The organism is Streptosporangium sp. NPDC002544 (genome assembly GCF_040295965.1).
Classification (GTDB): Bacteria; Actinomycetota; Actinomycetes; order Streptosporangiales; family Streptosporangiaceae; genus Streptosporangium.
This window is the reverse complement of the sequence record NZ_JBEOWJ010000028.1, coordinates 1-115,343: the sequence shown is the minus strand read 5'-3', so window position 1 is coordinate 115,343 and position 115,343 is coordinate 1. Positions and strand designations below refer to the sequence as shown.

At 70.2% G+C, this 115,343-nt stretch carries 92 protein-coding genes and 1 tRNA gene (1 of these 93 running past the window's edge); 57 read left to right on the top strand and 36 right to left on the bottom strand.

Translation table 11 applies throughout. From position 1 onward, the window contains the following. Positions 1 to 48, top strand: the 3' portion of a protein-coding gene (locus ABT061_RS34360) for an alpha/beta fold hydrolase (protein WP_350925891.1). The gene continues 801 nt to the left of window position 1, outside the view; the window shows 48 of its 849 coding nt (coding positions 802-849); the start codon falls outside the window, past its left edge; the stop codon is at positions 46 to 48. Positions 49 to 157: 109 nt separating this feature from the next. Next, the gene (locus ABT061_RS34355) at positions 158 to 1,333 is read left to right on the top strand and encodes a cytochrome P450 (RefSeq protein WP_350925966.1); all 1,176 of its coding nucleotides are present in this window, start codon (positions 158 to 160) and stop codon (positions 1,331 to 1,333) included. Positions 1,334 to 1,457: 124 nt separating this feature from the next. Here ABT061_RS34355 and ABT061_RS34350 read toward each other — a convergent pair whose 3' ends face one another. Beyond that, entirely contained in the window at positions 1,458 to 3,722 is a 2,265-nt protein-coding gene (locus ABT061_RS34350) for a hypothetical protein (protein ID WP_350925889.1), read from the bottom strand. Between the two features lie 555 nt (positions 3,723 to 4,277). Here ABT061_RS34350 and leuS point away from each other — a divergent pair. Next, complete coding sequence (leuS, locus tag ABT061_RS34345) at positions 4,278 to 6,749, top strand: leucine--tRNA ligase (protein WP_350925964.1); 2,472 nt, start codon at positions 4,278 to 4,280, stop codon at positions 6,747 to 6,749. Positions 6,750 to 6,959: 210 nt separating this feature from the next. Here leuS and lexA read toward each other — a convergent pair whose 3' ends face one another. Next, on the bottom strand, positions 6,960 to 7,670 hold the full coding sequence (gene lexA, locus ABT061_RS34340) for a transcriptional repressor LexA (protein WP_343972512.1): 711 nt from the start codon (positions 7,668 to 7,670) through the stop codon (positions 6,960 to 6,962). Between the two features lie 643 nt (positions 7,671 to 8,313). Between lexA and ABT061_RS34335 the strand changes: the two genes are divergently transcribed. The 19 genes from ABT061_RS34335 (at position 8,314) to ABT061_RS34245 (ending at position 30,077) form a co-directional block, all read left to right on the top strand. Beyond that, positions 8,314 to 8,580, top strand: coding sequence for a LysM peptidoglycan-binding domain-containing protein (locus ABT061_RS34335; protein WP_350925887.1), 267 nt, complete (start codon positions 8,314 to 8,316; stop codon positions 8,578 to 8,580). Between the two features lie 403 nt (positions 8,581 to 8,983). Next, the gene (nrdR, locus tag ABT061_RS34330) at positions 8,984 to 9,445 is read left to right on the top strand and encodes a transcriptional regulator NrdR (protein WP_350925962.1); all 462 of its coding nucleotides are present in this window, start codon (positions 8,984 to 8,986) and stop codon (positions 9,443 to 9,445) included. Between the two features lie 82 nt (positions 9,446 to 9,527). Next, positions 9,528 to 12,350 carry a vitamin B12-dependent ribonucleotide reductase gene (locus tag ABT061_RS34325; protein ID WP_350925885.1) on the top strand — a complete coding sequence of 941 codons (2,823 nt, stop codon included), beginning with the start codon at positions 9,528 to 9,530 and terminating at the stop codon, positions 12,348 to 12,350. 487 nt (positions 12,351 to 12,837) lie between these two features. Next, the gene (locus tag ABT061_RS34320) at positions 12,838 to 13,806 is read left to right on the top strand and encodes a hypothetical protein (RefSeq protein WP_350925883.1); all 969 of its coding nucleotides are present in this window, start codon (positions 12,838 to 12,840) and stop codon (positions 13,804 to 13,806) included. Between the two features lie 347 nt (positions 13,807 to 14,153). Next, positions 14,154 to 14,843: a hypothetical protein gene (locus tag ABT061_RS34315; RefSeq protein WP_350925881.1), complete on the top strand. Its 690-nt coding sequence runs from the start codon at positions 14,154 to 14,156 to the stop codon at positions 14,841 to 14,843. 355 nt (positions 14,844 to 15,198) lie between these two features. Then, the gene (locus ABT061_RS34310; protein ID WP_350925879.1) at positions 15,199 to 15,762 is read left to right on the top strand and encodes an outer membrane protein assembly factor BamB family protein; all 564 of its coding nucleotides are present in this window, start codon (positions 15,199 to 15,201) and stop codon (positions 15,760 to 15,762) included. A gap of 46 nt (positions 15,763 to 15,808) precedes the next feature. After that, entirely contained in the window at positions 15,809 to 16,192 is a 384-nt protein-coding gene (locus ABT061_RS34305; RefSeq protein WP_502991544.1) for a hypothetical protein, read from the top strand. Between the two features lie 234 nt (positions 16,193 to 16,426). Beyond that, positions 16,427 to 16,585: a hypothetical protein gene (locus ABT061_RS34300; protein WP_350925875.1), complete on the top strand. Its 159-nt coding sequence runs from the start codon at positions 16,427 to 16,429 to the stop codon at positions 16,583 to 16,585. An 84-nt stretch (positions 16,586 to 16,669) separates the two neighbouring features. Further along, complete coding sequence (locus ABT061_RS34295; protein ID WP_502991543.1) at positions 16,670 to 16,807, top strand: hypothetical protein; 138 nt, start codon at positions 16,670 to 16,672, stop codon at positions 16,805 to 16,807. 204 nt (positions 16,808 to 17,011) lie between these two features. Then, entirely contained in the window at positions 17,012 to 18,187 is a 1,176-nt protein-coding gene (locus ABT061_RS34290) for a DUF3103 family protein (protein WP_350925873.1), read from the top strand. 286 nt (positions 18,188 to 18,473) lie between these two features. Then, on the top strand, positions 18,474 to 18,959 hold the full coding sequence (locus tag ABT061_RS34285; protein ID WP_350925871.1) for an SDR family oxidoreductase: 486 nt from the start codon (positions 18,474 to 18,476) through the stop codon (positions 18,957 to 18,959). 4 nt (positions 18,960 to 18,963) lie between these two features. After that, a complete protein-coding gene (locus tag ABT061_RS34280) occupies positions 18,964 to 19,827 on the top strand; it encodes an RNA polymerase sigma-70 factor (RefSeq protein WP_350925869.1) in 864 nt (287 codons plus the stop codon). A 4-nt stretch (positions 19,828 to 19,831) separates the two neighbouring features. After that, the gene (locus tag ABT061_RS34275; protein ID WP_350925867.1) at positions 19,832 to 20,605 is read left to right on the top strand and encodes an SDR family oxidoreductase; all 774 of its coding nucleotides are present in this window, start codon (positions 19,832 to 19,834) and stop codon (positions 20,603 to 20,605) included. Beyond that, positions 20,602 to 21,054 (top strand): hypothetical protein, encoded by a 453-nt coding sequence (locus ABT061_RS34270; protein WP_350925865.1) that lies wholly within the window; start codon positions 20,602 to 20,604, stop codon positions 21,052 to 21,054. The genes ABT061_RS34275 and ABT061_RS34270 overlap by 4 nt, the downstream gene beginning before the upstream one ends. Positions 21,055 to 22,093: 1,039 nt before the next feature. Next, entirely contained in the window at positions 22,094 to 25,633 is a 3,540-nt protein-coding gene (locus ABT061_RS34265) for a protein kinase domain-containing protein (RefSeq protein ID WP_350925863.1), read from the top strand. 37 nt (positions 25,634 to 25,670) lie between these two features. Next, positions 25,671 to 26,945: a serine/threonine-protein kinase gene (locus tag ABT061_RS34260; protein WP_350925861.1), complete on the top strand. Its 1,275-nt coding sequence runs from the start codon at positions 25,671 to 25,673 to the stop codon at positions 26,943 to 26,945. 55 nt (positions 26,946 to 27,000) lie between these two features. Beyond that, entirely contained in the window at positions 27,001 to 27,246 is a 246-nt protein-coding gene (locus ABT061_RS34255; protein ID WP_350925859.1) for a metallothionein, read from the top strand. A 308-nt stretch (positions 27,247 to 27,554) separates the two neighbouring features. Continuing rightward, the gene (gene sthA, locus ABT061_RS34250) at positions 27,555 to 28,958 is read left to right on the top strand and encodes a Si-specific NAD(P)(+) transhydrogenase (protein WP_350925857.1); all 1,404 of its coding nucleotides are present in this window, start codon (positions 27,555 to 27,557) and stop codon (positions 28,956 to 28,958) included. A 408-nt stretch (positions 28,959 to 29,366) separates the two neighbouring features. After that, the gene (locus ABT061_RS34245; protein ID WP_350925855.1) at positions 29,367 to 30,077 is read left to right on the top strand and encodes a 4a-hydroxytetrahydrobiopterin dehydratase family protein; all 711 of its coding nucleotides are present in this window, start codon (positions 29,367 to 29,369) and stop codon (positions 30,075 to 30,077) included. Positions 30,078 to 30,190: 113 nt separating this feature from the next. On the opposite strand, the gene ABT061_RS34240 is transcribed toward ABT061_RS34245, so the two are convergent. Both ABT061_RS34240 and ABT061_RS34235 read right to left on the bottom strand, forming a co-directional pair. Next, a complete protein-coding gene (locus tag ABT061_RS34240; protein WP_350925853.1) occupies positions 30,191 to 30,913 on the bottom strand; it encodes a DoxX family protein in 723 nt (240 codons plus the stop codon). A gap of 79 nt (positions 30,914 to 30,992) precedes the next feature. Then, positions 30,993 to 32,549 carry an MFS transporter gene (locus tag ABT061_RS34235; protein ID WP_350925851.1) on the bottom strand — a complete coding sequence of 519 codons (1,557 nt, stop codon included), beginning with the start codon at positions 32,547 to 32,549 and terminating at the stop codon, positions 30,993 to 30,995. A gap of 262 nt (positions 32,550 to 32,811) precedes the next feature. Between ABT061_RS34235 and ABT061_RS34230 the strand changes: the two genes are divergently transcribed. From ABT061_RS34230 to ABT061_RS34200, 7 genes are all read left to right on the top strand, one after another. Further along, positions 32,812 to 34,677: a tetratricopeptide repeat protein gene (locus ABT061_RS34230; RefSeq protein ID WP_350925849.1), complete on the top strand. Its 1,866-nt coding sequence runs from the start codon at positions 32,812 to 32,814 to the stop codon at positions 34,675 to 34,677. Between the two features lie 332 nt (positions 34,678 to 35,009). Then, positions 35,010 to 37,373, top strand: coding sequence for an AAA family ATPase (locus tag ABT061_RS34225; RefSeq protein ID WP_350925847.1), 2,364 nt, complete (start codon positions 35,010 to 35,012; stop codon positions 37,371 to 37,373). 123 nt (positions 37,374 to 37,496) lie between these two features. Beyond that, positions 37,497 to 38,480, top strand: a complete 984-nt coding sequence (locus tag ABT061_RS34220) for an ABC transporter permease (protein WP_350925845.1) — start codon at positions 37,497 to 37,499, stop codon at positions 38,478 to 38,480. Between the two features lie 7 nt (positions 38,481 to 38,487). Beyond that, a complete protein-coding gene (locus ABT061_RS34215; RefSeq protein ID WP_350925843.1) occupies positions 38,488 to 39,396 on the top strand; it encodes an ABC transporter permease in 909 nt (302 codons plus the stop codon). A 4-nt stretch (positions 39,397 to 39,400) separates the two neighbouring features. Beyond that, the gene (locus ABT061_RS34210) at positions 39,401 to 41,623 is read left to right on the top strand and encodes a dipeptide ABC transporter ATP-binding protein (protein WP_350925841.1); all 2,223 of its coding nucleotides are present in this window, start codon (positions 39,401 to 39,403) and stop codon (positions 41,621 to 41,623) included. A 52-nt stretch (positions 41,624 to 41,675) separates the two neighbouring features. Beyond that, complete coding sequence (locus tag ABT061_RS34205; RefSeq protein WP_350925839.1) at positions 41,676 to 43,382, top strand: ABC transporter family substrate-binding protein; 1,707 nt, start codon at positions 41,676 to 41,678, stop codon at positions 43,380 to 43,382. Between the two features lie 134 nt (positions 43,383 to 43,516). Continuing rightward, positions 43,517 to 44,605 (top strand): winged helix DNA-binding domain-containing protein, encoded by a 1,089-nt coding sequence (locus ABT061_RS34200; RefSeq protein ID WP_350925837.1) that lies wholly within the window; start codon positions 43,517 to 43,519, stop codon positions 44,603 to 44,605. 79 nt (positions 44,606 to 44,684) lie between these two features. Here the strand turns inward: ABT061_RS34200 and ABT061_RS34195 are convergent, their stop codons facing one another. The 5 genes from ABT061_RS34195 to ABT061_RS34175 all read right to left on the bottom strand — a co-directional run bounded on the left by ABT061_RS34195 (position 44,685) and on the right by ABT061_RS34175 (position 48,873). After that, the gene (locus ABT061_RS34195) at positions 44,685 to 45,572 is read right to left on the bottom strand and encodes a 5-oxoprolinase subunit C family protein (protein WP_350925835.1); all 888 of its coding nucleotides are present in this window, start codon (positions 45,570 to 45,572) and stop codon (positions 44,685 to 44,687) included. Beyond that, positions 45,569 to 46,192: a 5-oxoprolinase subunit B family protein gene (locus tag ABT061_RS34190; protein ID WP_350925833.1), complete on the bottom strand. Its 624-nt coding sequence runs from the start codon at positions 46,190 to 46,192 to the stop codon at positions 45,569 to 45,571. The genes ABT061_RS34195 and ABT061_RS34190 overlap by 4 nt, the downstream gene beginning before the upstream one ends. Before the next feature lie 10 nt (positions 46,193 to 46,202). Then, the gene (locus ABT061_RS34185) at positions 46,203 to 46,958 is read right to left on the bottom strand and encodes a LamB/YcsF family protein (RefSeq protein WP_350925831.1); all 756 of its coding nucleotides are present in this window, start codon (positions 46,956 to 46,958) and stop codon (positions 46,203 to 46,205) included. Positions 46,959 to 46,965: 7 nt separating this feature from the next. Beyond that, a complete protein-coding gene (locus ABT061_RS34180) occupies positions 46,966 to 48,477 on the bottom strand; it encodes a hypothetical protein (RefSeq protein WP_350925829.1) in 1,512 nt (503 codons plus the stop codon). Between the two features lie 207 nt (positions 48,478 to 48,684). Continuing rightward, positions 48,685 to 48,873, bottom strand: a complete 189-nt coding sequence (locus tag ABT061_RS34175; protein WP_502991538.1) for a hypothetical protein — start codon at positions 48,871 to 48,873, stop codon at positions 48,685 to 48,687. 599 nt (positions 48,874 to 49,472) lie between these two features. On the opposite strand from ABT061_RS34175, the gene ABT061_RS34170 reads away from it, so the two are divergent. The 3 genes from ABT061_RS34170 to ABT061_RS34160 all read left to right on the top strand — a co-directional run bounded on the left by ABT061_RS34170 (position 49,473) and on the right by ABT061_RS34160 (position 54,529). Then, the gene (locus ABT061_RS34170) at positions 49,473 to 51,566 is read left to right on the top strand and encodes a SpoIIE family protein phosphatase (protein ID WP_350925825.1); all 2,094 of its coding nucleotides are present in this window, start codon (positions 49,473 to 49,475) and stop codon (positions 51,564 to 51,566) included. 244 nt (positions 51,567 to 51,810) lie between these two features. Next, positions 51,811 to 53,454, top strand: a complete 1,644-nt coding sequence (locus ABT061_RS34165; protein WP_350925823.1) for an RNA polymerase sigma factor — start codon at positions 51,811 to 51,813, stop codon at positions 53,452 to 53,454. Between the two features lie 154 nt (positions 53,455 to 53,608). Continuing rightward, positions 53,609 to 54,529 (top strand): hypothetical protein, encoded by a 921-nt coding sequence (locus ABT061_RS34160; protein ID WP_350925821.1) that lies wholly within the window; start codon positions 53,609 to 53,611, stop codon positions 54,527 to 54,529. Between the two features lie 78 nt (positions 54,530 to 54,607). On the opposite strand, the gene ABT061_RS34155 is transcribed toward ABT061_RS34160, so the two are convergent. Further along, complete coding sequence (locus tag ABT061_RS34155) at positions 54,608 to 55,348, bottom strand: YaaA family protein (RefSeq protein WP_350925959.1); 741 nt, start codon at positions 55,346 to 55,348, stop codon at positions 54,608 to 54,610. A gap of 46 nt (positions 55,349 to 55,394) precedes the next feature. Between ABT061_RS34155 and ABT061_RS34150 the strand changes: the two genes are divergently transcribed. Further along, the gene (locus ABT061_RS34150; RefSeq protein WP_350925819.1) at positions 55,395 to 56,123 is read left to right on the top strand and encodes a GNAT family N-acetyltransferase; all 729 of its coding nucleotides are present in this window, start codon (positions 55,395 to 55,397) and stop codon (positions 56,121 to 56,123) included. 17 nt (positions 56,124 to 56,140) lie between these two features. Here ABT061_RS34150 and ABT061_RS34145 read toward each other — a convergent pair whose 3' ends face one another. Further along, positions 56,141 to 56,371 carry a DUF7455 domain-containing protein gene (locus tag ABT061_RS34145; protein ID WP_030920243.1) on the bottom strand — a complete coding sequence of 77 codons (231 nt, stop codon included), beginning with the start codon at positions 56,369 to 56,371 and terminating at the stop codon, positions 56,141 to 56,143. A 241-nt stretch (positions 56,372 to 56,612) separates the two neighbouring features. On the opposite strand from ABT061_RS34145, the gene ABT061_RS34140 reads away from it, so the two are divergent. Next, positions 56,613 to 58,682: a DNA gyrase/topoisomerase IV subunit B gene (locus ABT061_RS34140; protein ID WP_350925816.1), complete on the top strand. Its 2,070-nt coding sequence runs from the start codon at positions 56,613 to 56,615 to the stop codon at positions 58,680 to 58,682. Positions 58,683 to 58,701: 19 nt separating this feature from the next. On the opposite strand, the gene ABT061_RS34135 is transcribed toward ABT061_RS34140, so the two are convergent. Continuing rightward, a complete protein-coding gene (locus ABT061_RS34135; RefSeq protein WP_350925814.1) occupies positions 58,702 to 59,196 on the bottom strand; it encodes a beta-class carbonic anhydrase in 495 nt (164 codons plus the stop codon). A gap of 165 nt (positions 59,197 to 59,361) precedes the next feature. On the opposite strand from ABT061_RS34135, the gene ABT061_RS34130 reads away from it, so the two are divergent. After that, positions 59,362 to 59,679, top strand: a complete 318-nt coding sequence (locus tag ABT061_RS34130) for a hypothetical protein (protein ID WP_343979150.1) — start codon at positions 59,362 to 59,364, stop codon at positions 59,677 to 59,679. 189 nt (positions 59,680 to 59,868) lie between these two features. Here ABT061_RS34130 and ABT061_RS34125 read toward each other — a convergent pair whose 3' ends face one another. Both ABT061_RS34125 and ABT061_RS34120 read right to left on the bottom strand, forming a co-directional pair. Beyond that, complete coding sequence (locus ABT061_RS34125) at positions 59,869 to 62,361, bottom strand: DNA gyrase/topoisomerase IV subunit A (protein ID WP_350925812.1); 2,493 nt, start codon at positions 62,359 to 62,361, stop codon at positions 59,869 to 59,871. A 206-nt stretch (positions 62,362 to 62,567) separates the two neighbouring features. Continuing rightward, positions 62,568 to 63,152, bottom strand: a complete 585-nt coding sequence (locus ABT061_RS34120) for a GNAT family N-acetyltransferase (RefSeq protein ID WP_350925810.1) — start codon at positions 63,150 to 63,152, stop codon at positions 62,568 to 62,570. 246 nt (positions 63,153 to 63,398) lie between these two features. Between ABT061_RS34120 and ABT061_RS34115 the strand changes: the two genes are divergently transcribed. Further along, positions 63,399 to 64,220: a TauD/TfdA dioxygenase family protein gene (locus ABT061_RS34115; protein WP_350925808.1), complete on the top strand. Its 822-nt coding sequence runs from the start codon at positions 63,399 to 63,401 to the stop codon at positions 64,218 to 64,220. Here the strand turns inward: ABT061_RS34115 and ABT061_RS34110 are convergent. Next, positions 64,189 to 64,704, bottom strand: a complete 516-nt coding sequence (locus ABT061_RS34110) for a SulP family inorganic anion transporter (RefSeq protein WP_350925806.1) — start codon at positions 64,702 to 64,704, stop codon at positions 64,189 to 64,191. The two genes, ABT061_RS34115 and ABT061_RS34110, sit on opposite strands and share 32 nt — an antisense overlap. Before the next feature lie 206 nt (positions 64,705 to 64,910). Between ABT061_RS34110 and ABT061_RS34105 the strand changes: the two genes are divergently transcribed. Next, positions 64,911 to 66,980 (top strand): RecQ family ATP-dependent DNA helicase, encoded by a 2,070-nt coding sequence (locus tag ABT061_RS34105; RefSeq protein WP_350925957.1) that lies wholly within the window; start codon positions 64,911 to 64,913, stop codon positions 66,978 to 66,980. Between the two features lie 323 nt (positions 66,981 to 67,303). Here ABT061_RS34105 and ABT061_RS34100 read toward each other — a convergent pair whose 3' ends face one another. From ABT061_RS34100 to ABT061_RS34085, 4 genes are all read right to left on the bottom strand, one after another. Beyond that, positions 67,304 to 67,435 carry an ALQxL family class IV lanthipeptide gene (locus ABT061_RS34100; RefSeq protein WP_350925804.1) on the bottom strand — a complete coding sequence of 44 codons (132 nt, stop codon included), beginning with the start codon at positions 67,433 to 67,435 and terminating at the stop codon, positions 67,304 to 67,306. Positions 67,436 to 67,786: 351 nt separating this feature from the next. After that, positions 67,787 to 68,002: a hypothetical protein gene (locus ABT061_RS34095; protein ID WP_350925802.1), complete on the bottom strand. Its 216-nt coding sequence runs from the start codon at positions 68,000 to 68,002 to the stop codon at positions 67,787 to 67,789. 707 nt (positions 68,003 to 68,709) lie between these two features. Then, complete coding sequence (locus ABT061_RS34090; RefSeq protein WP_350925800.1) at positions 68,710 to 72,075, bottom strand: ATP-binding protein; 3,366 nt, start codon at positions 72,073 to 72,075, stop codon at positions 68,710 to 68,712. 448 nt (positions 72,076 to 72,523) lie between these two features. Then, a complete protein-coding gene (locus ABT061_RS34085; protein ID WP_350925798.1) occupies positions 72,524 to 73,417 on the bottom strand; it encodes a carbohydrate kinase family protein in 894 nt (297 codons plus the stop codon). Positions 73,418 to 73,616: 199 nt separating this feature from the next. Here ABT061_RS34085 and ABT061_RS34080 point away from each other — a divergent pair, with 199 nt between their 5' ends. Then, positions 73,617 to 76,235: a bifunctional acetate--CoA ligase family protein/GNAT family N-acetyltransferase gene (locus ABT061_RS34080; protein ID WP_350925796.1), complete on the top strand. Its 2,619-nt coding sequence runs from the start codon at positions 73,617 to 73,619 to the stop codon at positions 76,233 to 76,235. Between the two features lie 53 nt (positions 76,236 to 76,288). Here the strand turns inward: ABT061_RS34080 and ABT061_RS34075 are convergent, their stop codons facing one another. Next, on the bottom strand, positions 76,289 to 76,771 hold the full coding sequence (locus ABT061_RS34075) for a hypothetical protein (RefSeq protein ID WP_350925794.1): 483 nt from the start codon (positions 76,769 to 76,771) through the stop codon (positions 76,289 to 76,291). Positions 76,772 to 77,142: 371 nt separating this feature from the next. Between ABT061_RS34075 and ABT061_RS34070 the strand changes: the two genes are divergently transcribed. Together ABT061_RS34070 and ABT061_RS34065 are read left to right on the top strand one after the other, a co-directional pair. Then, positions 77,143 to 77,733, top strand: coding sequence for a DUF5998 family protein (locus ABT061_RS34070; protein WP_350925792.1), 591 nt, complete (start codon positions 77,143 to 77,145; stop codon positions 77,731 to 77,733). Next, positions 77,730 to 78,845 (top strand): alkaline phosphatase family protein, encoded by a 1,116-nt coding sequence (locus tag ABT061_RS34065; protein ID WP_350925789.1) that lies wholly within the window; start codon positions 77,730 to 77,732, stop codon positions 78,843 to 78,845. The genes ABT061_RS34070 and ABT061_RS34065 overlap by 4 nt, the downstream gene beginning before the upstream one ends. 7 nt (positions 78,846 to 78,852) lie before the next feature. Here the strand turns inward: ABT061_RS34065 and ABT061_RS34060 are convergent, their stop codons facing one another. The 4 genes from ABT061_RS34060 to ABT061_RS34045 are packed head-to-tail and all read right to left on the bottom strand — an operon-like array spanning position 78,853 to position 83,534. Further along, positions 78,853 to 81,366: a CHAT domain-containing protein gene (locus ABT061_RS34060; protein WP_350925787.1), complete on the bottom strand. Its 2,514-nt coding sequence runs from the start codon at positions 81,364 to 81,366 to the stop codon at positions 78,853 to 78,855. Next, positions 81,367 to 81,831, bottom strand: a complete 465-nt coding sequence (locus tag ABT061_RS34055) for a hypothetical protein (protein ID WP_350925785.1) — start codon at positions 81,829 to 81,831, stop codon at positions 81,367 to 81,369. Then, positions 81,828 to 82,406, bottom strand: coding sequence for an RNA polymerase sigma factor (locus tag ABT061_RS34050; RefSeq protein ID WP_350925783.1), 579 nt, complete (start codon positions 82,404 to 82,406; stop codon positions 81,828 to 81,830). The genes ABT061_RS34055 and ABT061_RS34050 overlap by 4 nt, the downstream gene beginning before the upstream one ends. Positions 82,407 to 82,466: 60 nt before the next feature. Further along, positions 82,467 to 83,534, bottom strand: a complete 1,068-nt coding sequence (locus ABT061_RS34045; protein ID WP_350925781.1) for a S8 family peptidase — start codon at positions 83,532 to 83,534, stop codon at positions 82,467 to 82,469. A 207-nt stretch (positions 83,535 to 83,741) separates the two neighbouring features. Here ABT061_RS34045 and ABT061_RS34040 point away from each other — a divergent pair, with 207 nt between their 5' ends. The 7 genes from ABT061_RS34040 to ABT061_RS34010 all read left to right on the top strand — a co-directional run bounded on the left by ABT061_RS34040 (position 83,742) and on the right by ABT061_RS34010 (position 93,022). Beyond that, the gene (locus ABT061_RS34040) at positions 83,742 to 84,236 is read left to right on the top strand and encodes a DUF3145 domain-containing protein (protein WP_350925779.1); all 495 of its coding nucleotides are present in this window, start codon (positions 83,742 to 83,744) and stop codon (positions 84,234 to 84,236) included. A gap of 205 nt (positions 84,237 to 84,441) precedes the next feature. Further along, on the top strand, positions 84,442 to 88,113 hold the full coding sequence (locus ABT061_RS34035) for a protein kinase domain-containing protein (protein WP_350925777.1): 3,672 nt from the start codon (positions 84,442 to 84,444) through the stop codon (positions 88,111 to 88,113). Between the two features lie 344 nt (positions 88,114 to 88,457). Next, positions 88,458 to 88,832 carry a hypothetical protein gene (locus ABT061_RS34030; RefSeq protein ID WP_350925775.1) on the top strand — a complete coding sequence of 125 codons (375 nt, stop codon included), beginning with the start codon at positions 88,458 to 88,460 and terminating at the stop codon, positions 88,830 to 88,832. Between the two features lie 184 nt (positions 88,833 to 89,016). Beyond that, a complete protein-coding gene (locus tag ABT061_RS34025; protein WP_350925773.1) occupies positions 89,017 to 89,619 on the top strand; it encodes a cadmium resistance transporter in 603 nt (200 codons plus the stop codon). A gap of 219 nt (positions 89,620 to 89,838) precedes the next feature. Continuing rightward, on the top strand, positions 89,839 to 91,407 hold the full coding sequence (locus ABT061_RS34020) for a pectate lyase family protein (RefSeq protein WP_502991535.1): 1,569 nt from the start codon (positions 89,839 to 89,841) through the stop codon (positions 91,405 to 91,407). Positions 91,408 to 91,766: 359 nt separating this feature from the next. Next, positions 91,767 to 92,450: a phosphatase PAP2 family protein gene (locus tag ABT061_RS34015; RefSeq protein ID WP_350925771.1), complete on the top strand. Its 684-nt coding sequence runs from the start codon at positions 91,767 to 91,769 to the stop codon at positions 92,448 to 92,450. Positions 92,451 to 92,509: 59 nt separating this feature from the next. Next, the gene (locus ABT061_RS34010) at positions 92,510 to 93,022 is read left to right on the top strand and encodes a VOC family protein (protein WP_350925769.1); all 513 of its coding nucleotides are present in this window, start codon (positions 92,510 to 92,512) and stop codon (positions 93,020 to 93,022) included. A gap of 140 nt (positions 93,023 to 93,162) precedes the next feature. Here the strand turns inward: ABT061_RS34010 and ABT061_RS34005 are convergent, their stop codons facing one another. From ABT061_RS34005 to ABT061_RS33965, 9 genes are all read right to left on the bottom strand, one after another. Further along, complete coding sequence (locus ABT061_RS34005) at positions 93,163 to 94,584, bottom strand: acyl-CoA carboxylase subunit beta (protein WP_350925767.1); 1,422 nt, start codon at positions 94,582 to 94,584, stop codon at positions 93,163 to 93,165. A gap of 13 nt (positions 94,585 to 94,597) precedes the next feature. After that, positions 94,598 to 95,830 (bottom strand): beta-ketoacyl-ACP synthase II, encoded by a 1,233-nt coding sequence (gene fabF / locus ABT061_RS34000; protein WP_350925765.1) that lies wholly within the window; start codon positions 95,828 to 95,830, stop codon positions 94,598 to 94,600. Between the two features lie 51 nt (positions 95,831 to 95,881). Further along, positions 95,882 to 96,121, bottom strand: a complete 240-nt coding sequence (locus ABT061_RS33995; protein ID WP_030920149.1) for an acyl carrier protein — start codon at positions 96,119 to 96,121, stop codon at positions 95,882 to 95,884. A gap of 65 nt (positions 96,122 to 96,186) precedes the next feature. After that, positions 96,187 to 97,143 (bottom strand): beta-ketoacyl-ACP synthase III, encoded by a 957-nt coding sequence (locus ABT061_RS33990; protein ID WP_350925763.1) that lies wholly within the window; start codon positions 97,141 to 97,143, stop codon positions 96,187 to 96,189. Positions 97,144 to 97,150: 7 nt separating this feature from the next. Continuing rightward, entirely contained in the window at positions 97,151 to 98,062 is a 912-nt protein-coding gene (locus tag ABT061_RS33985; protein ID WP_350925761.1) for an ACP S-malonyltransferase, read from the bottom strand. A 117-nt stretch (positions 98,063 to 98,179) separates the two neighbouring features. Further along, on the bottom strand, positions 98,180 to 99,289 hold the full coding sequence (locus ABT061_RS33980) for a PucR family transcriptional regulator (RefSeq protein ID WP_051753216.1): 1,110 nt from the start codon (positions 99,287 to 99,289) through the stop codon (positions 98,180 to 98,182). A 234-nt stretch (positions 99,290 to 99,523) separates the two neighbouring features. Continuing rightward, a complete protein-coding gene (locus tag ABT061_RS33975; protein ID WP_350925759.1) occupies positions 99,524 to 100,015 on the bottom strand; it encodes a DUF350 domain-containing protein in 492 nt (163 codons plus the stop codon). Positions 100,016 to 100,037: 22 nt separating this feature from the next. Next, the gene (locus ABT061_RS33970; RefSeq protein ID WP_350925757.1) at positions 100,038 to 101,198 is read right to left on the bottom strand and encodes a glutathionylspermidine synthase family protein; all 1,161 of its coding nucleotides are present in this window, start codon (positions 101,196 to 101,198) and stop codon (positions 100,038 to 100,040) included. Between the two features lie 10 nt (positions 101,199 to 101,208). Continuing rightward, on the bottom strand, positions 101,209 to 101,514 hold the full coding sequence (locus ABT061_RS33965; protein WP_350925755.1) for a hypothetical protein: 306 nt from the start codon (positions 101,512 to 101,514) through the stop codon (positions 101,209 to 101,211). Between the two features lie 316 nt (positions 101,515 to 101,830). Here ABT061_RS33965 and ABT061_RS33960 point away from each other — a divergent pair, with 316 nt between their 5' ends. Next, complete coding sequence (locus ABT061_RS33960; RefSeq protein WP_350925753.1) at positions 101,831 to 103,636, top strand: serine/threonine-protein kinase; 1,806 nt, start codon at positions 101,831 to 101,833, stop codon at positions 103,634 to 103,636. A gap of 94 nt (positions 103,637 to 103,730) precedes the next feature. Here ABT061_RS33960 and ABT061_RS33955 read toward each other — a convergent pair whose 3' ends face one another. After that, positions 103,731 to 105,281, bottom strand: coding sequence for an alpha/beta hydrolase (locus ABT061_RS33955; protein ID WP_350925751.1), 1,551 nt, complete (start codon positions 105,279 to 105,281; stop codon positions 103,731 to 103,733). 93 nt (positions 105,282 to 105,374) lie between these two features. Beyond that, on the bottom strand, positions 105,375 to 108,122 hold the full coding sequence (gene aceE / locus ABT061_RS33950; RefSeq protein WP_350925749.1) for a pyruvate dehydrogenase (acetyl-transferring), homodimeric type: 2,748 nt from the start codon (positions 108,120 to 108,122) through the stop codon (positions 105,375 to 105,377). 479 nt (positions 108,123 to 108,601) lie between these two features. On the opposite strand from aceE, the gene ABT061_RS33945 reads away from it, so the two are divergent. The 9 genes from ABT061_RS33945 (at position 108,602) to ABT061_RS33905 (ending at position 113,452) form a co-directional block, all read left to right on the top strand. Next, positions 108,602 to 109,009, top strand: coding sequence for a secondary thiamine-phosphate synthase enzyme YjbQ (locus ABT061_RS33945; protein WP_350925747.1), 408 nt, complete (start codon positions 108,602 to 108,604; stop codon positions 109,007 to 109,009). A 123-nt stretch (positions 109,010 to 109,132) separates the two neighbouring features. Further along, the gene (locus ABT061_RS33940; RefSeq protein WP_030920118.1) at positions 109,133 to 109,561 is read left to right on the top strand and encodes a DUF3052 domain-containing protein; all 429 of its coding nucleotides are present in this window, start codon (positions 109,133 to 109,135) and stop codon (positions 109,559 to 109,561) included. A gap of 82 nt (positions 109,562 to 109,643) precedes the next feature. Beyond that, positions 109,644 to 110,102 carry a peroxiredoxin gene (locus ABT061_RS33935; protein ID WP_350925745.1) on the top strand — a complete coding sequence of 153 codons (459 nt, stop codon included), beginning with the start codon at positions 109,644 to 109,646 and terminating at the stop codon, positions 110,100 to 110,102. A 62-nt stretch (positions 110,103 to 110,164) separates the two neighbouring features. Then, positions 110,165 to 110,476 (top strand): hypothetical protein, encoded by a 312-nt coding sequence (locus tag ABT061_RS33930; protein ID WP_030920115.1) that lies wholly within the window; start codon positions 110,165 to 110,167, stop codon positions 110,474 to 110,476. 373 nt (positions 110,477 to 110,849) lie between these two features. Then, on the top strand, positions 110,850 to 111,845 hold the full coding sequence (locus ABT061_RS33925; protein WP_350925742.1) for an ROK family protein: 996 nt from the start codon (positions 110,850 to 110,852) through the stop codon (positions 111,843 to 111,845). Positions 111,846 to 111,878: 33 nt separating this feature from the next. Continuing rightward, a tRNA-Val gene (locus ABT061_RS33920) sits at positions 111,879 to 111,953 on the top strand. Positions 111,954 to 112,323: 370 nt separating this feature from the next. After that, the gene (locus ABT061_RS33915; RefSeq protein WP_350925740.1) at positions 112,324 to 112,686 is read left to right on the top strand and encodes a type II toxin-antitoxin system RelE/ParE family toxin; all 363 of its coding nucleotides are present in this window, start codon (positions 112,324 to 112,326) and stop codon (positions 112,684 to 112,686) included. After that, positions 112,683 to 113,021, top strand: coding sequence for a transcriptional regulator (locus ABT061_RS33910; RefSeq protein ID WP_350925738.1), 339 nt, complete (start codon positions 112,683 to 112,685; stop codon positions 113,019 to 113,021). The genes ABT061_RS33915 and ABT061_RS33910 overlap by 4 nt, the downstream gene beginning before the upstream one ends. Positions 113,022 to 113,206: 185 nt before the next feature. After that, positions 113,207 to 113,452, top strand: a complete 246-nt coding sequence (locus ABT061_RS33905; protein ID WP_350923360.1) for a helix-turn-helix domain-containing protein — start codon at positions 113,207 to 113,209, stop codon at positions 113,450 to 113,452. 180 nt (positions 113,453 to 113,632) lie between these two features. Here ABT061_RS33905 and ABT061_RS33900 read toward each other — a convergent pair. Then, positions 113,633 to 114,786, bottom strand: a protein-coding gene (locus tag ABT061_RS33900; RefSeq protein ID WP_350925953.1) for an IS3 family transposase whose coding sequence is annotated in 2 segments (ribosomal slippage) — positions 113,633 to 114,573 and positions 114,573 to 114,786 — 1,155 coding nt in all. Because the reading frame shifts where the segments join, the coding sequence is not laid out codon by codon here. Positions 114,787 to 115,343 lie beyond the last annotated feature (557 nt).

The window sequence follows — 115,343 nt, the reverse complement described above, 5'->3', positions numbered from 1 at the left end:
GAACGGCCCAGGGAAGTCAACGACATCGTTCTCGACTGGTTGCGCTGAGGATCCTGTGGCAGGATCGGTAAAACCGAATAGGATTCTAGTGGAGGCTGGTGTGACGGTTTCACTCGCGGACATCGACCTGTCGGACATCGCTTTCTGGGAGCGTCCGATGGCCGAGCGGGAGGCCGCCTTCGCGGTGCTCCGCGCGCAGCCGGGCCCGATCCTGTTCGCCGAGCCGGTGATCTCTTTCATGCCTCCCGGCCCCGGTTACTACGCCCTGGTCCGGCACGCGGACATCACCGAGGCCAGCCGCCACCCCGAGATCTTCTCCTCGGGCCGGGGGGCGACGTCCATCCAGGACCTCGGCCCCGACTTCAGCGAGTACTTCGGCTCGATGATCAGCATGGACGATCCCCGGCACGCGAGGCTCCGCCGGATCGTCTCCCGGGCGTTCACCCCGAAGATGGTCAAGCAGTTCGAGGCCGACGTCGAGGCGACCGCCGTGCGGATCGTGGACGAGCTGATCGCCCGGGGGCCCGGCTGTGACTTCGTGACCGAGGTGGCCGCCAAGCTGCCCCTGAAGATCATCTGCGACATGATGGGTATCGGCCCCGAGCACTACCAGACGGTCTTCGACGCCACGAGCATCATCCTGTCGGGCGGCGACCCCGAGTTCATCGCCGACATCAGCCTCGCGGCCGAGTCGCTCCTCGGTGCGGGGCAGCGGCTCCAGGACCTCGTCGTCTCCCTGGCCGCCGAGGGCGGAGAGAACCTCACCACCTCTCTGACCAGTGCCAACATCGACGGCGAGAAGCTGACGATGCAGGAGCTCGGTTCCTTCTTCATCCTGCTGGTGGTGGCGGGCAACGAGACCACCCGCAACGCCATCTCGCACGGCCTGCACCTGTTCACCGAGAACCCCGACCAGCGGGCCCTGCTGCTCGAGGACCTCGACGGGCGCCTGCCCGGCGCCGTCGAGGAGATCGTCCGCCTCGCCTCGCCCGTCGCCTGGATGCGCCGCAGCCTCACCCGCGACCACGAGATGAACGGTCACCTCTACCGCGAGGGCGAGAAGGTCCTGCTCTACTACTGGGCGGCCAACCGCGACGAGAGCGTCTTCACCGACCCGCACCGCTTCGACATCCTGCGCACCGAGGGCCCGCACGTCGGTTTCGGCGGACCGGGGCCGCACTTCTGCCTCGGTGCCCACCTGGCCCGCCGCGAGATCACCGTGATGTTCCGCGAGCTGTTCACCCGCCTGCCCGAGATCCGCTCGGTCGGTGAGCCCGACCGCCTGCGATCCAGCTTCATCAACGGAATCAAGCACCTCGACTGCGACTTCTGAGGTCCTGCCGCATCCCGCCGATGGTGACGGGCGAAACGAGACCGCCGGCGGGACGGCGGGCCCGGGCGACTCCAGCCCGGTCAGAACATGGAGTGCGCCCGCTGCGCCGTTCGAACCGGCGAGGTCACCGCCCCGGCACGCGGATCGACTTGAAGACCGTGTTGATGTCGGGGAGCAGTTCCTTCCTGCTGTCCGGCACCGACATGTAGACGATCGCCGGCAGGTCGGCGCCGGTGCTCACGGCCGCCACGACCATGGTCGTCTTCGAACCGCCAGAGGTGATCTCGTACGCGGCGAGCTGGCCGGGCAGGCCGTTCACGGACAGGGCCTGCTGGGCGGTCTTGCGGGCGGTGTTGTCCTCGGGGAAGAACCGCTTACGACCGGTGGAGGCCACCGCGTTGATCACCGGGGCGAGGTTCTCCGGCGAGGTGTACTTGCTCTTCAAACGAGGCGAGAGCGGGCCCGACATCAGCTGCGCGTACTGGGTTTTGCCCGTGGAGTCCGTACCGGCGGGGAGGTACTGGCGGGTTGTGAAGCCGTAGGTGGTGGGCACGCTGGGGCGCTGGTCCTGCCGCCACGGGGCACCGAGCTGGGCCAGGGTGATCCCCGCCGGTTGGTCGGTGAGCGTACCGGCCACCGGCGAGGGGTCGCCGGTGAATCGGGGCAGGCGACCGATGGCGGCGGGCTTGGTGGTCTTCTGGGGAGCCGCCGAGGGCTTGGGTTCGGCGATCTCCTCCTCGGCGGAGGCCAGCGGCCCGGCCAGGAACGCCCAGAGCACCGCGCCGACCAGCGCGATGATCACAGATCCGGCCAGCGCGAAGATCCAGACGGGCCGCCCCCGATCCTCAAGCTCGTCCTCGTCCTCGATGGCCTGGTAGTTGTCGCCGAAGACCGTGTTCCACAGCTCCTGCTGGCGCTCGGGCGGAGGGGTCTTCGGACCGCTGATCTGGCCGGCGGTGACGAACGGCTTGTTCGGGTCGGAGGGGTCGCGGCTCAGGTGATGGCCGGGCTGCCCAGGATGCGCCGGCTGTCCCGGCTGGGGCTGTGGCGGCTGGGGGCCGGCTCCGGGGTGAACGGGAGTTCCCTGGGGCGAGGGGGCCTGGGAGGCCGCCGCCGCGTTCGCCGCGGCCATGGCCCACATGGCGGGGTTGTCCGGCACGCCGTAGCTGCGCCGCGCGTTTCCGGCGCCGTTTCCACCGACCCCGTCAGGGGGGACGGTGCCCGCGGAGGCGTCGCCGAAGTGAGCGGCGGGGCCCTCGGCGGGAGGACCGGCCCAGGAGGAGGGGAACGTCGAGGTCTGTGCCTCGGCGAAACCCTGGTTGCCCATGGGGGGAGCGGGCGGCCAGGTGGCGCCGGACGCCGGAGGGGCGGGCGGCCAGCCGGCGTTCTCCGCCGGCGGAGTGGGCGGCCACACGCTGTTCTCCACCGGCTGAGCCGGAGGGCGGCCGGAGGCGTCGCGCGGCGGTGCGGCCTGCCACGCCTCACTCCCGCCGGGAGCCTGCTGCCCGCGCGCGTCCCCCTGCATGCCTGACGGGTGTGTCCGGCCGTCGTTCTGCGGGGTGGACGCCTGCGCCCAGCCGTCGTGCGAGGGTGCGGTGGCCTGCGCCCAGCCGCTGCCGCCCGGGGAGGCCTGGCCTCGAGGGTCCGACTGGGGAGTGGGGATGGACTGTGGCCACCCGTTGCCGGGAGAGGACGGATCGTGGTCGCCGGCGCCGCCCTGTGGGCCGGACGTCTGTGACCAGCCGCCGCCCTGTGACGAGGTGGGCTGCGGCCACCCGTTGCCGGGGGAGGTCTGGTGCGGGTCACCGCCGCCCTGCGGGCCGGACGCCTGTGCCCAGTTGTCGTTCCGCGGGCTGAAAGCCTGCCCCCAGCTGTCGTTCTGCGGGCTCGAGGCCTGTGCCCAGCCATCGCCGGGGGAGGTCTGCGCCCAGCTGTCGTTCTGCGGGGTCGACGCCTGTGCCCAGCCGTTGTTCTGCGGGTCGGAGGTCTGTGCCCAGCTGTCGTTCTGCGGAGCCAATGCCTGTGCCCAACCATCGTTCTGCGGGGCCGGCGCCTGCGCCCAGCCGTCGTTCTGGGGAGCCACGGCCTGTGCCCAGCCGTCGTTCTGCGGGGTCGACGCCTGTGCCCAGCCGTTGTTCTGCGGGTCGGAGGTCTGTGCCCAGCCGCCGCCCGGGGAGGTCTGGCCGGGCGAACCGGCCTGCGGGTCGGAGACGCGCTGCCCCCCGCCGGGCGAGGTCTGCCAGGAGCCGTTGCCGCTCTGCGGCTCCTCCTGCGGGCGGGGGAGCCGGGGGCCGGTGCCAAGAGGGTCGTTCGTCCACGAGGGTGACGGTTCGGCAGCCTCCGGCCATGCCGGAGGCAGGTGGGACTGGCTGGACTGCTCCGAGGCCATGCTTTCCTTACCTCCCGCGTGGGTGCCCGAATTAGGCGTATTGGGCATGATCTCACGTGAGACGGGGGGGCTCGCAGGGAAACTGGAGAACGCCCCTCTGAACTGGAGTCCGGTTGGGTCGGTCGGTGGGTCCTGCATGGGCAGGCCGACCTCCAACGGATCCGGGCCCCGCCCCGGCTCTACTGAATGTGCCACGGTGAAAAGAGTAAACGCGAAGGACGTACGAGGTCACAACAGGTGCATAGCCATCGGGTCTCGTTCGCTCCGGAGAGTGCGGAGATCCTCATTCTGCCGACCCGCTCGGACGGCTGTCTCCTGTTCGCCGTGATCGGGCCTGTTTCCCCAGGCCACGAATATGCCTTGCGGGCTGCGATAGTCTTGCTCTATGCGTGCCGCGAGCCTGCTTACCGGGCCGCATCGGCCTCTCCGCCCCTGAGCGCCCTGCCGATGCGGCCGCCCTCCGCGTGAGCGGGGGGTTTTTGCATTGGGCCAGGCGGGTCAGACCATCCACGCAGACATACCCGAGGGAAAATCGACGTGAGCGAGCGAGCCGACATGCAGAGCGACGAGCAGCACTATGACCCGCAGGCCCTGCAGGTCAAGTGGCAGCGCCGGTGGGAGGAACTGGACCCCTTCCGGGCCTCCGACGACCCCGCCGACCCGCGTGAGCGGCGCTACATGCTCGACATGTTCCCCTACCCCTCGGGCGACCTGCACATGGGACACGCAGAGGTTTTCGCCATCGGTGACGTCGTATCCCGCTACTGGGTGCAGCGCGGCTACAACGTGTTGCACCCCATCGGCTGGGACTCCTTCGGCCTGCCCGCGGAGAACGCCGCGATCAAGCGCGATGCCCACCCCGCCGAGTGGACCTACGCCAACATCGAGACCCAGGCCAACTCCTTCAAGCGCTACGCGATCTCCTTCGACTGGTCCAGCCGCCTGCACACCAGCGACGCCGAGTACTACAAATGGACCCAGTGGCTGTTCATCCGCTTCTTCGAGCGCGGCCTGGCCTACCGTAAGGGCGGCCTGGTCAACTGGTGCCCCAACGACCAGACCGTGCTGGCCAACGAGCAGGTCAAGGACGGCAGGTGTGAGCGCTGCGGTGCCGAGGTCGTCCGTCGTGAGTTGACCCAGTGGTACTTCAAGATCACTGACTACGCGGACCGGCTGCTGGACGACATGGCCCAACTGGAGGGGGGCTGGCCCGAGCGCGTGCTGACCATGCAGCGCAACTGGATCGGCCGATCCGAGGGCGCCGACGTCAACTTCGTGATCGAGGGCCGTGACGAGCCGGTCACCGTCTACACCACCCGTCCCGACACCCTGTACGGCGCCACCTTCTTCGTGGTCGCCCCGGACGCGCCGCTGGCCGAGGAGATCGTCGCCGATGACCGGCGCGAGGCGTTCGAGGCCTACCGGGCCGATGTGTCCAAGCTATCCGACATCGACCGGCTGTCCACCGAGAAGGAGAAGACCGGCGTCTTCCTGGGCCGGTACGCGATCAACCCGGTCAACGGGGAGCGCATGCCGATCTGGGCGGCCGACTACGTGCTGTCCGACTACGGTCATGGCGCGATCATGGCCGTGCCCGCACACGACCAGCGCGACCTGGACTTCGCCCGCGCCTTCGACCTGCCGGTACGGGTCGTCGTACACACCGGCCTGGCCGACCCCGGTGAGACCGGCATCGCCACCGCCGGTGACGGTGCGATGGTCAACTCCGGCCCGCTGGACGGCCTGACCAAGGCCGACGCGATCCGGAAGATCATCGAGGTGCTGAGCGAGCGGGGCACCGGCCGCTTCACGGTCAACTTCCGGCTGCGCGACTGGCTGCTGTCCCGCCAGCGCTTCTGGGGTTGCCCGATCCCGATCATCCACTGCGCCGACTGTGGCGAGGTCCCCGTCCCCGATGACCAGTTGCCCGTCACCCTGCCCGACCTGCGAGGTGAGGCCCTGGCACCCAAGGGGGTCTCCCCGCTGGCCTCGGCCGAAGACTGGGTCAACGTCTCCTGTCCCAAGTGCGGCGGCCCGGCCAGGCGCGACACCGACACGATGGACACCTTCGTCGACTCCTCGTGGTACTTCCTGCGCTATGTCAACCCCTCCTACGAGGACGGCCCGTTCGACGTCGAGGGCGTCCGCAGGTGGGGCCCGATCGACCAGTACGTCGGGGGTGTCGAGCACGCCGTGCTGCACCTGCTGTACGCCAGGTTCTTCACCAAGGTCCTGCACGACATGGGAATGGTCGACTTCGTCGAGCCCTTCACCCGCCTGCTGAATCAGGGGCAGGTCATCAACCAGGGCAAGGCGATGTCCAAGTCGCTGGGCAACGGCGTCGACCTGGGTGAGCAGATCGACGCCTACGGTGTCGACGCGGTCAGGCTGACCGTCGTCTTCGCCGGCCCGCCCGAGGACGACATCGACTGGGCCGACGTCTCGCCGGCCGCGTCCCAGAAGTTCCTGGCCCGGGCGTTCCGCGTGATGGCCGAGGCGGGGGCGGCCTCCGCTCCCGGCGTCGACTTCGCAGGTGGGGACCTGAACCTGCGCAAGGTCGTGCACCACACGATCGACGAGGTCACCAGGCTGGTCGACTCCCACCGCTTCAACGTCGCGGTGGCCCGGATGATGGAGCTGACGAGCGCGGCCCGCAAGGCCATCGACTCCGGGCCCGGTGCCGCCGACCCCGCGGTCAGGGAGGCCGCGGAGACGCTGGCGGTCATGCTCTCCCTGGTCGCGCCGTACGCGGCCGAGGAGGGCTGGGAGCGGCTGGGACACAGCGGCTCGGTCGCGGTCGCGGGCTGGCCGGCGGTGGACCCGGCGCTGCTCGTCCAGGACTCCGTCACCTGCGTCGTCCAGGTCGCGGGCAAGGTGCGCGACCGGCTGGAGGTCTCTCCGGAGATCTCCGAGGCGGACCTGAAGGCGCTGGCGCTGGCGTCGGAGAAGGTCCAGGCGTTCCTGCCCGGTGGTGCGCCGCGTAAGGTCATCGTGCGCGCGCCCAAGCTGGTCAACATCGTCCCGTAGACGTTCGAGAGGGGCGCGCGTCCAGCGTGCGCCCCCGAACGTTCATGGGCCGGCCGACGTTCGGCTCATCCGGCTCCGGCACTGCCCGCCGCTCGTCGTACCGTCATCCGAAAACACGCAGGGCGACCGGCACCCCGACGTCGGGGTGCCGGTCGCCCTGCGTGGCGTGCGTTCTTGGGCGTGTGGCCCGGAGGGTTGAAGGCGCGTGCCTCAGAGCTTGCGGAGGACCGCCACGACCTTGCCGAGCACGGTGGCCTCGTCACCCGGGATCGGGTCGTAGTTGGGGTTGTGCGGGACCAGCCAGACGTGGCCGTCCCTGCGCTTGAAGGTCTTGACCGTGGCCTCGCCGTCGATCATCGCCGCGACCACGTCACCGTTGTCGGCCACCGGCTGCTGGCGTACGACCACCCAGTCGCCGTTGGCGATGGCGGCCTCGATCATCGAGTCTCCGGTCACCTGGAGGAGGAAGAGCGTGCCCTCGCCGACGAGTTGCTTGGGCAGGGCGAAGACATCCTCGATGCTCTCCTCGGCGAGGATCGGGCCACCGGCGGCGATCCGGCCGACGAGTGGCACATAGGCGGCGGTCGGGCGGCTGACCGGGGTCTCGTCCTCGCCGGAGTCGGGATCCACCCACAGCACGGGCTCGCCGGGAAGGCGCACCTCCAGAGCACGGGGGCGGTGCGGGTCACGCCGCAGGTAGCCCTTGCGCTGCAAAGCCGTCAACTGGTGCGACACGCTGGAGGTGCTGGTGAGCTGCACCGCCTCACCGATCTCCCGCATGGACGGCGGGTAACCGCGCTGCTGCACGGAGTCGCGGATCACTTCAAGGATCTTCCGCTGCCTGGGGGTGAGGCCAAGGGAGTCACGCCTTCGCACCGCCAGATCGCTGGCGGCCGAACCGTTCTCGTTGTGCTGGCTCATACGAACTCCTCGCCTCCCGGCCTGTATCTGATATGTCGCACACAGCGACCATACAACGGCCGAAGATCATATTCAAACAATTGTTCGAATGTCCTCGATATCGGCGGCGCCGTGGTGTACAACATCGTACGGGAGTTCGATCGACATCGTGTTCGATTCACCGATCTTTCTTCGACATGTGTTCGGCCAGGTCGAGGGGATGGGGGCCACCGTGAAACCGACCGCGACGACACCACGATCCATGGCCGTGCCGAGATCCCGGACCGTGCGGCGATCGCCGGGGGCACCGCTGCTGCGCCTGGTGCCGCCACCGAGATCGGAGCCCGCTCCCGCGCCGGAATCGGGCAGGGGGGCCGGGGCGGGGCGGAGCCCGGAAGGCGGAAGGGTGCCGGGGCGGCCCGGGCGCGAGCGGGCGGCCGGGCGGCCTCGGGAGCCGGAGGCCGGGTGTGAGCCGAGGCCGAGACTCGGGCGTGGCGCGAGGCGTGGGCATGGGCCGGAGCCTCGGCGGGGGCTTGGACATGGGGTGCCGGGACGGGTGCCCGGGGCGGGAGCGGTTCGTGCCGGCGTCCGCCGCCCGGGTGCCGCCCGGCCCCGGACCGCCGGGCGGCCGCTCCGGCTCACCCGGCGTGGGAGGATCGTGGTGGTGACGGTGCTCGTACTGTTCACCCTGGGGATGCTCTGGGTCGGCGGGCGCATCGACACGGCCCTGGCGGGCGAGCGGACGGGTCACGGGGGGCTGCCCCGGATCACGGTGCACGTGGGTGACACGCTGTGGGAGATCGCGGACGCGTTGACGCAGGAGGGCGACGCCGGTCGGGCGGTCCATCGCATCATGGACCTCAACGGGCTGGCCGACTCCGAGGTCCGGCCCGGAACCCGGCTCTATCTCCCCGAGGACCTCATCCGCTGAGAAGAGGCGCATTCCGTGGGGTGCGTGGGATTTGGCCGGTGGGGTTCGAGGAAGGTGTGGGCGAGCCGCGCGGGAGGGTCCGATGAGGGTCCTGCCTGACATATCGTCTGGGACGCATGTGAGGGAAGGGGTGCGGAGTGCGTCGCCCGAGGGGCGACACGCCGAGGCGTGACGGCTGATCAGCGACTTCGTGTGGCGAGGGCCTTTCAACTTGCGTTCATGGTCGCGCACTTCTACCGTTAGACCACAACATCTAGTGGCTGCACCGCAACACTTCACCACAGATTGTGTTTCCATTACCGCATCTCGACTATTCGAGGGGCGTGCGCGAGCGTCTCGACATGCGCGCCATGGGGCAGGTGAGGTGGGTGAGCCGCTCTCGCAGCTCAAGGAGGCGACGCGCGTGCACTGTCCGTTCTGTCGTCATCCGGACACGCGAGTCATCGACAGCAGGGCCACCGAGGACGGCGGTGCCATCCGCCGCAGGCGCACGTGCCCGGAGTGCGGGCGCAGGTTCACCACACAGGAGACGGTCCTGCTCATGGTGAGCAAGCGCAGTGGCGTGACGGAGCCGTTCTTCAGGGACAAGGTGATCGCCGGGGTCCGGCGGGCCTGCCAGGGGCGGCCCGTCGGCGAGGACTCCCTGGCGCAGCTGGGCCAGCGGGTCGAGGAGAGCATCCGGGCCACCGGATGCGCCGAGATCGCGGCCCACGAGGTCGGGCTGGCGATCCTGGGGCCGCTCCGCGAACTGGACGAGGTGGCGTACCTGCGGTTCGCCTCCGTCTACCGGGGGTTCGAGACCCTGGCCGACTTCGAGGCGGAGATCGAGCAGCTCCGGGCGGGGCGCTCCAGCGGGCAAGACTGAGAAAGACCCTGGGCGCCGGGGGTGAGCGGCGTGTTGGTGTGGTCCGATATGAGGGCTCGCGGAGCCCCAGGAGGGGGAAGTCATGACGGAGACCGCCGGCGCGGTGGCACGTGGGAGCAAGCGGCCGCGCAAGGGCCTGAGGATGAAGCGCATCTTCACCACCCCAGGTGTGCACCCCTATGACGAGCTGTCCTGGGAGCGCCGTGACGTCGTCATGACCAACTGGCGCGACGGCTCGGTCAACTTCGAGCAGCGCGACGTCGAGTTCCCCCAGTCGTGGTCGGTCAACGCCGCCAACATCGTGACCACCAAGTACTTCCGCGGCGCGGTCGGCACCCCGCAGCGGGAGTGGAGCCTCAAGCAGCTGATCGACCGCGTGGTGGGCGTCTACACCCGTACGGCGGTCGAGCACGGCTACTTCGCCGGCGAGGAGGACGTGGAGATCTTCGACCACGAGCTCAAGCACGCTCTGGTCAACCAGGTCTTCAGCTTCAACTCCCCCGTCTGGTTCAACGTCGGCACGGCGTCGCCGCAGCAGGTCAGCGCCTGCTTCATCCTGGCCGTCGACGACCAGATGGAGTCGATCCTCGACTGGTACAAGGAAGAGGGTGTGATCTTCAAGGGCGGTTCCGGTTCCGGCGTCAACCTCTCCAGGATCCGCTCCTCCAAGGAGCTTCTCTCCAGCGGCGGCACCGCCAGCGGCCCGGTCTCCTTCATGCGCGGAGCGGACGCCTCCGCGGGCACCATCAAGTCCGGCGGCGCCACCCGCCGCGCCGCCAAGATGGTGGTCCTCGACGTCGACCACCCCGACATCGAGGAGTTCGTCGAGACCAAGGCGCGCGAGGAGGACAAGATCCGCGCCCTCCGTGACGCCGGGTTCGACATGGACCTGGGCGGCAAGGACATCGTCTCGGTCCAGTACCAGAACGCCAACAACTCCGTGCGCGTCTCCGACGAGTTCATGCGCGCGGTGGAGCAGGGCGAGGAGTTCGGCCTGCGTGCCCGGCTCACCGGCGAGGTCATCGAGAAGGTCGACGCCAGGAGCCTGTTCCGCAAGATGGGCAAGGCCGCGTGGGAGTGCGCCGACCCCGGCGTCCAGTACGACGACACGATCAACGACTGGCACACCAGCCCCGAGACGGGCCGCATCACCGCCAGCAACCCCTGCTCGGAGTACCTGCACCTGGACAACTCCTCGTGCAACCTGGCGAGCATCAACCTGCTGAAGTTCCTGAGAGACGACGACACCTTCGACATCGCGAACTTCGTGAAGATCACTGAGCTGATCATCACCGCGATGGACGTCTCCATCACCTTCGCCGACTTCCCGACCGAGAAGATCGGCGAGACCACTCGTGCCTACCGCCAGCTCGGCATCGGCTACGCCAACCTCGGCGCGCTGCTCATGGCCACCGGCCACGCCTACGACTCCGAGGGCGGCCGCGCCCTGGCCGGAGCCATCACCTCGCTGATGACCGGCGCCTCCTACCGCCGCAGCGCGGAACTGGCCGCGGTCGTGGGCCCGTACGACGGCTACGCCCGCAACGCCGACGCGCACAAGCGGGTCATGCGCAAGCACAACGACGCCAACGAGGCTCTGCGCACGTTCGAGAAGATGGACGGCGACATCCACCACGAGGCCTCCAAGCAGTGGGCCGAGTGCCTCAGGCTCGGTGAGAGGAACGGCTACCGCAACGCCCAGGCCTCGCTGCTCGCGCCCACCGGGACCATCGGCCTGATGATGGACTGCGACACCACCGGCATCGAGCCCGACCTCGCCCTGGTCAAGTTCAAGAAGCTCGTCGGCGGCGGTTCCATGCAGATCGTCAACCAGACGATCCCGCGCGCGCTCCGGCAGCTGGGTTACCAGGAGGAGCAGATCGAGGCGATCGTCGAGTTCATCGCCGAGCACGGCCACGTCGTCGACGCCCCCGGCCTGCGCCACGAGCACTACGAGGTGTTCGACTGCGCCATGGGCGAGCGCGCGATCGCCCCCATGGGGCACGTCCGGATGATGGCCGCGGCCCAGCCGTTCCTGTCCGGCGCCATCTCCAAGACCGTCAACCTCCCCGAGTCCGCCACCATCGAGGACATCGAGCAGGTCTACATGGAGGGCTGGAAGCTTGGCCTGAAGGCCCTCGCGGTCTATCGCGACAACTGCAAGGTCGGCCAGCCCCTCTCGGCCGCCGGCAGGAAGACCGAGGCGAAGGAGGCTGTCGCCGAGCCGGAGATCCAGGTCGTGGAGATCAGCCGCCCGACCCGTCGCCGGATGCCGAACCAGCGTCCCAGCACCACCACCCGCTTCACCGTGGGCGGCGCCAAGGGCTACATGACCGCCTCCTCCTACCCCGACGACGGCCTCGGCGAGGTCTTCCTGAAGATGTCCAAGCAGGGCTCGACCCTCGCGGGCGTCATGGACGCGTTCTCGGTGGCCATCTCCATCGGCCTGCAGTACGGGGTGCCGCTGGAGACCTACGTCGGCAAGTTCGTCAACATGCGCTTCGACCCGGCCGGCATGACCGACGACCCGGACATCCGGATAGCGGCCTCGGTGATGGACTACATCTTCCGCCGCCTGGCCCTGGACCACCTGCCCTACGACGACCGTGCCGCCCTCGGTATCTTCTCCGCCTCCGAGCGCGCCGCCCAGCAGCGCGGTGAGGACCCGGCCCCGATCCACGCCGACGAGGTCATCGCCGAGCTCGCCACCTCGGCCCCCATCGAGGAGCCCCAGACCCGAGCCGAAGCGGTGCCGGTGGAAACCCCGCGGCGGGCCGGCTCCCTGGAGTCCCACCAGGGCCGCACCGCCGACGCGCCGCTCTGCATGACCTGCGGCACCAAGATGCGCCCCGCGGGCAGCTGCTACGTCTGCGAGGGCTGCGGCTCCACCAGCGGCTGCAGCTGATTCCGGGCAGAAAAGCAGCATTGGATACAGAGGTCGAATCTGCATAGTCCCTGGTGATGAAGGGGGTCGGAATCACGTCCGGCTCCCTTGCGGTGTTTTCGTGGCAGTGAACTGTTCGCTGACCTGGAGAAGCCGGAGTTCTTCCGTCACGGCTCGACAGGCTTTTCCGCTACCCACGATGAGGTGCGCCTTGCTTGGGCGAGCCATGCAGGCCCGAGGTTCGATTGAGGTCAGGGAGCTATGGCCGACACGTTCAATTCGCTTTTCGATGGGGTTGTCAACTTCCGGCGAGCAGGCTGACTCGTCGATGTATCGCTAAAAGCGGGATCCCTGCCCACGATGTGGTGGGCGGGCCCATTGCGCTCTGGCGGCCCATCTCGTCGGGTTGGCGGACTGCCAGGCATGGTCGATACTTCCGATCATGAGCGAATCATCGGGTCGGGCCTCTCTGGCCAGGAGCGCTCTGGTAGGGCTCGTCGTCGGTGTGGTGGTCGCCGTCATCTGGACCGACGACGTAATGGGCCGCAGAGGGCTGGGCCGCTTCGTTGTCAGTGCCGTCTGGCCTAACAAGTCGGCACCCTCCGAAGGACTGGGCGGCGTCATCAACGGTATCGCGATCATCGTGGTCCCGATCCTGCTCAGCGGGATCTTGGCGCGGTCGGCCAAGATCTCCCGGTGGTGGCCGGTGGCACTCGCCGGATCCGCGGCCTTCGGGGCGCTGGCCTCGGGGCTGTTCGCGCTTGTCCCTTTCCACAGGGCGGCCTATGGCCTGCCCGAACCGCTCTTCGGGATCATCTTTCTCGTGGCCGGTGTCGCGGGGTACGCCGCGGCTGCCTGGATGGTCATGCCGCGTACCGCCCTGCCGCGGATCCTCCTCGCGGGAGTGATGATCGCCTTTCCGGTCGGTGCCGCCCAGGTCTCGGATCGCGTACAGCACTGGCACCGGGTCTGGGACCTGGGCACGATGGGAGTGTCGCTGGTCTCCCTGGATATCCCCGGCCGTCGGTACGTGGCGGGTTTATGGCGGCTCGGTCCAGAGGGTGGAGGCCCGGCAGTCGAGCTCTCCTATCGCCTGGACACCCCCCGCACTATCATCCATCGCTTCTACAAACCCAGCTTCAATCTGCGGGAGGAGTGGGAGATGCAGGTGTTCATCCGTGCCACGGCGGCTACCCCCGGCCAAGCGTGCGCCGCACGGTATCTGAAAGCCACGCGGCATCTGAAACCCGCCTGGGCTGTTCACGTCAGCGCCAGCGACACCTGCCGACCGCTGTCCGATGGTCGCGTCCTGTGGATCATTGATGACAGGCCCGTGGCCCTGTTCGCCAGACACGGCGATGTGCTGCTTCAGATCAGCAGTCTCGTCGTGACCGAGGCGGAACTACTCGCCACCACCGACCATGTCCGGCCAACGACCGCCCGCGAGTTGCTTGGCCGAACCGGAGGGCGTCGCTAGATCTCGCCCTTTCGTTGTACTTTGCCGAGGCTTCGGAATCTCCACACGACCACCCGTTCGGCGCCGCTTCGGACATCACGCTTGAAGGGGGCATGGCTGAGGCATACTTTCCCGCGGACGCGCCCATCGCCCTCGCACTGCTCGCACTGTGGGGCGGTACCCGGCCGGTGGCGCCGAATACCGCACCCTCCGAATAAGTACGCTGCCCCAGTATTCTGGGCAGAAAAGCAGCGTTGGATACGGAAGCCAAACCTGCATAATGCTCCCTAGGAAGGGGGGCCGGAGTTGAGTCCGGCCCCCCTTCTGGCGTTTTCAGCAGGTCGTAGCGGCGAAAGAAGAGGCAGTCGATGGCCGATGTGGACGGTCGGCGAGAAGCGCGGACGGTCGAGCAGGTGCGAGAGTACCTGTTCGCTCAGATCAATTCGGCTCTTCGTCGGCCAGGCATGTTCGGCGGAGAGATCGCGCTAAGAATTTACTTCGACGCGATGGCGTTCACGGACGATCGTGAACAAGCCTGGAGTGAGGAACAAGATTCCCTGCGTGCTCGGAGGGCTTTTCTCTCCACGGGAGTTCGGGGAGCCTTCGAGTCTCTCTGGGGTGCCGGAACCGATGACATGGCCGCGTCCGTCTATGCCGAGTTCGCCCATCGTCACGGATGGCTCCGGCTGGACCGTATCCTGTCGCGGGACGGGTACGACAAGCTGATCGGTGCCAACAAGGCTTGGTGTGAGCGCGATCGAACCCTCGGACAGACCCTCGCTATGTTCGGGCCGCCGTCTGTCTACTGCGGTGGCACGAACCCGTACTTTCCCAAGACCCTGGTATATGCGACGGGGCACCCTCAGGATTCTTTGCTCTGCTTCCATTTCTGGAACGAGTTCCTTCATTTGCGTACGGATCAGACCGCATTGTACGGCGAGCCCATGCTTCTGGCCGTCCGCGGCGAGGGTTCCGACTTCGCCGATAGCTTCACTTTCACGCCTGTCGGCACGAACCAGTGCCAGGGAGCCCGGAGGAGCGATCAGCTTTCCGAATAGGTGTCCTATGTTCCAAGCGGATAGGCGGTAGTCGTTGAGGAGGGCGATATGGCATGAGACGGCTATCCATGGCGAGTGTGGTCGAATGGCGACTCCTGGTGAACTACCAGGTCGATCCAGAAATCGCCGCACGCTTGCTGCCGATGCCAATGCGGGTTACGGCGCCGGACCGCAGGCACGCCGGAAACGCCGAACCTTCCGAATAAGCGCACTCCCTCAGTACCCTCGGCGCTGCCGAGGAATGAAATGCCTGGTCAAACGGGACCTGTTGAGTTCCACTCCTGGCTTCGGCCGATATGACCTCCCATTGTTAATGTGATTGATGCCGCTAGTGCTTGCCTGGTGAAATCGGCAGATGATCGGAAAGACGCTGTGGGAGCGGCAGCTTCATCAGAGGGGGTCCGCTTCGGCGTTGGCGGTGACGGAGGACCGCGTCGTCCTCCATGAGCGCCACACTCGGCTTGTCTGCCTGGACCGCCACGACTGCTCGGTCCGCTGGGACGTTCCGATAGGGACCTGGCCGCGTGCCGTCGTGGTCGCCAGTGATCGTTGCCTGGTTCTGCCGCAGGACACCGATCAACTGTTCTGTCTCGATCTCACTACGGGATCTGTGGCGCGCCGGGTTGCCGCAATACTCAGGGCATGTCGTAGCTATTGCGGAGACGGTCGTCGTCGGCGGCTGGCGTGGTTACACACCCATGTCCGCTTTCGACCTGAAGGACGGACGGTCTCTGTGGCGGACACGGCGGCGTATGGCTACGGTGCTTCCTCTGCCCTGGGATGGCGGCGTGCTGTTGGGAGACGGCTCAGAAGCGTGGCTGATCGATCCACGAGATGGCAGGGAACTGGGCCGCTGGCGGTTGCCGGAGCCATTGGTCGAAACCGACGATCGTCCGGCGTTCACCATGATCAGCCCTGACCGTTGCCTGGTGCCGTGCGGCCCGCGATCCGTTGCGAGCATTCGATTGTCATCGGGTCTCGTCGAGCGGTTCTTCCGTCACGATGCCGACCTCTCGTCCTCGGCCGCCCAGTTCACCGGCGGTGTGGTGTGGCTGCGAGAACGAGGGGCCGGTTATCTCGTCGTCGACCCCGAAGCCGGATCGGTGTTGTGGAACGTGGACGTCAGGCAGCCACTCGTCGGTGAGGTGGTCCGAGACAGCGAGGGGTTCGTAGTGGCCGGCGCGGGCGGCCTGCTCTTCCGCCTGCGGTCTGATGGGCACGTCCTGGAGCGGTCCTCATCGGTCACCAGGGTGGCCGCATTGCGAGACCTTGGAGCAGGGGAGATGCTCATGGTGACCAAGGGAACCTTGAGGATGATCGCCATCGACCCGTACCGGCGAGGTGAATGACGCAGGAATACCGCAGCCCACGAATAAGTGCTCTGCCCCAGTATTTTGGGCGCGCTTCGGATGTGAGGCACCCGGTCAGAGGCGGGGCGTCGGCGGAGGTCCGGTGCCCCGCCTCCGGCTGTCTGTGGGCTTTGCCGCCTCGGACCCGCACCGCTCGCGCCGCGACTTGGGTGTCCCGCAACCGGAGGAGCCGACCTCCCGTGCGGTGAGGGCTCTGCGGCTGATCGGACAGGTATGACGGACCCGGGCGTCGTCATCCCGGCGCCGAGGGGCGCGACGATCATTCCCGAGATGACGCGCGGGCCGGGTTCCTCGTCGAGCACCGTCGTTCCCGGCAGCAGGTATCCGACGACGGCGGCGCTGGTCGTGCCCTCGTCCGAGATGAGCCGGTAGTTGAGGTAGAAGGTGACCGACCTATGAGCCGGGCACACCGAGCGGCTGGCGATACGCTACTTCGCCACGGCGGGCGCCACTCTGATGGCGCCCGCGCTCGCCCGGCTTCGCCAGGAGCATCCGGGCGTGCGAGTCGGCCTCGGGATGACCGACCCCGAAGACCCGCTGGGGGAGGCGATGCGGGGCCGTGCCGACCTTGGCCATCGCGATCCGATCCCATAACCGGCTGCACGAGGGCGTCCACACATCCAAGTCCGAAAATGAACGTTAAACCCATTTTGGGATTGACCATAAGGATTCATAAGAAGACGTAATTATTTGATAAGGCGCGCCGGTCACTCTCTGCCTTATGCAACCGCTCGGTTCCCGCAAGGATCCGGCGGTAGTGCTCTATCGAGCTTCTTCTCGCATTGACCAGGAGGTTTTGTGAAGAAGGTAGTTGGGCTGGCGGCATTCGCCCTGGCCGCCACCCTGATGGGTGCTGTAGCGCCGGCGACGGCCGTGGCCGATCCGCTGCCCCCCGGCCAGTCGGCCAAGCTCAAGGCCGAAGAGTCGGCCGCCACCATGGACGGGCTCAAGCGGACGCTCGCCGAGCAGATCGCCCGCAGGCTCGACAACGGTGAGTTCAGGGCGGTGCTCAACCGCGAGCTGGCGGGTGACGGCCAGGCCGACCTGGCTGCGTTGTTCGCCTCCGTGCCAGGCGCGCAGGACCTGACCGACTACACCCGCCAGGCTGACAGCAAGATCCTGCAGTTGAAGGGTCTCCAGGCCGAAGGCGAGGGCGAGTCGCTGCTGGAGGTCTCGGCCGACCCCGCCACGGTCAAGCGGGTCGCCGCGGGCGAGAAGCCACTGGTCATGTTCACCCCGTCCAAGGACGAGAAGTTCGTCCGCACCGTCACCGCCTACGACTCGGCCGGTCGCACTTACGAGCTCGATGCCCGCCGGGCTCCCAGGCAGGCGGTGCTCGTCGTGGGCCTGAACGAGCGCAAGACCGCCGAGCTGGGCCAGAAGGTCATCCGCAAGGCTCTCACCGAGGCCGGCATCACCGGAGTCGACCGTAAGGCCGATGAGGCCCAGCAGCCTACGGCGCAGGCCGCGGGAACGCCCCGCTGGGCAGCCCAGATCCATCGCATCACCAACTACAACGACCACGAGCCCTGGTACAAGGGCGGACCGGAGATCTACGCCTGGACCATGGGCGCCGGGACCGACGGTAAGGCTCGGGTCGACACCATCGAGATGCCCTACATCACCGACGAGGGCACGACCTACAGCAACGTGAACCAGGTCCTGATCGAGTGGTCCAACTTCAGCTGGACCGCCGTCGACGTCGTCTTCATGGAGCGCGACGACAACGCCGACCTGTCCGGCCTGGCCAAGGCCATCGTCGAAGGTGTGCTCGTCGCCAGCGGAAACGGCCAGTACGTCGCGATCGCCGACAAGGTCATCGGCGCGCTGCCCAGTGACTGGGTCACCGACAGCGACGACTGGGTCGACTCCTGCTACAGCGTCCAGGCCGGCCGCGCCGGACAGATCAAGTCCATGCCCTGCGCCGCCCGCCCGGTCGGCATGGAGGTACGCCTGATCTCCAACTGGATCTGACGAGTTCGGCTTCGGCCCGACACGTTGACCGCCGCGGCCCCGGTGACACACCGGGGCCGCGGCCTGTGTTCCCGGCCATGCCGCGGAGGCTGTGCCAGGGTACGAAGATGATCATAGATCGGGGTGCCCGGCGGAGTCCGATGGATGTCCTCATCGGCCGGCCGTGCTCAGAGGCGTGGTCCCGTGCCCGCCTCCGGGACATCGGGTCACATCACCCAGCGGCTCTCGGCCTTCCTGCCCGCCCCGGTCACCACCGTGACACGCCCCGTCGGCGATCCAGGCGTGGATGTCGGCACTGCCTCCCGAAGGGAACCTGACAACCGGCGGCGTGGGACCGTCGGGACTGCCGTACACCATCCTGCGCACGACGCGGTTCCACAACCTGCTGGTACTCGTGCTGGGGCAGCCGGCGAGGTCCGGGATCCTGCTGGTCCCCGCGGGGACGGACTTCCAGCCGGTGGAGGTCGCCGAGGTCGCCGCACGGCTGGTGGAGCCGGCGCTGGGCGCGCCCGCCGGGTGGGTGCCCGACATGGGTGGTCCGGAGATCGTGAGCGCGGCCGAGCCGGCGCGGACCTATCCGCGGGTCACCGGCGGGCGCGGGCCCGTCGTACCGCTGCTCGTACCCGGCAGGATCGCCGCCGCCTTCCGGTGTGGCGTGCACCTCGCACCCGACCGCCCAGCCGGGTGCGGGACCTTCGCGGACTTCGTCTCCGTGGCCGCCGGCCCGAGCGGATACGAGGCGGCGGGGTCTCCGCTCCGTCTGGCACCCTGATCAGGTGATCGAGGAGTTCGAGGCGGAGCGGCCGAAGATGTTCGGCCTGGCCTATCGGATGCTCGGTTCGGCGGCTGAGGCCGAGGACGTCGTCCAGGACGCCTACCTGCGCTGGAGCGGTGCCGAGCGTGAGCACATCGGTTCCCCCGGAGCCTGGCTGGCCAAGGTGGTCACCAACCTCTGTCTCAACCGGCTGACCGCCGCCCGTGCCACCCGCGAGCGCTATGTCGGCTTCTGGCTCCCCGAGCCCGCGCCGACCGGCGCGCTCGGCCCGATGGAGACCGCCGAGCAGCGCGACGCGGTGTCCATGGCCTTCATGCTCCTGCTGGAGCGGCTCACCCCGGCCGAGCGGGCCGTCTTCGTGCTGCGGGAGGCGTTCTCCTACGGCTACCGCGAGATCGCCGACGTGCTTGATCTGTCCGAGGCCAACTGCCGCCAGTTGTACGGCAGGGCCCGGCGCAGGGTCGGTGAGCGTCCGAGGTTCGACGCCCCGGGCGAGCAGCGGCGAAGGATCGTGGAACGGTTCCTGGCGGCCGCCAGGAGTGGCGACCTGGCGGGGCTGGAGCGGCTGCTCGCCGACGACGTGATCGCCTGGGCCGACGGCGGTGGCAGGGTGCGCGCCGCGCTGCGGCCGATCACCGGCAGGGAGAAGGTCGTCCGCTACCTCACCGGGATCGCCGGAAGGTTCGGGCAGGCGGCGGAGTTCACCCATGCCGATGTCAACGGTCAGGACGCGGTCCTCGTCCGGCGCGGGGGAGAGGTCATCGCGATCTTCGTGATCGAGGTCTCCGCCGAGACCGTCGTCGGCCTGCGTGCCGTGTTCAATCCGGAAAAGCTGTCACATTTGCAGGGAGTCGCCGGTTCGTAGGGGTATGACAGAAAACATCCTGGTAACCGGTGGTACCGGGGTCCTCGGGCGCCATGTCGTGGACCGTTTCGCCAAGACCGGTCATCCCGTCCGAGTGCTGAGCCGCACCCGCGAGCCCTACATCGGAGACCTGAGGACGGGAGCGGGACTCGGCCCCGCTCTCGAAGGGGTCGATACGATCGTGCACCTCGCCAGTGATCCGCGCGACTCCTCGGCGGACGTCGAGGCAGCCCGGCGGCTGATCGCCGCGACGCCCCCCGAGACCCACCTGGTCTACGTCTCCATCGTCGGCGTCGACCGGCACCCGTACACGTATTACCGGCGCAAGCACGAGGTCGAGAGGTTGATCGAGAACTCGGGGCTGCCGTACAGCATCCTGCGCACGACGCAGTTCCACAACCTGGTGGTGCTGATGCTGGGGAAGCTGGCGAGGTCCAGGGTCCTGCCGGTCCCCGCGGGGACGAACTTCCAGCCGGTGGAGGTCACCGAGGTCGCCGAGCGGCTGGTGGAACTGGCGCTGGGCGCGCCCACCGGGCGGGTGCCCGACATGGGCGGCCCGGAGATCGTGAGCGCGGCCGAACTGGCGCGGACCTATCTGCGGGTCACCGGCGGGCGTGGGCTCGTCATGCCGCTGCCCGTACCCGGCAGGATCGCCGCCGCCTTCCGGCGCGGTGTGCACCTCGCGCCCGACCACCCCGAGGGGCGCGGGACCTTCGCGGACTTCGTCTCCGTGGCCGCCGGCCGGAGCGGGTACGAGGCGGGGACGGAGGGGCGATGAACGAGACGGTCTCCACCGCGCGCGTGCCGTTCCGGACCGCGACCTGGTCGCGCGTCCTGCTCGCCGTCCTGGCCGTGACCGAGGCGGTCGTCGGTGGCTGGGCGCTGCTCGTGCCGCGCGGGTTCTACGACGGCTTCCCGCTGCCGGGTCATCCCTGGGTGGCGCTGCTGCCGCCCTACAACGAGCACCTCCTGCGGGACTTCGGCGGGCTCAACCTGGGCTTCGGCCTGATGCTCGCGGTGGCGGCGGTGACGCTCGACCGCCTGCTGATCCGTACGGTGCTCGCCGGATACCTGCTCTACTCGGTGCCGCACCTGACCTTCCACCTCGGTCACCTGGGGCACTTCGACATGGTGGACGCGGTGGGGCAGGTCGTCGTGCTCGCCTTCTGCGTGCTGACCCCCGCGATCCTGCTGTTCCTCACGCGGAAGGCACCGGGCGGCGAGTAGGCCCGAGGTCGCCGATGGCCGGGCCGTGCACGTGCGGACGGTCGGTGCCCGGGCACGGGAAGGGGCCGGAAACGGAGAAAGACCCGCCCGGGCGGGTCTTTCGCGATGGAGGTCAGGCGGCGGAGGTAGGGCCGCTCGTCTGTGGAAAGCGCAGAACGTTGCGGCCCGTGTAGGCGCTGAGATCGACCACCTTGGCGTCGCCGGTCACTCCACGGCGTGTCGCGGAACGAATATCCCTGATCTTGAGCCGTGCGACATATGGTGGCACGACCACAAGTCTCTTCATTGAGCCCCCCGGCGTGATGGTTCCGTTATATGAAATATCTACAGATCGCCGCATAAGACTGCCGTAAAGACCAGGTCAATAGGGGAGTGGGCGACCCGAGGGAGACCTCAGATCCAGGCCGGAGATGCGGGCGGGGCGGCGTGCGCCCCGCTGCCGGATGATCCTGGCGCGTCGAATGATCTTCCTCCCTCCTCGGGCTCGCCGTGCTATGCGTCGCCTGACACCGGCGTGCCCGGGGCTGGTGGGCCCGGCACGCGCGAAAGTCCGTGCGAGCCAACCTAGCCCGCCCCCGCCCTCTGGATCAACCGGTTTGGCTACGGAGGGACTCCGAAGACATGCGTACGGTGACGGCGGCTCGGGACTGGGCGCTGATCGCCGGGATCGTCACGACCCGTGCCGCCGGCACCTCCGGCCGACCACGGCGGCTCACTCCCGGCCGCCACGGCACGACGTGTTTTTCGCGGCGTACGCGCGCCGAACGCGGCACGTCCGGTGCGGGCCCGGCTACTCTGACGACCAGTCGGCCCGTGGCGTCTCCGATCTCCGAACGGTCCTCCCCGACCGGCCGGAAGCAGGCATCCTGGTCGGTGTTCCCGGCCTCGTCGAGGCCGCCCAGTGGGCCACGGGCCATGCCGGCCGCGAGAGTTTCGTCACCGTTCACTCAAGGAGGGCGAGACGTGTTCGGAATGTTCGGCACTCCGCGAACTTCGTCGTCCTCGGGGGCGTCCAACCTGCCGTTGAACGGAGTGTGAGTTGAGCACGACACTTATCGACGGTGATCCGCAGCGGTTGGGCGGTTACTGGCTGGCCGGGCGGTTGGGTGCGGGTGGTCAGGGTGTGGTCTACGAGGCGTACGATGCCGCGGGTAGGCGTGTGGCGGTGAAGGTGTTGCACGGTGACGCCGGGAGTGATCCGGAGTTGCGTGAGCGGTTCGGTCGTGAGGCCGCCGCGGCTCGCCGGGTGGCCTCGTTCTGCACGGCGGGGGTGCTGGACGCCGATCTGGACGGGCCCAGGCCGTACATCGTCAGCGAGTACGTCGAGGGCCCCAGCCTGCGCAGGGCCGTCGCCGAGGGGCGCCGCTTCACCGGAGGCGACCTGCACCGTCTCGCGACGGCGATCGCCACCGCGCTGACCGCCGTGCACGAGGCCGGGGTCATCCACCGCGACCTCAAACCCGACAACGTGCTGCTGGGTCCTGACGGCCCCCGTGTGATCGACTTCGGCGTCGCCCGCACGGAGGACATGTCACTGACCGCGACCGGCATGGTGGCGGGCACCCCGACCTACATGGCCCCCGAGATCTTCATGGGCCAGCGCGCGAGCACCGCCGTCGACATCTTCGCCTGGGGCGGGATCATGGTCTTCGCCGCGACGGGTGCCGACCCGTTCCGGGCGGAGAGCCTGGGCGGGATCATGCACCGCGTGCTGTCGGTACAGCCCCAGCTGGACATGCTCCCCGAGCACCTGCGGCCGTTCGTCGCCGCCTCACTCGCCAAGGACCCCGCCGCGCGGCCCACCGCGAGGGACCTGCTGCTCGCCCTGGTCAGCGGGGACGGTGCCATCGACACCCCGAGACTGCTGGCGGCGGGCAGCGACGCCGGGGCCCAGATCCGCGCGGCCTCCGCCGACCCCGCGCTCGGCACCCTCGCCGAGGACGCCTACGTCGCGCTCGGCCCGGCCGAGCGCGAACTCGCCCCCGAGATCTTCCTGCGGCTGGTCACCGTGACCGACGACGACCAGCTGGTCGTACGGCAGGCGCGGTGGGCCGAGCTCCTCGACGGGCGCGAGGAGGGCGAGGCGACAGCGGTCCGGCGCCTGGTGGAGGTGTTCTCGTACCTGGTCGCCCACGACGAGGAGGAGGTCTGGCTGTCGCGGCCCGCGCTGCCGCAGGCCTGGCCGCGGCTGCGGATGTGGGTCCAGGCCAACCGGGACGGCCTGGCCGTGCACCGCGGCATCCTGACCGCGGCGCGGCGCTGGCAGGCCCAGGGGCACCGGGACGGCGACCTGTTCCAGGGCAGCAGCCTGGAGAACGCCATGCGCTGGGCGGCCACCGGGCGCCGCAACATCACGCTCAGCCCGGTCGAGCGGGACTTTCTGGAGGCGGGTGCCGCCCTCACCCGGCGCCGCGCCCGCCGGGGCCGGGTGCTGTCCGGCACGATGGCCGTGCTGCTGGTCGTCGCGCTGGTCGCCGGGGTGCTCGCCGTGCAGCAGAGCAGGGTGGCCGACGCGCGCAGCGCCGTCATCGCCTCCCAGCGCGACCAGGCGACGGCCGCCAGGCTCGCCGCGACGGCCGACGCGCTGCGGATCGCCGAGCCGGTCAGGGCCATGCTGCTCAGCGTGGCCGCCTGGCGGCTGGCGCCGGTGACCGAGGCCAGGGCGAGCCTGGCCGGTTCGCTGACCCAGCGGGAGACGGCCGCCTTCCACGACCCGGCCGCGGGAATTCAGACCCTCAGGGCGCTGAGCGCCGACGGGCGCACGCTCGTCAGTGCGAGCGACGGCGAGGCACGACTCTGGGACGTGCGGACCGGCCGGCGCATCGGTGGTCTCACCGGGATCGGCGACGACCTGCGCGTGATCGCGCTGAGCCCGAGCGGCAGGCTGCTCGCCGTGATCAGCGGTGTGAAGCTGAAGGTCTGGAATGTGGCGACCGGCAAGCCGACTGGCGCGGTCCTCACCGTCCAGGGGCGCAACGCGGGTGGCGACACCGGGGCGTTCTTCGGCCGGTCCGATGACTGGATCATGGTGACCCAGGGGGAGGGGCTCACGGTCTGGAACCATCTGGACGGCAGGAAGCTGTATCCGCCCGCCGCAGGTGTCGACTTCGACATCTCCGCTGACGGGAGCGGGATCGCCGTCGGCGGGCTGGACGGTGAGCTGGCGGCCTTCACCCTGGACGACCTGCGCAAGATACCGCTGGGCACCCGCTGCAACGGGTGCGGACTGCGGGTGGCCTACAGCCCGGACGGCAGGACCGTCGCGGTCTCCCGGGGCAGGAAGCTCGAACTGCGCGACGCGTCCACCGGGGCCGATCTCGACCGTTTCTTCGAGGGGAGCGTCAGCGGAGATCTGGTCTTCAGCCCCGACGGGCGCTTCCTGGCCGTGGTGACCGACACGGCCCTGCGGGTCTGGCGGGTGGGGGACGGCAGGCTCCTGCTCACCCAGAGGATCGACGGGTTCATGCCCACCGTGGCCTTCGATCCGGACGGACGGGCGCTGCGCTACCTCACCGAGGACTCGGTGACGACCCTCGACGTCGGCACGCTGACCAGGCCCGCCCCGCTGAAGGGCCCCGGGACCAACTGGGCCGCGCTCAGCCCCGACGGCCGGCTGCTCGCGTCCAGGGACGAGGGAGCGAGTGAGATCGTCATCCGTGACGTGCGCCGGCGCACCCGGACCGGCACGCTGAACGTCGGGCCCGACGGCGCCGACGGTGCCTTCGCGATGGGCTTCAGCGCGGACGGCGGACGACTGGTGGCCAACACCGGTGGTGACAGCTCCCGGCTGACCGTATGGGACGTCGCCGCCGCCAAGCGGATCGCCGCCGTCGAGACGGTCCGCGAGGGGCAGGTGTTCGCCCTGGCGATCAGCGCGGACGGCACCGCGGTGGCCTCCTACACCCTCTACTTCGAATCGGTGGGCGACTCGGACGGGGAGATCGCCGTGTGGGACGTGCCCAGCGGCAAACTCCGCTGGTCAAGGCCACAGCAGTCGGTCGAGGGGTTGGTCTTCACCCCCGATGGCAGGATGCTGGCGGTCGCGGGGGGAGAGCACCGGCTGCTGGACGCCTCGACGGGCGAGCCGCTCGGTGAGACGTACGGCGCGCCCACCCTCACCATCCCGACCACCGCGATGGCCTTCGACAGGAAGGGCACCCGTTTCGCCACCGCCGACCGGGTCGGACGGATCTCGGTGTTCGAGGCCGAAAGCAGGGACCGGGTGGGAAACCTGATCAGGAGCGAACCGGCGACGAAGGCGGCCCTGGCCTTCTCGCCTCGCGGAGACGTCGTCGCCGGCGCGGTGAACGACCGTTCGGTGGGGCTGTGGGACGTGGCGACCGGACGCCGTCTCGGCCCGCCGATCGCCGCGCAGAGCGGTGAGTTCCGGTCCCTGGCGTTCAGCCCGGACGGGGCCCGGCTGGTCGTCGTCGACTCGGCCGGCACCCTGGACGAGTATCCGGTCGAGCCGGAGGCGGTGGCGCGGGCGGTCTGCGAGCGCGCGGGCCGCACCCTCTCGCGCGAGGAGTGGCGCACCTACCTCGGTGGCCTGCCCTATCGCAACGTCTGCCCCGGTTAGCAGAAACTTTTTCTCCGGAGATCGCATCAAACACCCCATGAGAGTGGCGCGGGAACTGATCGTGGGTGATCCGCAGCGGTTGGGCGGTTACCGGCTGGCCGGGCGGTTGGGTGCGGGTGGTCAGGGTGTGGTCTACGAGGCGTACGATGCCGCGGGTAGGCGTGTGGCGGTGAAGGTGTTGCACGGTGACGCCGGGAGTGATCCGGAGTTGCGTGAGCGGTTCGGTCGCGAGGCCGCCGCGGCTCGCCGGGTGGCCTCGTTCTGCACGGCGGGGGTGCTGGACGCCGATCTGGACGGGCCCAGGCCGTACATCGTCAGCGAGTACGTCGAGGGCCCCAGCCTGCGCGGGGCCGGCCGGATCTTCGGCGGTGACGACCTGCACGCCCTCGCGACGGCGATCGCCGTCGCGCTGACCGCCCTCCACGACGTCGGGGTCGTCCACCGCGACCTCGCACCCGACAGGGTGTTCCTCGGCCGGAGCGGACCCAGGATCGTCGGATTCGGGGTGAGCCCCGGCCTGAGAACCGCGCTGACCGCCACCGGGCTCAGGCCACGCGCGCCGTCGTACACGGCGCCCGAGGTGTTCACCGGCGGTGAGGCGGGTCCCGCCGCCGACGTGTTCGCCTGGGGCGGGATCGTGCTGTACGCCGCGAGCGGCGAGGATCCGTTCGCGGCGGGCAGCCTGGGCGCGGTGATGCACCGGATCCTCTCGCTCGACCCCGACCTGAGCCCGCTGCCCCGCTCGCTGCGGCCCCTGGCCGCTGCCGCGCTCGCCAAGGAACCCCGGGCCAGACCCGCCGCCCGCGATCTGCTGATCGCCCTGATCGCCGCCGACCCGGCCGTTCCCCGGACGGATGCGCCGGAGTCCGAGACGGCCCCGCTGCTGCGGGCGGGTACCGAGGTCGCGGCCAGGGTCCGCACGGCCTGTGACGATCCGGGGCTGGGCGCGCTGGCCGAGTCGGCGTTCGCCGCGCTGGACCCGGCGGACCGGGAGCGCGTGCCGGAGGTGTTCCTGAGGCTCGTCGTCATCGACGCCGACGGGCAGGCGGTCGCCCGAGAGGCCAGGCCCCCCGCCGGGTCCGAGGGCGTCCTGCACGGCTTCGCGGGGCTGGTCGGGCACCGGGGAGACCGGGCGTGCCTGGTCCACCAGGCGCTGCCTTACGCCTGGCCCCGCCTGGGGGAGTGGATCGACGCCAACCGCGCCCGTCTCGTGGCACGCGAGAGATGCGCCCGGCTACTTCCCCCGCTGCTGGCCGCCTCGGCGGTGTTCGCGCTGGTCGCGGTGGTGATCGTGGTGGGAAGGATTGTCTGACTGGCGGCTACCTGGGTAGGACTTAACCGGAAATGCCGAGTTTTCGGGGGGAAACATGGCGACTTGTGAAACGTGCGGTAACGACTACGACATGAGCTTCGAGGTGCACACCCAGGCTGGGGTGCACGTCTTCGACAGCTTCGAGTGCGCGATCCAGCGGCTGGCACCGATCTGCGAGCACTGCGGGGTCCGCATCGTCGGGCACGGCGTCGAGGCCGGTCGGCGCTGGTTCTGCTGCGCCAACTGCGCACGCCAGGAGGGGGCGACCGCGATCGTGGACCATGTGGGGGCGATGGCGTAAGGCGGTAGCGACACGGCGTGGCGGCATGAGGCCGCCACGTGGGGAGACGCTCGCCCTGAGACGCGGTCACAGGGCGAGGTACCGGAGGAGACGGCGGCCGGCGGAGGTGTCGGCAGGGCCGCCACGGTCCGGACCGCTCATCATGTTCGGCGCCGGAGGAGGGTGAATCGCCTCCTTGCCGCGCTGCCGGTGTTCGAAACGGTCAGGGGTGCCTTTACCGGTCGGGGGAGGCGAGAAGCGGTTTCCCTCGGTGAGCGCGGGAGTCACAGGTCTGGTTGAGATCGTCCCGTGCCTTCACACTGAGCCCTATGTGGGATTTTGATGTCATCGTTCTTGGTTCCGGGCCGGGTGGGCAGAAGGCCGCGATCGCCGCCGCGAAACTCGAACGGCGCGTCGCGCTCGTCGAGCGGCGCAACATGCTCGGCGGAGTATGCATCAACACCGGCACCATCCCCTCCAAGACGCTGCGTGAGGCCGTCCTGCACTTGACCGGCCTCAACCAGCGCGGCATGTACGGCCAGAGCTACCGGGTGAAGGATGAGATCACCGCGGCCGATCTGGGCATCCGCACCCAGCACGTGATCGGCCGGGAGATCGACGTGATCCGCAGCCAGCTGTCGCGCAACCACGTGGCGATGCTCAGCGGGATGGGCCATTTCGTCGACCCGCACACGGTCGGAGTCGTCGACGAGCACGGCCACGAGACCAAGGCGACCGCCGACAAGATCATTATCGCCACGGGTACCCGGCCGGCCCGCCCCGACACCGTGGAGTTCGACGACCACGCCATCATCGACTCGGACGGCATCCTGAAGCTGCAGGACATCCCCGACTCCATGGTGGTCGTCGGGGCCGGGGTGATCGGCATCGAGTACGCCTCGATGTTCGCCGCGCTGGGCACCAAGGTGACGGTGGTGGAGCGCCGTGACCGGATGCTCGACTTCTGTGACCTGGAGATCGTCGAGGCGCTCAAGTACCACCTGCGCGACCTGGCGGTGACCTTCCGTTTCGGTGAGACCGTCGCCGCCGTGGAGCGCCGCTCCCGGGGGGCGCTGACCGTGCTGGAGAGCGGCAAGAGGATCCCCGCCGAGACGGTGATGTACTCGGCCGGCCGCCATGGCATGACCGACGAGCTCGCCCTGGAGAACGCGGAGCTGGCCGCCGACGCCCGAGGCCGCATCCAGGTCGACGAGCACTACCGCACCACCGTGCCGCACATCTACGCCGTCGGCGACGTCATCGGCTTCCCGTCCCTGGCCGCCACCTCCATGGAGCAGGGCCGCATCGCCGCCCACCACGCCTGCGGGGAGCCGCTGCGCGGTATCCACCACCTGCAGCCGATCGGCATCTACACCATCCCCGAGATCAGCTTCATCGGCCACACCGAGGACGAGCTGACCGCCTCCCACGTCCCCTTCGAGGTCGGCATCTCCCGCTACCGCGAGCTGGCCAGAGGCCAGATCATCGGTGACACCTACGGCATGCTCAAGCTCCTGGTCTCCCCGGAGACCCGCGCCCTGCTCGGCGTGCACGTCTTCGGCACCGGCGCCACCGAACTGCTCCACATCGGCCAGGCGGTCATGGGCTGCGGCGGCACCATCGACTACCTGGTCGACGCCGTCTTCAACTACCCCACCCTGGCCGAGTCCTACAAGGTCGCCGCCCTGGACGCCATGAACAAACTCCGCCGGGTGGCCCGCTTCGAGCTCTGAGTCCCCTTTCGAGGACCACCGGGCGAAAGTAGCAGCGGGTCAGGCGCGCACCGGTGGAGCGGCCCTGCGCGGTGGCTCACCCGGGCGCGGTCATCCGGCCGGTACGCGCGCGCCGCCATGATCTTCGGGGGGACGGCTCACCCGGGCGCGGTCATCCGGCCGTCGTGGGGCCGCCGAAGGCGTACTCCAGGGGTGGCGGTACCGCCTGGGCATCCGCGCCGCCGACCCAGAGGTCGATCACACGCGCATCCGTCCTCCTTGGCCCGACCGGTGCGGGACGAATCCGGCGAGCTCGTCAGGCACCGTTCGGTGCGTGACGCACCGAAGGCGGATCGCGGGGACCTCGACGGCACATCCGCGTCGCCGATGGGGTCCCGTGCGGGGGAGGGGCGCTGCGATCATGGCGGTATGACGCAGCAGGTTCCGGATGGTGACGAGAGGCTGAGCCGACGGGAGATCTCCGACGCCGTCGGCGATCTCGGGTGGCGCTATGTCCTGGACGTGGTGCGCACGTCGGTGACCGTGGCATCGCCCGCGCGGGCGGTCGAGGTCGTCGCGCGCGCGGTGGCCGTGGCCGGCGCGGACGGAGAGCGAAGCCTGGAGATGGACGTCCGCCCCGGCCGGGTGGTCCTGACCCTGCGCTCACCGGTCACCGGTGCGGTGACGCCGGTCGAGGTCGAGCTCGCCGGTCGGATCTCCGCGGTCGTGAGCGAGCTCGGGCTGAGCACCGGCCCCGACGTGGGCGGCCGGGAGGTGCGGTCGGTCCAGGTCCTCGAGATCGCGATCGACGCGATCGACATCGCCGCCGTCCGCCCGTTCTGGAAGGCGGTGATGGGTTATGACGACGAGCCCGGAGCGTCCGGCGGCGAGGGCGCGCTCGTGGATCCCGTCGGGCAGGGTCCGGCGATCTGGTTCCAGCGGATGATCGCGCCCCGGGCGCAGCGCAACCGGATCCATCTCGACGTCTCGGTCCCCCACGACGAGGCGTCCCACCGGGTCGAGGCCGCCCTCGCCTCGGGCGGGGTCCTGCTGTCCGACGCCTCGGCGCCCTCCTTCTGGGTGCTGGCGGACGTGGAGGGCAACGAGGCGTGCGTGACGACCTGGCAGGGAAGGGACTGACGGCCGACCGGTGTCAGGCCGTGATGGTGCCGAGGCACCATCCGCGCGACCGCGGTGAGTCGTGCGAGGGCCGGCAGTGGCCGAGCGGGACCGGGCGTCCGGGATTCGTCCGCTCAGGTTCCGGAAGGCTCGTCCTTCTTGCCCGCCACGAGGGTGTCGCCGGCCTTGCCGGGGGCGGGCGGCGCGGGGGGCGCGGCGGGTGCGGTACCGGAGGAGGGTTTGCGGGTACGCGTGCGCGGACGGGGGGCGGCGGGGAACTCCGCGGTGTCGGTGGTGCTCTCGGCGGTGGCCGGAGCGGGCTTGTCGGTGCCGGCGGGCTTCTTCCCGGCGGCGGGCAGGGCGGGCGCCGGAGGGGTCTCCGGCTCGCGCAGCGCGGCGATGACGTCGTCGGCCTCGGTCTCGGCGGCGAAGTCCTCGGCGGCCTCGGCCTCACGGCGCTTGATCACCACCATGTGGTCGACCGACAGGCGGCCCGCGCCGCCCACCGCCAGCAGGATGGAGGCGGCCCCGAGCGCCACGATCAGCTTGGCGTCGCCCCCGGTGAGCGGCAGGCCCGTCTCGCCACTGGCCAGTACGAACACGGCGAGGGCCTCGGCGAACAGCAGCAGCCCGCACGCGGATACGGCGAGCCCGGCCACCAGCAGCGCGCCGCCGATGAGCTCCGTCAGCATGGTGGTGGCGGCCCACACGCCTGGCGCGGGGGCACCCAGGGTGGTGAACTGCCCGGCGGTGGCGGTCAGGCCCGCTTCGAGCTTGTGCCAGCCGTTGGCGAAGAAGATCCCGCCCACCCCCAGCCTGGCGGCCAGGGAGGCAAGATCATGGAGGGTTCGTCGCACGGTTCCTCATTCTGGTTAGATTCACCGTTCCTGCCCAGACTTGACCGATAGATGACCGAGCGAGAGCCTGTCAAACCCCTCACGAGGAGTCACTCCCCTCTCTGTCTCCCTCGGGGCGGTGGGGCACCAGGAGCATCACGGCCAGTGCGGTGCAGCCGAGCAGCAGCACGCTCACCACGATCGTCGTGTGCAGGCCCGCGACGAACGCGACGCGGGCCGCGGAGAGCAGTGCGTCTCCCACGCCGCCGCCGATCTCCTGCGCCATGTGCGCGGCGGAGGCGAGCGACTGGCGGGCCTGGTGCATCGTCTCGGGAGCGACGCCGGGGACCGGGCCCAGTGAGGGGGCGTACACGACCGTGGTGATCGTGCCGAGCACCGCGACCCCGAGACCGGCACCCAGCTCGTAGGCGGTCTCCTCGATCGCGGCGGCGCCGCCCGCGCGCGACTCGGGCGCGGCCGACATGATCGTGTCGGAGGCGGCCAGCAGGGTGACCTGGATGCCGAAGCCGATGCCGACGAAGCAGAACGTCAGGGCCACCGGATGCCCCTCGGTGCCCCAGGCCAGGGTGGGGGCGAGGGACAGGGCGGTCAGCGCCAGCCCGCCGCTCATCGTGGCGCGCAGCCCGAACCACCGAAGCAGCCGAGCCCCGGCCAGGCCGCCCGCGATCGCGGCGATCATGAGCGGGAGCATCCGTACGGCCGCCCCGAGCGGGCTGTCGCCGAGGACCAGCTGGAGGTACTGGGCGAGCATGAGCTCCAGCCCGACCAGGGCGAAGACGGTCAGCAGCACGCCGCCCACCCCGGCGCAGAACGCCCGCCGCCGGAACAGCTCCAGGTCGAGCAGGGGGAAGGCCAGTCGCCGCTGCCTGCGGACGAACCAGGTCAGCAGCCAGACCCCGCACAGCAGGACCGCCACCCCGCCGAGATGCCCGGCGCCCGCCTCCTTCAGGCCGAAGGCCACACCGAGGATGCCCAATACCGACAGCAGCGCGCTGAGCGCGTCCCACGGCCGGTCGGAGCGCCTCGGGATCTCGGGAAGAAGCCTGACCGCGGCGGGCAGCAGGACCATCAGGATGGGGACGTTGATCAGGAAGACGGCGCCCCACCAGAACTTCTCGACGAGCAGCCCGCCGATGAGCGGGCCGACCGCGGCCCCGGCCGCCGCCACCGCGCTCCACACGCCCAGCGCGATCGCCCGCTCGTACCGGTCGGTGAAGACCTGCCGGATGATGGAGAGGGTGGCGGGCATGATCATGGCACCGCCGACGCCGAGCAGTGCCCGCGCCGAGATCAGCGCGAGCGGGGTCGGGGCGAACGCGGCCGCCGCCGAGGCGACGCCGAAGACCACGTATCCGGCCAGCACCAGCCGTTTACGCCCGTAGCGGTCACCGAGCGTGCCAAAGGTCAGCAGCAGCGGCGCGACCACCAGCGAGTAGACGTCGATGATCCACAGCAGTTCCACGGAGGTCGGCTCCAGAGCCGCCGTCAGCGTGGGCACCGCGATGTGCAGCACCGTGGCGTCCACCGCGATCAGCAGCAGGCTGAAGCAGAGCAGGGCGAGGATCGACCACCGGCTGGCTCCGGGTGCCGGTGAGCCGCCGTCCCCACCCCTGGCTTTGGCCATGATGGTGGTCATGGGCCGCTCAGGAGTTGTCAGCCTGGACGAACATACGTCGCAGCCTAGGCGAAGTGCGGCAGTGCGCGGGGTGGCATTCAATGATGGATTTACATGGATATGTGCACCTTGTGTCTCGCGGTCGATCGGCGATCCGTGTTTTCGGTGACACTGTGCGTGACCTCTCTAGAGAGATACAGGCATATACCGTTATCTAGGCAAATGGTGATCTCCCACGGAGCATGGCGATCGTGGGGAGTCAGTGTGAGGCCCGTGAGCCGCCGTGGTGAGCGGGTCCGGCGGGCACGACTCGGCCCCGGTGCCGCCGCCCCGAGATCCCGACGACCCCCGGCAGTGGTGTGCCGTGGCCGCCGCATTGCTGGGCCGTGACCATCCCGAGGCCGCGCTGGAGGCCGCCCGCAGGGCGCTGGACCTCGACCCCCGATCCGAGTCGGGAGCCGACTGGGGATACCGCCTCGCCAGCCTCGCGTTCGAGCGGCTCGGCCGCGACGCGGAGGCTGTGGCCGCCGCCGAGGAGGCGGTACGCCTCGCGCCGGGCTCCTGGGCCGCGCGGATGCGCCTGGGGGCGGCACTGCGCAGGGTGCCGGGCCGCTGGCGCGAGTCGCGGGCACAGGCGGCCAGGGCCGTCCGCTACGCGCCGGAGGAGCCGGACCCGCATGTCCTCACCGGTGACCTCGCGCTGCTGCGCGGTGAGTACCCCCGCGCGCGGGCCGCCTACCGCGACGCGCTGCGCCGCCTGCCCGACCATCCCGGCGCCAGGATCAACCTCGGCCTGACCTGGCTGCGCTGGGAGCGCCCACGCGCCCACCACGACCCCGCCTGGCCGGTCGACCCCCGTGAGACGGGCCGGGCCAGGCGCGCCCTGGAGACGTGGTCGCGGCAGATCCGCATCCTGCTGGCCGTCGCCCTCGTCGCGGTCTGCGCGGCGGAGTTCGGGTTCGGCCTGGCAGGCGTGGCGAGGATCGGTGGCGGGCTGGTGCCGCTCGCCGTCCTGGTGATCACCCTCAGGCAGGCGCACCGGGTCGGGCTCTGGTCGTACGTGCCCGGCATGCTCGCCCGCGACCTCTGGCTCGGCACGTCGATCCTGATCACCCTGGTCGTCGTGGCCGCGTACGTCGCGGTCGTCGCCACCCTCCCACCGGAGGTCCCACCGCTCCTGGCCGGACCGCCGCCGGACGCCACGGGGGTGCTCTGGGCGGGCCTCGCCGGGCTGGTGCTCCTCAACGGCGCCGTACTGCTCGTCCTGCGCGTGCTCGTCGATGCCTGGCGCGGGCGGCCGGTCAGGGCGCTGGCCGAGTTCGCCGCGGCCGGTGACGACCGTACGGCCAGGCGGGACGTCAACGTGACCCTCTGGCTGGTGGCGGGCCGGGTCTGGTCGGTGCCGGTGGCGGCCGTGCTGGCGGCGGCGGTCCTGGACGAACGGCGTTGGGCGCTCGCCGCGCTCGCCGTGCCGCTCGTGCTCGGCTGGGCGTACCGCGGGGCCGGTCCCGCCCTGGGCCTCGGCAGGGTGCTGGCAGCGGACCGCGGGCTGGCGGCGGCGCTGGCCCTGTCCGCCGCGGCGGCGCTCCTGCTCGGCATGGCGGCGGCGGTCACCACGTTCGGGCTCGCCCAGGCGGGCGAGTGGGCCTGGCGGGCCGGGACCGTGCTGCCGGCCGTCTCGTCGGCGGTGTTCGCCACGAGGTCGGTGCGGGCGTGGTGGCGGGGTGCGCCGGGTCCCTGGCGCGCCTCACTGGTCATGTGCGACGGCTGCGGCGGCCGCCTGCCCGGCGATGCCTCCCCGCCGGTGGGGCTCAGCGGGGAGGTGCGCGCGGCCTTCACCCACGCGCGGGGGGTGATGCTCGCCTACGCCGACCCCAGCGGCCCGCGCGCGCTGGCCGTCGGCGCGGTCGGTTCGGTCGGCCCGAGCGGCGAGTTACGCCTGATCGCCGCCTCCGACGCGTGGGAGGCCGCCGAGCGCGACCCCAGGGTGGCGGTCTTCGTCGCGGACCCGCAGGGCCGCAGCTTCTGGGCCGAGGTGCGCGGCATCGCGATCGGCGACACCGAGGCCGGCCTGCTGAGGATCACCCCCAAGCAGGTCGTGGTCGGCGAGTATCCCGGCCGGCACCAGGGCCGTGCCCGCCGAGGCTGAGCGGTCGTCGGGAGCGCGGACCGCCTTGCCCGGCGGTGACATTCCCATGCCCGTCACCTGGCCGGTTCCCGGGGAAGGACGGGCGCGGGGACCGGGTGCTCCCACCCGGCGGGAACACGGGCGCGAACCGCCGCGCGCGGGGCGCGGAGGCGGCACAGGGAAGGGTGTGGCCACCGGTGCGGCACCGGTCGCAGCTCGCTACCTCGAACGTGGATTTCATCCGTTCTCGTCCACATATCTGATCGTGCCCGCGCGGCGGCGTGGCGCGACGCCCAGGCACGCGCAAACGTCCCCCCGGTGCGGTATAACCGGGGGCGGACCGGGGAGGCGTGATGCGGGAATCCAGCAGGGCCCAGCCGGCGGGGCGCGCGGCCGCACGGGATCTGTTCGAGCGGGTGCGGCTGGGCTACTTCCGGCTCTCGCCGCCTCTGCGCAGGCTGATCTACGTCGCGGTGCTGGTCGGAGCGGTCGGGTTGGCGTTCGGCCTCGGCTGGCCGGTGCTCAACACATTCTTCGTCACGCTGACGCTGCTCGGCTTCGCGGCGCTGACCCTGAGCTTTCCCCGCGCCGCGGCCACCCTGCTCGTGGTGCTCGCCTGGCTGTCGGTGCTGATGATCTTCCAGGGCGCGTCCGGCTGGAACTCGCCGATCCCGACCGCGCTGATGATCCTCGCCGCCCTGGTGGCCGGCGCGGCCCACCTCATCCGCTGGGTCACCCCGTGGGTGAGCACGGCCATGGCACTGGTGCCCGCCGGACTGGTGGCCGTCCTGCTCGGCGCGGTCATCCCCGGGATCGCGCCGGTCACCGCCATCTGGGCCGCGTACGCGGTGGCGGCCGGGGTGCTCGTCCAGCGCTTCCTCCAGGCCCGCCGGGTGCGGGCGGCGTCGGCGGTGGGGGAGCGGAGCCAGGTGGGGCTCAGGGTCCGCGGGGGCGGTGCCCCCGCACCCGCCGCCGTGACCGGCGAGCGGGAGGCGCCGCCGCCCATCTCGGTGGAGGAGGCGCTCGGAGAGCTGGACGCCATGATCGGCCTGGCCCCGGTGAAGGAGCAGGTGCGCTCGATCGCCGCCTCGATCGAGGCGGCCAGGCTGCGCAGGGAGGCCGGATACTCCACCGAGCCACCGATGCGGCACTTCGTGTTCGTCGGCCCCCCGGGCACCGGCAAGACCAGCGTGGCCAGGACCGTCGCGAAGATCTTCTACGCCTTCGGCCTGCTGGAGACCCCCTACGTGGTCGAGGCCCAGCGGGCCGACCTGGTGGGGGAGTTTCTCGGCGCCACCGCGATCAAGACGAACGAGCTGGTCGACCGGGCGCTCGGCGGGGTGCTCTTCATCGACGAGGCGTACAGCCTGATCAACTCCGGTGACGGCCAGCCGGACAGGTTCGGCGCGGAGGCCGTGCAGACGCTGCTCAAGCGGGCCGAGGACGACCGCGACCGGCTGGTCGTCATCCTGGCCGGATACGAGAAGGAGATGGCCGCCTTCCTGTCGTCCAACCCCGGCCTGTCCAGCCGGTTCGCAAGCCGGGTCCGCTTCCCCAGCTACGCCCCCGATGAGCTGCTCCAGATCACCGAGTTGCTGCAGAGGCGCCGGGGAGACCGGATGTCACCGGAGGCCGCGCCCGCGCTGCTCGCCCGATTCGAGGACATCCACCGGCGCTCGATGGTCGACGACCTGGGCAACGCCCGGTTCGTCCGCAGCCTCGTGGAGGCCGCCGCGCAGGCCAGGGACGTGCGCGTGGTGGGGGCGGGCGGCGCGCCCACCACTGAGGACCTGGTCACCACGGCCCTGGAGGATGTCGTCAAGGCCTTCGACGAGCTCACCGCCCGCTACCGGGGCTACCAGGCCACGCCCTCCCTTGAGGAGGCGCTGGCCGACCTCGACCGCATGGCGGGTCTCGAACCGGTCAAACGGCAGGTGCACGCGATCGCCGCGCAGCTCAGAGTGGCCAAGATGCGTCAGGAGCGGGGGCTGCCGACCCCGTCGCAGATGCGGCACTTCGTCTTCGCCGGGCCGCCGGGCACCGGAAAGACCACGGTGGCCCGCATCCTGGGCCGTATCTTCGCCGCGCTCGGCCTGCTCGCCCAGCCCGACGTGGTGGAGGCCCAGCGGGCCGACCTGGTCGGCCAGCACCTCGGCGCCACCGCGATCAAGACGAACGAGCTGGTCGACCGGGCGCTCGGCGGGGTGCTCTTCGTCGACGAGGCCTACGGCCTGGTCAACTCCGGCTACAACGGGGGCGACGCCTTCGGCACCGAGGCCGTGCAGACGCTGCTCAAGCGGGCCGAGGACGACCGCGACCGGCTGGTGATCATCCTGGCCGGATACGAGCGGGAGATGAACACCTTCCTGTCGTCCAATCCCGGCCTGGGCAGCAGGTTCAGCCAGCGGGTGCGGTTTCCCTCGTACTCCGCCGAGGAGCTCACCGAGATCGCGGTGCTGCTCGCCGACTCCTCGGGTGACAGGTTCGACGACGCCGCCCGGCGTGACCTGGCCGAGGTCTTCGCCTGGGTCTGCGACGAGGGCCTGATCGACGGCCTGGGCAACGGCAGGTTCGCGCGCTCGCTCTTCGAGCGCGCGGCGATGCGCAGGGACGTCCGTCTGGCCGCCCTGGGCGGTGCCACCGCCACCGCCGCCGACCTGACCACCATCACCAGCGTTGACCTGCGCGCCGCCGTGGACGAACTCTCCGGAAAGTGATTCCGGGTCCGACCGGCGCCATCGTCCACTGAGATCCCTCCGATTCGGTACGCTATGCAGCCCATCGGTCGCTGAGTGTAGCAAGATGGTCACTGACAGCGGTGGGGCTCCGGAGGAGGAAAGATGGCGGGATTCCTTGCCCGCAGGCTGCTCAACTATCTGGTGCTGATCGTCGTGGCCACCAGCCTCGCCTACATGCTGGCCGCCTCCGCGCTCGACCCGCGATCCAACTACGAGGGCCGCAACCCGCCGATCCCCCCCGCGGTCGTCGACGCCCGCCTCACCGACCTCAACCTCAACGACCGCACCCCGCTCTTCGAGCGCTACCTGACCTGGGCGGGTGCCCTGGCGCGCGGCGACTTCGGCAGGACGGTGGCCGGCGGCTCGGTCGGCGACGACCTCGGGCGCCGGATCGGCGTCACCCTGCGCCTGATCACGGTCGGGCTGGTCGTCGGCAGTGTCACCGGCGTGCTCGTCGGCGCCTACGCCGCGGTCAAGCAGTACGGCGCCTTCGACCGGCTCTCGACAGGTCTCTCCTTCGTCGTCCTCGCGGTCCCCACGGTGGTGCTGGCCAACATCCTGATCATCGCCGCGGTCCGGTTCAACGAGGCCGTCGGCGCCCAGATCCTCCTCGTCAGCGGAGAGGCGACCCCCGGGCTCCAGGGCGGGTTCGTCGCCGCCGGGATCGACCGGATCCAGCATCTGCTGCTGCCCACGCTGTCGCTCTCGCTCGGCCTGGCCGCCGTCTACAGCCGCTACCAGCGCAACATGATGCTCGATGTGCTCGGCGCCGACTTCATCCGCACGGCCATGGCCAAGGGGCTGAGCCGCCGCGCCGCGCTGACCCGGCACGCGCTGCGTACCGCGCTGATCCCGGCGGTCACCTACTTCGCCTTCACCTTCGGGGCGCTGCTGGTCGGCACCACCTTCACCGAGAAGATCTTCGGCTGGCACGGCGTGGGAGAGCAGCTGGTCGACTCGATCTCCACCAACGACATCAACACCGTCGCCGCGATCAGCTGCTTCGCCGCGCTGGCGGTGCTGCTGGCCGCGTTGGCCTCCGACGTGCTCCACGCCCTCCTCGACCCGCGCGTCCGGGTGGGGTGAGCCGGAGATGACCATCGCCGAGGAGGAGCTCACCGAGCAGCGGGCGTCCGTGGACAGGATCAAGGCGCCCTCACGGCTGCGGGTGGTCATGGGCCGCCTCCTGCGCTCGGGCCGGGGCCGGACCGGCTCCGTGCTCCTCCTGCTGATCTTCCTGCTGGCCTTCGCCGGCCCCTACCTCACCCGCTGGACCTACACCGCCAAGGACTTCACCGCCTTTCTCGCGCCGCCGTCGACCGAGCACTGGTGGGGGACCCTGCAGACCGGCGCCGACGTGTACGCGGTCACGCTGCGCGGCATGCGCAGGTCCCTGGTCGTCGGCCTGCTCGCCGCGGTGGTCGGCACCGCGCTCGCGGCCGTGGTGGGTGCCTTCGCCGGATACTTCGGAAGCTGGACCGACCGTTCACTGACCTGGGTGACCGACCTGCTGCTCGTGCTTCCCGCCTTCCTGATCCTGGCGATCATGTCCCCGCTCTTCGCCGGGGGACAGTGGCCGATGTTCGTGCTGGTGCTGGCGCTCTTCCTCTGGATGGTGACCTCGAAGATCGTCCGGAGCATGACCATCTCGCTCAGGGAACGGGAGTTCATCCAGGCGGCCAGGTTCATGGGCGTGCCGCCGACAAGGATCATCTTCCGGCACATCATTCCCAACATGTCCTCGCTGCTGGTCGTCGACGCCACGCTGAACGTCAGCGCCGCGATCCTCACCGAGACGTCCCTCTCCTACTTCGGCTTCGGCATCCAGCCGCCGGACGTCTCGCTGGGCAGCCTCATCGCGGACGGCGCCCAGACGGCGCTCTACGCCCCCTGGACGTTCTGGTTCTGCGCGAGCCTGTTGATCGTCACCGTGCTCGCGGTGAACCTGGTCGGCGACTCCCTGCGCGACGCCTTCGACCCCACGGCCCGCAGAGGTGGGTGAGCGGATGACAGGCGAGCGAACCGCGGACGCGAGATCCCGGAGCGGCCGGACCGGCGGGCGCGGCGCCGGGGCCGGTCCCCTGCCGGTGAGGGCCGGAACCGACCTCGTGCCCGCCGACCCCGTGCTCGAGGTGCGCGACCTCGACGTCACCTTCGGCCTGGGCCCCGGCGCGGTCCGCGCGGTCAGGGGAATGGGTTACGCGGTCCGTCCGGGCGAGGTGCTCGGGATCGTCGGTGAGTCCGGCTCCGGCAAGTCGGTCACCTCGCTGGCCGTGATGGGCCTGCTCCCGCCACACGCCCACGTCACCGGGTCGGTGCGGCTGCACGGACAGGAGATCCTGGGCGCCCCGGAGAGGACACTCACCGCGTTCCGCGGCAAGACCATCTCGATGGTCTTCCAGGACCCGCTCTCCGCGCTCACCCCCGTCTACCGGGTCGGCGACCAGATCGCCGAGGCGGTCCGCGTCCACCGGCGGATCGGCGCCGCGCAGGCCGCCAGGCGCGCCGTCGAACTGCTCGACCTGGTCGGCATCCCCAACGCGGCGCAGCGCGCCAAGGCGTTCCCGCACGAGTTCTCCGGCGGCATGCGCCAGCGCGCGGTGATCGCGATGGCGATCGCCAACGACCCCGACGTGATCCTCTGCGACGAACCGACCACCGCGCTCGACGTGACCGTCCAGGCTCAGGTGCTGGAGGTGCTGAAGACGGCGCAGCGGGAGACGGGCGCGGCGATCGTCATCATCACCCATGATTTGGGGGTGGTGGCCGGGTTCGCCGACCGGGTTCTCGTCATGTACGCCGGGCGCCCCGTCGAGGTCGGCTCGGTGGACGAGGTCTACTACCGCACCCGCATGCCGTACACCATGGGCCTGCTCGGTTCGATCCCGCGCCTTGACCGCGGCCGGGAGCAGCCGCTGGTGCCCATCGAGGGCAGCCCGCCGTCACCGGCGGCGCTGCCGCCGGGCTGCCCGTTCGAGCCGCGCTGCCCGATCGCCGTCCCGGCGTGCGCCGAGTCCGAGCCCGAGCCGGTACGGGTGGGCTCGCCCGGCCACCTCGCGGCGTGCATACGCTCCGGTGAGATCGAGGCGGGGGGGTGGTCACCCGCCCAGATCTACGGTGTGCGCGCCATCGCGGGGGAGGCGACCGGCCCCGGTCCCGCCGTCGGTCCCGCCGTCGGTCCCGCTGCCGGTTCCGTCGCCGGGGAGCGGCCACGGCCGCGTGGCGGGCGTGAGGTGGTCCTGGCGGTCGAGGGCCTGGTCAAGCACTATCCCCTGGTGAAGGGGAGGCTCCTGCGGCGGCGGGTCGGCACGGTCCGCGCGGTGGACGGTGTCAGCTTCGACATCCGAGAGGGCGAGACGCTCGGCCTGGTCGGGGAGTCGGGCTGTGGCAAGACGACCACCCTGATGGAGATCCTCGAACTGACCGCACCGCAGAGCGGCGGGATCACGGTGCTGGGCCGCGACACCGCACAGATGAGCACCCGTGACCGGATGGCCGTCCGGCGCGACATGCAGGTCGTCTTTCAGGACCCGCTGGCCTCGCTCGACCCGAGGATGACCGTCTACGACATTCTCGCCGAGCCGCTGCGCACGCACGGCAGCCGCGAGGTGGGGCCGAGGGTCCGCGAGCTGCTCGGCATGGTCGGCCTGGAGGCCGGTCACGCCGCCCGCTATCCGCAGGACTTCTCCGGGGGGCAGCGTCAGCGTATCGGCATCGCCCGCGCTCTCGCCCTGGAACCCCGGCTGGTCGTGCTGGACGAGCCGGTCTCGGCACTCGACGTGTCCATCCAGGCCGGGGTGCTCAACCTGCTGGCGGAGCTGAGGACCCGCCTGGGCCTGTCGTACCTGCTCGTGGCGCACGACCTGGCCGTGATCCGGCACATCGCAGACCGGGTCGCGGTCATGTATCTCGGCAGGATCGCCGAGATCGGGCAGGCCGGCCGGGTGTACGACACTCCGATGCATCCCTACACGCGGGCACTGCTGTCGGCCGTCCCGCTGCCGGACCCGGTCATGGAACGCTCCAGAAGGCGGATCCTGCTGGAGGGAGACCTGCCCAGCCCGGCCGATCCTCCCTCCGGCTGCCGCTTCCGCACCCGCTGTCCCCTGTTCAGGTCCCTCGACGAGACCGTCAGAAGGCGTTGTGTGGAGGAGGAACCCCAGGTGCGCCGGCTCGGAGACGACCACGGAGTCTCGTGCCACTTCGCCGAGAGGTTCGGCGCCGGATGATCCAGCCGAGTGCCCTTCTGTTCGCCCAGTCGTATCCTCCGGGAGGAAAACAGTGACATCGATCCGGCGCGTGGGCGCGCTCGCCACCGCGCTGGCCGTGGTCCTGGCGGTCTCGCCGGTTCTGACCGGCTGCGGTGGCGGGGGCGGGACGGGGAGCGGGTCCATCTCGGCGATCAAGGCCTACGACGTCAACCCCGTCGCCCGCGACCGGGTCGTGGACGGAGGGGTGCTCCGCTGGGGGCTCAGCGAGTATCCGGCCAACTGGAACCTCAACCATGTCGACGGCAACCTGGCGACGGTCAAGAAGGTCATGGACGCCCTCATGCCCTCGCCGTTCCGCTCCGACGCCAAGGGGCAGATCTCCCCGAACACCGACTACCTGTCGGCGGGCAGGGTCACCTCGGACGGCCCCAGGCAGGTAGTCACCCTGACCCTCGACCCGCGTGCCAGGTGGTCCGACGGCACTCCGATCACCTGGGAGGACTATCAGGCCCAGTGGCAGGCGATGAACGGCCGCAACGGCGACTACCGGGTGGCGAGCACCACCGGCTACCAGGACATCGAGAAGGTGACCAGGGGCAAGGACGACCACCAGGTCGTGGTGACCTTCGCCAAACCCTTCGGCGACTGGCAGTCGCTGTTCGCGCCGCTGTACCCCCGAAGCACCAACGCCACCTCCGAGGCGTTCAACAACGCCTGGCTGAACCGCATCCCGGTGACCGCCGGCCCGTTCAGGTTCGTCTCGTTCGATCCGACCGCCAAGACCGTCACCATCGCCAGGGACGACCGCTGGTGGGGAGAACGGGCCAAGCTGGACCAGATCATCTACCGCTCCCTGGAGAGCGACGCACTGGTCGGGGCCTTCAGCAACGGTGAGCTCGACACCTTCGACATCGGTCCGTCCGCGCCCGACTACGCGCGTGTCAAGGCCACCCCGGGCGCGATCGTGCGACAGGCGGCCGGGCCCGACTTCCGGCACATCACGATGAACGGCGAGAGCGCCCTGCTGTCCGACCGGAGGGTACGCAGGGCCGTGGCGATGGGCATCAACCGCCAGGCCGTCGCCCAGTCCGACCTCCAGGGCCTCGACTGGCCGATCGTCCTGCTGAACAACCACTTCTTCATGAACACCCAGGAGGGCTACCAGGACAACGCCGGTGAGATAGGTATTTACAACCCCGTTCAAGCCGGGCGGGAGCTGGACGCCGCAGGCTGGAAGCTGGAGGGGCGGATCAGAAGGAAGGACGGCAGGGAGCTGAACCTGCGCTTCGTCCTGCCGTCCAGCCTGCAGCTCACCAAGTCCGAGGCCGAACTCGTCCAGGACATGCTCGCCCAGATCGGTGTCGGGGTCACTCTCCAGTCGGTACCCACCGATGACTACTTCACCAAATACATAATTCCCGGCAATTACGACATCACCGCCTTCGCATACATGGGCACGCCGTTTCCCGTCTCCAGCGCCTACGGTCAGTACGCCGACGCCACCAGGCGCCCGGACGACACCGGACAGTGGAACGCCAACCTCGGCCGCATCGGCTCCCCGCAGATCGACGCCGCCATGAACAAGGCGACCGCCGCCCTCGCCCCCGGCCGGGCCATCGCCGACACCAACGCCGCCGACAAGCTCATCTGGCAGGCGGTCAACGTGGTGACGCTCTACCAGCGACCGCAGAACGTCGCGGTCAAGAGCACGGTCGCCAACTTCGGCGCCCGCGGCTTCTACGACCTGAGGTACCAGGACATCGGTTTCACCCGATGACGCGGCCGTGCGGGTGGCCCGGTCGGGCGGGGCGTCTCGCGGTCCTCAGGCGGCCGAATACCCGAGGAGCCCGGGAGGCACCCGGCAGCGGGACGGGCGCGCTTTCTGTCGGGAGCGGAGTGTAGAAGTGGGCCATGGTTATCTCGGTTACCTGGCCCCAGGTGCTCGCGTGGCGGTTGAAGCGGCAGTTCGTGGACCCGGCAGACGGGCCGGACACGGTCTCCGTCGTGCGCAGGCTCACCGGGGTGCAGGCGCAGGTGGCCTCCTCCGCCGGCCTGGCGGTGGCCGTGCGGAGCGCGCGGCCGAGACCCGATGAGATCGACGATGCCCTGTGGCGAGACCGCAGCCTGGTCAAGACCTGGACGGCACGCGGCACCCTGCACCTCGTCCCCGCCGACGAGCTGGCCTCCTACGCCGCCGTCCTCGGCTCGTTCCGCAACTGGGACAAGGGCTCCTGGCAGCGGGGCCACGGGGTCACCGCCGCCGAGGTCGCCGCCATCCTCGACGCCGTGCCCAAGGCGCTCGCCGGCCGCGCCCTCACTCGCGAGGAACTGGTCGACGGGGTCATCGAGATCACCGGCGACGCCCACCTGAAGGAGGCGCTCACCTCCGGCTGGGGCGCCCTGTTCAAGCCGCTGAGCTTCCTCGGTGAGCTCTGCTACGGCCCGCCACGCGAGGGGAGGGTGACCTTCGTCAGCCCCCGCGACTGGGTGCCCGGCTGGCCGGCGGAGCTCCCCTCGGCCGCGGAGGGCGGCGTGCGCCTGCTCCGCTCCTTCCTCGGTGCCCACGGCCCGGGCACCCCCGAGACGTTCGACGGCTGGCTCTACCGCGGGGCGGCCCGCAAGGCGACGCTGCGCGGCTGGTTCCGGGACCTCACCCCCGAGCTGGCCGAGATCGAGGTCGGCGGCAGGCCGATGGTCATGCTCGCCGAGCACCTCGACGACCTGGCCGGCACCCGGCCCGCCACCGGGGTCCACCTCCTGCCAGGCTTCGACCAGTACATCCTCGCCGCCCCTCGTGACCTGGAGCCCCTCCTGCCCGCCGAGGCGAAGGCGAGGGTCAGCCGGGCCGCCGGCTGGATCTCCCCCGTCGTGATCCACGAGGGCCGGGTGGCCGGGATCTGGGAGGCCAAGGACAAGAAGATCGTCGTCGACCTCCTGGAGGAGGTGCCCGCCGCGGCCCTCGCAGCCGAGACCGAGCGGGTGTCCGAGCTGCTGCGCTGACGGCTCCGGCTTCGAAAGCCGTCACGACCGGGGCTCCCGTGCCCGAAGTGCCCTCCCGCCGGCTCCGCTGAGGAGCGGTTCAGCCGCGGCGGAAGCGTACCCGGTCGCCGGGGCGGAGCTGGGCGGCCCTGGCGAGGCTCGCCGAGGTCAGCACGGCGATGACCGGGTAGCCGCCGGTCGGCGGGTGGTCGGCGAGGAACACGATCGGCTGGCCGCCGGGCGGCACCTGGACGGCCCCGGCCACCATGCCCTCGCTGGGCAGCTCCTCGTCCCGGGCCCGTTCCAGGCGGGCGCCGCGCATTCGCACGCCCACCCGGTTGCTGTCCTGGCCGACCTCGTACGGCTCCGCGCACAGGGTGGCCAGGGCTCCGGGGACGAACCAGTCCTCCCGGGGACCCGGCAGGACAAGCAGGACGCCGGCTCCAAGCTCCGGCGAGGGCGCCGCGTCCACGGTGATCGGCGGCAGGCCGTCCGTCGGCCCCATGGGCAGGACCGTTCCGGCGCGGAGCGGGGCGGGGCCGAGCCCGGACAGCGAGTCGGCCGACCGGCTCCCCATCGTGACGGGCGTGTCGAGGCCACCACGGACGGCGATGTAGGTGCGCAGGCCGGTTTCCGGCGTCCCGGTGCGCAGCTCGCCGCCCGCGGGCACCCAGAAAGGCGCGCACATCCCCTGTAGGGCCGGCACGCCGGGAGCCGCGTCGTCGGCAGTCCCGCGCGCTCGCAGGAGCTCCAGCGGGCAGCCGGCCCCGGTGACGGCGACCCAGGTCCCGGTGGTGAAGCGCAGCCGGGCGCCGCCGAAGGTCAGCTCGATCCCCGCGGCGCCCTCCGGGTTGCCGACCAGGCGGTTGGCCAGCCGCAGGCTCGGCTCGTCCGCGGCACCCGAGCGGGGCACCCCGAGATGGGCGTACCCGGGCCGGCCAAGATCCTGCACCGTGGCGTACGGCCCCGGCGCGATCACCTCGATCATGGCCCGCCGACCGCCAGGAAACGCACCCGCGTCCCCGGCGTGAGCAGGGTGGGCGGGTCGGCGGTCACGTCCCAGACCGCCGTCGTGGAGCGGCCGAGCAGCCGCCACCCGCCGGGGGAGGCCGAGGGGTAGACCGCCGAGTAGGGGCCGGCGACCGCCACGGATCCGGCGGGCACCGAGGTTCGCGGGGTGTCCAGCCGTGGCACGCGCAGCGCGGGATCCAGCCCTGTGAGGTAGGCGAACCCGGGGGCGAAGCCCAGCCAGCCCACCACCAGCTCCCGCCCGGTGTGCCGCTCGACCACCTCCCCGGGGGAGAGGCCGCTCAGCGCGGCCACCTCGTCGAGGTCCGCGCCGTCGTACACGACCGGGATGGTCACGGCCGGCGCCGGCGAGGCGGTACCCACGCCGATCGTGGCCCCCGTCTCCAGCAGGTGAAGGAGCCGATCCCGCAGGCGCGTCAGGTCGGCCCCCGGCGCGCTGACGAGGACCGTGGTGGGGCCGGGCACGATCTCCACCACCCCGGCCGGCCGATCGGCCCGCAGCAGGGCGTCCAGCCGGTGGGAGATCTCCAGCGAGCCGGTCTCCACCAGTAGCGACCGCTCCCCGGCCCGCCGGATCACCACCGGCCCCTCAAGTGAAGGACCTCAGCGTCACCCCGGCGTCCACCAGGCCGTCGCGGACGGCTCGGGCCACCAGCACCGCACCGGGGGTGTCGCCGTGGACGCAGATCGAGCGCGCCTCGACGGGGACCAGCGAGCCGTCCACCGCCTCGACCACTCCCTCGGTCACCATCCGCACCATACGGGCGGCGACCGTACCGGGGTCGTGCAGCACGGCGCCGGGGGAGCGGCGGGAGAGCAGCGTTCCGGCACCGGTGTAGGCGCGGTCGGCGAAGGCCTCGACGACCGTGGTGACCCCCTCCCCGGCGGCGATCTCGTGGACGGCGGAGCCGGGCAGGGTCAACAGAGGCAGGTCCCGGTCGTAGTCGGCCACCGCCGCCACGACGGCCCCGGCCTGCTCGGGGTCGCGGCAGATCCGGTTGTACAGCGCGCCGTGCGGCTTGACGTAGGAGACCCGGCCGCCCATCGCCCTGGCGATGCCGTCCACCGCCCCCAGCTGGTAGAGCACCTCGGCGCAGAGCTCCTCCGGGTCGACGTCCATCTCACGGCGGCCGAACCCGGCCAGGTCCCGGTAGGACACCTGGGCGCCGATCGCGACCCCCCGGTCGATCGCCGCCGCGCACGTGCGGCGAATGGTCAGCGGATCGCCCGCGTGGAACCCGCAGGCGATGTTGGCGCTGGTCACCAGTTCGAGCAGGGCCGCGTCCTCGCCCAGCCGCCAGATCCCGAAGCCCTCGCCCAGATCGGCGTTGAGATCGATCATCATGACTCACCTACACCGGAGGCTCATCGGGAATGTCCGCGATGTCGTCGAGGGCGATGGCCAGCTCCTCGGGGTCGTCGCCGATGCGCTCGGCGATCTCGATCAGCACATGCAGCACGTCGTGCCGGTCGTGGCCCAGGTCCAGCAGCCGCTGCGCGGCCTCCCAGAGCTGTGGCGGATCGCCCTCCCACAGCCGGGCGGCGATCTCCTCGTGCCAGGCGAGATGCTCGTCGTGGTCGGGCCGGGTGAGCTCGCCCGCGTGGTCGATGCCCAGCAGGATCCGCCGGTCGGCGTCGTCCGCGGGGTTGAGCAGGCCGAGCTGGATCTCGCCGTGCGTGCCCTGCAGGAAAGGGAACGCGAACACCCGCCTGGCCAGTGCCGACAGGTCGCCGTCCGGCAGCAGCCGGTCGAGCAGGTCGCGGTCGAGCCCGAAGGTCGTCGGATCGCGGTAGGACTCGGCGAACTTGCCCGTCGCCTCCCAGACCGCGTCGAGCGTGGCTCGCAGCCCCTCGTCCGGCAGCCCGGTCCGGCCCGCGGCGAAACGCGCCCAGGCACCCAGCACGTGCGGCACCGCCTCCTGCTCGGCGGTGCTGAGCATCACCTTGCGCGGCAGCCAGTCGAGCAGGAAGGTCTCGCACTTGGTCGGGCTGACCCGGAGTGGACGGCCGAAATCCTGGTCGCAGCCGTAGTCGATGATGTGATCGGCGCATCGGGAGGCCGCGGAGGGGTCGGACAGGTGCTCGGCCGCGTCCGAGGAGAGGAACTCGGCGGCCAGCATCGCCCGGCGGTCGCGGCTGTAGGGGGCCTCGCTGTGCAGCGGGGCCGGCCGCTTCCGGCCGGGCGGCAGCGCCTTGATCCGGGACCTGGCGAAGGCGTGGTAGGCGCTGTAGCTGTCGCTGACCGGCGCGGCCGTCCTGCGGTGGCCGTACTCCGCGGTGGCCTTCATCGCCGATTCGAGCAGCGCCCTGGCCTGCTGCGGCTCGATCTGGCCGAACCTGAGCATCGGGTTGTCCTCGGCCTCGGCCCTGGCCTGTTCCAGCAGCTTGTCGACGTGCGATGAGACCCAGGCGTCACGGGCGATGCCGCGCATGTTGTAGTCGACGATCACGACCAGCGCGTGCCGGTCCTCGCCGCTGTCGGCGCCCCGGTAGCCGAAGGTGCACACCACCGTGTCCTGATCGCCGTAGGCGTCGCGGGAGACGAAGCAGCCGGTCGTCTTGACCGCACCCAGCCGGTCGGCCCAGCGGGGCCTGGCCACACCGCGCTCCATGAGCGCCAGCGCGGCGCCCTCCGCCTTGGCGGCCTGGCGGGCCGTGCCGAGGTAGGCCAGCGCGATCAGCAGGGTGAGCGCGGCGGGCGAGCCGGCCTTGGCCGCGTAGTCGACCAGGCCCTCGCCGAGGACCTGTTCGGCGTCCCCGCGTTTCAGCCGGCGCCCCCACCAGGCTCCGACCATGTCGGAGACCATGAGCTCGGCGTCCAGCGGGCTGCGTACGGCCAGCAGCTCGCGAGCGGCGAGCAACATCTCGGAGAAGACCGCCTCAGGGGACTGGCTCTCTCTGGGGTCTCGACGGTGTCGCCGGCTCAAGCAGTCTCAGCCTCCCCCGTCGGCCGCGTGAGCTCAGCGCGGCCGTCGCCGTGCGGATCGGCCCGCTCGCCTCGCTCGCTCACGTCCCAACCTTCTCGCATTCCCGGTCCAAACGGTGCGTAGAGACGGCCGGGTTCCCCGATGCTACCGGGGACCGCGGGGCGGCGGCGCGGAGTTGACAAGGGCGAGTAGATGCTCGCGGGCGACGCGCTCGACGACCTCGGGCGTCGCCTCGATGCCGAGGTGCTCCGCGCAGGCACAGACCTCTGTCACGCACCTGCCGACGGTCTCGACGGGAACGGTCAGGAACTCGGCGGCCAGGTGAGATGTCACCGGCTCGTGATAAGTCGTTGAAGGCCCGGTGGAGCGGGTGGCGAGAACGGGCATGGATGTCGCATTCCTCCGGAGTTTCCCGGGAGCATCCCCCGGATATGTCGGCGGGGACGTGCGTTCTCATTCCACAACTTATCTCGGGAGTGTCAACCCTTGGCGCCCTGATATGGGAAGCTGACCCCGTATCTTGACTGAATCCTGCAACAGCGGAGTAAGCGAGTGTTCCCGAAGAGGGAGCCGAATTGACGGCGAGTCAGTAGCCTGATCTCGCCTGCAAGCCCGACGGAGATGAGGTGGGCAGTTGCCGGGACGGTCCGGCGCGATCCTGCTAGGGTCCTGGCCGCAAACGTTCGAAGGCGCAACGCCGACTGGTCGCCGCCCGTACGGGAGCCCCGGCGTGTCGGCCCGGGGATCCCGGTCATCGGAGCGGTGGCGTTCCCGGGGTGTGCTGACCGCATCTTGGGCGGGGCTTCCGTCCGCGCCTGCCCATCGCCGATGATGTACTCCAGGATCCGGTCCCCCGGAGCCGCGCTACGCCAATTCGCAAGTTTGGAGATGTGCCTCGTGGGAGACCCTGGCACGCGACGGAGGTGCCGACCATGAGCGCCGAAACCTCCGTGCCCCGTCCCCGGGAGTCGGGTGTGGACATCTCAGACTCCGGCCTGCTGCAGGGCCTGCTGTCACAGTCGCCGTTCGCCTTCGCGTTCTTCGACCCCGGAGGTCGCTTCGAGCGTGTCGACGAGGTCTTCGCCAACGTGGTCGGCCTGCCCGCCGAGCGCCTGGTCGGCCGGGCCCCCGGTGAGTTGCTCTCCGCCGACCTGACCGCCCTGATCGAGGGCTCGGTGCGGAGCATGGTCGCGGGGGCCTCGGTCGACGGCGACCAGCGGATCCGGGTGCGCACCGCCGGTGGTGAGACCCACCACTGGTCGCTGACCTTCTCCCCGATCCACGACGACAAGGGCGCATTGCGCGCGATCTGCCTGGTCGGCGTCGACATCACCGACAGCAGGCAGGTCGAGGAGGATCTCAGGCGCAGCGAGGAGCGATACCGCTCGCTGGTCGAGGCCCAGTCCCAGCTGGTCTGGATCACCGCGCCCAACGGCGTCGTGGAGGAGGACGCGCCGCAGTGGCGGGCCATCACCGGCCAGGGGCTGGAGGAGTACCTGACCCACGGCTGGCTGGAGGCCGTCCACCCGGACGACCGCCCGCACACCGAGGAGGCCTGGCGTGAGGCGCTGCGCGGCCGGATCATGTTCGAGTGGAGCTACCGGGTCCGCACCCGGGCCAGCGGCTATCGGCACTTCGAGGTGCGCGCCGTCCCGATCATCCGGCACAACCGGGTCGTCGAATGGGTGGGGGCCAACACCGATGTCACCCCGCAGCGCGAGGCCGAGGAGATGCGGGGCCGCCTGACCGATCAGCTCGGCGCCGCGGCCCTGCGGACCGCGCGCCTGCAGGGCGCCACGGCGCTGCTCGCCGAGGCGCTCACCGTCGAGCAGGTGGTCCAGGTCATCATCGACGTGGGTCGTACTGCGCTGGCCGCCGACCGGTCGGCGGTGGCGCTGCTCGACGTCGACCGGGCCGCGCTGAAGCTGGTCAACAGCGGTGGTATCCCCGACGTTCCGGGCGCGCCCGGCGAGGAGATCCCGCTGTCGCACTCCAGCGTGATGACCATGGCGGTCAACAGCCGGCGCCCGGTCTTCGCCGAGTCGCCGGACAGCCTGCGGTCCCAACTGGTCGACGCGGGCGGCGACGACGACAGCATCACCGGTTTCATCGCCCACAGTGACGAGCGGGCCTGGGTGGGCCTGCCGCTGCTGGCCGCGGGTCGCGCGCTCGGGGCACTGAGATTCTCCTTCACCCGCCCGCAGAAGATCTCCCAGGAGGACGGGGTGTTCCTGGAGGCGCTCGCGGGTCAGTGCGCCCTCGCCGTGGAGCGGGCCACCCTGTTCGAGCGCGAGCACCGCACCGCCGAGACGCTCCAGCGCAGCCTGCTGCCCGATCGCCTGCCGGTGGTCAGGGGGCTGGTCCTGGCCCAGCGGTTCCGCTCGGGAAGCCGCCATGTGCAGGTCGGCGGTGACTGGTACGACGCGTTCGTGCTCCAGGACGGCCGGGTCGCGGCGGTGGTCGGCGACGTCATGGGCAAGGGCGTCAAGGCCGCGGCGGGGATGGGCCGCATCCGCAACGCCATGCGGGCCCTGGCGTTGACCAACCCGCCGCCCGCGGCGGTCCTCACCGGCCTCGACCGGGTCTTCGAGGCGACCGAGGAGGAGGAGCAGGTCACGACCCTCGCCTACATGGTCGTCGAGCCCGGGACCGGAGAGGGCACGCTGGCGCTGGCCGGTCACCCGCCGCCCCTGCTGGTCTCCCCTGAGGGCGTGCCGATACTGTGTGACGGCGAGCCGGGCACCCCGCTGGGCTGGCCCACGAGTCGCAGGCAGTTCAGGTTCTGTGTCCCGCCGGGCCACACCGCCGTCCTGTATTCGGATGGTCTGGTGGAGAACCGGAAGCGTGGTCTTGATGCCGGACTCGCTGATCTTTGCTCTGTTGTGACCGAAGCGCCGGCCGAAGTGGTCGGAAGCCCCCACATGTTGCTAGATTTCCTTGTCGACCGGATGTTGTCTGGGTATGAGCAGGATGACGACGTCACGGTGCTCGCGATTCACGTTCCCGCTGCCACGAAGAGTGACTGAATGAAACAGTCATAACGGTTGCTTTCGGGTATCGGTGCCTCGCTTCCGTACGCACTACTCTCTTGGTCGGCCTAGGGTGGAGGGCAACCGCCAGGAGGCGGCCGTATGGATCACGGTGTCATGCCACAATGCTGGACAGGTGCGTCGCGGTTCGCGCGGCCTCGCTAACCACAACTAGAGGTAGAAGTGCCCCTAGTTGGGCATCTGGGTCCATTCTCGTCTCGCTTTCCTTCGAGAGGTGTTCGTGTCGCCTGCAAGTTCGACTCGCTCGAAGCCATCCGAGCTGAACGAGCCCGTCATTCAGCAGCTGATGGAGCGGGGGCGCTCGCAGGGGTTCCTCGAGTCCGAGGATGTCCGCAAGGCCGTCGAGGAAGCGGACATTCCGATGGCGCAGGTCGCTGGAATCCTGCGAAGCCTCAGCAAAGAGGGCATTACCGTACGGCTGACTGCCGAGGACTCCGCGGCTCCCAAGAAGTCCCGGACTCCGGCCAAGCGCCGCACTGCCCCGGCCGCGCCCGCCGCCGTCAAGAAGACCAAGACCGCCGCAGCGGCCAAGGAGCAGCCGGAGACCGTCACCGCGGTCGTCGGCGGTTCTGAGCCCGCGGCAGCGGCCAAGAAGCCCGCTCCCGCGGCCAAGAGGCCCGCGGCGCCGGCCAAGAAGGTCGCCCCGGCTGCCAAGAAGCCGGTTCCGGCCCCGCCGAAGAAGGCCGGTCCCGAGGTAGCCGCTCCGGCTCCCGCGTCCGAGTCGAAGTCGCTCGCCGGCGATGACGACGAGGTCATCGAGCTCGAGGACGTCGAGCTCGAGGACTTCGACCTGGAGACCGTCGCCGAGGTCGAGGTCGAGGTCGAGGTGGAAGCCGAGGCCGAGGCCGAGGAGGAGCCCAAGGCCGAGGCCATCGAGGTCAACGAGGACGAGGTCCTCATCCTTTCCGACGACGACGATGACGCCCCGGTGCCGCAGGTCGCCGCCGCCGGCGCCACCGCCGACCCGGTCAAGGACTACCTCAAGCAGATCGGCAAGGTCCCCCTGCTCAACGCGGAGCAGGAGGTCGAGCTCGCCAAGCGGATCGAGGCCGGTCTGTTCGCCGAGGAGCAGCTGGGAACCGACGGCGAGAGGCTTCCGGTCGACGTCCGCGCCGAGCTGGAGTGGATCGCCGAGGACGGTCGCCGGGCCAAGAACCACCTGTTGGAGGCCAACCTCCGTCTCGTGGTCTCGCTGGCCAAGCGCTACACCGGCCGCGGCATGCTCTTCCTGGACCTGATCCAGGAGGGCAACCTGGGCCTGATCCGCGCGGTGGAGAAGTTCGACTACACCAAGGGCTACAAGTTCTCCACCTACGCCACGTGGTGGATCCGGCAGGCGATCACCCGAGCCATGGCCGACCAGGCGCGGACCATCCGCATTCCGGTCCACATGGTCGAAGTGATCAACAAGCTGGCCCGCGTCCAGCGGCAGATGCTTCAGGACCTGGGGCGTGAGCCCACTCCCGAGGAGTTGGCCCGCGAGCTCGACATGACCCCCGAGAAGGTCGTCGAGGTCCAGAAGTACGGTCGCGAGCCGATCTCCCTGCACACCCCGCTGGGTGAGGAGGGGGACAGCGAGTTCGGTGACCTCATCGAGGACTCCGAGGCCATCGTCCCTGCCGACGCGGTCAGCTTCACGCTCCTGCAGGAGCAGCTCCACTCCGTTCTGGACACGCTGTCCGAGCGCGAGGCGGGCGTGGTCTCGATGCGTTTCGGCCTGACCGACGGCCAGCCGAAGACGCTGGACGAGATCGGCAAGGTTTACGGAGTGACGCGCGAGCGTATCCGGCAGATCGAGTCCAAGACCATGTCCAAGCTCCGCCACCCGTCCCGGTCGCAGGTCCTGCGTGACTACCTTGACTGAGGCTTTCTGACAGAGGGCCCGCACTGTCCGGTGCGGGCCCCACGTCATTAACGCCGGTGTAATAGGCCGGTAGCACGGGGTGTGAAACGAACTTCTAGGCTCCCGCCTCATGGGTGTGGCCGAAGTTGACAGGATTCGCGCCCGGAGGCTGCGGGTGATCGTCGATCGTCCGTGGGCGGACGTGATGCTCGACGACGCGGTCGCCGCGGTGCGCCGGAGGGTGTTCGAGAGCGGTACGTTCACGCTCGGCGCGGCCCGTGGCGATCCGGAGAGACGCGCGCTCAGGGTCGAGGCGCTGGCCAGGGCGGCCGTCGGCCACAGTGGCGCCATTGAGACGCTGGCGCTCCATGACCGGGCCAACCCCGACCTGTGGCTCTGGCTCGGGCGTACCCGCATCGAGGAAGCCTGGACGATCAAGCCGGATGTCAAGGCCCGGGCCGTGCAGGCGCAGCGTCTGCAGGCGTTCCAGGCGGCGATGGAGAGAGCCAGGCAGCCGCTTTTCACCGCGGCGGCGCTCGTGCCGTCCGATCCGGTGCCCTGGGAGTCGATCATGTGGCTCTATCTCGGCCTCGACCGGCCGCGCCAGGAGAAGGACGCGGTCTGGTTCGAAACCGTTCGCCGTTATCCGACGCTGTTCCCGGCCAATGTGGCCAGGCTCATGACGCTGTCACCGGCCTGGGGCGGCAGTGCCCAGGAGATGCTGGAGTTCGCCAGGCAGGCCGTGTCGCGGGCGCCCGACGGGGACCCGATGGCGGCCCTGCTGCCGCTGGCGCACTTCGAACAGGTGGCCGCCGAGCGGTCCCCGATGTCGCGCGGAGGCTGGTTCTCGGACGGGGCGCTGCGCGAGATCGTCTCGCACGCGGGCCGCTGGCTGGGCGGCGACAGCCATCCACGGTCGATAGAGGCGCACAACCTGTTCGGGGCCGCCTTCTACCTGGCGGACCTGCGCAGGCCCGCGCGTGGGCACCTGACGCGTACCGGGGGCAGGGTCAGCCGGTTGCCGTGGTCCTATCTGGGTGATCCCGCTCAGCAGTTCGAGCGGGCCTGCGGGCGGCTCCGCCTTGTCCCGGCGTGAGCGGGGGCGAGACGTGCACGCCGGATCACGCGTGCCGCCCGATCTTGCCATGGGGCTATAAGGGAAATGTGGTGAATATCACACCGTTACGTTGAGTATCCATGACTGCCTCCCCCTGGGAGGTGGACAGAGAGTGACGGAGTGCCCAAGGTGGTCCAGGACCTTCGTGAGCTCCTCGGGGCTCTGTGGGTCGACGTCCCCCTCCAGCAGCGAGCGGGCTATGACGCCGCGAGTGGCCTTCGCCATGTGGCTGACGACCTTCCCCTCCTTGAGCACCCGCACCGCCACCGCCCTGCCGCCCGGCTGCCACGCCGTCGCGTAGGTGCCCGAGCGCAGGTCGACCACCAGACCGGGCTCGGCGTCGAGCAGCGGGGTGACCGATCGGCGCCAGAAGGCGCCAAGACCGCCGAGCGGCGGCAGCCGCACCCCCATCGACAGCCGGTACGGGGGTACGCGGTCGCCGATCCGCAGCAGACCCCAGAGGCCGGAGAAGATCAGCAGACTCTCCGAAGCCCGTGCCGCGGCCTCGGGGGAGAGCGAGGCCAGGTGAAGGTTGTCGTAGAGCACGCCGGTGTACAGGTCGGCCGCGGCCAGCGTGGGCGCGGTGCGCAGCAGCAGGTTCTTGCCGATCTCGCCTGCCTGTCCTGGCGACAGCCCGAGCACCTCCCGTGCGGCGGGACCCTCGCACAGGGCGACGAGCACGTCCAGGACGCGCTGCCTGGACGGGGTGAGGGCGGGGAAACTCAGCCGGGGCAGGTCGAGGGCGGGGCCGTCACCCAGCGCGGCCTTTCCCTCGGACGGAGGCAGCAGAATCAGCACATTCACCGAGCGTAGTGCGGCGACCGAGGGGTTAGGATCCTGCAGCATGATCGATGAGGTCTTCGACCGGCTGGTCGACCAGGCCTGGCCGGCGATTCACCGGGTGGACGCGGGTGGTTGGATCCTGCGCGCGGCGGACGGGGTGACCAAGCGGGCCAACTCCGTGCTGCCGCTGGGTGAGCGGGGGGATCTGGAAGCGGGCGTCGAGGCGGCGGAGAAGTTCTACGCCGACCGGGGCCTGCCCTGCGTCTTCTCGGTGGGAGGTGGCGCCACGCCCGGCCTGGACGCGTTACTGCACGCGCGTGGCTATCGGGTGGTCGATCCAACGCTGGTCATGACGGTGAGCCTGGTGCCCGAGGCGCCCTGGAACGGCGCCGGCGCGTCGCAGGAAGAGGTCGATCTCGCCGAAGCGCCCTCGAGGGCGTGGTTGGACGCCTGGTGGAGCGTGGACGGGAGGTCCGGCGGCGACGGTCTGGCGACGGCCGTGCGGATCCTCACCGGTGTGCCCGCCACATACGCCTCGCTCGGCGAGGAGGCCGTGGGGCGGGGTGTGGTTCAGGGGGAGTGGTTCGGGATCTACTCCATGGCAGTGGTGCCGCACGCGCGGCGCAAGGGCCACGGGCGGAAGGTGTTACGCGCCCTGCTCACACATGCGCGAGAGCAGGGCACGCAGCGGGCATATTTAGTAATGGTGGAGTCGAACACGGTGGCCAGGGCGCTCTACGAGCGCCACGGCTTCACAGTGGCGGGCCGATATCACTATCGGGTCCGCTGATGGCTCCATCCGTCTGGTTATCGTTCGTCGTTGCCTGCCGTTGCCGGAGCGTCACTGAGACGCGCAGACTCGTCCTGGATGTTGGCACCCTTGTCTCTCAGCACGGCTACGTGCTGACGCCCGTGGTGGGCGCAGAACAGCAGCTCCCCACCTACGGGCAGGGTCGCGCGGATGTAGGCCTGGGCGCCGCACCGGTCACAGCGGTCCGCAGCGGTCAGCTGCTTGGCGGGGGCGAGGGTTCCAGTCACGTATCGCCTTTCAGGTCATCCCCTGAGGTGGAGGATCTGGCGTCAGTCACTTGAGAGAACATCTAACCCGATACGAACGTTCCCAACCGACCCCCTGCTACGCCCAGAGCGGAAAGCGGCCGAAAGTAACGATGATCACGCTGGATGTAACGCCGTTGTCCGCCGGATGGCAAGCTTGTACGCGTCGTGGCGGGAAGAACGGTAAGCTGCGCACACGTGTTCGACAGAGCTGGGAGTGGGTGTGACCGCAGTTAGCGCGGAGACGGGTTATACGGCCCGCCACCTGTCGGTGCTGGAGGGGCTCGAAGCCGTCCGCAAACGCCCCGGTATGTACATCGGGTCAACCGACAGCCGCGGTCTCATGCACTGTCTGTGGGAGATCGTGGACAACGGGGTCGACGAGGCCCTGGCCGGCTACTGCACCCGCATCGAGGTCGAACTTTACGCCGACGGCTCCATCGAGGTCCGTGACGACGGCCGGGGCATCCCCGTCGACATCGAGCCCAAGAGCGGTCTGGCGGGCGTCGAGCTCGTCTACACCAAGCTGCACGCCGGCGGGAAGTTCGGCGGTGGTTCCTACGGCGCCTCCGGTGGCCTGCACGGCGTCGGCGCCTCCGTGGTCAACGCCCTCTCCTCGCGGCTGGACGTCGAGGTCGACCGTTACGGCCGGATCCACGAGATCAGCTTCCGTAGGGGCGTTCCCGGCGTCTTCGACGGCGACGGGCCCAAGGCCAAGTTCAAGAAGAAGTCGGGGCTGCGTGACGGCGGCGCCGCGAAGAAGGTCACCGGCACCCGTGTGCGCTTCTGGGTCGACCACCAGATCTTCCTCCCCGAGGCCGAGGTCTCCCTCGACGAGATCCATGTCCGCCTGCGCCAGACCGCGTTCCTGGTCCCCGGCCTGACCCTGGCCGTGCGTGACAATCGCGGCGAGGAGGCGGTCGAGGAGGAGTTCCGCTTCGACGGCGGCATCTCGGAGTTCACCGAGTTCCTCGCCCGGGACGAGGCGGTCTGCGAGGTGCTGCGCCTGCGGGGCGTGGGCCACTTCCACGAGACGGTCCCCGTCCTCGACGACCTGGGGCACATGACCCCGACCGAGGTCCAGCGCGAGCTCACCGTGGACGTGGCGGTGCGCTGGGGCAAGGGCTACGACAGCACGGTCAGGTCCTTCGTCAACGTGATCGCCACCCCCAAGGGCGGCACCCACGTCAACGGCTTCGAACGCGCCCTCGTCCGCACCCTGAACGAGCAGCTGCGCGAGACCCGCCTGCTCAAGAACGGCGACGCCCCGGTCACCCGCGAGGACATCATGGAGGGTCTCACCGCGGTGGTGACCGTCCGGGTGCCCGAGCCGCAGTTCGAGGGCCAGACCAAGGAGGTCCTGGGCACCTCGGCGGCCTCCCGGATCGTCGCCCACGTCGTCTCGCGTGAGCTCAAGGAACTGCTCGCCAACCCGTCGCGCACTGTGAAGCCACAGCTCCGCGCGGTCCTGGAGAAGATCGTCGCGGCGGCCAAGGCCCGTATCGCCGCCCGGGAGCACCGCGACAACCAGCGCCGCAAGACCGCCCTGGAGAATTCGGCGCTCCCCGCCAAGCTGGTCGACTGTCGCAGCGACGAGGTCGACCGCAGCGAGCTGTTCATCGTCGAGGGTGACTCGGCGCTGGGCACCGCCCGCGCGGCCCGCGACTCGGAGTTCCAGGCGCTGCTACCGATCCGGGGCAAGATCCTGAACGTGCAGAAGGCGTCCGTCGCGGACATGCTCAAGAACGCCGAGTGTGCCGCGATCATCCAGGTCATCGGGGCGGGTTCCGGCCGATCCTTCGACATCGAGGCGGCTCGCTACGGCAAGGTCATCCTGATGGCCGACGCCGATGTCGACGGGGCGCACATCCGCTGCCTCCTGCTGACCCTGTTCCACCGCTACATGAAGCCGATGGTCGAGGCCGGGCGTGTTTTCGCCGCCGTGCCGCCGCTGCATCGGATCGAGGTCATCAACCCCAGCCGCGGTCACGGCAAATACCTCTACTGCTACTCCGACGCCGAGCTGCACAAGGTGCTGCGTGATCTGGAGCGCAGGGGTAAGCGCTGGAAGGACCCGGTCCAGCGGTACAAGGGCCTGGGTGAGATGGACGCCGACCAGCTGGCCGAGACGACCATGGAGCCCCGCCACCGCACCCTGCGCAGGGTCCGCATCCAGGACATCGAGGAGGCCGAGCGTATCTTCGCCCTCCTGATGGGCAGCGACGTGGCCCCGCGCCGGGAGTTCATCGTGAGCAGCGCGGCCGAGATCGACCGCGATCACATCGACGCGTAGCGGGGCCGGATCCCGAGGCTCAGATCTCGACCGGCATCAGCCTGCCGGTGCGCACGTCGTAGATGGCGCCGCCCACCGGCATGCCCGCCGGAAGGAACGGGCTGGTCCTGATCCGGGTGAGGTCGTGGCGTAGCGCCGCGTCCTGGTCGGGGACGGTGTGGAAGTCCAGGCTCCGGGTGTCGACACCGCGGCGGGCGGCGATCGCATGCACCTCGTCGTCGGTGACCTTGGTCATGCCGCAGTCGGTGTGCGGCATGACCAGCACCCGCTCCACCGCCAGCAGGTTGACCGCCAGGACGAGCGTACGCAGCACGTCGTCGGTCACCCTGGCTCCGGCGTTGCGGAGGATCTTGGCGTCGCCCGGTTTCAGGCCGAAGAGACCCAGCGGATCGATCCGGGAGTCCATGCAGGTGACCACCGCAAGACCGCGGGCCGCCTTGCCGGTCAGTTCCGCGTCGGTGAACGTGGCGGAGAACTCCTCGTTGGCGGCCAGCAGGTCGTCAAAGGCACTCACGTACGCATCCCTCGGTCGATGGAGTTAACGGACTAATGATGCGTCATGCCCGTTTGGTGAGAGTTGTCGGGGGCGCCTCAGGTGACGACTTCACCAAGATCCCACCACCTGGACTCACATTGAGTGATGATGTCGTCACTCAAAGTCCGGGAGGTGGAGAGGGTAATGAGCAGGACGGAATCGCTGGCCGACTATCTCCGTGACCAGGGCAGGCGGAGGCTGGACCGGGTGGAGTCCAGGGACGGGGGGCGCAACGCGCGCTCGGCGCTGGCCCTGCTCGACGCGGCGGCCTACACCCGGTCCCTGAAGGAGGACGACCCGTTCGTGGCCGTCCTCGTGGAGGCGGGGTGTTTTGGGCCGTACGGGGCCGGTGGGTTCGATCCGCCGGATCGTGTCGCCCGGGTCATCCGCTTCTGGGAGTCGGGTGAGCCCTGGCAGTTGCTGATGGCCATCAGGTTCGCACTCCAGGGGGCGCTCACCTGAGATCCCGAGCGAATCCCGAGCGCCGCGGGAGGGGCACGCCCCGAAACCCGGGACCTGCCGGGTGGCGCCGCGGGGGCCGGAGGACGCGACGCCTGCGCCCGGTGCGCGGGACCCGTCATCCCCGCCGACCCCGAGGAGCCCCCGTCGTCCTGACGGGGGCTCCTCGGGGTCCTGCGCGGGGGATGAGGATCATTCCGGGGAGGTGGCCGCCCCCTGGTCCTGCCGGCCGTCCTCGGCGCACAGAGAGCCGCCCACGGCGGACACCGTGTGGGTGAGCCGGACCCCGGAGCCGTCGCGGCGGCCCAGTTCCTCGGGGAGCGGCACGGGCTTGCCGACGGCCGAGACCGCACGGGCCGGGCCGGGGCCCGCCCAGGCGAGCAGCAGGACATCCTCGCCCTTGAGGAACCGCTGGACGCGGACACCGCCGGTGCCGCGGCCCTTTGGCGGGTATTCGGCGAAGTCGGAGATCTTGGCGCCACCGATCTGGGTGCCCGGCAGTGCGGTCGAGGAGCCGGCGATCGTCACGACCTGCGACTCGCGGGAGGGGTCGACCGCGCCGAACCAGATCACCACGGCGTCTCCGTCCAGCCGTACGCCGGCCATGCCGCCCGCCGGGCGGCCCTGCGGGCGGACCGCGGAGGCGGGGTAGCGCAGCAGCTGGGCCTCAGAGGTGATGAAGACCAGGTCGTGATCTTCGCTCGTCAGCTCCACCGCGCCCACCACGGTGTCGCCGTCCTTGAGGCCGATGACCTCGAAGTCGTCGCGGTTGGCCGGGTAGTCGGGGACGACCCGTTTGACCACGCCCTGCGCGGTGCCCAGTGCCAGGCCGGGCCCGTCGGGGTCGAGCGAGCCGACGCCGACGACGGTCTCACCCGGGTTGAAGGTGACGTATTCGGTGACCGGATGGCCTCCGGACAGCGACGGCGGGTTGGCCGAGCGGGGCAGCGTGGGCAGGTCGACCACCTGGACCCGGATCATCCGCCCCTGGTTGGTGACCACGCCCACCTCGCCCCTGACCGTGCTCCGCACCGCGGAGACCAGCACGTCGTGGGCCGAGCGGTCACCGTCGCCGGCCAGTGGCGAGGCGTCGGCCGTGCGGGCCAGCAGTCCGGTGGACGAGAACAGCACCAGGCAGGGGTCGTCGGCGACCTCCAGGGGGACCGAGACGTTCCTCGCCACCCCCGAGGACTCCAGCAGCACCGTGCGGCGCGGGGTGCCGAAGGTCTTGGAGATCTGGGCGAGCTCGTCGGAGACGACCTTGCGGAGCCTGTCGTCGGAGGACAGGATCGCGGTCAGCTCGGCGATCTCGTCACGCAGCGTCTGGCTCTCGCGGTCGAGCTCCAGCTTGTCGTAGCGGGTCAGGCGGCGCAGCGGGGTGTCGAGGATGTAGTTGGCCTGGATCTCCGACAGCTGGAATGCCTGCGTCAGGCGCTCGCGGGCCTGGGCGGAGTCATCGGAGGAACGGATGACCCGGATCACCTCGTCGATGTTGAGCAGGGCGACGATGAGGCCCTCGACGAGGTGCAGCCGCTCCTCGCGCCTGCGCCTGCGGTACAGCGAACGGCGGCGGACCACGTCGATACGGTGGTCGACGTAGACCTGGAGCAGCTCGCGCAGGCCCAGCGTGCGCGGCTCGCCGTCGACCAGCGCGACGTTGTTGATGCCGAAGGTCTCCTCCATCGGGGTGAGCCGATAGAGCTCCTCCAGCACGGCCTCGGGGATGAAGCCGTTCTTGATCTCGATGACCAGGCGGAGGCCCTTGTGCCGGTCGCTGAGGTCCTTGAGGTCGGAGATGCCCTGGAGCTTCTTGGCGGTGACCAGCTCCCTGATCTTGGTGACCACGCGCTCGGGACCGACGTTGAAGGGCAGTTCGGTGACGACGATGCCCTTGCGGCGGGGGCTGACCTGCTCGATGGCGCACTTGGCGCGCATCCGGAAGGTGCCGCGGCCCTTGGCGTACGCGTCGCGGATGCCGTCGAGGCCGATGATGGTGCCGCCGGTGGGCAGGTCGGGGCCGGGGACGAACCGCATCAGGTCGTCGAGCGTCGCCTCCGGCTTCTTGATCAGGTGGCGGGCGGCGGCGACGACCTCGACGAGGTTGTGCGGCGCCATGTTGGTGGCCATCCCGACCGCGATGCCGGTGGCCCCGTTGACCAGCAGGTTGGGGAAGGCCGACGGCATGACCGTGGGCTCGGTCTCCTGGCCGTCGTAGTTGGGTTTGAAATCGACGGTGTCCTCGTCGATCGACTGGACCACGGCCATGGCCGCCGAGGCCAGCCGGGCCTCGGTGTAGCGCATCGCGGCGGGCATGTCGTCGGGGGAGCCGAAGTTGCCGTGCCCGTCGATGAGCGGCAGGCGCATCGAGAACGGCTGGGCCATCCGGACCAGCGCGTCGTAGATGGCGGTGTCGCCGTGCGGGTGGAGCTTGCCCATCACGTCGCCGACGACGCGCGAGGACTTGACGTGGCCCCGGTCGGGCCGGAGGCCCATCTCGCTCATCGAGTAGAGGATGCGGCGCTGGACCGGCTTGAGGCCGTCCCTGGCGTCCGGCAGCGCACGCTGATAGATGACCGAGTATGCGTATTCGAGGAAGCTGGTGCGCATCTCGGTGGAAACGTCGATGTCGACGATCCGCTCCTCGAAGCCCTCGTCGGTCGGGGGTGTGGTCGTCCGTCGAGCCATCTGATTTCCTGCGCGCGCGCCCCGGCCGTCAGGCCGGGGGGGAGGCGCATCCTCCTTCTGTCTTCGTGGTCGAACCGCCTGCACCGGCTCCTCTGGGAGCCTCGGGCCGGTATGGTACCGAGACTCGATACCATACCCAGCTCATCCGACACCTTCGGGCCTTCCCCGGCCTGCCGCCGAGGGCTACCGCCGTTCCGGGCGGGGTGTCAGGGAGTGTCGCGGGTCCTGGGGCCCGCCCCGGGCCAGGGGCCGGGGGTCTCCCCCTCGTACTCGTCGTCGGGCACGTTCAGTTTGGTGTCGTAGATCCTGAAGCCGCGGGCCTGATAGTTGGCGAGCGCCACCGGGCTGTCGAGGGAGCAGGTGTGCACCCACACCCGCCGGGTCGGCTCCCGGCCGGGCTGCCGGTCGGCCAGGTCCCAGGCCCTGGCGGTGCCGACCTCCAGCAAATGGCCGCCGACGCCTCTGCCGATCGCCCACGGCAGGAGGCCGAAGCAGGTGATCTCGACCGTGGCGTCGTCCTGGGGGGCGAGCTCGACGTAGCCCGCGGGGGTGCCGCGGTGGTAGGCCACCCACGTCTCCACGCCGCCCTCCAGCCAGTCGCTCCATTCAAGCCAGGTCCACGGCAGCCGGTTGGTCCAGTGCCATTCTCCGCCGACGGCCGTGCTGAGGAACCGGCTGAACTCGGGCGAGGGCACCTCGGCGTGTACGACGTCGACCTCGATCGACGGCGACTTGGCGGGCAGCAGGTCCGAGCGTGAGGTCTGTTCGAGATACCAGGTGGTGACGTCCATAGTGGATGCATCAAACCATGGCGCGGAGCCTGCCGGTTCCCCCGCTCCCCGCCGACCCGGCGCGACCTCCTCGCGAGGGGGGCCGCAGTGGGCGGGGTCCGCCCTCGACCGGTACCGGTCCGGAGCGTATTCTTTACCAAGCAATTGCTTGTTTTAGTGGATCGGGCTAGGCTCGGAAAGAGGGCTGGGTAAGGATGACCTAACCTTCGCGAATGCCGTGCGGCCACGATGGAGGGGCGTCCGAAGATGATTGAGTTCAAGCCCGTGACCAGGCACATCGGCGCCGAGGTGAGCGGTGTCGACCTGCGCAAGCCGCTGTCGGAGGGGGAGGTCCAGGAGATCCGGCGAGGCTGGCTGGAGCACAAGGTCCTCTTCTTCCGCGACCAGCACATCAGTGACGAAGAGCACATCCGCTTCGCGGAGAACTTCGGCTCGATCAACCACCCCGCCTTCAAGAAGGACGGTGGCACCGCCATCCACGTCCTCGACCAGACCGACCCCAAGGGCGAGGGCGGCGACGAGTGGCACAGCGACAACACCTTCGAGCCGGTCCCGCCGATGGGCTCGCTGCTGCGCTGCGTGCAACTGCCCTCCATCGGCGGTGACACCCTCTGGGCCAACGCCCACCTGGCCTACGAGACGCTCTCGCCGCCCATCCAGCGGCTCTGCGACGAGCTCACCGCGATCCACGACATCACGGCCTCGATGAAGAAGGCCATCTCCAAGGGGCACGACTTCGACCTCGAGCAGGTCCAGGCCAAATGGCCGCCGATCGAGCGTCCCGTGGTGCGCACGCACGCCGAGACCGGACGCAAGGCGCTGTTCGTCAACCGCTCCTCCACCACGCGGCTGGTGGGGTTGTCCGACCGGGAGAACGAGGCGTTGCTGCCCTACCTGATCGACCACATCCGCTCTCCCGAATACCAGGTCCGGCTCAACTGGCGGCCGGGCACGCTGGCCTTCTGGGACAACCGGAGCACCCAGCACTACGCGGTCGCCGACTACACCGAGCGCCGCCGCATGCACCGGGTGACGATCAACGCCTTCCCCGAGCACCTGGACGCCTAGGCCCTGCCCGGCGGATCTCACCGTGGCGAGGATCGGTCAGGTGGTGTCTCGCCGCGGTGACCGACGGCAACGCGGTGAGGCGCCGCCTGACCGCGATGGTCAGGCCGATCCCGCTCTTCAGGCCGGTCATCACCGGGTCGGAGATGAAGTCGGCGAGGAATCCCAGCCGCAGGACGCTCGCGGCCAGCAGGATCACCCCGGTCAGCACGGCCAGCGTCGAGGCGGCCGTCAGCGGCGCGATCCCCGGGGGCGTCGCCGCGAGGGCGGCCGCCGTCAGCGCGGACAGGGGGGAGGTGGTGCTGACCGACAGCGGGCATGAGGTGCCGAGCAGCGCGTAGGTGATCATCGGGACCAGCGCGCAGTACAGGCCCGCCTGCACGGGCAGCCCGGCGATGGTGGCGTAGGCCACCGTCTGGGGCAGGACGACGGAGGCAGTGGTGATCCCCGCCACCGTGTCGGCGCGCAGTCTGCTGAGGTTGGGCATGTGGGTGGAGCGCGGTTCTCCCTGGTGTGCCCGGTTGGTGATCCCACTGTCCTACCGGTGCCCGAGGGGGGAGCCGAAGAGGCTCCGGCGGTTCGGTCAAGGTTCGGCCATCATCGTGCGACGTCGTCCGGGCGGAAGGCACCGCCGGAGTCCGGAGTGAAACAGTCGGCCGGACCTGGTACCAATGACCGGTGAGCGAAGAGCAGATGCTGCGAGAAGAGGCCGAGGGGCGGCTGCGGGCGCTCGCCGGGGAGCACGCCCGGCTGCGTGAGGACCAGTGGTCGGCCATCAGGGCACTGGTCATGGACCGGCGCCGGGTGCTCGTGGTGCAGCGCACCGGCTGGGGCAAGTCGGCCGTCTACTTCATCGCCACCGCGCTCCTGCGCGAGCTGGGTGAGGGGCCCACCGTCATCGTGTCCCCGCTGCTGGCCCTGATGCGCAACCAGATCGCCGCCGCCGAGCGCGCCGGGATCAACGCGGTCACGATCAACTCGGCCAACCCCGAGGAGTGGGAGCGGGTCTACAACCAGGTCGCCGAGGGTGAGGTCGACGTGCTGCTGGTCAGCCCCGAGCGGCTCAACAACCCCGACTTCCGCGACCAGGTGCTGCCCGAGCTGGCCGAGAGCGCGGGCCTGATCGTGGTCGACGAGGCGCACTGCATCTCCGACTGGGGCCACGACTTCCGTCCCGACTACCGGCGGCTGCGCACGCTGTTCGGGGAGCTCACCGAGGGCGTGCCGGTCCTCGCGACCACCGCCACGGCCAACGCCAGGGTCACCCGCGACGTCGCCGAGCAGATGGGCGAGGAGACGTTGGTGCTGCGCGGCGCGCTGGAGCGCGACAGCCTCCACCTCGGGGTCGTGCGCCTGCGCGGCGCCGAGCAGCGCCTGGCCTGGCTCGCGAGCACGCTGCACGAGCTCCCCGGTTCCGGCATCGTCTACACGCTCACCGTGGCCGCCGCCCAGGAGATCGCCGCCTACCTGCGCGAGCAGGGCCACGAGGTGGTCGCCTACTCCGGGCAGACCGAACAGGCCGAGCGGCTCGCCGCCGAGCAGGCGCTGCTGGACAACAAGATCAAGGCGCTGGTCGCGACCTCCGCGCTCGGCATGGGCTACGACAAGCCCGACCTGGGCTTCGTCATCCACGTCGGGGCCCCGCAGTCCCCGGTGGCCTACTACCAGCAGGTCGGCAGGGCGGGCCGCGGGGTCGAGCGGGCAGAGGTGATCCTGCTGCCCGGCGCCGAGGACCGCGACATCTGGGCGTACTTCGCCTCGCTGGCCTTCCCGCCGGAGCCCGTCGTGCGGGCCGTGCTGGCCGCGCTGGAGGAGGGCGGAGTGATGTCCACGGCCGCCCTGGAGAACCGGGTGGATCTCAGCCGGAGCCGCCTGGAGACCATGCTGAAGGTCCTCGACGTCGACGGCGCCGTGCGCCGGGTCAAGGGCGGCTGGGAGTCCACCGGCGAGCCCTGGGAGTACGACGCCCCGCGCTACGCCAGGGTCGCCGCCGAGCGGGAGGCCGAGCAGCGGGCCATGCTCGACTACCTCGACACCACCGGCTGCCGTGAGGAGTTCCTCCGCCGCCGCCTGGACGACGACACCGCTGCCCCCTGCGGGCGCTGCGACAACTGCACCGGCGCGCATCGCTCGCCCGAGGTGGACTCCCAGGCCGTGCGTTCGGCGGCCGACCGGCTTCGCCGGCCCGGGGTGGAGGTCGAGGCGCGCAGGCAGTGGCCGACGGGGCTGACCGATCTCAAGGGCCGGATCAGGCCGGAACTGGGCGCCGAGCCGGGGCGGGTGCTGGGCAGGCTCACCGACATCGGCTGGGGCAATCGCCTGCGCGGCCTGCTGGCCGACGGCGCCTCCGACGGGCCGATCCCCGACGACGTCTTCGCCGCCGTGGTCAAGGTGCTGTCGTCCTGGGAGTGGGCGCAGCGCCCGGTCGGCGTGGTCGCGGTGCCCTCGAGCAGCCGCCCACAACTCGTCCGCAGCCTGGCCGAGCGGCTGGCCCAGGTGGGGCGTCTGTCCTATCTGGGCGATCTCGGCTACCGGTCGGGCCCGCCGGGACGGCAGTTCAACAGCGCGCAGCGGGTCCAGGCGATCCGGGGCACCCTCGCCATGCCCTCCGCCCTGGGCGCGGCCGTCGCCTCGGCCCAGGGACCGCTCCTGCTGGTCGACGACCAGATCGACACGGGCTGGACGATGACCCTGGGAGCCGCCATGCTCCGCCACGCCGGAGCCCCCGCCGTGCTGCCCCTCGCCCTGGCGGTCACCAGCTAGGCGGGCGCCGGACGGTGCGGCTCGCGGTTCGGAGATCAGTCCTCCCGGCCGGGGATACGGGCTGAGGCCGGGGCTCGGCGATCCGAAGGGCGGTCATCGCCCGTCCCGGCCTGCCGGATCGGGAGAAGGCTCCCAGCCCGGCCGTCTTCAGCCGTGCCCTGCGCCGTCGCCACAGCCGGCGCAATGTGCCGCACGGGTAAAGGGGGCTCTCCGTCTGGGCGGGGAGCATGTCCAGAGCCTGGACGTCGAGCCCCATTGTGGATCTCCTTCAGAAAACGGTTCGCGGGAATCCGTGCTGATCCGCCGACGCGGATCGTCGCGGGTTAGAGGCCGGTCGTGATGGTGGTGATGTCGGTGAGGCAGCTCCACTTGACGCAGGTGATGCCGAGGCACGGCATAAGGGGGCTCTCCGCCTGGGCGGGGAGCATATCCAGAGCCTGGATGTCGAGTTCCATCGTGAATTTCCTTCCGTTGGGGAAAGACCCCCGCCGGTGATGCGGGGGTCTCGATGTCCGCCGGCGAGGCCGGCGGAGTCCGTGGGCGCGCGGTCAGGGATCAAGTCCAGGAGGTCCACCGGCTCCTTCGCCGATACGGCGTCGAGGAGGGAATCCGTTGCCGGCCGCATGGCCGTATGCCACTGCGCGATGCGCCGTTCAAAGAATTCCGGACTGATTCCCAGCCCTTTCTCAGGGTGTGGCGGAGCCGAGACGCACCGTGAAGGAGCGGAGGCCCTTCACGGCGTCGCAGGCGTCACAGCGGGACGCCGGCTGTTTGCGAACCCGCAGCTTGGCGGTGTGATCGCACGCTCACACGGCCGCGTTCACCGGCGGCGCCGCGCCGGCGATCCAGCGCTCGACGTCATGCGTCAGGTGAGTGCCGTGTGCGTTGTACCGCAGCATCCACCGTGCGAAAGGCCGGCCCTCGCAACCGGCGGAGAACGGCGGGGCTGTGGCCGGATCGGCGGTAAGTCCCTGGCGGCTTTCCTGGAGTGCCGCTTCGTACTCGTCCAACTCGGTGCTCAACGGGCTCTCCTCTTGGGGCCGGGGAGTTGCCGACGTGTACTCCTGACGATGCCGACGGTAACCGGGGGTTCTTACGGGCCGCTTAGCCACTCTTAATGCGCACCCCGGCACGGGCCGGCCCGGCGGGCGTGGAGACCTTAAGACCGCCATTAGGCGCCGCTGGCAGGCTGGTCCGCGTCCGGAGGATTACCGGCGGAACCGGTCACGGGCGAGATCCGGGCAGTCGTTTCGCACCAATGGCTCGACATCGTCCCCTGCCGGAGAACACGAATGGAGATTCGGCGTCGTGAATGAACGTGGTTCGGCGGGGGACGGCGTCTCCGGTGCGGACCGTCACGTCCTGGGGGACATCGCCCGTGCGACATTCCCACCTGAGCGCCGGGCTCGACGGAACCGATGATCGGGACCGGATGCGCCATGAGGCGCGCATGCTGGAGATCTTCGGACCGCTGGGCGTCACGGCGCGCAAAGTGCTTCTTTTCCAACAGAACGACAACCTTGTTCCTGGCGCAGGAACACATCGCGGGCACCCCGCTGAACAACCGGGAGGCCGCTCAGCACGACCGGCCCGGCGCCGTCGCCGGTTCGGATTCCCGGAGGTGCTCACGCGCATCGATCACCGCCCGCCGTGGCCGGCCGCGCAACCCGCGTGAGCCCGAGGCCCGCCCGGCCCCGCTGTCCGGCGGGTGCGGCCCCGACGGCGGCCACTACGGCGGCGCCGGGCGCCCGGGGGCCGGGACGGTCTCGCCGAGGGCGGCGGCGAGCAGGTCCAGGAAGTGGTCTACGGGACCGATGCAGGCCACCGCGGATCCGCCCGAGATCCGCCCGGCGTAGGGCAGCAGTCTCCTCCAGGTCACCCGGCATGCCGGCAGGTCGCCGACGGCGGCCTGGGCCGCGCCCTGCAAGCAGGTCATGGTCAGCCACGACCAGTCCATCGGCGGGGGCGGCCACCCTTCCCGGGCCAGGGCCCGGGCCTCGTCCAGGCGGCCCTGGGCGCACAGTTCCAGCACCCGGGCGTCGTGGTCCACGCTGGGATGGATACCGGCGATCTGGTCGATCAGCGGTCCGGCCTCGGCGATGGCACCGCGCTGATAGCACAGCATGAGGCGGCCGTTCGCCACGACCGCGCCCGCGTACCACATGCCGAGCCGCTGGGTCTGGCGTTCGGCATCGTCGTACAGGGCATCGGCCTCGTCGAACCGGCCGGCCAGGGCGAGCCGGTTGGCCCGCCACATGGTGTGCTGGAACCGCGGCCACGGGAGTCGCAGGTGATCCAACATGACGTCGCAGCGTGCGGCGGCCCGGTCCGCCCCCTCCAGATCGGACATCTCCAGCTTGTAGTGGGTGTCCATCATGTGAGCGAGCAGTTCGAATCCCGGCGTCCCGGTGTCCAGCGCGAGCCCGTGCAGCTCATCGGTGATCTCCATGAGCTCGCCGATGCAGGTCACCTGCGGCACGGACAGCGAGCGGGCGTTGAGCGCCCGCATGAGCAGGTGCGCGTCACCGATCCGGCGCGCCATCGCGACCGCCTCGGCGGACAGGGAGAGGCAGCGGGTGTCGTCGGCGCCGCCGTCGTACAGTTCCTGGGCCAGGCCGCCCAGCAGCAGCGTCCGCTCGGCGCTGTCGGTCTCGGGCAGCAGGCGCAGGGTGTGCTCGAACTGCTCCACCAGTTGCAGTTCCACCGGCTCGTACGGGTTGCGCAGCGTCCAGATGGCCGGGGCGTCCAGCGCGGTGAGGGCGCGGGCGGTCAGCTCGGGGCCCGCTCCGGCGCGGTCGGTGACCCGCAGGGCCTGTGCGCGGACCTGGCGGGCGCCCATCGCGTCTCCCGCCTCCAGCAGGGCGCGCACCTGCTGCAGCAGGAGCTCCACGTGCTCGGCGGGGTCGCCGCCGCAGGCGCCGTGCGCGGTGACGGCCCGGCCCCACCAGGTGGCGGCCTCCTGGTACGCCGCGCAGGAACTCGCTTGCCGGGCCACCGCGCGGGCCCAGTGCGCCGCCTCCCGGTACGCCGCCGGGCCCGCCTCCACCGAGTGGTAGGCGATGGTCGTCACGTCGGCGCTCGGCTTGGCCGACAGCGCGGCCATCACCTCCCGATGGATCATCGCCTTCCGCAGCGGCGGGACGTCGCGGATCAGGGTCTCTTTGACCAGATCGTGGACGAATGTCATGCACCCGTCACCGGTGACGATGAGCCCGGCCTGCGCCGCCCGGTCCAGCAGACCATAGGTGTGCGTCGCGCCCGGTTCCGACGCCTGGCACACCTCCGCGACCAGGCCGGGGTCGAAGCTCCTGCCGATCACCGCGGCGATGCCGAGCACCTCGGTGCTCTGCGGCCCGAGCATGGCCAGCCGTTGCCTGATCAGATCGGCCACCGCGTCCGGCACGATGTCCAGGCTCTGGCCCTGGGCCAGCAGGCGGGCGCTCTCGCAGACGAAGAACGGGTTGCCGCCGGTCCGCTCGGCCAGTCTCTCGGCCGCGGGGCCGTCCATCTTGCCGCCCAGCTCCTCGGCGAGGGCCCGGACCTCGGTGGTGGTCAGGCCGCTCAGCCGGATGCGCACCAGATCGTAACGGGCGAGATGGTAGAGGACCTCGTCCACCGAGAGCTTGAAGGCGCCGTTCGGGGAGGTGCCGGGGTGCCCCGTCAGGTCGCGGTACGCCGCTTCGCGGAACGCGGTGACCAGGGTCACGGAGACGTTCCTGGCCTGCGCCCCGGACAGCACGACGACATCCCGGAGCAGTTCGAGTGTGGCGGAGTCGGCCCAGTGCAGGTCGTCCAGGATGATCACCAGAGGCCGGAGCCGCGCGGCCTCGATGAGCCACTGCGCGATGAGCTGGTTGCGATGGCGCGCCGCCGTCCCGGGCGCGCCGGTGAGCCGCTCATCGCCCAGCAGCCCCGCCAGCGCCTGGCGATCCGGCGGCGGGACGGACTCGGCCAGCGCGCGCAGCACCTGCAGCCACGGCCACAGCGGCGGCACCCCCTCCCCCTCGTGGCAGCGCCCCCACAGCACCAGATAGCCGAGATCGGCGCAGTCGTCGCGGAACGCCTGCAACAGCCGGGTCTTGCCGATGCCGGGCTCGCCGCTGATCGCGGCGGTCACCACGCCGTTCCGGTCCATCAGGACGGGGAGGGTCGTCAACGTCGCGAGCTGCCGATCCCGCCCGATCAGATGCCCGTGGGCCGACCCCGGTGGGAGGATCTCGGCGGCCACGGGGGACGAGGGGGGATGCGACAGCGAGACGGGCTCGGGCGGGAAGGTGAGCGACCGCGACTGCTGGAGGATGTCCTTCTCCAGCATCTGCAGCTCGGGGCCCGGATCAAGGCCGAGTTGTTCGGCGATGACCTTCCGTGCCCGGCGCAACGTGGCCAGCGCGTCGGCCTGCCGCCCGCTGCGGTAGCGGGCCAGGGCGAGCAACCACCACAGCCGCTCGCGAAGCGGATGTTCCCCGATCTCGGACTCCAGCTCGTGGATCACCGCCTGTGGACGGCCGAGATCCAGCAACGCCTGGGTCCGGCGCTCGATCGCGGTCAGGCGCAGCTCGTACAGGCGGTTCACCTCGGCGATCGCCCACAGCTCGTCGGCGAACTCGCCGTAGGGCAGGTCGCGCCACAACCGCAGCGCCTCCTCCAGGAGGTTGAGCGACTCCGCGGGCGGGCGCTGTTCCGCGTCGGAGACGAGCCTGCCGAAGCGCAGCGCGTCGACGTTCGCTGTGGCGAGCATGTAGCCGGGCCGCCGGGCGACCAGGAGCCGAGGCGGGGTGCGCGGAGCCCGGTCCGGCTCGATCGCCCGGCGCAGGTTCGACACGTGGACATGGATCGAGGCCAGCGCGTTCACCGGCGGCGCGCCGTGATACAGATCGTCGATCAGGGTGTCCGTGGAGACGACCGTACCCGCCGCGGCCACCAACCGGGCCAGGAGGGCTCGCTGCCGCGGACCGCCGAGGCTGACGGAGGCCTCGGCGGCATAGGCCTCGAAGGGACCCAGAACCCGGAACCCGATGCTCCGTTCGCCGTCTGGTCGCCCATGAAGCAACTTCTCGATCCCGCTCTCCGAGTGCCCTGCTTCACTGCCCCGCACACTGCCCCCCGGCGAAGAATGGTTCACGACGTGTCCCATAGTCGCCGGAAACCCGGCTCCGCCTCGTCACTCGTGCGGCGGATTTCGGCTCAGTCGAAAGTGGGACGCTCTCTGTCCCCGAACTGTGTCTCTCCTGCGACAAGAGCCGGTCAGAGCCTGCCGGCCGCTGGAGCCGGGCAGGCTGAAACCGAGCCGGGTCGGGCCGGCCCTGTCCGCCCCCGGCTCTCAGTCATCTTCCAGCGGCGTCCACGCCGCGATCGGCTCTTCCGGTTCCCACTCCCGGCGTACCAGCGTGCTCCCTCGTCCAACCGGCCCCCGAGATCGGCCGGTGTGACCGGCTAGTGACGATCACGAACCGCGACCGTGGTCTGTCGCAGAGCTACTTGGCGGCCGGGGCCATGGGGGAGAAGACCGCCGAATCGGGTCTGTCCGGCCAGGCGGACTCCCGCTAGAGGCGGGGGCGGGCGCCCAGGTGCGAGATGGCCCGGGAGGCCAGGTGGCAGCCGGAGGCCAGGGCCTCGGCCGGGGGCTTGCCGCCGAGCCAGGCCGGCAGGAAGCCCGCGGTGAAGGCGTCACCGGCGCCGGTGCCGTCGACCACGCGTTCCACGGTCCCGGCGGGGACCTTGATCGGGTCGGGGCGGTTGTTGCCGTACCAGAGCGCGCCCTCGTCGCGGAGCTTGACGACCACCTGCGGGAACCAGGCGGTGAGGACCTTGGCGGCGGCGGCGGGATCGTCGCGGCCGGTGAGGACCTTCGCCTGGTCGGTGTTGGCGAACAGCAGCTTGGCGCTCTGCGTCCACTCCAGGAAGGGCTCGGCGCCGGTGCGCTCCAGGGGAGCGGAGGAGGAGCAGTCGACCGAGACGGACATCCCGGAGCGACGAGCCATCTCCAGCGCCGCCATACCGGCGTCGCGGGAACCCTCGTTGATCAGCGTGTAGCCGGACAGGTGCAGGTGCCCGCCCTGGGAGAACAGGTCGCGGGGCAGATCCTCGGGGGACAGGGCCGCGTTCGCGCCGGGGTCGGACAGCATGGTGCGCTCGCCCTTGTGGGTGACGAGCACCACGCAGGTGCCGGTCGGTCGCTCGGGATCCATGACGAGGCGGGCGTCGACGCCGTAGCCCATCAGCTCCATGTCGCGGTTACGGCCGGTGATGTCGGCGCCGCGCCGCCCGATGAAGGCGACCTCCGTGCCCTCGACGGCGAGCCAGGAGGCGATGTTGGCCCCTGAACCACCGCCGTGCATGGTGACGACCGCCGGTGTGTCGCTGGCCCTCGCCAACGGGTAGCGAGCTCTCGCGACCGCGTCGGTCATGAGATCGCCCACCACGACCACCCGCGTCATGATGTCACCACCTTGCTGCCTTCGATGCCGACGTGCCTCTGGCCGTGCTTCAAGCCGTACCTCTAGCCGCGAAAAACTTAACAGCTTCCGGCCAGGGTATGGGGTCTTGACCAGACACCGGACCATAGTCGATGCACAAGCGTTGCGTGAATTCGTGCCGGTGGTCCGTCTTGTGAGATTCGCGTCTACTCTCGGGGCTGTGGAGGTTGCTCAGTACCCTGCTCACTGGGAGGCGGACGTCGTCCTGTCGGACGGCGGAACCGCCCACGTGCGCCCGATTCGGCCCGCCGACGCCGACCGGTTGCGTTCCTTCTACAGCCGGCTGTCCGCCGAGTCGATCTACTTCCGCTTCTTCGGCCCCCGGCCGCGGCTGTCGGATCGGGAGATCACCTGGTTCACCAACGTCGACTACGTGGACCGCGTGGCGTTGATCGCCACGATCGGCACTGAGATGGTGGGGGTCATCCGCTATGACCGGATCGAACCCGGCGAGGCGGAGGTCGCCTTCCTGGTCGAGGACGCCCACCAGGGCCGGGGGGTCGCCTCGGTGCTCCTCGAACACCTGGCCGCCACCGCCAGGGAGCGGGGGATCGCCCGCTTCGTCGCCGATGTGCTGCCCGCCAACCAGAAGATGATGGCGGTCCTCAAGCAGGTCGGCTATACCGCGCAGAGCAGTTTCGCCGACGGCGTGGTCCGGATGACCCTCGATCTCACCCCGACCGAGACCGCCCAGGAGGTGACCGCCTCCCGCGAGCACCGCGCCGAGTCCCGCTCGATCGAGCGACTGCTCTCGCCGGGCTCGGTGGCGGTCGTCGGAGCGGGCCGCGAGCCGGGCGGCGTCGGCCAGACCGTGCTGCGCAACCTGCTCGGCGCCGACTTCACCGGTCCGGTCTACCCCGTGCACCGTGAGGCGCGGGCCGTGGCGGGGGTGCGGGCCTACCCGAGTGTGACGGACATCGACGGGGAGGTGGACCTCGCCGTTCTCGCCGTACCCGCCGACGGGGTGATCGACGTGGTCAAGGAGTGCGCGGAGAAGGGGGTGCGCGGGCTGATCGTGGTCTCCTCCGGATTCGGCGAGACCGGCCCCGAGGGGCGGGCCAGGCAGGACGAGATGGTGCGCATCGCCCGTGCGTACGGCCTGCGGGTCGTCGGCCCCAACTGCCTCGGCGTCGCCAATACCGACCCATCGGTACGCCTGAACGCCACGCTCGCCGCCACCCTCCCCGAGCGCGGCAGGGTCGGCTTCTTCAGCCAGTCCGGAGCCCTGGGCACCGCGCTGCTGCAGCGGGTGGCCCAGCGGGGCATGGGCATCTCCTCGTTCGTCTCCGCGGGTAACCGCGCCGACGTGTCGGGCAACGACCTGCTCCAGTACTGGGAGGAGGATCCGCAGACCGACGTGATCCTGCTCTATCTGGAGTCGCTGGGAAACCCCCGCAAGTTCGCCCGCCTCGCGCGGCGTATCTCGCGCCGCAAGCCGATCGTGGTCGTCAAGAGCGGCGGCACCACCCAGGGCGTGCCCACCGGTCACGCCGCGCCCGTGCTCGGCCTGCCGGACACCGCGCTCAGCGCGCTGTTCGAGCAGGCGGGAGTGATCAGGGTGGACGACCTGATCCAGCAGTTCGACGTGGCGCAGCTACTGGCCTACCAGCCGTTGCCCGCCGGGCCCAGGGTCGGCCTGGTCGGCAACTCCGACGCGATGGCGCTGCTGGCGGCCGACGCCTGCGTGCGGGTCGGCCTGGCGCCCAGACCGCCGGTCGACCTCGGCGCCCGGGCGGGCGCCGCCGAGTTCGGCGCGGCCCTGGCCTCGGTGCTCCCGGACGTGGACGCGGTGGTCGCGATCTACATGCCGCCCATCCCGGGCAACGCCGAAGAGGTCGGTGCCGAGCTGCTGCGAGCCTCCAGGGACTGCGGCAAACCGGTGCTGGCCATCTTCGAGGGCAAGATCGGCATGCTCGGGGAACTGCGGGTCGGCGCCACCCCCGAGCGGGGCTCCATTCCCTCGTACACGGCGCCGGAGGAGGCGGTCCGCGCGCTCGCCCATGTGGTGCGGCACGCGCGCTGGCTGGAGCAGCCCGCGGGGGTGCCCGAGGAGATCGAAAGCGTCGACACCGGTGCGGCACGGAGCCTCGTGCTCGCCGCTCTTGGCGACGCCCCGGCCGAGATCGACGCCTCGCAGCTGCTCGCCTGCTACGGGGTGGAGGTCTGGCCGTCGGAGACGGTGACCTCGCCCCAGGAGGCGGTCGACGCCGCGACCAGGCTCGGCTGGCCGGTGGTGCTGAAGGCCGCGGGAGCCGAGGCGGCCAAGCGCGCCGGGACCGTGCGCCTGGGACTGTCGGGACCCGACGGGGTGCGTGACGCCTACGCCGACCTGACGCGCCAACTCGAACCCGAGGCCGTGCTCACGGTGCAGCGGATGGCTCCGCAGCCCGCGGTGCCGACCGTGGCCGGTGTGATGGAGGACCCCGCCTTCGGCGCGGTCGTCTCCTTCGGGCTCGGCGAGATCACCGCACGGCTGCTGCGCGACGAGGCGTACCGGCTGGCGCCGCTGACCCGCGAGGACGCGGCGGCACTGGTGAGGTCGCCGCGCGCAGCCCCCCTGCTCCTCGGCGAGTACGGCTACCCGCCGGTCGCGGTCGAGGCGCTGGAGGACCTGCTGATCCGGCTCGGGCGGCTGGCGGACGACCTCCCCGAGGTGGCGCGGCTCACCCTCGACCCGGTGCTGGTGGGGGAGTCAGGGGTGACCGTGCTGGGCGCCCGGGCCGTGCTCCGCAGCCACCGGGGACCGCGTCCCGACGGCGGCCCTCGGCGCCTCGGCTAGTGTGCTCTCCCGCCGGGCCCACGGCGGGAGAGCACGGCGCACCCCGGCCTCGCTCAGGTCGCGGGCGTCGCGGGGACGATCTGGACCGTGCTGGCGACGGTGGCGGTCGCAGGGCGGGTCCCGGTGGGGACGGCCACGGCCTCGACCGCCCTGCCGGAGGCGGTCAGCGTGCCGGTGGCGTCCCTCGCCACGGTCACGCCGACCGTGATCCGGGGAAGCTGGAAGCCGGGGGAGGCCAGGTCACGCGTTTCGCAGCCGACGCTGCCGCCCGTGATCCAGCATCTCCAGCCCGCGCCGGAGGCCCGTACCGGGGTCAGGCCCGCGGGGAAGTAGTAGGTGACCTCGGTCGGGTATCCGATCCCGCCGGAGGCGGGGTCGGCGGTGACGTCTATGGAGAACGTGCCGGTGCCACCCGCCTCGAACGGGCCGTCGTGGACCGTGGTGAGGATCAGGTCGCCGGGGAACCTCGCTCCCAGGGCGGGCGGCACGCCCGCGACGGCCGCCGCGACGGTCAGCACGAGACCGATTCGTCGCATCGGCCCGCACCCCGCAGGATCTGGACGTTCATCGGTCATATTTCCTCATCCCCCGATTCCGCTGGGAATCCACCGCCTCCAATTCCGATGCGGTGAAAACATGCTTGGATTTGCGAAACATTCGCCGAATGCGGTGAACCATCCGTCGCCGCGGCTCGGGACGGCAGGCGTGCCACCGCCACTGCTCCCGGTAGCCCCGAAAGGATCACGCCAAACCGATCGAAGGGAAAAGTCGAGGGCCGGTGAGGACGTCCGGCGGCGTCCACGCGGCCGGGAAGGGGCCGTGGTGGGGCGGATCACGATTTGCACCACCTGCCAAAGGTCGCGCGCTCCCGGTGAAAGCGTTGCCCCGGACAGGGCAGGATGGACCCATGAGGGAAACCCGACTCTCGTCCGCCGGCCTGCGCGACGCCATCGACCGCAGTGGCTACTATCCCGATCTGGTCGCCGACGCGGTCGAGTCCGCGCTCGGCAAGGAGCAGGTGGGCGCCTACGTCGTGCACCACGAGGCCACCTTCGACCCGGCCATGGAGGTGCGCAGGCACGTCACGGTGCTGGTGCTCTCACCCACCCGGCTACTCGTCTGCCACACCGACGAGCACCCGCCCGTGGAGGGGGTGTCGGCGTCACACGCCTCCACGACCACCGAGGCCGTGCGGCTCAGCCGGATCCAGTCGGTCGCGGTCACCAGGGTCGTCCCCGACCCCGCCTCCTACGTGCCGGGCGTGCCGCCCACGGAGGTCACGCTCACGATCGGCTGGGGTGCCATCTCCCACGTCGACCTGGAGCCGGCCACCTGCGGTGACGAGAACTGCGAGGCCGACCACGGATACACCGGTGCCATCACGGCCGACGACCTCTCCCTGCGGGTGAGCGAGGCGGCCGACGGGCCAGAGGCCGTCTCCCACGTGCTGGCCTTCGCCAAGGCACTGTCGGAGGCCACCGCCCGCACCGCCTCATGACCCCGCTGGTCCCCGCCTACGGGACGGCCTCGCTCGCGGACCTGTCCTCCTCGCTGCTCGCCGCGGTCGGGATGGACGGCGACAACCCGCTGGGCCTCGCCCCGGCAGAGCGAGTCCTGCTCTTCCTCGTCGACGGCATGGGCGCCGAACTGCTCCGCGCCCACCCGCTGGCCGCGCCGTTCCTGTCCGCCAGGCTCGACCGGGTGCTCACCGCGGGCTTCCCCGCCACGACCGTGACCAGCCTGGGCACGCTGGGCACCGGTCTGCCGCCGGGCGAGCACGGCATGCTCGGCTACCAGCTCGCCGTGCCCGGCGCCGGCTACATGCTCAACTGCCTGCGCTGGACCGCCCAGGGCCCCCTCGTCGAGCCCGGCGACTGGCAGCCCGCTCCGACCGTGTACGAGCGTGCGGCGGCGGCCGACATCCCGGTCAGCTACATCGGCCCGGCCAGGTTCGAGACCACCGGTTTCAACAGGGCCGTCTACCGGGGCGTGCGCTTCGTCGGTGCCGACGAGGTCGACGACCGGATCGCCGGGGTCCGCCACGCGCTGACCGAGCCCCGCGCCCACGTCTCGGTCTACTACGGAGACCTCGACTCCATCGGCCACCGGACCGGCTGGGGCTCCCCGGCCTGGCTCGACCAGCTCGCCCGGGTCGACCGGATGGCCGAGCGACTGGCCGAGACGCTCCCGCCCGGCTCGGCGATGTACGTCACCGCCGACCACGGCATGGTCAACGTCACCGAGCGCGTCGATGTCGACACGCTCGGCGTGCTGCGCGAGGGCGTCGCACTGCTCGGCGGGGAGGCCAGGGCCCGTCACGTCTACACCGTCCCCGGCGCTGCGGAGGCGGTCCTCGACACCTGGCGCGACATCCTCGCCGGAAAGGCATGGGTGGCATCCCGCCAGGAGGCGGTCGAATCCGGCTGGTTCGGCCCCAGGGTCCGCCCCGAATGGCTGCCCAGGATCGGCGACGTCCTCGCCGTTCCGTACACCGACTGCGCCATCGTCGCCTCGGTCGCCGAGCCGCAGGAGGCGGCCTTCGTCGGCTGTCACGGTTCGCTGACACCCGCCGAGCAGCACGTTCCCCTCCTGGAGGTGAGCACCAGATAGACCAGCGCTACGCCGGGTCGTGGGCCGGTCGAGTGACCGATTCCCCGGGGCCTGACGCCACCGGCTGATCCCCGCACCCGAAGCAGACGAAGCCCGCCACCCCGGTCTTCCCGCTCGCGGTGGCCAGTGCCCGTGCGGGCGGGGCGCCGGCGGCCAGCGACCCGTGGAAGGCGGTCATCAGAGCCAGCGTCTCCTCGTCGCGCACCGGCACCAGGCTGGCCACCACGCACCGCGTCCCCAGCGACAGGAACGTGCCCGCCAGCCCCAGCGGCGCCCCGTCGGCCGGGGCGTGCGCCATCCCCGCGTCGCACGCCGACAACACCACCAGGCCCGGCGGGGTGCGCAGCCGGAGCAGGTCGTACGCCATCAGCGGGCCGTCGTCGAGATCGATGCTCGACAGCAGCGGGCTGCGCGGGGAGAACATTCCGTGCGCGGCCAGATGCGCCACGTCCGCCCGCTCCAGCGCCGTCATCACCTCCGCCCGCCGAGCCGCCACCCGCTCGGTCCCCGGGTGGCACTCGCCGACCATGCGGGCCTCGGCCTCCGAGCACCGCAGCCCCGGCCCCGCCACCGTCACGACACGCCCGTCCCGCACGGCGGGCACCTGCCTGCCGGCCAGCCAGGCGGCGGCGCTGGCCGCCACGCTCACCGGCCGGTCCGCGTTCATCGGCAGCAGCGGCCAGGGCAGGATGTGCAGCGCCCCCGTCGGCACGATCACCAGCGGCCGGTCGCCCAGCCGGTCACGCAGCGGCTGGAAGAGCAGCCGTTCCAGCTCCGCGGCCTCCGCGCCGGACTCTGGCGCCCTTCCATCGAGCAGGTGTGTCCTGCGCAGCCCGTACCGGAGGCGGACGGTGGCCTCGGCGACGGTCGCGAACGGGCCGAGGCGGCGCAGCGTCACACGCTCCCCGGTGACCACGACGGCGGCCAGTTCCGCCTCGTGGCGGACGAACTCCACCAGGACCGACTCCCCGAGCGCCGCTCGCAGCGCGGCCAGGCCGGGCGCGAGCGGCAGGCCCGCGCCCCCGGTGACCGCCCGCCACCGTTCGGCCCACGCCAGGACCGTGCGGCCTCGCCCGGTCCGCATGGCGAGGGCCAGCCCGAACTCGGCCAGCGGCTCACCCTCCCTGGCGGCGTGCGCGCGCATCACCGGGTCCTCGAACGCCTTCGTTCCGGACCCCACCTCCGCGAGGCCCGCCAGCACCGCCGCGAACGCCCCCCGCCGGTCGCCGGCCAGGAACCGCCGCAGCGCCGTCGCCCGGCGGGCGACCACTCCGCGACCCGAGCGGGCGAGGAGGGCCAGCTGGCCCTCGGCGGACGGCCGGTCACCCAGCCGGAGCGCGATCTCGGCGGCGCTGAGCCTGAGCGCCGCCGAGGCGTCCCGGTGCCCGGCGGCATCGAGCGCCTCGGCGCACGAGAGCATCTCCGGCACCGTCGCCGGTAACTCGGCGGAGGACGGGTCCAGCGCGAGCCGGGCCCGCAGCAGGATCTCTTCGGCGAGCGGCGTCAGGACCGTCCGTCCCTGCGCGGCCAGCTCGCGGGCGGCCAGCTCCGCGCTCTCCCGGGCACGGCGCGGATCTCCGGTGCGCAGCTCGACCCTGGCGAGCAGGAGTCGGGCCTCGGCCAGGGTCACCCTGGCGCCCGCCGCCGCCAGCTCGGGAACCGCCATGTCCAGCAGCGCCCGAGCCTCGCCGGGCAGGTGGGCGGTGACCAGTGCCTCGGCCAGGTCGCAGCGGACCGTCGCCAGCCGCTCCGGGTAGTCGAGCAGGAGGTCCTGGGCGCGCCGGTAGGCGGTGAAGGCGGCGGGCAGGTCGCCGCGCCGCGCGGCCAGGAACGGCAGGTTGCCCTCGGCGAGTGCGAGCACATGTTCCAGGCCCGCGTCCCTCGCCAGCTCCGCGCACCGGCCCAGGTCGGCCTCCGCCGCCTCGAACTCCCCGAGGAACACCCGGGCGAGCCCGCGGTTCAGCATCGCCCCGGCCACGAACCTGACGTCGTCGCCGAGGACGGTCATGGCCCGGTCGCAGTGCTCGACGGCCTCGCGGTAGCGGCCGAGCCTCGCCAGGGCCATCGCGCGATGCACGCCGAGCCTGCCCAGCTCGGCCGGGGCCAGACCGGGTTCGGCGTCGGTGGCGATGGCCAGTGCCTGCTCCGGGTGGCCCAGCTCGGTGCGGATGTGAACCAGCGACAGGCGCGCCTGGGCGGCCCGGTGCGGCAGCCCGGCCCGCAGTGAGATCTCCACCGCCCGGTGCAACCGCTCCTCGGCGAACGGCAGGTCGCCGAGCTCACGTGCCGCCACCGCCAGTGCCCGGTGCGCCACCACCTCCGCCTCGCAGTGCCGGCAGCCCGAGGCCCGCTCCGGCACCGCGCCGCCGCCGTCCGGATCACCCGTCTGGCCGGTCGTTCCCCGGCAGGACGCGGGGAGCGAGGCGAGCACGGTACGGGCCAGAGCGAGGGCTCGGGCCGGGTCGCTGCCCGAGAGGTCGACCGCGCGCTCGGCGGCGGCGAGCGCCTCGTCGAAGGTCAACTACGGGCGGATCCGGGTCCAGCTGGTGACCACCGGGAAGCTCTCCGGCCGGTGACACACCACGCTGAACCAGCCCGGCGGCAGGCCGGTGACGGCGAACTGGCCCGTCGGGGACAGGGGGCGCGACTCGGTGAGGTGTAGCGTGCGGATCTCGACCAGCGTGCCCGCCTCGGGACAGGGGGAGACCTGGCCCGCCAGGTCGACCAGCCCGTCCAGGGAGGTGACCTCCAGCTCCACCGTGAGCTCGGCGGCGACGAACCTCAGCAGCCGGGGCTCCTCGGTGGACCGGACGCCCTGCGGCGCGGGGGTGACCACGGGGCGGGCCGTGCCGGCACCGGGCAGCCGCAGACCGAAGACCGCACGGGCGGCGGTCGTCACCTGGGCCGGCACCGGGTCGCTCCCGGAGGCCAGGCGCAGCGCGGCTATCAGGGACTCGTCGTCGATCGTCGTCGGATGTCGCGTCACGGTGTCGCCTCCCGAGTGGTGAGCATGGTGCGTAGTCGGTTCAGGCAGCGACCCCGGGTGGGGCCGTAACTGCCGCTGGGCATGCCCAGACGCCCGGCCAGCTGGTGGACGCCCGCGTCGGGGGCCGTGGCCATCAGCCGGAACAGCGAGCGGCACGGCTCGGGCATCTGGTCGACGGCCTGCCACAGACGACGGCTCTCGTCGGCGGTCAGCACGGCCAGCGCCGGATCGGCGTGGACGTGCCCGGCGTCGGCCGGCTCGGTGTCCACGCACGCACGTTCCGCGTCCACCGGGTCGGCGACCAGCCGCTCGCCCCGGTGCCGCCGGCGGAGCAGGGACGCCTCGCGCTTGGCCGTGGTGAACAGCCAGGGACCGATCCGGTCCGGGTCACGGATGGTGTGCAGGCTCTCGAGCAGCCGTAGCCACGTGCCCTGCACCGCGTCGGCGGCGTCCGCCGGGCTCAGGTCGTAGGCGCGCACCGCCGACCACAGCGCGCCCGTGAAGCGGGTGACCAGCGCGTCCCAGGCCGCCTGGTCGCCGGCCAGGACGGCCTCGATCGTGGGCTGGTCGCTCACCGGCACCTCCGGGCCACATAAGGCACTCTGAGTATTCGAGTGAATACTTTGGGTGAGACTTTAGCCGGGCGTGGGCACGACGACTCCCAAATCGGGGATCCGCCTGGCCCCCACCGGATCGAGGACGTGTTTCGCGGCCTCCCGCGAGGGCCGGTCCGCCGACGCCGCGGCGATCGCCCCGCTCACCAGGGCGGCGGCGAAGGAGGTCCCGCTCCAGCGCGCGTAGCCGCGGAACGCGCCGTGTTCGAGGAAGGTGCTGGACAGCCACTCGCCACGGGCACACGCGTCGACCCACGGGCCGTATGCCGAGAACGGGGCCTTGGCCTGCTCCGCCGCGTCCAGTGCTCCGACGGCGATCACCTCGGGCGAGGCGGCGGGCCAGAAGGGGCGGTCCGAGGCGGTGTTGCCCGCGCAGGCCACCGTGACCGTGCCGGCCAGTTCCGTCAGGGCGGCCTCCACCAGCGGGGAGGGGCCGTCGTCGAAGGTGTGCCCGCCGAAGGACAGGTTGAGCACCCGGGGTGGTTCGGCCCTGAGCCGGCCCAGGACGCGCAGCAGTCCGGCCTCGTCTCCGATGCCGTGGCTGTTCAGCATCCGGATCGGCCGCGGCCTCGCCGCCGGGGCCGACCGCAGGACCAGCCCGGCGATGAACGTGCCGTGCCCCGCCTGGGGGTCCAGTTCGCCGTCGCCGTCCGAGTCGGGCACCTCCGCGGACTCCTGTCCCCGTTCCAGAAACCACGGGCTCGTCCGCCACCACGGGTGCGACGCCAGGCCCGTGTCGGCCAGCGCCACCGTCACGGCGGTCGTGGCGGGCCCGTCCGCGGCGGGCTCGGGCATCGGGAGGGCGAGGGTGGGGAAGGGGCGGGAGGCCGGACCTCCGAAGTAGAGCGGCTGGCCCGTCAGCACATGGTTGGGGGAGGCGGGAAGTCCCCGCTCCCGTAACGACGCCACCAGGTCGCAGACGTCCACGCCCGATGAGAGCCGCACCCGGTAGATCCCTTGGGCCTCGGTGACGGCGTCGGCCCAGCGGGCGGTGGCGGCCATGCCCGAGGCGTCGGTCAGCAACTGACCTTTTCTGATCAGAGCGGGCGATCCGGGGATGGGTTCCACCCGTTCTATATCGGTATCCATCTGGTCCTCCGGGGGTGCTCACCAGCTTGCGGGGGTTCTCTTCGCTCCCGAGGATGCCCTGGCCAAGCGTCCGCGTCGCAACATCTTGGTATGACCCCCCTCTGGTGCGACGTCACGACCGACGGTAGTCTCTCCTTCAGTCACTTGTGATCATCCTGGGACGAGGCCGTTGGGGAAGGCGCACCTCGTACCGAAACGGGAGGTCCGGTGTCTGCTCGTGGCGTGCTTTACGTCCACTCAGCTCAGCCTGCGCTGTGCCCTCATATTGAATGGGCGGTCGCAGGCGTTCTTGGCGTACCCGTGGACCTGACCTGGACGCCACAGCCCGCCGCGCCCGGTCACGTGCGCGCACAGGCCGAGTGGGAGGCCCGGGTGGGGACCGCGGCGGCCATCACCTCATCCCTGATGGGCTGGCAGCGGATCCGCTTCGAGATCACCGAGGACGCCTCACCGGGTGTCGACGGGGCCCGGCACGCCTACACCCCGTCTCTCGGTGCCTTCACGGCCGTTGTCGGGGCCACGGGTGACATCCTGATCCCGGAGGACCGGCTGCGCTCCGCCATGCTGATGGCACGCCAGGGCCGCGTGGTGTTGGAGGAGGAGATCGATCGCCTGCTGGGCAAGCAGTGGGATGCCGAGCTTGAGTCGTTCCGCTACGCGGGGGAGGGCGCACCGGTCCGCTGGCTGCACGCCGCCGTCTGACCTCGCGGTCCGCCCCGCCGGTCTCGCGCGCTCCCGTCGAGGTGAGCGGCCCGTACCCGCCCTGACGACCCCCTGCCGGGTCGGCGGATGATCATGCGCATGTCGCGCCGGGAGACACGGCTGAGTTTCTCGCCGGATGCCGCAACTTTTGCTGCCTTCATAGCGACATAAAGGGGGATCGGAATCTGGATCGTCGGGAGTGGGCGTGTCACTGCGTGTCGGAGACCCTCAGCGGATCGGTGGCTACTGGCTCGCGGGGCGCCTGGGCGAGGGCGGGCAGGGAGTCGTCTACGACGCCTACGACGAGACGGGCGGCAGAGTCGCGATCAAGGTTCTGCGTGCCGGCGGTAGGGCGGATCCGCAACTGCGGGGACGCTTCACCAAGGAGGTCGCCGCCACCCAGAAGGTCTCCTCCTTCTGCACCGCGAGGGTCATCGAGGCTCACCCCGAGGCGTCCCCGCCCTACATCGTCAGCGAGTTCGTCCATGGCCCGACGCTGAAGCAGGCGGTCACGACCGCCGGGCCCTACCACGGTGACGGGCTCCACCGCCTGGCCACCGCCATCGCCACCGCCCTCGCCTCCATCCACCGGGCAGGGGTGATCCACCGGGATCTGAAGCCGGAGAACGTGCTGCTCGGCCCGGACGGTCCACGAGTGATCGACTTCGGTATCGCGCGAACGGAGGAGGCGTCACTGACCACCGACGGCCTCGCCGCCGGCACGCCGCCGTACATGGCGCCCGAGGTGCTGTCAGGGCAGCGCGCGCAGGCGTCCGCCGATGTGTTCGCCTGGGGAGCGGTGATCCTTTTCGCGGCGACCGGCCACCACGCCTTCACCGGTGAGGCCACCGCCGCGGTCCTGCACCGTGTCCTGACCTTTCACCCCGACCTGAGCGTCCTGGACGGCTCGCTCCGCATCCTGGTCGGACGGGCACTGGAGAAGGATCCGGAGCTGCGGCCGTCGGCACAGGAGTTGCTGATGGGCCTGATCGGGAACCCCGGCGACACCGGCGCGCTTCTCCGGGACGGGGTACGGGCAGCCGAGCGGGTACGCCCGCCCGCGCAGCTGAACGCCGCCGACCCCGCCCTCGGCACGCACGCCGAGACCGTCTACCTCAGCCTGCCGCCCGCCGCGCAGCGGCTGATGCCGGAGATCTTCCTGCGGATGGTCGGCGTCGACGAGGACAGCCAGGACACGCTCAGGCGGGCTCCGCGTGCCGAGTTCGCCGACGGCAGGTCCGAGGAGGAGGCCGCCCTCGTGGCGCAGGTGCTCGCGGCCTACGGCTCCGCCGGTCTCATCGTCACCGACCCGGACACCGACACCGTGACCATCGCCCACCTCGCGCTGTTGCGGGCCTGGCCCCGCCTGCACGAATGGGTCGACGCCGAACGCGGCGGCCTGCCGGTTCACTGGCGGCTCAACGCCGCGGCCCGGCGTTGGAAGACGGGCGGGATCAAGGACGGGGACCTCTACCAGGGAAGCGCGCTGGAGACCGCGCTCCAGTGGGCGGCCACCGGCCGCCACCACCTGAACCTCACCGGCTCGGAGAGCAGCTTCCTCACCGCCAGCACGGTGCTGGTCCGCCGGCGGGGCAGACGACGCCGGTTGGTCACCCTCAGCCTGGCCGTGTCGCTGGCCCTCGCGGTCGCCGCGGGTGGCCTCGCGGAACAGCAGCGCCGCACGGTGGCCGAGCAACTGGACCGGGCGCAGGCCCAGGCGATAGCGGGCAGGGCGGACGCGCTGCGGGCCACCGACCCGCGGGCGGCGATGCTGCTGAGCGTGGCCGCGTGGCAGACCGCTCCCGTCGCCGAGGCCCGGTCGAGCCTCTACAGCTCGCTGGCCCAGCCACAGCAGGACCTGTTCGCCGATCCGGACGGCACCGCCACAACGGTCCACGCCCTGAGCCCCGACGGCCGGATGCGTGCCGACGTGAACGAGAACGAGGTTCAAGTCTGGGAGGTCGGCACGCGCGAGCGACTCCACACCTTCACCACGGCTGGCAAGCCGGCCTTCGCCGCATCCCTGAGCCCGGACGGCACCAGGCTCGCCACGGCCGCCGGTGACGGGTTGCGGCTCTGGGACCTCGCCTCGGGAAAGCAGATCGGCGCCGAGTTCGGCGACACGTCCTTCCTCAGGCTCGCGGAGAAACTGGAGTTCGGCCCCAGCGGACGCCTGCTCGTGGTCAGTAAGGGCGGCGAGCTGCCGGAGGGGCAGCTGTGGGACGTGGACAGCCGGCGGCGGATCCTGCCGCCGACGACGCTGACCTACCTCGACGTGACTGCCCTGTCCGTCGACGACAGGGCCGTCATATCGGGTATCCCGTCAGGTGGCGTCGGCGACACGGGGCCGGCGACCGAGCTGTGGGACCTCCGTACCCGGACGCGGGTGCCGGCACCGTGGCTCTCCCGGGGCGGCTTTCTCCCCGTGGCGATCAGCCCCGACGGCAGGACGATCGTGAACGCGGCGTTCGACCAGGCGCGGACGGAGTGGCGGGCGGAACTGTGGGATGTCGCCTCCGGCACGCGGTCGGCCGGAAAGTTCGCGCCGACGCGGTCGATTCCGCGGTTCGCGTTCAGCGCCGACGGCCGCTTTCTCGCCTACTCCGACGCCGAGGGCGCCAGGGTGACGCTCTGGCGGATGAGTGATCGTCGTGAGCTGGCCCGCTACCCGCTTCCCGGCCTGGGGAGCGTGACGCCCCGCTTCGGTCCTGAGGGTCGCACGCTCCGTCTGCTCGGAGACTGGGGTTCGGTGCTGACCCTCGACATCGATGCCTACACCCATCCGCTGCTCAGCGGCGCCGGCGGCCACGACGCGGTGTTCAGCCCCGACGGGCGCGTCATGGCGGTGGAGGGCAGCGGAGAGGTCCGGCTGTGGGACACGGCGCTGCGCAGGCCGCTGGGCGATCCCCTCCGGGTGCCGGGAGACGACCTCACGAACGATCACCTGGCGCGGGCCGCCGCGACCTTCAGCAAGGACGGGAAGACCCTCGTCGTCGGCTACGGCACGATGGTGAGCGTATGGCAGGTCTCCACCCGGCGCATGCTCGCCTCCTTCCCCTACAGCGAGCAGAAGCCGCGAACCGACGCGGTGGTCGGCCCGTACCAGTACGACGGCATCGAGGAACTCGTGCTCAGCCCGGACGGCAGGACCCTCGCCGCCACGTTCTACCTCACCTGCGGGGAGTGCCCCGAGCCGTTGGGGGCCCTCGCGCTCTGGGACCTGCCGAGCGGGCGCCCGATCCGGCTCATCGAGCAGCAGCGCAGCGACATGCCCGCCCTGTTCGGCCGCGCGGGCCTGGCGTTCCTTCCAGACGGGCGCACCTTGGCGGTGGGCAGCCTGGGCGCCGTCGGCCTCATGGACGTCGCCTCGGGCAAGCTGGTCAACAGGCCGAGCGGAGCGGCCGACTCCAACAGCGTGGTGGCGGTAAGCCCTGACGGCACCACCGTCGCCACCGGTGAGGAGAACGGCCAGATCAAACTCTGGAACGCCCGGACCTGGCAGCGCCTCGGCCCCGTCCTGGTCGGTCACACCGGCGCCGTCACGGATCTGGTCTTCGACCAGGGCCTGCTCGCCAGTGCCGGGCGGGACGGCACGGTACGGCTCTGGAATCCCGCCACCGGCCGGCAGATCGGCTCCGCCATCACCGGGCACACGGACGAGGTCGCGGCGATCTCGCTCGACCTCGACGGCACCAGCCTGTATCACGTCGCGCGCGACGGCGGCTTCCAGGAGTTCCCCCTGGATTCCCCACGGGTCGTCGCGGCGGTGTGCGGGCGGGCGGGCGGGAACCTCTCCACCCAGGAGTGGGCGCGTTACCTGCCCGACCTGCCCTACCGGGAGGTCTGCCCCGAGACCGGTACGAGCGGGGGCGCGTGAGGCCACGGGTCCACAACGGGAAGCCCCCGCCCGGGAGCCTCCTGTCCAGAGTCGGCCAGGCCGGGAACCACCGGCTGCCGCACCCCCTCGCCACCCCACAGCACCGGACCAGGTCCCCATCCCATGGTCGATAGACCGTGACGGCGAACAGGCCCGCCGAGATGTGCTCCACAGCGGCCAAAGCCACCCTGCTGGTCACAAGAGGGATGGGCATCCATCCCCCGCCGCCGCCGGCTGGAATGGTGCAGGCGAGGTGCCGCCAGAGGCGGTATGTCCCTACGATGCTGTACGGTCGCCGCGACGAGCCGCGATGAGACGGGCACGGCAGGCCTAGGGAGAACTCAGTGAGGCGATGGAGACGGGCGCTCCTCGTGCTACAGGCCGTCGCGCTCCTGGTGTACCTCGTCATGCCCGACCCGTTCACCTCCTCCGCGAGCGCGGCCGCTTCCCCGGCCGTCGGCGCCCGGGCGGGGCAGGCGTTCCTGTCCCATCTCTCGCGCGATGACCCCGCCCGGCCCATGACCACCTCTGACGAGGTGGCCACGGCGCCGCGAGACACACCCGGTGCCCACCCTCCGGCCGCCGACGCCCTTTGCCTGGCGAGCACCGCCCTGCCCGATCCCGACAGGGCCAGGCCATCCGGGGAGTGGGCGCCAAAGGGCAGCGCCCTGGTCGCGTTGCGGCCCTCGCTGTCTGCCTTGCAGGTCCTTCGCTGCTGACAGGCCGCTCGTGGTGCCGCCTGGCCCAGATGGCCGGGCGGCACCACGTCGTGCCCTGACCGTTCGAAAACACCTCAAGGTTGATCATGCATTCACCCTCCGAGTTCCGCCGTGCCCACCATGGCAGCAGCTGCGATCGTTTCGCCGGCCCTCGCCGCCCCGCCGACGAAGGGGCGATGCGGTCATGAACGTCGGCATCATCGGCCAGGCGGCCGGCCTGTTCGCCGTCACCAACATCGACGACATCTTGGTCCTGGCGCTGTTCTTCGCCCAGGGCGCCGGACACCGCGGCTCGACCCTGCGGATCGTGGCCGGTCAGTATCTCGGTTTCGCCGCCATCTTGGTCGTGGCCGTCGCCGCCGGATTCGGGGCGACGTTCCTGCCTGAGGCGGTCATCCCCTACCTGGGCCTGCTCCCGCTCGCCCTCGGTCTCAAGGCCGCCTGGCAGGCCTGGAGGAACCACCGCGACGGGGAGGGTGAGAAGGAGGGTGGGGCCGCCTCCGGCGGGCCGGGCGTGTCGGCGGTCGCCGCGGTCACCTTCGCCAACGGCGGCGACAACATCGGCGTCTACGTGCCGGTCTTCGCCACCGAGGGCATCGGCGGGATGAGCGTGTACGTCGTGGTCTTCCTCCTGCTGATCGCCGTGTGGTGCCTGGCCGGGCGGTTCTTCGCCACCCATCCGGTCATCGCCAAGACCCTCAGCCGCTGGGGCCACATCCTGCTACCCGTGGTCCTGATCGCCATCGGCGCGCTCATCCTCATCGAAGGCGGCGCCTTCGGCCTGTGAGCAGGCGCGTGCGGGCCCTCGGGGATTTCGCGGCGCAACCCCTCGCCGTCAGGTCACGAAACGAAAGTTTCACGGTTCATTGACAGCTGGAAAGCGCTTTCCTATGGTGTGACTGTCCGCCAACACGGACGTGTTCATACATGTGAGCGGTGCGCACTCGCTGGGGGGAATCCGGAGCGCAGGTCACCCAGGCCTGCCGGACCAGCAAGGAGTTCGGCTGTGAAGAACAGGTTCGACAGGAGGGCCGCCGCGGTCGCCATCGCCGGCGCGGTCGCCGTGTCCGGGTGGGCACTCGGCACCTCCGCGGCCGCGGTCGGTGTGGCTGTGCCGGTGATTCAGGTGTCGGCGGCGGTCGGCGGCGCCACCGGCTACGCGACCGGCAACGGCGGGACCACCGGCGGTGCGGGCGGACAGACGGTGAGGGCCACCACGGGGACCGAGATCCACGCGGCCCTGTGCGGCCGGGCCGGCAGCAGCACCCCGATCATCATCGAGGTTGAGGGGACCATCAATCACGGCAACACCGGCAAGGTGTCGGGTGCAAGCTGCAACACCGCCGCCGGCGTGATCGAACTCAAGCAGATCAGCAACGTCACGATCATCGGGGTCGGCAACGGGGCCGTCTTCGACCAGCTGGGCATCCACATCCGCGACTCCAGCAACATCATCATCCAGAACGTCACCGTCCGCAACGTCAAGAAGTCGGGCTCGCCCACCTCCAACGGCGGCGATGCCATCGGCATGGAGAGCACCGTCCGCAACGTCTGGGTCGACCACGTCACCCTGGAGGCCTCGGGCGGGGAGTCGGAGGGGTTCGACGGCCTCTTCGACATGAAGGACGACACCCAGTACGTGACCCTGTCCTACAGCACCCTGCGCAACTCCGGCCGCGGCGGGCTCATCGGGTCCAGCGAGAGCGACCGCTTGAACGGCTTCATCACCTTCCACCACAACCTGTACGAGAACATCGACTCCCGCACACCCCTGCTGCGTGGCGGTATAGCCCACATCTACAACAACTCCTACGTGAACCTCCACGAGTCCGGCATCAACTCCCGGGCCGGGGCCCGCGCCAAGGTGGAGAACAACTACTTCAAGGACTCCAAGGACGTCCTGGGCACCTTCTACACCAGCGAGGCCGGCTACTGGCAGGTCGCCGGCAACATCTTCGACAACGTGACCTGGTCGGCCCCCGGCAGCGACAACGCCCCCGCCGGACCCGACCCGCAGTCCAACACCACCGTCAGCGTCCCGTACTCCTACAGCCTCGACGGGGCGAGCTGCGTGCCGGACATCGTCCGCCAGACGGCGGGCGCCAACAAGGGGCTGCGGGTGTCGAACGGCGGCTGCTCGCCACAGACGCCCACGCCCACGGTGACGCCGACTCCCACCCCCACGCCCACGATCACCCCTTCGCCCGGCGGGACCAACCTCAGCATCGGGGCCGGTTCCGACGGCTCCAGCAAGGCCGACGGGACGAGCTACGGCAACGTGCGCGACGGCAACCTGAGCACCTACTGGTCGCCGGCCGGCTCGACCGGTGACATCTCGATCAAGTGGAGTTCCGCCAAGACGGTGTCCAGGGTCGTCATCCGTGAGGCGTCAGGCTCCGCGGGCGGCATCGGATCCTGGCAGCTCGTCAACGGCACCACCGGCACCGTCCTGAAATCCGGCAGCGGGGCGGGCACCGTCACCTTCGCCGCGACCTCACTGAGCAAGATCACCTTCAAGATCACCGGCTCGACCGGCGCGCCGAAGGTCGCCGAGTTCGAGACCTACGCCGGGTAGCGGGCCGGTCCCACCGTCCGCCACCGATCGCCCGGAACGGGGGCGGGGTCCGTCCAACTGACGGGCCCCGCCCTTCGGCTTCGGACGGCCTGCGCGCGGCCTCATGTGGGTTGGACGCCTCGATGCGCGCCAGGAGCTCGGGGCGGAGGCCGGATAGCCGTCCGGGGCGGCGGGCCCAGGGGCCTGGAGCGAAGCCGGGCCATACACTGGATGGCGCGTTGAGCGCGCTACGGCGTCCGAGTCGACCCAGACCGGCAGGCATGACGTTCCCGCCCCAAGACGGTCTCGGCTCGCGCCTGGCACGCCCGCCGCGTCCCCTCCTTCTCGTCGGCGATCAGCAAGGGCCTCACCTCGAACTCATGACTTTCAGGCGCTGGTGGCGGATTCCGCGTGACGGCGTGCTCGGCCTGGCGAGGTGGCGGCCGAGCGCGGCACTGTGCGGCCTGGCCGTGGTCGTCGTCGTGGCGAGCACGGCCGATGTGCTCGCCGTCGGCCCGCTGCGGCGCTGGGATCAGCACGTGATGCTTGGCCTCGACGGGCTGCGGGCGACCGGCTGGCCGCACGTGGCCTGGCGGATGATCGTGGTCGGCGGCCAGTTCTGGCTGGTCGGTTCCCTGGTGATGATCGCGGCCGTGGTAGCGGCCTGGCGGCGGCGCGATCTGCTGCTGGTGGCGGCTGTCGGCGGGTGGCTCGCTGTGACCAGCGCGCTGGTCTGGTTGTTCAAGCAGGCGCTCGGGCGCACGCCTCCTGGCTCGGGTGGCGATCTGCTGTTCGCGGCCGGGCAGTCGTTTCCCTCCGGGCATGCCGCGCTGGGTGCGGCCTGTCTGCTGGTGAGCGCCACCCTGGTGCAGGGCGACGGCGGGCGGTACCTGGTCGGCGCAGCGCACGTGCTGGCCGTCGGCGTCGCGGCGGCGACGGTGGCGCTGGGCTACCACTGGCCCAGTGACGCGATCGCCGGTTGGGCACTCGGTCTTGGGCTGGGACTACTCGGCCGCGCCATCGTGGCCAGGCTTGGGCAACGACGAAACGGCCCGTGGCGGTAGCGGGTGAAAGAGCGCTGGGCCATCGCCACCGACCGTTCGGATCGCGCACTGACACTCTCGTGGCAGTTGACATGATCCACGCCAATCTGATCGTCATCTACACCGAACAGTTCGACGACTGCCGAGACTTCTACGCCGGGCTCGGCCTCACCTTCGCCAGAGAGCAGCACGGCGCCGGTCCCGAGCACTACGCCGCCACTCTCTCCGGCGGAGTCGTCTTCGAGATCTACCCCGCCACCAGCCGCCGCCCCGCCACCGGGAGCCTGCGTCTCGGTCTCACGGTCCCGGCCGGCTCCACCACAGCGCCGCTCACGCCCGGCAGGCACATCCTCACGGACCCTGACGGCCGCACCATCGACCTGCACGTCACCCGGGAGATCGCCACGAATCAGCGGCGAGGTCCCGTCGGCGGGTCGGCGTTTCCTCCGATGGGAGTCTCGGGGGCTTTCGCCGAGGAGTACGGCGGTGCGCACTCCGAGGACGGCGGAGATTTGCCGCAACAGAGGTCGTGCTGTTCGCTGCCGAGTAGCGGGCCGCAGAGTTCGTCGTCTGGCGGGCCCTGCTGGGCGTGACACCCTCGCGGAGGGGCTGGGGTGCCACGTGTGAGGGGGCCACACCCCATGACAGCAAGATCAAAAACTTTTCGGGCTCTCCCCCGTGCGCAACGATGCCCCCACCCGAAGGGGCCGGGTGGGGGCACGACGAGCCACGTTCAGAGCGGGATGTTGCCGTGCGCGCCCCGGGCGGGGGTCGCCTTGGCCAGGACCCTGGCGATGGCGCCCCGGGTCTCCCCGGGCTTGATGACCTCGTCGATCACACCGAGCTCGATGGCCCGATCGAGACCGCCGGCGAGGACCTCGTGCTCCTCGGCGAGCCTGCTCTCCAGGGCGGCGCGCTCCTCCTCGGGGGCGGCGGCGAGCTCGCGGCGCTTGAGGATGCGGACCGCGGCGACCGCACCCATGACCGCGATCTGGGTCGTCGGCCAGCCGAACACCTTGGTCGCACCCAGCGAGCGGGAGTTCATGGCGATGTAGGCGCCGCCGTACGCCTTCCTGGTCACCAGGGTGATCCGCGGCACGGAGGCCTCGGCGAAGGCGTGCAGGAGTTTGGCGCCGCGGCGGACCACACCGTCGTGCTCCTGTCCGACGCCCGGCAGGTAGCCGGGGACGTCGACCAGGACGACCAGCGGCACCCCGAAGGCATCGCACATCCGGACGAACCGTGCGGCCTTCTCCGCCGAGGCGGAGTCGAGGCAGCCGCCCAGGCGCATCGGGTTGTTGGCCACCACGCCCACGGTCCGGCCTCCGAGACGGCCCAGGGTGGTGACGATGTTGGGCGCCCACTTGGCGTGCAGCTCCACGCCCGGCTCGTCGAGCAGGCCCGCCACGAGCGGCTTCACATCGTAGGCGCGGCGCACGTTCTCGGGCAGCAGGCCGGAGAAGTCGACCTCCTCGACCTCGGTGCGCACCCGGCCCTGGTGGCCGAGGAGCACCGCGAGGCGGCGGGCCTGCACGTAGGCCTCCGTCTCGGTCTTGGTGACCACGTGGACGACGCCGCTGCGCTTGCTGTGCGGCTCGGGGCCCCCCAGGCCGGCCATGTCGATCTGCTCGCCGGTGACGCTGCGGACCACGTCGGGACCGGTGACGAAGATACGGCCCTCGTCGGCCAGGATCACGATGTCGGTCAGCGCCGGGCCGTACGCGGCGCCGCCGGCGGCGGGGCCCACGACAACGGACAACTGCGGGATCACGCCTGAGGCGCGGGTCATCGCGGCGAAGACGCGGCCGACCGCGTGCAGCGACTCGACGCCCTCGGCGAGGCGGGCACCGCCGGAGTGCCAGACGCCGATGATCGGGACCCGCTCGCGGACCGCGACGTCGTAGGCGTGCACGATGTGCTCGCACCCCTCGCTGCCCATCGCACCGCCCTGCACGCGGGCGTCGCTGACGAACGCGACGACCGGCACGCCCTCCACCCGGCCCGTCGCGGCGAGCATGCCGCTGCGGTCGACCGGCGAGATCAGCCGGAGCGAGCCCTCGTCGAGCAGAGCGGAGAGGCGCACCTGGGGGTCACGGGGATCAAGAGGCTCCTGTTCGGAGGCCTCGCTCACCACCCCGTTGTCGAGCACAGTCACCACGAGCTCCCTGTCAGACGCTGGTGAAGGCCACGGCGACGTCGTGCCCGCCGAACCCGAAGGAGTTGTTGATCGCGGCGATCTGGCCACCGGGCAGAGCACGTGGCTCAGCGCGCACGATGTCCACCTCGACGCCGTCGTCGAGGTCGTCCAGGTTGATCGTTCCGGGTGCGCGCCGCTCGTGAAGTGCGAGGACCGTGAAGACGGACTCGATGCCGCCGGCACCGCCGAGCAGGTGACCGGTCATCGACTTGGTGCCGCTGACCAGCGGGTGGTCGCCGATGACCTCCTTGATCGCGACCGTCTCCACCACGTCGCCGGCGGGAGTGGAGGTGGAGTGCGCGTTCACGTGCTTGATGTCGCCGCCCGTGAGGCCGGAGTTCTCCAGGGCGCGGCGCATGGCGAGCATGACCCCGGCACCGGTCGGCTCGGGCTGGGCGATGTGGTGTGCGTCGGCCGAGTACCCGACCCCGGCGGCCACCGCGTAGATCGTGGCGCCACGCGTACGGGCGTGCTCCTCCGACTCCAGCACCAGGATGCCGGCGCCCTCGCCGAGGACGAACCCGTCACGGCCCTTGTCCCAGGGCCGGGAGGCGCGCTGGGGCTCGTCGTTACGGGTCGACATGGCGCGCATGGCGGCGAAGGAGCCGATGTTCAGCGGGTGGATGGCGGCCTCGGTGCCGCCCGCCACGACCACGTCGGCCCGGCCGGAGCGGATCATCTCGATGGCGTACCCGATCGACTCGGCGCCGGTGGCGCAGGCGCTCACGGTGGCATGGACGCCGGCGCGGGCGCCGACCTCGATGCCGATCCAGCCCGCCGCGCCGTTCGGCATCAGCATGGGCACGGTGAACGGTGAGAGCCGTTGCCAGCCCTTCTCCTTGAAGGTGTCGTAGGCGGCGAGGATCGTGGTGATGCCCCCGATACCGCTGCCCACGACGACACCGAGCCGCTCGGGGTCGACCTTGTCGATCGCGGCGTGCGCCCACGCCTCACGGGCCGCGACCAGTGCGAACTGCTCGGCCCGGTCCAGCCGCCGGGCCTCCGGCCGGGGCAGGACCTCGGTCGGGTCCACCGCGGCGAAGGCGGCGAACTTCACCGGGACGGAGTCGACCCAGTCTTCGGTGATGTCGCGTACCCCGGACTGACCGGCGAGGAGCGCCGACCAGGTCGAGGCGACGTCCCCACCGAGAGGCGTCGTCGCGCCGAGCCCGGTGACGACGACACGTACCTGGCCTGTACTCACGTTCTGCGCTCCTTGTGAATCGCTGGTCTTAGGGGTAAGGATCGAGACGTCTCAGTTCTGGATGAAGTTGATGACGTCCTTGACGTTCTTGAGGTGCTTGAGCTGGTCGTCCGGGATCTCCACGCCGAACTCGTCCTGGGCGGCGACGGCGATCTCGACCATGGACAGCGAGTCGATGTCGAGGTCGTCGACGAAGCTCTTCTCCGGAGTGACCTCGGAGGCCGGGATTCCGGTGATCTCGTTGACGATCTTGCCAATGCCGGCGAGGATCTCCTGCTCGGTCAGAGCCATGTCGCGTGTTCTCCTTGAAATGGGTTTTCTTCTGGCTTTCCGGGCGGCGGGGCCGCGCGGAAGTTCTAGGGGATCTCGATGACCTGACCGGCATAGGTCAGGCCCGCGCCGAAGCCCAGCAGCAGGGCGAGCCCGCCGGACTGGACCTCGCCGCGTTCGATCATCCGGGACAGGGCAAGGGGGATCGAGGCGGCCGAGGTGTTGCCCGCCAGGACGATGTCCTTGGCGATGACGGCGTTCTCGGCACCGAGCTTGCGGGCGATCGTCTCGATGATGCGAAGGTTGGCCTGGTGGGGCACGAAGGCCGCGAGGTCGGCGGGATCCACCCCGGCACGCTCGCAGATCTCCTTGGCGACGGGGTGGAGCGCGGTGGTCGCCCAGCGGAACACGGTCTGGCCCTCCTGATGCAGGAAGGAGTCGCGGTCCTTGATGATGATCGCGTCGAACTTGTCGCCGGCGCTGCCCCAGACCACGGGACCGATCCCCGGGGTGTCGGAGGGGCCGACGACCGCCGCGCCCGCGCCGTCGGCGAAGATCACCGCGGTGGCGCGGTCGGTCCAGTCGATCCACTGGGAGAGCTTCTCGGTGCCGACGACGAGCACGTTGGTGGCCGAGCCCGCGCGGATCGCGTCGTTGGCGACCGCGAGCGCGTAGCAGAAGCCGGAGCAGGCGGTGTTGACGTCGAACGCGCCGGGAGCGTCGATGCCCAGCCGCGTGGCCACCCGGCCGGCGGCGTTGGGGATCTGGGTCTCCAGCGTGCAGGTGGCGACGATCACCAGGTCGATGTCGGAGACCGACAGGCCGCTCGCGGCGAGCGCCTTGCCGCCCGCCTGCACGGCCAGGTCGATCTCCGACTCGCTGTCCGGGGCGATCCGGCGCTCCTTGATGCCGACCCGGCTCTGGATCCAGGCGTCGTCGGTCTCCATGGTCGCGGACAGGTCGTCGTTGGTGACCACCTGGGCAGGCTGGTAGTGGCCGAAGGCCAGGATCTTCGCGCCCGGAGAACCCTGAGGGGTCTTCATACCTCGGTCACCGCTCCTCATTCGACTGGAGAGCGGCTCGTGCGGCTTCCAGATCGTCGGGGGTCTTCAGGGCGACGGTCGTCACCCCGCGCAGAGCACGCTTGGCCAGGCCGGTGAGCGTGCCGCCGGGGACAAGTTCGATCATGGTGGTGACGCCGAGCTCGGCCATCGTGGCCATGCAGGCGTCCCAGCGCACCGGGTTGGCGACCTGGGTGACCAGACGCTCCAGGAAGTCGGCGCCGCTCGTGACCGCCGCGCCGTCGCTGTTGGACAGCAGGGTGACGGCGGGGTCGGCCGGGGTGAGGCCCGAGGCGGCCTCACGCAGGTTGTCGACGGCGGAGGCCATGTGCGCGGTGTGGAACGCGCCGGCGACCGACAGCGGGATCACCCGGGCGCGGGCGGGCGGCTCCGCCTTGAAGGCCGCCAGCTGCTCCAGCGTGCCGCCGGCGACGATCTGTCCGGCGCCGTTGACGTTGGCGGGAGTGAGCCCGTTGGCGGCGATGGCCGCGAGGACCTCCTCCTCGACCCCGCCGAGGACGGCGGACATGCCGGTCTCGGCGATGGCCGCGGCCTTGGCCATGGCCTGGCCGCGCTCGCGGACGAGGCCGAGGGCCTGTTCGGGCGTGAGCACCCCGGCCAGGGTGGCGGCGGTGAACTCGCCCACGCTGTGCCCGGCGACGATGTCGGGAGAGGCCCCCAGGACCTCGGCGATGGCCAGTCCGGCGGCCACGAGCAGGGGCTGCGCGACGGCGGTGTCACGGATCTCGTCCGCGTCGGCGATGGTCCCGTAGGCGATCAGATCGAGTCCGGCCAACTCCGACCAAGCGGTCAGCCGGTCGGCCAGGCCCGGTAGTTCGAGCCATGGACTGAGGAAGCCTGGAGTCTGGGCACCCTGGCCCGGAGCGACGATGACGAGCACGAAATCCAGCCTGCCCTGTAGAGGTTCAATACTCGGATAGAGATCCAGACGAAGTTTGTCCCCACTTTTTTGTAGGGAACCTACAGTGGGGGTTTCGTGGAAGTTAAGTAAAGCCTGCTATGTCACCGGCGTTTCCGATAGGCGTCCGAGGATCAGCCCCACCTGCAGAGTGAAGGCGGATCGCCCCTCCGTCGGCTGGTAGCCGGTCAGCTCGGTGATCTTACGCAGACGGTAGCGCACCGTGTTCGGGTGGACGAACAGCAGCCTGGCCGTCGCCTCCAGGGAGGTGCCCTGTTCCAGGTAGGTCGCCAGGGTGTCGAGCAGTGGCGTGCCGATCAGTGGCTGGTAGACGTTCTCGATCAGCTGCGCCCTGGCGTCGGCGTCACCGTCGAGGGCCCGCTCGGCCAGCAGATCCTCGGCGTGGACCGGCCTGGGCGCGTCCGGCCACCCCGCGGCCGCCCGCAGCCCCGCCATCGCCGCCCGCGCGGATCTGGCGGCCGAGTGCAGGTCCGCGACCTCGGGCCCGATCACGATCGGCCCGTTTCCGAAACGCGGCACCACATGCCTGGCCGCGGCGGCGACGCTGTCCGCGCCGCCCACGATCACGATCAGCCGGTCGCCCTGCACCCCGGCCAGCATGTCCAGGCCGGACCTGCGGCCCCGATCGCGCAATGCGTCTATCACCGCCTGCGGGTCGTCGTCGGGCGTCTGTCCCGCCAGCACCACGACGGGGGTGGAGGTCCAGCCGAGCGCGGCGGCCCAGGAGTGCAGGCCGTCGTCGACCTCCCCCCTGACCAGGGCGTCCACGATCAGCGCCTCCAGCCGCGCGTCCCAGGCGCCGCGCGCCTCGGCCTCCCGCGCGTACACCTGCGCGGCGGCGAACGCGACATCGCGGGTGTAGCGGAGCATCGCCTGCTGGAGCTGGTCATCGCCGCCGGGCGCCGCCAGTTCCTCGGTCTGTGCCTCGACCACCTCGACCACGACCCGCACGATGTCGACCGTCTGCTGCAGCGAGATGGACCGCTTCAGCTCCCTGGGCGCGGTGCCGAAGAACTCGATGCTGGGCGTCGGGCGGCCCTCGCCGGCGTGCTGGAACCACTCCACGAAGGCGGCGATCCCGGCCTGGGCGACCAGCCCGACCCAGGACCTGTCCTCTGCGGAAAGTGCGCGAAACCACATCAGCCGGTCGTCCATCCGGGACATGGCGGCCGTGCTCAACGTGCCCATGGCCCGTTCAAGCCGGCGCGTGGTGTCCTCCCTGACCCGGTCGGGATCGAGATCCCTCCCGTCCGACCCGGTCACGACGTCGCTGTGCCTGACCGCTCGCTCGCTCCGTTCCCTCACGCCACTAAGAGTGCCAGGTCGTCGGAGATGCACCGGCCATGGTCCCCGACAGCGCACGCCCCTCGATCTTGTACGTCCGGTACGACCGGGTCCCCCGTGTGGTGGACGCGACCGCGCTCAGACGACCGCGACGGCGGTGATCAGTCCGATGGCCAGGTGGGTGACCGCCAGCAGCCGGGCGCCCGGCTGGAGCTCCGGCTCCTTGACCAGAGCGCGCACCGAGATTCCCGCCACCCTGTCGAACGCGATCATCGCCACGGTCTGTACGGCGATGCCGACCAGGCCGAAGACCAGCGTCGCGAGCAGGCCCTCCTGCAGGGCGCCACCGGAGGACCAGATGGAGGCCGCGACGATCAGCCCGACGGCGGCCAGCCCACAGCAGGCCAGCAGCGTGGCGTTGGGGTTGCGCTCCTCCTTGATCAGCCGGCTGAGCTTGCCGGGAATGGCCATGTCGATCACGTAGAAGCCGATGATCAGCAGGATCACGCCGAGGGCGGCGTAGGAGGCGATCGCGAGCGCGCCGCGCCCGAGGATTTCGGCGAGGGAGAGCGCCTCGCCGCCGGTCGCGGGGGGCAGGAGCGTCACGGCCGGGGTGGGGGTGGGACTCATGGCTTGATTCTCTTTCCAGGACTCAGAGCTCGATGCGGTGCGGAACGAATGACGATGTGTCGTCGGTGATGAACCCTGAGGTCTCGCGGATGCCGACACCCGCCGCCTCGTCGTGGACCATCCAGGCGCCGAGCACGGGGCGCCAGCCGTCGAAGACGGGCAGCGCCTGGAACTCCTGGTAGACGTACCCTTCGGCGCCGTAGCCGCCCGAGGTCTCGACGCGCTCGCCGGGGGTGACGATCCGCATGCTCGCGCCCTCGCGGCCGAGCAGCGGCTTGGCGATGTACGAGGACATGTCGCGGGGGCCGTCGAGATAGGCGGGCAGCAGGTTCTGGTGGTCCGGATACAGCTCCCAGAGCACCGCGAGCAGCGCCTTGTTGGACAGCAGCATCTTCCACAGCGGCTCGATCCAGGTCATCGAGACCTGCTGGCGCACCGCCCGTGTGCCGAACGGATCGGCGACCGCCCACTCCCACGGGTACAGCTTGCAGAGCGAGCGGATCACCCGGCGCTCCATGTCGACGAAGCGGAGGTTGAGGTCGTCCCAGCCGATGTCCTCCATGGCCACCGCGACGGTCTTGAGGCCGGCCTGGTCGGCGGTCTCCTGCAGGTAGGCGAGGGTCATCGCCTCCTCGCCCGAGGTGTCCATGTTGGTCCAGGCGAAGTGCGTGGGTCCGGTGGGCAGGCCGGTCGAGATCTGCTGCCACCTGGCGATCAGTCGTTCGTGGATGGAGTTCCACTGGTCGTCGTCGGGGTAGCGGTCACGCAGCCAGAACCACTGCACCACCGAGCTCTCCAGCAGGCTGGTGGGGGTGTCGGCGTTGTACTCCAGCATCTTGGCCGGACCGGTCCCGTCGTAGCGCAGGTCGAACCGGCCGAACAGGTGCGGGTCGTTCCGCTCCCAGGAGGCGGCGATCTCCGGGGCCACCCAGTCCGGAATCGCGAAGTCGGCGTAGCGGTTCTTCTCGATGACGTGCTCCACGGCGTGCAGGCACATCCGGTGCAGATCCTCGACCTGGTTCTCCAGGTCCAGGATCTCGTCCATGGAGAAGACGTACTGCACGGTCTCGTCCCAGTACGGGCGGGTGAGACCTTCGGGGTGTGCCGAGCGGTGGTAGGCCAGGCCGTGGCCTTCGATGATGCTCTCCCAGTCGGCGCGGGGGAGCGAGGTCTCGCGTCTCATCTGTGCCGGATCAGCTCCCGCTACCCGACCCACTGCGCCCGCCGAAGCCGCCCCGCTGGATCACGGTGCCCTTACCGCTGGTGATTTTGACGTCCGAGGGGCGCAGCGTGGTCCCCTGCCGGATGCGGGCGCCGCTCCTGACGCCGCCGTAGTACCAGCCGTAGGCGCCCCGTGACCCGCGGTAGCGGCTGTCGTCGCAGAGGTCCTCGTCCACCACCCGGTACGTGCCGTCCGGCTGGCGGCTGTTGAGATCGACGCACTCGGCGCCCACCTCCTTGTAGTCCTGCTGCGTGGAGCAGGAACTGACCAGAAGCATTGAGACGACGCTGATCCCGGTGATGGTGACCGCCCTGGAAGCCTTGAACCCCGAAGGCTTGGCGGGTGGCCTGCCGGGAAGATCCTGTGATGCGGCCTGCGGGTGTTTTGGTGGTTGGGCCATCGAGCTCCAATGAGATGCGTTGGCCTAGGCTATCGATGCTGTTTTGTCGGTTCAACCGCGGTATGGAGCCATGGTGAGAATCACCGTTGCGCACACATGGGAGATCGCGTCCGGTCGGCCCGGCGAAGAAGGGTGATCATTCCCCGTCCGATGTGTAATGTTCTGGCAAAGCACAGGGAACGAGGGGTCCGCGGTGCCGGAGATCAGACCGTTGCGGCCGGGGGATCCGCCGCGACTGGGGGAGTACTCGCTCAGGGGCAGACTGGGGGAGGGCGGTCAGGGGGTCGTCTACCTCGGCGAGTCCGAGGGTGGCGAGCGCGCCGCCATCAAGCTGCTGCATGTGCGCTTCACCGAGGAGGTCCACGCGCGTGCCCGCTTCGCGCGCGAGCTGGCGGCGGCTCGCCGGGTGGCCTCCTTCTGCACCGCCCGGGTGCTCGACGCCGACCTCGACGGTGAGACGCCCTACATCGCGAGCGAGCTGATCGAGGGCCCGTCGCTGCGCCGGGTCGTCGAGCGCGACGGACCGCTGTCCGGTGAGGAACTGGAGCGCCTGGCCATCGGCACCGCCACCGCGCTGACCGCGATCCACCACGCGGGCATCGCGCACCGGGATTTCAAGCCCGACAACGTCATGCTCGCCATGGACGGCCCCCGGGTGGTCGACTTCGGCATCGCGAAGATCATTGACGAGAGCGGGACGATCACCACCCGCGCGGTCGGCACCCCCGCCTACATGGCGCCCGAGCAGATCGCCGGAGAGCGGGTGGGGTTCCCCGCCGACGTGTTCGCCTGGGGCTCGACCATCGTCTTCACCGCCACCGGAAAGGCCCCTTTCGGGAGCGACACGATCGTGGCGACGCTCAACCGTGTCATCAACCACGAGGCCGACCTGAGCGCCCTGCCCGACGGGTTGCGTGAGCTCGTCGCCGCCTGCCTGAACAAGGACCAGAAGCTCAGGCCCACCTCGGACGTGCTGTTGAAACGCCTGCTCGGCCACCCGGTGGACGAGGCGGAGGCATCCGAGGAGGTGCTGGCCGAGGGCGTGCAGGCCGCCACAGTGGATCTGACGCGGCCGGAGGGGCCGGTCAGGCGCACCCGGAGGCGGGCCGCGATCGCCGGCGGGATCGCCGTCCTCGGCGGGGTCGGCGCCTTCCTGGCCGTCCAGTTCGGTTTCCCGCCCGGCGGGCGGGCCGAGCCCACCCGTCCGCCGTCATCGACCCCCTCGGTCGCGGCCGAGGTCACGAAGGTCTCCACGGGCTCACCACTGCTCGATCGGATCAAGGCCACCGGCAGGCTCCGGGTGGGCTACCGCGGCGGCCTGCCGGGGATCTCACTGGGCGACGACCCGCCGCGCGGGTTCGAGGCCGATGTGGCCGCCTACCTGGCGAAGGCCCTGGCGGTGCCCGAAGGCGGTCTCAGATTCGTGCCCGTGGGCTACTCGGACAGGGAGGAGTGGGTCGAGAAGGGCAAGGTCGACCTGGTGATCTCCAACCTCTCGATCGACGATGCCGACCGTAGCCGGGTCGCCTTCGCCGGGCCGTACTACGTCGCCCACCGCGACGTGCTCGTCCTTGCCGATGCGAAGATCGACAAGCTGAAGGACCTGCGAGGCAAGAGGATCTGCCTGTCACCCGGGCAGACCACGGGCACGATCATCCGTGGTAGAGGTGTTGGCTTCGTCCCCACAGAAGGTGATCCCGCCCAGTGCGCGTCCCAGGTGGGCGACGGCAGCGCCGACGCCATGGTCGGCGACGACCTGCTGATCGCCGGCTTCGGCGCCCGCCTGCGCGGCGTCAAGGTCAAGATCGTCGGAGTCAGGCTCACCTCGGAACGGTACGGTGTGGCACTTCGAACCGGCGATCCGGTGGCCTGTCGGAAGATCAACGAAGTGATCACGTCCATGTACGCGGACGGAACCCTGGCACACCTGCTCAAAAGCCACCTGGGCAGGGTCGACTTCCGCTTCGAGACCGCGCTGCCCCGCCTGGAGACCTGCTAGACCCTCTCCCGCGAGTGGTCAGGTGACTCCTGGCAACGCGGGGAGGCGTCGCCAGGATGACCTGGGTGGGCAGAGGGACCAGGGGAAGGTCACGTCAGGGGTTCGAGCAGGTGATCCCCTTCGCGGGAACCTTCCCGTCGATCAGGTAGGCGTCGGTCACCTTCGCGATGCAGGCGTCACCGGACAGGTAGGCGCCGTGTCCCTCGCCCTTGTAGGTCACCAGCACGCCGGTCCTGAGTTCCGAGGTCAGTTTCGGAGCCCACTCGTACGGGGTGGCGGGGTCGCCGGTGCCGCCGATCACCACGATCGGGGCCGAGCCCGTGGCGTTGACCCGCCTGGCCTCGTCGCTGCCGGGAACCGGCCACATCGAGCAGGTCAGGCCCATCCCGCTGCCGCCGAACAGCGGGGAGACCCTCATCGTCTCGGCCTCGACCGTGGCCAGTTCCCCGGGAGTGGGCCGTTCCGCGGTGTCGACGCAACTGATCGCCGGGAAGCTGCTCATGAGCGTCGTGTAGCTGCCGTCGGGCAGGCGACCGTTGTAGCTGTCGGCCAGCGCCAGCATGATCCGTCCGTCCCCCTTGATCGCCTGGCCCAGCGCCTGGTCGAGCAGCGGCCAGGTCATCTCCGAGTACAGCGCGGCGGCGATGCCGGTGCCCGTCAGTCCCTGCGTCAGGGTACGGTCGCCGACCTCGAGCGGGGTGTCCTTCAGGTCGTCCATGAGTTTCACGACGTTCTTGTTGGCGAGGGTCACGTCGGTGCCGATCTCACACTGGCGGGGTTCCTTCACGCAGTCCTTGAGGAAGGCGTTGTAGGCGTGCTGGAAGCCCTTCGTCTGGACCATCGTGCGATCGGCCAGGGACACGCTCGGGTCCAGCGGGGCGTCCAGCACGAACCGGCCCACGTTCTTCGGGAACCTGGTCGCGTAGACCGCGCCGAGCTGCGTCCCGTACGAGATGCCGAAGTAGTTCAGTTTCTCCTCGCCCAGGGCCTCGCGGAGGCGGTCCATGTCCGCGGCGGCGTTCACCGTGCCGACATAGGGCAGCAGCTTGCCCGAGGTCTGCCCGCAGGCCGTCACGAACTCCTTGGTGGTCTGCCGGATCTCGGCGCGATCGGCGTCGTTGGTGGGCAGGGTGTTCATCGAGGTGTACTTGTCCATCATCGCGTTGCCGCCGCACCGGACGCCCGAACTGCGGCCGACTCCGCGGGGGTCGAAGCTGACCAGGTCGTAGTGGCGGTTCAGAGTGGTGAAGGCCTTGGCGGCCTGGGCCAGGGTGTCGACGCCCGAGGCGCCGGGACCGCCGAAGTTGAAGACCAGCGAGCCGATTCGCTTGCCGGGACCCGAGGCTCTGACGCGGATGACGGCCATGTCGATGGAGTCGCTGTCAGGTTTGGCGTAGTCGAGCGGGACCTTGAGTTTCCCGCACTGCTGCGCGCGTTCGGACTGCGCGGGAGGCTGGCCGCCGGGTCGCTTGATGTCGGTGCACGGGCCCCAGGCGATCGTTCCCGAGGGCGCGGCCGTCGGCGTGGTGGCGGTCGGCGCGGAGGTGCCCGCGGCGACACTGTTTCCTTGGCCGCCGCTGCCGCAGGCGGCGAGCGCGGTTGACAGGGCCGCGACCGTCGCGGCCGCCCTAAGGATTCTTGCCATGAAAAAGCTCCCCCTGAAATCGTTCGCCGGGGGAAGCGATTCCACCCTAACCGGGCGGGCCCCCATGGAAAAGGAGAACCCGCCCGGAAAGGATCACACGCCCATGGACTGGGTGTCGTTGCTCTCGGCGCCCCCGGCCTCGGTCACGCCGTTCTTCAAGTGGTACATGGAGATGGCGTCGCCCAGCACCTCGGGGTCGAGCTCACCGCGCTCGACCAGCCGGGTGAGCACGGCCAGGGTGATCGAGGCCGCGTCGACGTGGAAGTGGCGGCGCAGCGCCGACCGGGTGTCCGACAGGCCGAAGCCGTCGGTGCCGAGCGAGCTCCAGTCACCGGGAACCCACTGGGCGATCTGGTCCTGGACCGCCCGCATGTAGTCGCTCACGCCCACGAACGGCCCCTGGGCCTTCGACAGCGCCTGCGTGACGTACGGCACGCGCTTGTCCGCCTCGGGGTTGAGCAGGTTGTGCTCCTCGGCGGCGAGCGCGTCGCGGCGCAGCTCCGTCCAGGAGGTGGCCGACCAGACCTCGGCTGCCACCCCCCAGTCCTCGGCCAGCATCCGCTGGGCCTCCACGGCCCACGGTCCGGCCACACCGGACGCCAGGATGTTGGCCCTCGGGCCTGAGACGGCCGGAGCCGGGGCGAACCTGTACAGACCCTTGAGCAGGCCCGCCACGTCCAGGTCCGCGGGCTCGGCGGGCTGGAGGTAGGGCTCGTTGTAGACGGTCAGGTAGTAGAAGACGTTCTCCGGTTGGTCGCCGTACATCCTCCGCAGGCCGTCCTTGACGATGTGGGCCACCTCGAACCCCCACGACGGGTCGTAGGAGACCGCCGCCGGGTTCGTCGAGGCGATCAGCGGGGTGTGGCCGTCCTCGTGCTGCAGGCCCTCGCCGTTCAGCGTGGTGCGGCCGGCGGTGGCGCCGAGCAGGAAGCCGCGGCCCATCTGGTCGGCGAGCTGCCACATCTGGTCGGCGGTGCGCTGCCAGCCGAACATCGAGTAGAAGATGTAGATCGGGATCATGTGCTCGCCGTGCGTGGCGTACGACGAGCCGACCGCGATCGTGGAGGCCATCGAGCCCGACTCGCTGATGCCCTCGTGCAGGATCTGGCCCTCGGTCGACTCCTTGTACGACAGCAGCAGCTCGCGGTCGACCGCCTCGTAGGTCTGGCCGTGCGGCGAGTAGATCTTCGCCGTCGGGAAGATCGCGTCGAGACCGAAGGTACGCGCCTCGTCAGGGATGATCGGCACGAACCGGTGGCCGATCTCCTTGTCACGCATGAGGTCCTTGAGCAGGCGGACGAACGCCATGGTGGTGGCGACGTTCTGCTTTCCGGAGCCCTTCTTCAGCTGCGCGTAGGCGGCGTCGCCGGGAAGTTTGACCGGCTTGGCGCGCATCACGCGCTTGGGCAGGAAACCGCCCAGAGCCGCGCGCCGCTCCTTCATGTACTGGATCTCGGGGTCGTTCTCGCCCGGGTGGAAGTACGGGGGAAGGTCGGCCTCGAGGGCGGAGTCGGGGATCGGCAGGTAGAGCCGGTCGCGGAACTCCTTCAGGTCGGCCTTGGACAGCTTCTTCATCTGGTGCGTCGCGTTGCGCGCCTCGAAGTCCTTGCCGAGGGTCCAGCCCTTGATGGTCTGGGCGAGGATGACGGTCGGCTGGCCGACGTGCTCGCGAGCCGACTTGTAGGCCGCGTACACCTTGCGGTAGTCGTGGCCGCCGCGCGACAGCTTGCGGATGTCCTCGTCCGACAGGTGCTCGACCATCTTGCGCAGGCGCGGGTCGTCGCCGAAGAAGTTCTCGCGGATGTACTCGCCGGACTCGACGGAGTAGGTCTGGAACTGGCCGTCGGGGACGGTGTTCATCTTGTTGACCAGCACGCCGTCGACGTCGGCCGCCAGCAGCGGGTCCCAGTCACGGCCCCAGACGACCTTGATGACGTTCCAGCCGGCGCCGCGGAAGTAGGACTCCAGCTCCTGGATGATCTTTCCGTTGCCGCGTACCGGGCCGTCGAGACGCTGCAGGTTGCAGTTGATGACGAAGGTGAGGTTGTCGAGCTCCTCGCGGGCCGCCAGGCCGATCGCGCCGAGCGACTCGGGCTCGTCCATCTCGCCGTCACCGAGGTAGCACCAGACGTGGCTCCGGCTGGTGTCCTTGATCTTCCGGTTCAGCAGGTAGCGGTTGAACCGGGCCTGGTAGATCGCCCCGATCGGGCCGAGACCCATGGAGACCGTGGGGAACTCCCAGAAGTCGGGCATCAGGCGGGGGTGCGGATAGGAGGGCAGGCCCTTGAAACCGTGCGAGAGCTCCTGGCGGAAGGCGTCGAGCTGGGCCTCGTTGAGGCGGCCCTCAAGGAAGGCGCGGGCGTAGATGCCAGGTGCGGCGTGGCCCTGGAAGAAGACCTGGTCTCCGGACTCGCCGTGGTCCTTACCGCGGAAGAAGTGGTTGAAACCCACCTCGTAGAGCGACGCGGCCGAGGCGTAGGTGGCGATGTGCCCGCCGACGTTGGTGCGGGCATTGGCCCGGGTCACCATGACCGCCGCGTTCCAGCGCGTGTAGGCGCGGATCCGGCGCTCGACGTACTCGTCGCCTGGGAACCAGGGTTCACGCTCCGGCGGGATGGTGTTGATGTAGTCGGTGCTACGCAGGCCGGGCACACCGACCTGATGCTCGCGAGCCCGTTCCAACAGCCGAAGCATCAGGTAACGAGCACGAGTGCGACCTTCCGTCTTGATGACGTTGTCGAGCGACTCGAGCCACTCCTGGGTCTCACTGGGGTCGACATCAGGAAGCTGGCTGGGTAGGCCGTCGCTGATGATCGAGAAACGCTGGCGTCCGGAAGCCACTGGGTCTCGCCTTCCGAGGATGGACTTTTGTCTGGTGTAGGTCGTCTTCCATCCTGGTCGCTTACCCCGGAAAGTGCATCTCTACTTACCGGTAACCAGGAGATCCCTGCTGGCAGGGGTACATAAGTGGCCTAGACCACCGATGGTAGGACGAATTGCCGTCAAAGGTTACATCGAGGTTCCCTCTTTTTTACAGGTCCCCTCCCTGTGAATCCGGGTCCCGCCGGCTGGCCGGGTCCGGAACCCTCACGCGAGGAGGGCTCCCAGGGCTGGGAGGAGCGACTGAAACCTTGCATATATGTAACGAGTGGCGCTCCCTCTTAGTGCCCTCCGCGCCCCTTTCGTACGCCCATGGAGAGCTGGAGCGTCCCGTATAAGGTGATCTACCCAGTGTGGGCGCGTGACGGATGGGGCGCCTGATGCGCTCCGCGCCGGGTGCGGTCGTCAGCGCAGCTCACGATGGATCGTAGGATCGGTATGTGAGATCTCAGACGATCGAGGTGGTAACGGGTTCCCGGGAGCGGGTGCACGACATCACCTCCGAGTGCGAGAGCTTCGTCCGGTCATGTGGGGGCGACGGTCTGTTGAACGTCTTCGTGCCCCACGCGACCGCCGGGGTCGCGCTGCTGGAGCTGGGCTCAGGCAGTGACGACGATCTGCTCGTGGCGCTGGAGGCTCTGCTTCCCGCCGATGACAGATGGAAGCATGCGCACGGCTCAAGAGGGCATGGACGGTCGCATGTCATGCCCGCCCTCATTCCGCCGTACGCCACCGTCCCGGTCCTGTCGGGGCGGCTCGCGCTGGGAACCTGGCAGTCCATCGCCGTGGTGGATCTCAACGTCGACAATCTGGAACGCCAGGTCCGTTTGTCATTTTTGTCGGACTAATTCATACGTAGCCCAGTCGTTGCCGTGGCGACCGTTGACGACTAAGGGTCACAGCGTGTGGACTGTGCCGAAGCACTTTGAGCACCGTGTGATTGCGGGGCCATCCAAGCAGGAGGGACAAACGTGAGCGCGACCGCGGGTCAGGCCCAGGGCGAACGCGGCCTGGCCGAACGACTCGGCCTCAAGCAGGGTCAGGTGGTGCAGGAGGTCGGATGGGACGAGGACGCTGACGACGATCTGCGCGACTCCGTCGAGGAGCTGACCGGTAACGAGCTGGTCGATGAAGACTTCGAGGACGTCGTCGACGTCGTGCTGCTCTGGTGGCGTGACGGTGACGGTGATCTGTTCGACGCCCTGAGCAGCGTGGTGACCAACCTCACCGATGGTGGCCAGATCTGGCTGCTCACTCCCAAAGCCGGCCGGGACGGGCACGTGGAGCCGAGCGACATCGGGGAAGACGCCACCACTGCGGGTCTCTCGCAGACCAGCAGCATCAGTGCGGCCCCCGACTGGTCGGGGACGCGTCTGGCGACGCCCAAGGCGCGCCGCTAAGGGTCCGCCCTGCCGTACGGCTCGCGCGAGCCGTACGGCAGGATGATGACGCATGCCTCATGCGACGAAAGGAACCCCGGCCATGGCGATCGAGGTGGGTACCCAGGCTCCGGGCTTCGAGCTGAGCGACCAGCACGGCACCCCGGTCAAGCTTTCCGACCACCGGGGCAAAAAGATCGTGCTGATCTTCTATCCTCTCGCGTTCACCGGCGTCTGCAGCGGCGAACTCGACGCCATCCGCGACGAGTTCATGGCCGACACGCCCGAAGACGTTGAAGTTCTCACCATCTCGATTGACTCCATCTTCGCTCACCGTGCGTGGGCGGATCAGAAGGGCTACACCTTCCCGCTGCTCTCCGACTTCTGGCCGCACGGACAGGTCGCGCGGGCGTACGGTGTGTTCGATGAGGAGAAGGGCTTCGCGGAGCGCGGAACCTTCATCATCGACGGCGAGGGCGTGGTCCGCTGGCGTGTCGTGAATCCGATTTCACAGGCCCGCGACATCGCCGAGTACCGCAAGGTGCTCGCCGAACTTCCCTAAGCGGTGATCCGGCGACCGCCCGTTCACGCGGCGCCCGCCGGTCCGACCTCTCGGAGGCGATCATGCCCTGCTTCTCCTGCGGGGCCAGGCAGACCGACCCGATCCGTGGTGCCAGCCCGTGGACGCGCGGGGTGCGCGACGAGACGCAGGTGCTGATCTGCCCGGACTGCCGGCGCACCCATGAAGTCGAGCTCGACACGTGCTCCTCATGCGGCTCCGTCGCGCTCATCTGCCGGCTCGGCGAGGTGGAGTGCCGGTCCTGCGGCTCGGTGCGGCTCGCCCGCGCCGACGGCCGACCGGCCGTCGCCTGTGCCCCGGGCCTGGCCGACGAGGTGGAGGCCGCCCTGGCCAGGGTGCTGCGCCGGGTCCCCTGAGGGGCCGTTCTCGCCTGGAGGCGGGGCCCCGGTGAGGTCACGTCCGCGTACGTGGTGTGCGAGTGTTCGGGATCGGGTCGGCCGGTCACCGCTGGGGTGAAAAGCGCGGCCAGGGTGGGGAGTGGGAGTTTTTGTGATCTGGGTGGTTCGGCGCGCCACCGGCCTGCCGAACCACCCAGATCACGGAAGCCACCGCGTGCGGCACCGTCCCATCCAGCGATGATCACCCGAGATGCCGGTAAGCCGCATATGAAGCCGTAGCCGGGGTTCCTTTCCGATCCCCGCCATATCGGTGGATCTACCCCATCCGAGCGCGCATGCCGTGCGCTAGGGTCGGGCTCGGTCCCGCTCCTTCGAGCCGCTGGATGGGTGCATGAGCTCCTTCGTTGTTGCCCTTGACGTCGGTGGAACGTCGATGAAGGGCGGCCTCGTCACCAGGTCCGGCGAGATCATCCACATCGACCGCCGCACGACTCCACGGGATAGGGGCCCCGCCGCCGTCGTCGCGACGATCCGGTCGTTCATCGACGACCTGGCCACCGCGGGCGGCGGCACCCCCGCGGGCGTCGGACTCGCCGTGCCCGGCCTGGTCACCGCCGATGCGGCCCTCTACTCCGCCAACATCGGCTGGAGGGACGTCCCCGCGACGGATTTCGTCCCGCTCGACGTCCCCGTCATGCTCGGCCACGACGTCCGCACCGGCGGCCTCGCGGAGAGTGTCCTGGGTGCCGGTCGCGAGCTCTCCGACTTCCTGTTCCTGCCCATCGGCACCGGCATCGCGGGCGCTGTGATCCTGCACGGCGAGCCGTACGGCGGGAGCGCCGGCTGGGGCGGCGAGATCGGCCACATCCCGGTCTTCCCGGAGGGCGAGCCGTGTGCCTGTGGCCAGATCGGCTGCCTGGAGACCTACGCCTCCGCCTCCGCCGTAGCCCGCCGCTACTCCGCTCGCGCCACCTCATCCACCGCCCCCGCCTCGCCCGTCACCGTCCCCAGCACCTCGCCCGTCACCGCCACCGCCGAGCAGGTCGCGGCCCTGACCGCCTCCGGAGATCCTCTCGCCATGGAGATCTGGGGCGAAGCGGTCGAGGCGCTCTCCCTGGCCCTGGCCACCTACACGCTCCTGCTGGACCCCTCGGCCATCGTCCTCGGTGGCGGCCTCGCCGAGGCGGGCCCCCTCCTCTCCGTTCCCCTGGCCGAGCGCCTTGGCGAACGCCTCGCCTTCCGCGACGCACCGCCTCTGCGCCAGGCTGCCCTCGGCATGTCAGCCGGCATGCTCGGCGCAGCCCTCCTCGGCTGGCGCGCCGCCGGTTTCGCCGACGCGGGGGCCAACTGGTCTCCCGATGTGCTGAAATCCCCCCGGGTGGCGTAAGGTGTTGTCCCGTCTGTCCAACGGGATTACCCCGGGCGCTTAGCTCAGCGGTAGAGCGCTCGCCTTACAAGCGAGATGTCACTGGTTCGAACCCAGTAGTGCCCACCAAAATGGTTCTGACCTGCGTTAATAGGTCAGAGCCTTTCGTGGTTTTGGGTGGGTGTCGGGACTGCGGTGCTTGGTGACCGCTCGCCATCCTGGCTTGCCGTCAGCTTCGCAGATGCCAATGAGCCCGAGGAGGCGGCGAACGCGGCGTCCCGGATGCTGGACGTGTCGCTCGACCTCACCGCTCAACGCGCCCGCGTGGTCCTGACCCGGCTCAAGCATTACGCCGCTGTTCTCCAAATGCGCGAGCTGCTGATTCGCTCCATACGTTCAAGATCTCCGCAGCAAGGGAGAAGGGGCTTTTGTGACGTTGGCGATACGCTGAGTTGCCAAAGCTCCTCTTGGATCAGCATAAGAAATTTATTATGCTGAAGTGAACTGGCAGATAGTGATCGTTCCAGAGGTCCGGGACTGGCTTCACGAGCTACGGAAGGCGGATCGGCAAACGCTCTTGCTGATCGCTGCGGCCTTGGATCGGGTCGCCGAGGAGGGGCCCGGTTTGGGGCGGCCCTTGGTGGACACGCTTCGAGGGTCGACTATCCGTAACCTCAAGGAGCTGAGACCTGGATCCAGCGGGCGGAGTGAGGTGCGGCTGCTCTTCGTTTTCGACCCCTGGCGTCAAGCCGTGTTCCTGGTCGCCGGAGACAAGTCCGGCGACTGGAGCGGTTGGTATGACGTGGCGATCAAAACAGCAGAGGCGCGTTTTGCCCGGTACCTCAAAGAGGGGGAGCAATGAGCGATCAGGCGGTGACCTGGGAGGAACTGCGTGCTGAGCTTGTCCAGCCCGGCGATGAGCAGGAGGTCGCTCAACTCCGCGATGGGCTCGTAGCTCGCCAGCGTGCCTACCAACTCGCTGAAGCCAGACGTAAGCTCGGCCTACGGCAGGAGGATGTCGCTCAGGCGATGGGCGTGTCACAGGCCCGCATCTCACAGATCGAGAGCGGAGTGATCAGCGAAGTGGCCACCCTGGCTGCTTACGTAACGGCGCTCGGAGGTCAGCTCAAGATCGTGGCCGATTTCGGCGACTCGGTCATGGTGCTCGACACGCCTCGCGGTCGTCGTACGGGGTGATCTTGCCCATGATGGATGCCATGTTCCGGTGTTCTTCTCTTCGACAGGGCGGTCCGGGCGCAGAAGATCTGTGAACGCGACCACCACGGGTTGGTGGCCGAGATCTATGAGAGGAAGGTGTGATGACTGGTTATCACACCCGCTGGGTGCGGCCTGAACCTGAGATCAAGGATCCCGAACGGATCATGATCCGTGAAGCGTTGGCTTTTGGTAAGGCGCTGTATGACCGGCGTGGTGCGCTTGGACTGACCGTGGCGGAGCTGGCCGAGCGTGCGGGTATGACCGAGGATGAGATCGAGTGCATCGAGGAAGGCGGGACCGCGCCGACGATCGCCTTGCTGCGGCATCTGGCCGCGGCGCTGAACGCCGACGTTCGCCTCACCTCCGGTCATGATCTGGGGTCGGTCTGGTTCGAGCCACACGCGGCCTGATCGGCGGACACCGGTCACCCGGCGCGCAGGAATCCCGCTCGCTGCCGAGGTGCTGTGGGGAGTCATCGAAATCAGCACTGATGACAGGATGCGCAGAGAGCGCGAGTTCTGGGTGACAACGGCCACGGACGGGGCCGGACTGGAGTTGCCCCGGTTCGGTAGACACGTCAGGGCTTTCGGCTACGCGGCAGCATAGCCACCTTCGTGAACGTTCTTGAGTGCGTGTCGGCGCTCGTGCTCGGCCGGGCTGAGCTGGCCGTTGGCTGAGTGGTGGCGGCGCGGGTTGTAGAACCCCTCGATATAAGCGAACACCGCGCGTTCGGCCTCGGACCTGCTGCGGAAGGTGCGCCGGTCGAGCAGTTCGCACTCCAGCGAGGCAAAGAAGCTCTCGGTGATGGCGTTGTCGAAGCACGTCCCGGTGTGGCCCGTCGACGGCCGGACTCCGGCCTGGGCACAGCGTCGACCAAAGGCGATCGAGGTATATTGCCCGCCCTTGTCGCTGTGGTGGATCACTCCAGGACTGGGGCGACGCTGGTGGATCGCCATCGCCAGGGCGTCGGTGACCAACTCGGTGCGCATGTGCTCGGCCATCGCCCAGCCGACGATGCGCCGGGAGAACACGTCCAACACCACCGCGAGGTAGACAAAGCCCTGCCAGGTCGGCACGTACGTGATGTCGGCGGTCCAGATCCGGTTCGGCTCTTCTGCTTCGAATTTTCGTTTGACCAGATCGGACGCGGCGACGGCATGCTGATCGGCGATCGTGGTGCGGCAGCCCCTGCGCCGGCTCACCACGGCCAGCCCGGCCGCGCGCATCAGCCGGGCCGCGCGCTTGCGTCCGATGCAGATCCCGTCGAGCTCGCGCAGATCGGCGTGGATGCGCGGCGCTCCGTGGATCTCATCCGAAGCGGCGTGGTGAGCACGGATCTTCTCGATCAGCTCGGCGTCGCGGCAGGCGCGTGCCGACGGGCCGCGCCGATGGCGGGCGGCCCAGGCGTAGTAGCCCTGGCGCGACACACCCCGCACCCGGGCCGGCAGGGAGACGTCGTGGTGGTCTTGCTCCGCATCGATCAGCCGGAACCTCATCTCGGCCGATCCATCTCCCGCGCGAAGAAGACCGCGGCCTTACGCAAGATCTCCTTCTCCTCGCGGAGAAGCTTGACCTCGCGACGCAGCCGGGCCAGCTCGTCTTTTCCGACGCTGATCAGGCCATCGGCACGGCGACCGTCATCAAGGTCGGCCTGGCGCACCCAGGTACGGATCGACTGGGCGGAGGGCTCGAACTCGCGAGCCAGTTCCTCCGGCGACCGTCCCGCGCGCATCAGTTCCACCATCTGCCGGCGGAATTCCGGCGGATAGTTGTTCGGCACAGTGGACTCCTTCCGGGAACCAGGGCTCCCCAGAGATCAGGTGTCCACCAAACCGGGTCAACTCCAGGCTGCGCTGCGCCCTCTTCGACGGTCATCTGGAGATGATCGCTGTCACCGACCTCTTTTGTCGGCAGCCAACTCAGACCTCGGTGTGGCAGCGCCAGCCAGCCCAACGTGCCTTACATGGCTTAACGGCTTTCAAGCGGCTGACCAGCTACTTCGCTTGACAACCCCAGATAACGATCGTGCACTGCGACCCGGGCGCCTGCGACGCCACCTCCGGGTCGGCGAAGGTGAGGATGCGCGGCCGGCCGTCGGGGCTTGAGCAACAACGGAACGGCCAGTGGCGTTAGGGAGCTGACGCGGGTGGGGGTGCCGTCCTCCGGCGTTCCGCTCAGCCTGAGTGATCTTCATATCCGCCGGGCATCGTGACGGGTGGTCGGGGCGCGTCCGGGCCGGCCGGTGAGCCGGTCCTCAAGGCCGTCGAGGAGGGCTTGGAGGCCGAACTCGAAGGTCTGATC

Excerpts from the sequence above, each read along its gene's own strand:
- ABT061_RS34355 (WP_350925966.1), top strand. The coding sequence starts at position 158 with ATGGCCGAGCGGGAGGCCGCCTTCGCGGTGCTCCGCGCGCAGCCGGGC.
- ABT061_RS34350 (WP_350925889.1), bottom strand. The coding sequence starts at position 3,722 with ATGGCCTCGGAGCAGTCCAGCCAGTCCCACCTGCCTCCGGCATGGCCG.
- leuS (WP_350925964.1), top strand. The coding sequence starts at position 4,278 with ATGCAGAGCGACGAGCAGCACTATGACCCGCAGGCCCTGCAGGTCAAG.
- lexA (WP_343972512.1), bottom strand. The coding sequence starts at position 7,670 with ATGAGCCAGCACAACGAGAACGGTTCGGCCGCCAGCGATCTGGCGGTG.
- ABT061_RS34325 (WP_350925885.1), top strand. The coding sequence starts at position 9,528 with ATGACGGAGACCGCCGGCGCGGTGGCACGTGGGAGCAAGCGGCCGCGC.
- ABT061_RS34315 (WP_350925881.1), top strand. The coding sequence starts at position 14,154 with ATGGCCGATGTGGACGGTCGGCGAGAAGCGCGGACGGTCGAGCAGGTG.
- ABT061_RS34310 (WP_350925879.1), top strand. The coding sequence starts at position 15,199 with ATGATCGGAAAGACGCTGTGGGAGCGGCAGCTTCATCAGAGGGGGTCC.
- ABT061_RS34300 (WP_350925875.1), top strand. The coding sequence starts at position 16,427 with ATGACGGACCCGGGCGTCGTCATCCCGGCGCCGAGGGGCGCGACGATC.
- ABT061_RS34295 (WP_502991543.1), top strand. The coding sequence starts at position 16,670 with ATGGCGCCCGCGCTCGCCCGGCTTCGCCAGGAGCATCCGGGCGTGCGA.
- ABT061_RS34285 (WP_350925871.1), top strand. The coding sequence starts at position 18,474 with ATGTCGGCACTGCCTCCCGAAGGGAACCTGACAACCGGCGGCGTGGGA.
- ABT061_RS34275 (WP_350925867.1), top strand. The coding sequence starts at position 19,832 with ATGACAGAAAACATCCTGGTAACCGGTGGTACCGGGGTCCTCGGGCGC.
- ABT061_RS34270 (WP_350925865.1), top strand. The coding sequence starts at position 20,602 with ATGAACGAGACGGTCTCCACCGCGCGCGTGCCGTTCCGGACCGCGACC.
- ABT061_RS34260 (WP_350925861.1), top strand. The coding sequence starts at position 25,671 with ATGAGAGTGGCGCGGGAACTGATCGTGGGTGATCCGCAGCGGTTGGGC.
- ABT061_RS34255 (WP_350925859.1), top strand. The coding sequence starts at position 27,001 with ATGGCGACTTGTGAAACGTGCGGTAACGACTACGACATGAGCTTCGAG.
- sthA (WP_350925857.1), top strand. The coding sequence starts at position 27,555 with ATGTGGGATTTTGATGTCATCGTTCTTGGTTCCGGGCCGGGTGGGCAG.
- ABT061_RS34245 (WP_350925855.1), top strand. The coding sequence starts at position 29,367 with ATGACGCAGCAGGTTCCGGATGGTGACGAGAGGCTGAGCCGACGGGAG.
- ABT061_RS34235 (WP_350925851.1), bottom strand. The coding sequence starts at position 32,549 with ATGACCACCATCATGGCCAAAGCCAGGGGTGGGGACGGCGGCTCACCG.
- ABT061_RS34225 (WP_350925847.1), top strand. The coding sequence starts at position 35,010 with ATGCGGGAATCCAGCAGGGCCCAGCCGGCGGGGCGCGCGGCCGCACGG.
- ABT061_RS34220 (WP_350925845.1), top strand. The coding sequence starts at position 37,497 with ATGGCGGGATTCCTTGCCCGCAGGCTGCTCAACTATCTGGTGCTGATC.
- ABT061_RS34215 (WP_350925843.1), top strand. The coding sequence starts at position 38,488 with ATGACCATCGCCGAGGAGGAGCTCACCGAGCAGCGGGCGTCCGTGGAC.
- ABT061_RS34210 (WP_350925841.1), top strand. The coding sequence starts at position 39,401 with ATGACAGGCGAGCGAACCGCGGACGCGAGATCCCGGAGCGGCCGGACC.
- ABT061_RS34200 (WP_350925837.1), top strand. The coding sequence starts at position 43,517 with ATGGTTATCTCGGTTACCTGGCCCCAGGTGCTCGCGTGGCGGTTGAAG.
- ABT061_RS34195 (WP_350925835.1), bottom strand. The coding sequence starts at position 45,572 with ATGATCGAGGTGATCGCGCCGGGGCCGTACGCCACGGTGCAGGATCTT.
- ABT061_RS34185 (WP_350925831.1), bottom strand. The coding sequence starts at position 46,958 with ATGATGATCGATCTCAACGCCGATCTGGGCGAGGGCTTCGGGATCTGG.
- ABT061_RS34180 (WP_350925829.1), bottom strand. The coding sequence starts at position 48,477 with ATGTTGCTCGCCGCTCGCGAGCTGCTGGCCGTACGCAGCCCGCTGGAC.
- ABT061_RS34170 (WP_350925825.1), top strand. The coding sequence starts at position 49,473 with ATGAGCGCCGAAACCTCCGTGCCCCGTCCCCGGGAGTCGGGTGTGGAC.
- ABT061_RS34150 (WP_350925819.1), top strand. The coding sequence starts at position 55,395 with ATGATCGATGAGGTCTTCGACCGGCTGGTCGACCAGGCCTGGCCGGCG.
- ABT061_RS34130 (WP_343979150.1), top strand. The coding sequence starts at position 59,362 with ATGAGCAGGACGGAATCGCTGGCCGACTATCTCCGTGACCAGGGCAGG.
- ABT061_RS34125 (WP_350925812.1), bottom strand. The coding sequence starts at position 62,361 with ATGGCTCGACGGACGACCACACCCCCGACCGACGAGGGCTTCGAGGAG.
- ABT061_RS34120 (WP_350925810.1), bottom strand. The coding sequence starts at position 63,152 with ATGGACGTCACCACCTGGTATCTCGAACAGACCTCACGCTCGGACCTG.
- ABT061_RS34115 (WP_350925808.1), top strand. The coding sequence starts at position 63,399 with ATGATTGAGTTCAAGCCCGTGACCAGGCACATCGGCGCCGAGGTGAGC.
- ABT061_RS34110 (WP_350925806.1), bottom strand. The coding sequence starts at position 64,704 with ATGCCCAACCTCAGCAGACTGCGCGCCGACACGGTGGCGGGGATCACC.
- ABT061_RS34105 (WP_350925957.1), top strand. The coding sequence starts at position 64,911 with ATGCTGCGAGAAGAGGCCGAGGGGCGGCTGCGGGCGCTCGCCGGGGAG.
- ABT061_RS34100 (WP_350925804.1), bottom strand. The coding sequence starts at position 67,435 with ATGGAACTCGACATCCAGGCTCTGGATATGCTCCCCGCCCAGGCGGAG.
- ABT061_RS34085 (WP_350925798.1), bottom strand. The coding sequence starts at position 73,417 with ATGACGCGGGTGGTCGTGGTGGGCGATCTCATGACCGACGCGGTCGCG.
- ABT061_RS34075 (WP_350925794.1), bottom strand. The coding sequence starts at position 76,771 with ATGCGACGAATCGGTCTCGTGCTGACCGTCGCGGCGGCCGTCGCGGGC.
- ABT061_RS34070 (WP_350925792.1), top strand. The coding sequence starts at position 77,143 with ATGAGGGAAACCCGACTCTCGTCCGCCGGCCTGCGCGACGCCATCGAC.
- ABT061_RS34065 (WP_350925789.1), top strand. The coding sequence starts at position 77,730 with ATGACCCCGCTGGTCCCCGCCTACGGGACGGCCTCGCTCGCGGACCTG.
- ABT061_RS34045 (WP_350925781.1), bottom strand. The coding sequence starts at position 83,534 with ATGGATACCGATATAGAACGGGTGGAACCCATCCCCGGATCGCCCGCT.
- ABT061_RS34025 (WP_350925773.1), top strand. The coding sequence starts at position 89,017 with ATGAACGTCGGCATCATCGGCCAGGCGGCCGGCCTGTTCGCCGTCACC.
- ABT061_RS34015 (WP_350925771.1), top strand. The coding sequence starts at position 91,767 with ATGACTTTCAGGCGCTGGTGGCGGATTCCGCGTGACGGCGTGCTCGGC.
- ABT061_RS33995 (WP_030920149.1), bottom strand. The coding sequence starts at position 96,121 with ATGGCTCTGACCGAGCAGGAGATCCTCGCCGGCATTGGCAAGATCGTC.
- ABT061_RS33990 (WP_350925763.1), bottom strand. The coding sequence starts at position 97,143 with ATGAAGACCCCTCAGGGTTCTCCGGGCGCGAAGATCCTGGCCTTCGGC.
- ABT061_RS33980 (WP_051753216.1), bottom strand. The coding sequence starts at position 99,289 with ATGGGCACGTTGAGCACGGCCGCCATGTCCCGGATGGACGACCGGCTG.
- ABT061_RS33975 (WP_350925759.1), bottom strand. The coding sequence starts at position 100,015 with ATGAGTCCCACCCCCACCCCGGCCGTGACGCTCCTGCCCCCCGCGACC.
- ABT061_RS33970 (WP_350925757.1), bottom strand. The coding sequence starts at position 101,198 with ATGAGACGCGAGACCTCGCTCCCCCGCGCCGACTGGGAGAGCATCATC.
- ABT061_RS33965 (WP_350925755.1), bottom strand. The coding sequence starts at position 101,514 with ATGCTTCTGGTCAGTTCCTGCTCCACGCAGCAGGACTACAAGGAGGTG.
- ABT061_RS33955 (WP_350925751.1), bottom strand. The coding sequence starts at position 105,281 with ATGGCAAGAATCCTTAGGGCGGCCGCGACGGTCGCGGCCCTGTCAACC.
- ABT061_RS33935 (WP_350925745.1), top strand. The coding sequence starts at position 109,644 with ATGGCGATCGAGGTGGGTACCCAGGCTCCGGGCTTCGAGCTGAGCGAC.
- ABT061_RS33930 (WP_030920115.1), top strand. The coding sequence starts at position 110,165 with ATGCCCTGCTTCTCCTGCGGGGCCAGGCAGACCGACCCGATCCGTGGT.
- ABT061_RS33925 (WP_350925742.1), top strand. The coding sequence starts at position 110,850 with ATGAGCTCCTTCGTTGTTGCCCTTGACGTCGGTGGAACGTCGATGAAG.
- ABT061_RS33910 (WP_350925738.1), top strand. The coding sequence starts at position 112,683 with ATGAGCGATCAGGCGGTGACCTGGGAGGAACTGCGTGCTGAGCTTGTC.
- ABT061_RS33905 (WP_350923360.1), top strand. The coding sequence starts at position 113,207 with ATGATCCGTGAAGCGTTGGCTTTTGGTAAGGCGCTGTATGACCGGCGT.